General features: G+C 65.5%; 103 protein-coding genes, 1 tRNA gene and 1 pseudogene (2 of these 105 running past the window's edge). 78 read left to right on the top strand and 27 right to left on the bottom strand.

What is annotated here, in order from left to right:
• From CR105_RS13020 to CR105_RS13005, 4 genes are all read left to right on the top strand, one after another.
• Positions 1-1,410, top strand: partial view of a TonB-dependent receptor domain-containing protein gene (locus CR105_RS13020; RefSeq protein ID WP_099788874.1) — the 3' portion only. It extends 558 nt beyond the left edge of the window; only the last 1,410 of its 1,968 coding nucleotides appear in the window; its start codon lies off the left edge, out of view; it ends in the stop codon at positions 1,408-1,410.
• Positions 1,400-2,284, top strand: coding sequence for a cobalamin-binding protein (locus CR105_RS13015; protein WP_099788873.1), 885 nt, complete (start codon positions 1,400-1,402; stop codon positions 2,282-2,284). Before CR105_RS13020 ends, CR105_RS13015 begins: the two co-directional genes overlap by 11 nt.
• 110 nt (positions 2,285-2,394) lie before the next feature.
• Positions 2,395-3,057: a thiol:disulfide interchange protein DsbA/DsbL gene (locus CR105_RS13010; RefSeq protein ID WP_099788872.1), complete on the top strand. Its 663-nt coding sequence runs from the start codon at positions 2,395-2,397 to the stop codon at positions 3,055-3,057.
• Positions 3,054-3,377 (top strand): hypothetical protein, encoded by a 324-nt coding sequence (locus CR105_RS13005; RefSeq protein WP_099788871.1) that lies wholly within the window; start codon positions 3,054-3,056, stop codon positions 3,375-3,377. The genes CR105_RS13010 and CR105_RS13005 overlap by 4 nt, the downstream gene beginning before the upstream one ends.
• An 82-nt stretch (positions 3,378-3,459) precedes the next feature.
• On the opposite strand, the gene CR105_RS13000 is transcribed toward CR105_RS13005, so the two are convergent.
• Positions 3,460-4,767 (bottom strand): ATP-binding protein, encoded by a 1,308-nt coding sequence (locus CR105_RS13000; protein ID WP_099788907.1) that lies wholly within the window; start codon positions 4,765-4,767, stop codon positions 3,460-3,462.
• A 101-nt stretch (positions 4,768-4,868) separates the two neighbouring features.
• Positions 4,869-5,318: pseudogene (locus CR105_RS12995) on the bottom strand (IS1595 family transposase); the annotation flags it as partial.
• Between the two features lie 370 nt (positions 5,319-5,688).
• Between CR105_RS12995 and CR105_RS12990 the strand changes: the two are divergent.
• The 3 genes from CR105_RS12990 (at position 5,689) to CR105_RS12980 (ending at position 7,815) form a co-directional block, all read left to right on the top strand.
• Entirely contained in the window at positions 5,689-6,171 is a 483-nt protein-coding gene (locus CR105_RS12990; protein ID WP_099788870.1) for a hypothetical protein, read from the top strand.
• A gap of 83 nt (positions 6,172-6,254) precedes the next feature.
• The gene (locus CR105_RS12985; protein WP_099788869.1) at positions 6,255-7,112 is read left to right on the top strand and encodes a MipA/OmpV family protein; all 858 of its coding nucleotides are present in this window, start codon (positions 6,255-6,257) and stop codon (positions 7,110-7,112) included.
• 4 nt (positions 7,113-7,116) lie between these two features.
• Positions 7,117-7,815, top strand: coding sequence for a hypothetical protein (locus CR105_RS12980; protein ID WP_099788868.1), 699 nt, complete (start codon positions 7,117-7,119; stop codon positions 7,813-7,815).
• A 23-nt stretch (positions 7,816-7,838) separates the two neighbouring features.
• Here CR105_RS12980 and CR105_RS12975 read toward each other — a convergent pair whose 3' ends face one another.
• Together CR105_RS12975 and CR105_RS12970 are read right to left on the bottom strand one after the other, a co-directional pair.
• Positions 7,839-8,525, bottom strand: coding sequence for a response regulator (locus CR105_RS12975; protein ID WP_099788867.1), 687 nt, complete (start codon positions 8,523-8,525; stop codon positions 7,839-7,841).
• Between the two features lie 406 nt (positions 8,526-8,931).
• The gene (locus tag CR105_RS12970; RefSeq protein WP_180288182.1) at positions 8,932-11,712 is read right to left on the bottom strand and encodes a bifunctional diguanylate cyclase/phosphodiesterase; all 2,781 of its coding nucleotides are present in this window, start codon (positions 11,710-11,712) and stop codon (positions 8,932-8,934) included.
• Between the two features lie 278 nt (positions 11,713-11,990).
• On the opposite strand from CR105_RS12970, the gene CR105_RS12965 reads away from it, so the two are divergent.
• On the top strand, positions 11,991-12,584 hold the full coding sequence (locus tag CR105_RS12965) for a hemerythrin domain-containing protein (protein ID WP_099788865.1): 594 nt from the start codon (positions 11,991-11,993) through the stop codon (positions 12,582-12,584).
• 91 nt (positions 12,585-12,675) lie between these two features.
• Here the strand turns inward: CR105_RS12965 and sodB are convergent, their stop codons facing one another.
• Together sodB and xseA are read right to left on the bottom strand one after the other, a co-directional pair.
• Positions 12,676-13,254 carry a superoxide dismutase [Fe] gene (gene sodB, locus CR105_RS12960; RefSeq protein WP_099788864.1) on the bottom strand — a complete coding sequence of 193 codons (579 nt, stop codon included), beginning with the start codon at positions 13,252-13,254 and terminating at the stop codon, positions 12,676-12,678.
• A 96-nt stretch (positions 13,255-13,350) separates the two neighbouring features.
• Positions 13,351-14,712 carry an exodeoxyribonuclease VII large subunit gene (gene xseA, locus CR105_RS12955; RefSeq protein WP_099788863.1) on the bottom strand — a complete coding sequence of 454 codons (1,362 nt, stop codon included), beginning with the start codon at positions 14,710-14,712 and terminating at the stop codon, positions 13,351-13,353.
• 966 nt (positions 14,713-15,678) lie between these two features.
• Between xseA and CR105_RS12950 the strand changes: the two genes are divergently transcribed.
• The 7 genes from CR105_RS12950 to CR105_RS12920 all read left to right on the top strand — a co-directional run bounded on the left by CR105_RS12950 (position 15,679) and on the right by CR105_RS12920 (position 21,887).
• A complete protein-coding gene (locus tag CR105_RS12950; protein WP_099788862.1) occupies positions 15,679-16,284 on the top strand; it encodes a MotA/TolQ/ExbB proton channel family protein in 606 nt (201 codons plus the stop codon).
• Complete coding sequence (locus tag CR105_RS12945; protein WP_099788861.1) at positions 16,284-16,724, top strand: ExbD/TolR family protein; 441 nt, start codon at positions 16,284-16,286, stop codon at positions 16,722-16,724. Before CR105_RS12950 ends, CR105_RS12945 begins: the two co-directional genes overlap by 1 nt.
• Positions 16,725-16,770: 46 nt before the next feature.
• Complete coding sequence (gene lpxK / locus CR105_RS12940; protein WP_099788860.1) at positions 16,771-17,808, top strand: tetraacyldisaccharide 4'-kinase; 1,038 nt, start codon at positions 16,771-16,773, stop codon at positions 17,806-17,808.
• A complete protein-coding gene (locus CR105_RS12935) occupies positions 17,789-17,959 on the top strand; it encodes a Trm112 family protein (RefSeq protein ID WP_099788859.1) in 171 nt (56 codons plus the stop codon). Before lpxK ends, CR105_RS12935 begins: the two co-directional genes overlap by 20 nt.
• Positions 17,956-18,726: a 3-deoxy-manno-octulosonate cytidylyltransferase gene (kdsB, locus tag CR105_RS12930; RefSeq protein ID WP_099788858.1), complete on the top strand. Its 771-nt coding sequence runs from the start codon at positions 17,956-17,958 to the stop codon at positions 18,724-18,726. The genes CR105_RS12935 and kdsB overlap by 4 nt, the downstream gene beginning before the upstream one ends.
• 162 nt (positions 18,727-18,888) lie before the next feature.
• Positions 18,889-19,545 (top strand): adenylate kinase, encoded by a 657-nt coding sequence (gene adk, locus CR105_RS12925; protein WP_099788857.1) that lies wholly within the window; start codon positions 18,889-18,891, stop codon positions 19,543-19,545.
• A gap of 176 nt (positions 19,546-19,721) precedes the next feature.
• Positions 19,722-21,887 carry a sodium-translocating pyrophosphatase gene (locus CR105_RS12920; RefSeq protein WP_099788856.1) on the top strand — a complete coding sequence of 722 codons (2,166 nt, stop codon included), beginning with the start codon at positions 19,722-19,724 and terminating at the stop codon, positions 21,885-21,887.
• A gap of 82 nt (positions 21,888-21,969) precedes the next feature.
• Here the strand turns inward: CR105_RS12920 and CR105_RS12915 are convergent, their stop codons facing one another.
• The gene (locus CR105_RS12915) at positions 21,970-22,491 is read right to left on the bottom strand and encodes a DsbA family protein (protein WP_099788855.1); all 522 of its coding nucleotides are present in this window, start codon (positions 22,489-22,491) and stop codon (positions 21,970-21,972) included.
• A gap of 75 nt (positions 22,492-22,566) precedes the next feature.
• Here CR105_RS12915 and CR105_RS12910 point away from each other — a divergent pair, with 75 nt between their 5' ends.
• A complete protein-coding gene (locus CR105_RS12910; RefSeq protein WP_099788854.1) occupies positions 22,567-22,761 on the top strand; it encodes a DUF1059 domain-containing protein in 195 nt (64 codons plus the stop codon).
• A 4-nt stretch (positions 22,762-22,765) separates the two neighbouring features.
• Here CR105_RS12910 and CR105_RS12905 read toward each other — a convergent pair whose 3' ends face one another.
• Complete coding sequence (locus CR105_RS12905) at positions 22,766-24,064, bottom strand: acetyl-CoA hydrolase/transferase family protein (RefSeq protein ID WP_218968693.1); 1,299 nt, start codon at positions 24,062-24,064, stop codon at positions 22,766-22,768.
• 206 nt (positions 24,065-24,270) lie between these two features.
• Here CR105_RS12905 and CR105_RS12900 point away from each other — a divergent pair, with 206 nt between their 5' ends.
• The 7 genes from CR105_RS12900 to CR105_RS12870 all read left to right on the top strand — a co-directional run bounded on the left by CR105_RS12900 (position 24,271) and on the right by CR105_RS12870 (position 35,833).
• The gene (locus tag CR105_RS12900) at positions 24,271-24,708 is read left to right on the top strand and encodes a hypothetical protein (RefSeq protein ID WP_143752789.1); all 438 of its coding nucleotides are present in this window, start codon (positions 24,271-24,273) and stop codon (positions 24,706-24,708) included.
• Positions 24,709-24,801: 93 nt separating this feature from the next.
• Complete coding sequence (locus tag CR105_RS12895) at positions 24,802-25,560, top strand: 3-hydroxyacyl-CoA dehydrogenase (protein ID WP_099788851.1); 759 nt, start codon at positions 24,802-24,804, stop codon at positions 25,558-25,560.
• A 106-nt stretch (positions 25,561-25,666) separates the two neighbouring features.
• A complete protein-coding gene (gene ggt, locus CR105_RS12890) occupies positions 25,667-27,448 on the top strand; it encodes a gamma-glutamyltransferase (protein ID WP_099788850.1) in 1,782 nt (593 codons plus the stop codon).
• A gap of 147 nt (positions 27,449-27,595) precedes the next feature.
• A complete protein-coding gene (locus tag CR105_RS12885; protein ID WP_099788849.1) occupies positions 27,596-28,765 on the top strand; it encodes a patatin-like phospholipase family protein in 1,170 nt (389 codons plus the stop codon).
• Position 28,766: 1 nt separating this feature from the next.
• Positions 28,767-33,668, top strand: coding sequence for a two-component regulator propeller domain-containing protein (locus CR105_RS12880; RefSeq protein WP_180288181.1), 4,902 nt, complete (start codon positions 28,767-28,769; stop codon positions 33,666-33,668).
• A gap of 58 nt (positions 33,669-33,726) precedes the next feature.
• Positions 33,727-34,449: a response regulator gene (locus CR105_RS12875; protein WP_099788848.1), complete on the top strand. Its 723-nt coding sequence runs from the start codon at positions 33,727-33,729 to the stop codon at positions 34,447-34,449.
• 250 nt (positions 34,450-34,699) lie between these two features.
• Complete coding sequence (locus CR105_RS12870) at positions 34,700-35,833, top strand: mechanosensitive ion channel family protein (RefSeq protein ID WP_099788847.1); 1,134 nt, start codon at positions 34,700-34,702, stop codon at positions 35,831-35,833.
• 16 nt (positions 35,834-35,849) lie between these two features.
• Here CR105_RS12870 and CR105_RS12865 read toward each other — a convergent pair whose 3' ends face one another.
• Positions 35,850-36,341, bottom strand: coding sequence for a hypothetical protein (locus CR105_RS12865; RefSeq protein ID WP_131021748.1), 492 nt, complete (start codon positions 36,339-36,341; stop codon positions 35,850-35,852).
• 131 nt (positions 36,342-36,472) lie between these two features.
• Between CR105_RS12865 and CR105_RS12860 the strand changes: the two genes are divergently transcribed.
• From CR105_RS12860 to CR105_RS12855, 3 genes are all read left to right on the top strand, one after another.
• Positions 36,473-37,597 (top strand): sterol desaturase family protein, encoded by a 1,125-nt coding sequence (locus tag CR105_RS12860; RefSeq protein WP_180288180.1) that lies wholly within the window; start codon positions 36,473-36,475, stop codon positions 37,595-37,597.
• Positions 37,598-37,780: 183 nt separating this feature from the next.
• Positions 37,781-38,008: a hypothetical protein gene (locus CR105_RS27790; protein WP_131021749.1), complete on the top strand. Its 228-nt coding sequence runs from the start codon at positions 37,781-37,783 to the stop codon at positions 38,006-38,008.
• A gap of 35 nt (positions 38,009-38,043) precedes the next feature.
• Positions 38,044-38,286 (top strand): DUF2283 domain-containing protein, encoded by a 243-nt coding sequence (locus CR105_RS12855; RefSeq protein ID WP_099788844.1) that lies wholly within the window; start codon positions 38,044-38,046, stop codon positions 38,284-38,286.
• Between the two features lie 8 nt (positions 38,287-38,294).
• Here CR105_RS12855 and CR105_RS12850 read toward each other — a convergent pair whose 3' ends face one another.
• Complete coding sequence (locus CR105_RS12850; protein WP_099788843.1) at positions 38,295-39,029, bottom strand: YoaK family protein; 735 nt, start codon at positions 39,027-39,029, stop codon at positions 38,295-38,297.
• Between the two features lie 61 nt (positions 39,030-39,090).
• Positions 39,091-39,165: transfer RNA gene (locus tag CR105_RS12845), tRNA-Arg, on the bottom strand.
• 229 nt (positions 39,166-39,394) lie between these two features.
• Between CR105_RS12845 and CR105_RS12840 the strand changes: the two genes are divergently transcribed.
• From CR105_RS12840 to epsA, 30 genes are all read left to right on the top strand, one after another.
• On the top strand, positions 39,395-41,296 hold the full coding sequence (locus tag CR105_RS12840; protein WP_099788842.1) for an ATP-binding cassette domain-containing protein: 1,902 nt from the start codon (positions 39,395-39,397) through the stop codon (positions 41,294-41,296).
• A gap of 39 nt (positions 41,297-41,335) precedes the next feature.
• A complete protein-coding gene (locus tag CR105_RS12835) occupies positions 41,336-42,049 on the top strand; it encodes a CAAX prenyl protease-related protein (RefSeq protein WP_229413914.1) in 714 nt (237 codons plus the stop codon).
• Between the two features lie 74 nt (positions 42,050-42,123).
• Positions 42,124-43,326 (top strand): XrtB/PEP-CTERM-associated polysaccharide biosynthesis outer membrane protein EpsL, encoded by a 1,203-nt coding sequence (gene epsL, locus CR105_RS12830; RefSeq protein ID WP_229413913.1) that lies wholly within the window; start codon positions 42,124-42,126, stop codon positions 43,324-43,326.
• Between the two features lie 8 nt (positions 43,327-43,334).
• Positions 43,335-44,717: an undecaprenyl-phosphate glucose phosphotransferase gene (locus CR105_RS12825; RefSeq protein WP_099788841.1), complete on the top strand. Its 1,383-nt coding sequence runs from the start codon at positions 43,335-43,337 to the stop codon at positions 44,715-44,717.
• A gap of 26 nt (positions 44,718-44,743) precedes the next feature.
• Positions 44,744-45,859, top strand: a complete 1,116-nt coding sequence (gene gmd / locus CR105_RS12820; protein WP_218968692.1) for a GDP-mannose 4,6-dehydratase — start codon at positions 44,744-44,746, stop codon at positions 45,857-45,859.
• Positions 45,860-45,863: 4 nt separating this feature from the next.
• The gene (gene fcl, locus CR105_RS12815; RefSeq protein WP_099788840.1) at positions 45,864-46,829 is read left to right on the top strand and encodes a GDP-L-fucose synthase; all 966 of its coding nucleotides are present in this window, start codon (positions 45,864-45,866) and stop codon (positions 46,827-46,829) included.
• 82 nt (positions 46,830-46,911) lie between these two features.
• Positions 46,912-47,907, top strand: a complete 996-nt coding sequence (locus CR105_RS12810) for an EpsD family peptidyl-prolyl cis-trans isomerase (protein WP_099788839.1) — start codon at positions 46,912-46,914, stop codon at positions 47,905-47,907.
• Positions 47,908-47,945: 38 nt separating this feature from the next.
• Positions 47,946-48,734: a polysaccharide export protein EpsE gene (gene epsE / locus CR105_RS12805; RefSeq protein ID WP_099788838.1), complete on the top strand. Its 789-nt coding sequence runs from the start codon at positions 47,946-47,948 to the stop codon at positions 48,732-48,734.
• Between the two features lie 37 nt (positions 48,735-48,771).
• The gene (gene epsF, locus CR105_RS12800; protein WP_099788837.1) at positions 48,772-50,181 is read left to right on the top strand and encodes a chain length determinant protein EpsF; all 1,410 of its coding nucleotides are present in this window, start codon (positions 48,772-48,774) and stop codon (positions 50,179-50,181) included.
• A gap of 15 nt (positions 50,182-50,196) precedes the next feature.
• Positions 50,197-51,081: a chain length determinant protein tyrosine kinase EpsG gene (epsG, locus tag CR105_RS12795; protein WP_099788902.1), complete on the top strand. Its 885-nt coding sequence runs from the start codon at positions 50,197-50,199 to the stop codon at positions 51,079-51,081.
• 104 nt (positions 51,082-51,185) lie between these two features.
• Positions 51,186-52,037, top strand: a complete 852-nt coding sequence (gene xrtB / locus CR105_RS12790; RefSeq protein ID WP_229413921.1) for an exosortase B — start codon at positions 51,186-51,188, stop codon at positions 52,035-52,037.
• Entirely contained in the window at positions 52,034-52,726 is a 693-nt protein-coding gene (epsI, locus tag CR105_RS12785) for an exosortase-associated protein EpsI, B-type (protein WP_099788835.1), read from the top strand. Before xrtB ends, epsI begins: the two co-directional genes overlap by 4 nt.
• Positions 52,727-52,788: 62 nt before the next feature.
• The gene (locus CR105_RS12780) at positions 52,789-54,252 is read left to right on the top strand and encodes an O-antigen ligase family protein (RefSeq protein ID WP_099788834.1); all 1,464 of its coding nucleotides are present in this window, start codon (positions 52,789-52,791) and stop codon (positions 54,250-54,252) included.
• Positions 54,249-55,769, top strand: coding sequence for an oligosaccharide flippase family protein (locus CR105_RS12775; protein ID WP_229413912.1), 1,521 nt, complete (start codon positions 54,249-54,251; stop codon positions 55,767-55,769). Before CR105_RS12780 ends, CR105_RS12775 begins: the two co-directional genes overlap by 4 nt.
• Positions 55,769-56,992, top strand: coding sequence for a glycosyltransferase family 4 protein (locus CR105_RS12770; RefSeq protein WP_229413911.1), 1,224 nt, complete (start codon positions 55,769-55,771; stop codon positions 56,990-56,992). The genes CR105_RS12775 and CR105_RS12770 overlap by 1 nt, the downstream gene beginning before the upstream one ends.
• 4 nt (positions 56,993-56,996) lie before the next feature.
• Positions 56,997-57,752: a glycosyltransferase family 2 protein gene (locus CR105_RS12765; protein WP_099788833.1), complete on the top strand. Its 756-nt coding sequence runs from the start codon at positions 56,997-56,999 to the stop codon at positions 57,750-57,752.
• Positions 57,753-58,051: 299 nt separating this feature from the next.
• A complete protein-coding gene (locus CR105_RS12760; RefSeq protein WP_099788832.1) occupies positions 58,052-60,283 on the top strand; it encodes a heparinase II/III domain-containing protein in 2,232 nt (743 codons plus the stop codon).
• Positions 60,284-60,396: 113 nt separating this feature from the next.
• Complete coding sequence (locus tag CR105_RS12755; protein ID WP_099788831.1) at positions 60,397-61,251, top strand: beta-1,6-N-acetylglucosaminyltransferase; 855 nt, start codon at positions 60,397-60,399, stop codon at positions 61,249-61,251.
• Between the two features lie 3 nt (positions 61,252-61,254).
• The gene (locus CR105_RS12750) at positions 61,255-62,433 is read left to right on the top strand and encodes a glycosyltransferase (RefSeq protein ID WP_099788830.1); all 1,179 of its coding nucleotides are present in this window, start codon (positions 61,255-61,257) and stop codon (positions 62,431-62,433) included.
• Positions 62,430-63,500: a glycosyltransferase gene (locus CR105_RS12745; protein WP_229413910.1), complete on the top strand. Its 1,071-nt coding sequence runs from the start codon at positions 62,430-62,432 to the stop codon at positions 63,498-63,500. Before CR105_RS12750 ends, CR105_RS12745 begins: the two co-directional genes overlap by 4 nt.
• Complete coding sequence (locus tag CR105_RS12740) at positions 63,497-65,422, top strand: heparinase II/III family protein (RefSeq protein ID WP_099788829.1); 1,926 nt, start codon at positions 63,497-63,499, stop codon at positions 65,420-65,422. Before CR105_RS12745 ends, CR105_RS12740 begins: the two co-directional genes overlap by 4 nt.
• Positions 65,423-65,449: 27 nt before the next feature.
• Entirely contained in the window at positions 65,450-66,556 is a 1,107-nt protein-coding gene (gene wecB, locus CR105_RS12735; protein WP_099788828.1) for a non-hydrolyzing UDP-N-acetylglucosamine 2-epimerase, read from the top strand.
• 29 nt (positions 66,557-66,585) lie between these two features.
• Positions 66,586-67,308 (top strand): WecB/TagA/CpsF family glycosyltransferase, encoded by a 723-nt coding sequence (locus tag CR105_RS12730; RefSeq protein ID WP_307189623.1) that lies wholly within the window; start codon positions 66,586-66,588, stop codon positions 67,306-67,308.
• A 41-nt stretch (positions 67,309-67,349) separates the two neighbouring features.
• Positions 67,350-68,351, top strand: coding sequence for a UDP-glucose 4-epimerase GalE (gene galE, locus CR105_RS12725; RefSeq protein WP_099788826.1), 1,002 nt, complete (start codon positions 67,350-67,352; stop codon positions 68,349-68,351).
• A 17-nt stretch (positions 68,352-68,368) separates the two neighbouring features.
• On the top strand, positions 68,369-69,535 hold the full coding sequence (locus tag CR105_RS12720; RefSeq protein ID WP_099788825.1) for a nucleotidyltransferase family protein: 1,167 nt from the start codon (positions 68,369-68,371) through the stop codon (positions 69,533-69,535).
• Entirely contained in the window at positions 69,532-70,950 is a 1,419-nt protein-coding gene (locus tag CR105_RS12715) for a mannose-1-phosphate guanylyltransferase/mannose-6-phosphate isomerase (protein ID WP_099788824.1), read from the top strand. Before CR105_RS12720 ends, CR105_RS12715 begins: the two co-directional genes overlap by 4 nt.
• Positions 70,951-71,182: 232 nt before the next feature.
• Complete coding sequence (locus tag CR105_RS12710; RefSeq protein WP_099788823.1) at positions 71,183-74,212, top strand: ExeM/NucH family extracellular endonuclease; 3,030 nt, start codon at positions 71,183-71,185, stop codon at positions 74,210-74,212.
• Positions 74,213-74,223: 11 nt separating this feature from the next.
• Positions 74,224-74,868 (top strand): NF038129 family PEP-CTERM protein, encoded by a 645-nt coding sequence (locus CR105_RS28335; protein WP_180288179.1) that lies wholly within the window; start codon positions 74,224-74,226, stop codon positions 74,866-74,868.
• Between the two features lie 278 nt (positions 74,869-75,146).
• On the top strand, positions 75,147-75,869 hold the full coding sequence (locus CR105_RS12700) for a winged helix-turn-helix domain-containing protein (protein ID WP_099788822.1): 723 nt from the start codon (positions 75,147-75,149) through the stop codon (positions 75,867-75,869).
• 12 nt (positions 75,870-75,881) lie between these two features.
• Positions 75,882-76,742, top strand: coding sequence for an XrtB/PEP-CTERM-associated transcriptional regulator EpsA (gene epsA, locus CR105_RS12695; protein WP_099788821.1), 861 nt, complete (start codon positions 75,882-75,884; stop codon positions 76,740-76,742).
• Here epsA and CR105_RS12690 read toward each other — a convergent pair.
• A complete protein-coding gene (locus CR105_RS12690) occupies positions 76,702-77,028 on the bottom strand; it encodes a hypothetical protein (RefSeq protein WP_131021751.1) in 327 nt (108 codons plus the stop codon). The two genes, epsA and CR105_RS12690, sit on opposite strands and share 41 nt — an antisense overlap.
• 338 nt (positions 77,029-77,366) lie before the next feature.
• Between CR105_RS12690 and CR105_RS12685 the strand changes: the two genes are divergently transcribed.
• Positions 77,367-77,783 (top strand): hypothetical protein, encoded by a 417-nt coding sequence (locus CR105_RS12685; protein ID WP_099788819.1) that lies wholly within the window; start codon positions 77,367-77,369, stop codon positions 77,781-77,783.
• A gap of 524 nt (positions 77,784-78,307) precedes the next feature.
• Here CR105_RS12685 and CR105_RS12680 read toward each other — a convergent pair.
• The 6 genes from CR105_RS12680 to CR105_RS12655 form a co-directional block, all read right to left on the bottom strand.
• A complete protein-coding gene (locus CR105_RS12680; protein WP_099788818.1) occupies positions 78,308-79,822 on the bottom strand; it encodes a PA domain-containing protein in 1,515 nt (504 codons plus the stop codon).
• Positions 79,823-79,827: 5 nt separating this feature from the next.
• Positions 79,828-80,244, bottom strand: a complete 417-nt coding sequence (locus CR105_RS12675) for a post-PEP-CTERM-1 domain-containing protein (RefSeq protein WP_099788817.1) — start codon at positions 80,242-80,244, stop codon at positions 79,828-79,830.
• 29 nt (positions 80,245-80,273) lie between these two features.
• Positions 80,274-80,873 carry a choice-of-anchor J family PEP-CTERM protein gene (locus CR105_RS12670; RefSeq protein WP_229413920.1) on the bottom strand — a complete coding sequence of 200 codons (600 nt, stop codon included), beginning with the start codon at positions 80,871-80,873 and terminating at the stop codon, positions 80,274-80,276.
• Positions 80,874-81,351: 478 nt separating this feature from the next.
• Positions 81,352-81,546 (bottom strand): hypothetical protein, encoded by a 195-nt coding sequence (locus CR105_RS12665; RefSeq protein WP_099788815.1) that lies wholly within the window; start codon positions 81,544-81,546, stop codon positions 81,352-81,354.
• 29 nt (positions 81,547-81,575) lie between these two features.
• Entirely contained in the window at positions 81,576-81,830 is a 255-nt protein-coding gene (locus CR105_RS12660) for a hypothetical protein (protein WP_099788814.1), read from the bottom strand.
• A 24-nt stretch (positions 81,831-81,854) separates the two neighbouring features.
• The gene (locus CR105_RS12655) at positions 81,855-82,355 is read right to left on the bottom strand and encodes a hypothetical protein (RefSeq protein WP_099788813.1); all 501 of its coding nucleotides are present in this window, start codon (positions 82,353-82,355) and stop codon (positions 81,855-81,857) included.
• A 314-nt stretch (positions 82,356-82,669) separates the two neighbouring features.
• On the opposite strand from CR105_RS12655, the gene gspG reads away from it, so the two are divergent.
• Genes gspG through CR105_RS12600 form a run of 11 tightly spaced genes read left to right on the top strand, consistent with a single transcriptional unit; the run spans position 82,670 to position 91,869 of the window.
• On the top strand, positions 82,670-83,110 hold the full coding sequence (gene gspG / locus CR105_RS12650) for a type II secretion system major pseudopilin GspG (RefSeq protein ID WP_099788812.1): 441 nt from the start codon (positions 82,670-82,672) through the stop codon (positions 83,108-83,110).
• A 14-nt stretch (positions 83,111-83,124) separates the two neighbouring features.
• Entirely contained in the window at positions 83,125-84,300 is a 1,176-nt protein-coding gene (locus CR105_RS12645; protein ID WP_099788811.1) for a type II secretion system F family protein, read from the top strand.
• Positions 84,297-86,006: a GspE/PulE family protein gene (locus CR105_RS12640; protein WP_099788810.1), complete on the top strand. Its 1,710-nt coding sequence runs from the start codon at positions 84,297-84,299 to the stop codon at positions 86,004-86,006. The genes CR105_RS12645 and CR105_RS12640 overlap by 4 nt, the downstream gene beginning before the upstream one ends.
• A complete protein-coding gene (locus CR105_RS12635; RefSeq protein ID WP_099788809.1) occupies positions 85,999-86,802 on the top strand; it encodes a hypothetical protein in 804 nt (267 codons plus the stop codon). The genes CR105_RS12640 and CR105_RS12635 overlap by 8 nt, the downstream gene beginning before the upstream one ends.
• Complete coding sequence (locus CR105_RS12630; RefSeq protein ID WP_099788808.1) at positions 86,799-87,347, top strand: PilN domain-containing protein; 549 nt, start codon at positions 86,799-86,801, stop codon at positions 87,345-87,347. The genes CR105_RS12635 and CR105_RS12630 overlap by 4 nt, the downstream gene beginning before the upstream one ends.
• The gene (locus CR105_RS12625) at positions 87,344-87,928 is read left to right on the top strand and encodes a hypothetical protein (RefSeq protein ID WP_099788807.1); all 585 of its coding nucleotides are present in this window, start codon (positions 87,344-87,346) and stop codon (positions 87,926-87,928) included. Before CR105_RS12630 ends, CR105_RS12625 begins: the two co-directional genes overlap by 4 nt.
• Positions 87,925-88,440 (top strand): hypothetical protein, encoded by a 516-nt coding sequence (locus CR105_RS12620; protein WP_099788806.1) that lies wholly within the window; start codon positions 87,925-87,927, stop codon positions 88,438-88,440. Before CR105_RS12625 ends, CR105_RS12620 begins: the two co-directional genes overlap by 4 nt.
• Positions 88,440-90,347, top strand: a complete 1,908-nt coding sequence (locus CR105_RS12615) for a secretin GspD/PilQ domain-containing protein (protein ID WP_099788805.1) — start codon at positions 88,440-88,442, stop codon at positions 90,345-90,347. The genes CR105_RS12620 and CR105_RS12615 overlap by 1 nt, the downstream gene beginning before the upstream one ends.
• 4 nt (positions 90,348-90,351) lie before the next feature.
• Entirely contained in the window at positions 90,352-90,816 is a 465-nt protein-coding gene (locus CR105_RS12610) for a type II secretion system protein (protein WP_099788804.1), read from the top strand.
• Complete coding sequence (locus CR105_RS12605) at positions 90,810-91,187, top strand: type II secretion system protein (protein ID WP_099788803.1); 378 nt, start codon at positions 90,810-90,812, stop codon at positions 91,185-91,187. The genes CR105_RS12610 and CR105_RS12605 overlap by 7 nt, the downstream gene beginning before the upstream one ends.
• A gap of 4 nt (positions 91,188-91,191) precedes the next feature.
• Positions 91,192-91,869 (top strand): type II secretion system protein, encoded by a 678-nt coding sequence (locus CR105_RS12600; RefSeq protein ID WP_099788802.1) that lies wholly within the window; start codon positions 91,192-91,194, stop codon positions 91,867-91,869.
• Between the two features lie 7 nt (positions 91,870-91,876).
• Here the strand turns inward: CR105_RS12600 and murJ are convergent, their stop codons facing one another.
• Positions 91,877-93,433 carry a murein biosynthesis integral membrane protein MurJ gene (murJ, locus tag CR105_RS12595; RefSeq protein WP_099788801.1) on the bottom strand — a complete coding sequence of 519 codons (1,557 nt, stop codon included), beginning with the start codon at positions 93,431-93,433 and terminating at the stop codon, positions 91,877-91,879.
• A gap of 241 nt (positions 93,434-93,674) precedes the next feature.
• Between murJ and rpsT the strand changes: the two genes are divergently transcribed.
• Positions 93,675-93,938, top strand: coding sequence for a 30S ribosomal protein S20 (gene rpsT, locus CR105_RS12590; protein ID WP_099788800.1), 264 nt, complete (start codon positions 93,675-93,677; stop codon positions 93,936-93,938).
• 120 nt (positions 93,939-94,058) lie between these two features.
• Here the strand turns inward: rpsT and CR105_RS12585 are convergent, their stop codons facing one another.
• The gene (locus CR105_RS12585; protein ID WP_099788799.1) at positions 94,059-94,622 is read right to left on the bottom strand and encodes a pseudouridine synthase; all 564 of its coding nucleotides are present in this window, start codon (positions 94,620-94,622) and stop codon (positions 94,059-94,061) included.
• Between the two features lie 168 nt (positions 94,623-94,790).
• Here CR105_RS12585 and CR105_RS12580 point away from each other — a divergent pair, with 168 nt between their 5' ends.
• The 3 genes from CR105_RS12580 (at position 94,791) to CR105_RS29365 (ending at position 100,087) form a co-directional block, all read left to right on the top strand.
• Entirely contained in the window at positions 94,791-97,022 is a 2,232-nt protein-coding gene (locus CR105_RS12580) for an NADP-dependent isocitrate dehydrogenase (RefSeq protein WP_099788798.1), read from the top strand.
• 164 nt (positions 97,023-97,186) lie between these two features.
• Positions 97,187-98,440 carry an NADP-dependent isocitrate dehydrogenase gene (icd, locus tag CR105_RS12575; RefSeq protein ID WP_099788797.1) on the top strand — a complete coding sequence of 418 codons (1,254 nt, stop codon included), beginning with the start codon at positions 97,187-97,189 and terminating at the stop codon, positions 98,438-98,440.
• 201 nt (positions 98,441-98,641) lie between these two features.
• On the top strand, positions 98,642-100,087 hold the full coding sequence (locus tag CR105_RS29365) for a methyl-accepting chemotaxis protein (protein WP_099788796.1): 1,446 nt from the start codon (positions 98,642-98,644) through the stop codon (positions 100,085-100,087).
• Between the two features lie 316 nt (positions 100,088-100,403).
• Here the strand turns inward: CR105_RS29365 and cspE are convergent, their stop codons facing one another.
• Positions 100,404-100,607 carry a transcription antiterminator/RNA stability regulator CspE gene (gene cspE / locus CR105_RS12565; RefSeq protein WP_010395943.1) on the bottom strand — a complete coding sequence of 68 codons (204 nt, stop codon included), beginning with the start codon at positions 100,605-100,607 and terminating at the stop codon, positions 100,404-100,406.
• A 326-nt stretch (positions 100,608-100,933) separates the two neighbouring features.
• Here cspE and clpS point away from each other — a divergent pair, with 326 nt between their 5' ends.
• Complete coding sequence (gene clpS, locus CR105_RS12560) at positions 100,934-101,236, top strand: ATP-dependent Clp protease adapter ClpS (protein WP_099788795.1); 303 nt, start codon at positions 100,934-100,936, stop codon at positions 101,234-101,236.
• Entirely contained in the window at positions 101,233-103,533 is a 2,301-nt protein-coding gene (gene clpA / locus CR105_RS12555) for an ATP-dependent Clp protease ATP-binding subunit ClpA (RefSeq protein ID WP_099788794.1), read from the top strand. Before clpS ends, clpA begins: the two co-directional genes overlap by 4 nt.
• A gap of 165 nt (positions 103,534-103,698) precedes the next feature.
• Here clpA and CR105_RS12550 read toward each other — a convergent pair whose 3' ends face one another.
• From CR105_RS12550 to CR105_RS12540, 3 genes are all read right to left on the bottom strand, one after another.
• Positions 103,699-104,418, bottom strand: coding sequence for an anti-sigma factor (locus tag CR105_RS12550; protein ID WP_099788793.1), 720 nt, complete (start codon positions 104,416-104,418; stop codon positions 103,699-103,701).
• Positions 104,415-104,981, bottom strand: a complete 567-nt coding sequence (locus tag CR105_RS12545; RefSeq protein ID WP_099788792.1) for a sigma-70 family RNA polymerase sigma factor — start codon at positions 104,979-104,981, stop codon at positions 104,415-104,417. Before CR105_RS12545 ends, CR105_RS12550 begins: the two co-directional genes overlap by 4 nt.
• A gap of 88 nt (positions 104,982-105,069) precedes the next feature.
• Entirely contained in the window at positions 105,070-105,615 is a 546-nt protein-coding gene (locus tag CR105_RS12540; RefSeq protein ID WP_099788791.1) for a DUF3455 domain-containing protein, read from the bottom strand.
• Positions 105,616-105,853: 238 nt separating this feature from the next.
• Here CR105_RS12540 and CR105_RS12535 point away from each other — a divergent pair, with 238 nt between their 5' ends.
• Positions 105,854-106,597, top strand: a complete 744-nt coding sequence (locus CR105_RS12535; protein ID WP_099788790.1) for a hypothetical protein — start codon at positions 105,854-105,856, stop codon at positions 106,595-106,597.
• A gap of 48 nt (positions 106,598-106,645) precedes the next feature.
• Here CR105_RS12535 and CR105_RS12530 read toward each other — a convergent pair whose 3' ends face one another.
• The 3 genes from CR105_RS12530 to prpR form a co-directional block, all read right to left on the bottom strand.
• Complete coding sequence (locus CR105_RS12530; RefSeq protein WP_370660682.1) at positions 106,646-107,818, bottom strand: trans-sulfuration enzyme family protein; 1,173 nt, start codon at positions 107,816-107,818, stop codon at positions 106,646-106,648.
• On the bottom strand, positions 107,815-109,191 hold the full coding sequence (locus tag CR105_RS12525; RefSeq protein WP_099788789.1) for a pyridoxal-phosphate dependent enzyme: 1,377 nt from the start codon (positions 109,189-109,191) through the stop codon (positions 107,815-107,817). The genes CR105_RS12530 and CR105_RS12525 overlap by 4 nt, the downstream gene beginning before the upstream one ends.
• A 93-nt stretch (positions 109,192-109,284) precedes the next feature.
• A complete protein-coding gene (gene prpR / locus CR105_RS12520) occupies positions 109,285-110,895 on the bottom strand; it encodes a propionate catabolism operon regulatory protein PrpR (protein WP_099788788.1) in 1,611 nt (536 codons plus the stop codon).
• Positions 110,896-111,102: 207 nt separating this feature from the next.
• Between prpR and prpB the strand changes: the two genes are divergently transcribed.
• The 3 genes in view from prpB to acnD are tightly spaced (at most 25 nt apart) and all read left to right on the top strand, a layout consistent with a single transcriptional unit that may run on beyond the window.
• Complete coding sequence (prpB, locus tag CR105_RS12515; RefSeq protein ID WP_099788787.1) at positions 111,103-111,987, top strand: methylisocitrate lyase; 885 nt, start codon at positions 111,103-111,105, stop codon at positions 111,985-111,987.
• 25 nt (positions 111,988-112,012) lie between these two features.
• A complete protein-coding gene (gene prpC, locus CR105_RS12510; protein WP_099788786.1) occupies positions 112,013-113,182 on the top strand; it encodes a bifunctional 2-methylcitrate synthase/citrate synthase in 1,170 nt (389 codons plus the stop codon).
• 10 nt (positions 113,183-113,192) lie between these two features.
• Positions 113,193-114,685, top strand: partial view of a Fe/S-dependent 2-methylisocitrate dehydratase AcnD gene (gene acnD, locus CR105_RS12505; RefSeq protein WP_099788785.1) — the 5' portion only. 1,102 nt of this gene lie beyond the right edge of the window; the window shows 1,493 of its 2,595 coding nt (coding positions 1-1,493); it begins with the start codon at positions 113,193-113,195; the stop codon falls past the right edge of the window.

The raw sequence follows: 114,685 nt of genomic DNA, 5'->3' as shown, positions 1-114,685 counted from the left end.
CAGCACGATGTGCGCGCCTCGGTCGCGCGCACCTGGAACGGCGGCGCCTTCGACGCCGCCATCGGCAACCAGGGCACCGACAACTACCGCGCCAACAACGACTTCCGCCAGAGCGCCATTTCGGCCGGCGCCCAGTGGAACCTCGGCACCGGCAAAGCCGGCGTGCGGGTCGACAGCGCGCGCGCCAAATCGCGCCTGCCAGGTTCGCTGACCCAGGCGCAGTTCGAAGCCAATCCGCGGCAGAGCCTCACGCCAGGCGACTACGGCTCGCTCGACACCGACCGCGTCAGCGCCTACATCGACCAGCGCATCGGCGGCGTCGAACTGGCCGCCGAACTGTCGCACCGCCAGAAAACCGTCAAGGCCTATTACGCCGCCTTTGATTCAAGGCTCGCCTACGACAGCGAGCAGACCCAGTTTTCGCCGCGCGTTCGCCACCTGTCGCAGTACAGCGGCATGCTCAATGAACTGATCGGCGGGATCGACCTGATTCGCTGGAACCGCGTCACCGCCTCCGATTTCTCGAAGGCCGACGCCAGCCAGTCGTCGAAGGCGATCTACCTGCGCGACGAAATCCGCTGGAGCGCCGCCCACAACGGCCGCTTCTCGCTCGGCGCGCGCCACGAGGTATTTGACAAGGATTACGCCGATCCGCTCGGCTTCCCGCCGGTGGACGAGAGCAGCTCGCAGTCGCAGAACGCCTGGGAAGCGCAAGGCAGCTACGACCTGCAGCCGGGCGTCAAGCTGCACGCCAAGGCCGGCCAGAGCTACCGCATGGCCAACGCCGACGAGAACAGCTACCGCGCCTCGACGGGCGTGCTCAAGGCGCAGACCTCGAAGGACCTGGAACTGGGCGTCACCTTCGGCGGCGTGCGCAGCCAGATGAGCGTGCGCGCCTTCCGCCACCGCCTCGACAACGAGATCTTCTTCGACCCGACGATCGGCTTCGGCACCAACGCCAACCTCGATCCGACCGAGCGCCGCGGATTCGAGATCGATGGCGATGCTCGCCTGGCCGCCGGCTGGCGCATCAGCGGCCACCTGCAGCACGTCAAGGCCAGCTTTACCGCCGGCCCGAACGCCGGCCGCGAGATGGTGCTGGTGCCGAAAAACACGCTGTCGACCCGCCTGACGTGGGCGCCGGCCGGCGGCCACAGCGCCGACGTCGGCATCCAGTGGGTCGACAGCCAACGGTACGGCAGCGACTTCACCAACGCCTGCGGCGCCCGCATTCCCGCACATACCACCATCGATGCGCGCTATGCGCGTACTATTGGTCCATGGGAATTCGCCGTGTCCGGTCAGAACCTGGCCGACAAGCAGTATTACAGCAACGCGTTCGGCTGCCGCTCCGGGATCTATCCGGGCGATGGCCGCCAGATCAAGCTTTCGGCACGCTATGATTTTTAAACGCTTCATTGCCGCACTTTGCCTGGCGCTGCCTGCCGGCGCCAGCTTCGCCGACATCACTGTCGTCGACGACGCCGGCGTGCGCGTCACGCTGGCGGCGCCGGCGCAGCGCATCATTTCGATGGCGCCGCACATCACCGAGCTGCTGTTTGCCGCCGGCGGCGGCGAGCGCATCGTCGGCGCCATCAACTTCAGCGACTATCCGGAAGCGGCGAAAAAGATCCCGCTGGTGGGCAGCAACGCCCAGATCGACATGGAGCGGGTGATTGCCCTGAAACCGGACTTGCTGATCGTCTGGCAAAGTGGCAACACCGGGCGCCAGCTCGAGCAACTCGGCAAGCTCGGCATTCCGGTGTTCCAGAGCGAGCCGACTCGCATCGACCAGGTCGCCGACAGCCTGACGCGCCTGGGCCGCCTGCTTGGCACCGAGAAGCTGGCGGCGGTGGCGGCGGCGCGCTTTCGCGCCGACGTCGCCGTGCTCGGCGCGCGCTACGGCAAGCGCGCGCCGGTGCGGGTGTTCTACCAGATCTGGGACAAGCCGGTGTACACCCTGAGCGGCAAGCACATCGTCTCCGATGCAATTGCCCTGTGCGGCGGCACCAACGTCTTTGCCGGCCTGAAAGTGGTGGCGCCGTCGGTCAGCGTCGAGGCGGTGCTGCAGGAAAATCCGGAGGCCATCTTCGGCAGCGAGCAGTACGATCCGGGCGAGGCCGGCATCGGCATCTGGAAGCCGTACCGCAGCATGCTCGCCGTCGAGCGCGGCAACCTGTTTCGCATCGAAGGCGAATTGCTGACCCGGCCCGGCCCGCGCGTCGCCCAGGGCGTGGCCCAGTTATGCGAAAAGATTGACCTGGCGCGTCAACGGCGCAAGTAAGCTAGCGTTAAACACGTAAGCATTTGCAATAATCGCTCCGCCAGCGCGAGCGTTCGCCGAAAAAGTGGTAATCTCGCGGCGTTCGCCTAACAAACTTAATAAGGATCACCATGCGTTCCCTTCGCCTTGCCGTTGCTGCACTCGGCCTCGTTGCCGCCACCGCCTTCGCCTCGCCTGCCGATCCGAAACTGGGCGCCGAATACGTCCAGCTGGCCTCGCCACAGCCGACCCAGGTTGTCGGCAAAAAAGTCGAGGTGATCGAATTTTTCATGTATCACTGCCCGGCTTGCAATGCGCTGGAACCTACCATTGCGGAATGGGTCAAAAAGCAGGGTGACAAGATCAACTTCAAGCGCGTGCACATGCCGTATTCGGGCGTCAACGACCCTGAAGCGCATCTGTACCTGACGCTCGAAGCGATGGGCAAGCTCGACGAAATGCATCCGAAGGTATTCAAGGCGATCCACATCGATCGCGTTCGCATGAACAAGGACGACGTCGTGATCGACTGGGCTGTCAAGAATGGCATGGACAAGGCGAAATTGATGGATGCCTGGAACTCGTTCGGCGTCATGACCAAGCTCAAGCGCCTGCCGCAGACCCTTGACGCGTACAAGGTGCAATCGGTGCCGACGCTGGTCGTAGACGGCCGCTACATGACGTCGCCGTCGGTGGTCGAATCGGCGAACCCGGGCATGAACGGCATGGCGCTGTCGAAGGCGACGGTACAGGTGCTCGATGCAATGGTAGCGAAGGTAGCAAAGACAAAATGAGCGATGTCGAACAAAAGCTCCTGAAGATCTACGACGGCTCCAAGCCGGTCGACGAGGAGTTGTTTGAGACCAGCCACATCAACCAGGTGGCGTGGACGCTGGCCGTCGTGCTCGCCGGCCTCGTCTTATGGCTGTGCATTGCGCTGATCAACGCGGAGAACCAGCGGTATGCGCTAATGACGAACAAGTGCGCCGACCCGCTGTTCAAGGGCGAGCTCGATGAGAAGTGCCTGGTCACGGTGCGTTCGCGCGACCATTGGTGGGAGCACCTGGGCTACGCGATGACGCATGTGACGCGGTCGACGCCGACCAAGAAGTAAACAACTCCGCTGCGGCGGAGTTTTTGTATGCGGCGCTGCGATGGGGCAGGGCCAGCGCTGATTGTTTGCGAAAGCTCGTCAACTATTCGCGCCCGTTGACCGGCAGGCGCAGCACGAAGCGGGCGCCGCCCAGCATCGAGCGTTCCGCGCGGATCGTGCCGCCATGCTGCTCGATTGCCTTGCGCGCGATCGACAGGCCCAGGCCGAAGCCGCCGGTGCTGCGGTCGCGGCTGCGGTCAAGCCGGTAGAACGGCTCGAAGATGCGTTCGCGCTCCGCTTCCGGGATGCCGGCGCCATCATCCTCGACCACCACTTCCAGCGCCGCCGTCCCGACCCGCCGCGCCGACAGCACGATGCGCGCGCGGGCGTATTTCTGCGCGTTGCGCAGCACGTTGCCGACCGCGCGCAGCAGCAGCCGGCGGTTGCCATTGACGCTGCCGATCGCATCGTCGATTTCGAGCTCGACCGGATAGTCGAGCAGCAGCGCGCACTCGCGCAGTGCCGGCGCAAGCGCGAACGGCGCCGCCGGCACGGAGCGCGCGCCGCCGATCCGCGCCATGCCGAGCAGCTCGCCGACCAGCGCGTTCAGTTCGGCCAGGTCGGCCTCCATCGCCTCGATGCGGGGCGTCAGCACGCCATCGGGCGCCTTCGAGCGCAACAGCTCCAGCGCAAATTCGAGCCGCGCAATCGGCGTGCGCAGCTCGTGCGACACCGAATGGAGCAAGTTCTCTTGCGACGCCACCAGCGACTCGATCCGCTCGCCCATGTGATTGATGCGCTCGGCCAGCGGATAGATGCTGGTGCGCGGGCCGAAGCTGGCGCGCGCCGACAGCTTGCCGGCGCCGAGCTCGTCGGCCACGCTCGACAGCGCCTGCAGGCCCTGCCAGTGCTTGCGCGACCACAGCGCGATCGGAATCAGCAGCGCCAGCGCGACGATGACGTAGCGCAGCGCCTCCATCTGCAGCGCCAGGCCTATGTCGATCGGCAAGTCGCGCGCGTGGATGACCTCGTCGGCGCTGCCGATGTAGCGGTCGCCCTTGAGGTCGACGCGCCGGAAGAACGCCTTGCCGGCGGGGTCGAGCACGACGTCGCCGCGTTCGAGCGCCGCCTGGCGCCGCGCCGGCAGCTGCGCCCGCGCGCCGGCCAGCGGCATCAGTTCGATGTTGACGCGCGTCACTTCGCGCACCTTGTTCAGCCGCACCAGCCATTCGTCGGCCGGTGCCTGGTCGACGTATTGTTCGAGCAGGAAGATCTGCGCCGCCGCCTGGCGCCGCGCGATGTCGTCCAGCGGGTCGCCGAACAGCCGGCTCATGGCGAAATAGACGACAAAGGTCGCCACCGTGATCGACAACATCACCAGCACGAAAAATCGGAAAAACAGGCGATTCACGGCGTCCCCGCCAGCCTTGTGGTGCACAGCATAGTTTTCTCCCTGGCAGCATTGTATAAGAGCCGAGAGCGCCTCAGGGCATTACAAATGGCTATGTCACCGTTGAGTCGGGGATAGTTCAACGGCGCCCGTCCGGTGACGAAATCGACGGTCCTGCCCGTGCGGTCGCGCGCGACCAGGATGCAGTCGTACTCATGCGACAAGCCGCGCCGGCTGGCCCTGCCCCCGCGCCGGCGCGGCGCGCGGTCCAGGTGGCGCGAACCTTTTTGCGACTCCAGCAAGTAGGTTTCGTCAGCCTCCGTAATCCCGCCCAATGGCACCGCACGGTCGTGCTTGGTATTACTGAGGAAGCGATGGCGCCAGCGAAAGCGAGTGTTTTTGTGAATGCCAACCAGGGTAGCGGCACGCCGCACCGTGCCCGACTGCAGCATGCACTCGAGGTAAGGCAGCCATTTCCCCCGGTGCCGCAACCGGGCCAGCGGGGTGCCGGTCAGGCCGTTAAAACTGCGGGCGCAGACAACGCAGCGGTAACGTTGCAGGCCATGTTCATGTTGCAAACCACAGTTCAATTGCGCAGCCAGAGCCTCGCGCTGGCGCAATGGAAGACTTGCAGCCTGCTCAATGAACTGCCCAAACTCGCTCGTTTTCACGCTGCCTCCCCGCGTCATCTGGTCAGTTTTAGACCTCAGCCGTTGGGTGTAAGTTCAAGATCCCCTACCGAACGGGGACAGCGCCTTACAAATTGATGACAAATGATGGACAAATCAGTGGGGATTGGCGGGGCGCCACCCGGTAAGCTGTGCCCACATCAGGTTTTTCCGTTTGCCCGCCTGGTTCGCAAGAATCGAACGGGCTTTTTTTATTCGACAGTGCTAGTTCGGTCGCGGCACGCGCGCCGGACCTGGATCAGGAGCTTTGTCCATGTCACCCGCCCAGTACACCCACTACATATTTCGCGCCGCGGTGCTCGCCGGCGCGGCATTGCTGACCAGTTGCGGCGCCGGCGGCGGCGACGTCGCGCTTGGCGAAAGGCAGGCCGGGCAGGGTGTCGCCGTCGGCGAACCGAACGGCGCGGTGCCGGTGACGGCCGAATTCGTCGCCCAGGCGCAGGCCGCCCCTTGCACCGAGCAGCGCAATCGCCTGTTCATGATCGACAAGCGCATGGTGTACTGGGACCGCGCGGGCAACTGCGGCGACAGCGGCTACGCCCGCACCCTGTACGGCGCCACGTCGCAGCAGATTTTGTGCTCGGCGGCCGATTCGATCGCCGGCCCGCGCGCCTTCTGCAACGACGAAACGTCGCGCACGTTGTTCAACACGATTGAAGCGAATCGCCACAAGGCCGATCTGGGCCTGGGCAGCGGCCACCTGGTCGAGCCGATCGATCTGCCGCCGCGCACCTGATTGCGGCTCAGGAACAGACAGACTTGGGGGCGCGCCCTGTCGCACCGTAAAATGTGCACAGGCAAACTCTCGAACCAGACAAAATGAAAAAGCTTCTCGCCATCACGCTGGCAGCCGCATGTGGTAGCGCGGCCGCCCAGACGCCCGCAGTGAACCGGATGCCCGACGGCAGCCGCGATCTGTACGTCGGGCTCGGCGCCGTATCGGCGCCGCGCTACGACGGCGCGCGCGAGCGGCGGGTCAGCGCGCTGCCAGTACTGCAGCTTGAATTGAGTAACGGCATCTTCATCTCCGGCATGAGCGCCGGCATGCACCTGTCCAGCGCGCCGTCGGTCGAATACGGGCCGCTGCTGGCGCTGCAATTGCGCCGCAGCGCGTCGGGCAGCGCGAGCGGCATCGGCGGGGTCGACAGCGCAAGCTTCCCCGGCATCGTCGCCCAGCCGCCAATGGTCTACCGCAACGCGCCGCCGAGGCAACTCGAAGGCATCGACCCGATCGGCGCGCGCCTGCAAGCGGGCGCTTTTTTCAACCTGTACCTGAGCCCGCGCCTTCGGTTGACCAACAACGTGCTGGTCGGCTCTGGCAACGACAAGAAGGGGGCGACCTGGAGTGTCGCCGTGCAGCGCATCGCCGCCGAGCCGGCGCTGCACCACGCCGTGTCCATCAGCGCCGGCCTGACCGTCGCCAACCGCGCGCATAACGACGCCTTTTTCGGCGTCGCGCCGGCCGAAGCGCAGCGCAGCGGTTACGCCGTCTACCAGGCGGCGGGCGGCATCAAGGATGTGCACGTCGGTGCGCGCTGGAACTGGGCCATGTCGCCATCGTGGATCGTCACCTCCGGTCTGCAGGCGTCGCGCCTGGTCGGCGGCGCCAAGGACAGCCCGCTGCTACAGCGGCCCGCCAACGTGACGGTTTCGACCGCACTTGCGTTCAGGTTTTAAGCACATGGCCCGGTTCCGACATTTCACTGCTCTGATTGCCCTGCTGCTGGCCGCTGGCGTTGTCGCTGCCCAGGGGCAGGACGGCGGCTGGGCAAGTTACCGCGACGCATACCGGGCGATGGTGGTGTTCGAAAAGTACGGCAAGCCCAAGCATCTGATCCAGAGCCACTTCCAGGTCATGCCGCGCGAAAAGGGCGTCACTGTGGATGGCTTGCGCCTGTCGCTGCAGGGCAAGTCGACGCAGCTGAACCTGCCGCTGGACGCCACCGGCCGCACCGTGTTCCCGTTGCTGAAGGCCGCGTATGACGAGAACGCCGCGCTGGTGCTGAACCGCCAGATCGGCCAGTACGTGCTGCGCCCGCGGGTGACGGTGGTGGTGCGGCCCGACGGCGTGTACGAGGCGGCCGAGCTGCGCGCCGCCTGCGCCCAGGCGCTCGAGTTCGCGCGCTATGCCGATGCATCGGCGCGCAGCGTGAGCTGCGCGGGCGTGCGCTTCGGCTTTGCCCGCAAGGGCGCCGCGCCGGTAGTGCGCGTGCGCAATGGCGAGTCGGCGCAAGTGTTGCCGGTGGTCGAAGGCGCCATCTTTGCCGACGACGCCGACGATGGTTTCAGGACGGTGCTGTATAAATTCGGCGACGCTCCGGCGCGCGGCCAGGTGCTCACGCAGGAAGCGCCACTGGCGATCGCCGCGGTGTTCGAGTAAATTAAGAGTTCGAGTAAGTTCGGTCAAGCCCAGGCTGACGGCGAGAACAGGTAGCCTTCGCCCCACACGGTCTTGATTTTTTCCGAGGCGGCATCGTCGAAGCGACGCCGCAGTTTGGAGATGCTGTTGTCGATGCTGCGGTCGAGGCCGTCAAATTCGATACCCCGCATCTTTTTCAACAGCGCGTCGCGCGACAGCACCTGGCCGGCCGAGCTGGCCAGCACCAGCAGCAACTTGTACTCAGTATTGCTGAGCACACATGGCTCACCGCGCCAGCTGACGCTGCGTTCGCTTGGCGTGATCGTCAGTGCGCCGAACACCAGCGGCTGGCCATCGGTGGCCGGGCGTGCGCTGGCGCGGCGCATCAGTGCGCGCAGGCGCGCCAGCAGCACGCGCGGCTGCACCGGCTTGTTGAGGAAGTCGTCGGCGCCTTGCTCGAGTCCCGACACCTCATCGTACGAATCTTCGCGCGCGGTCAGGATCAGGATCGGCACCTCGCTGACGGCGCGCAGCTGGCGGCACACCACCATGCCGTCGAGGCCTGGCAGCATCAGGTCGAGCACGACCAGGTCGGGCGCGATGTCGGCGAAGCGCGCCAGCGCCTGGTCGCCGCGGGTGACCAGTTCGACCTCGAACTCGTAGCCGCTCAAATACTCCATCACCAGCTCGGCGAGCCTGGCATCGTCTTCCACTAGCATCACTCGAAACATGGCAACTCTCCTCGGCAGCTATTGTAGTAGAGCCATTGCCCAAAATCCCATCCTTCGACACAAGCTGACATCTCGCTACATTTTCACGACAACTTGCCAACCCTACAATTCGGGGTCAGACCCGTTTGATACAGGCGAAAGCGCGCAAACGCCGAGCAAAAAACGGGTCTGACCCCAATTTAATTTTTCCGAATAGTTGGCCTTGGCCACAGTGCCAACCGTCTGGGCAGCCGCGCGTTTCAACTCGGGGTCAGACCCGTTTGATATATGGCTAAAACGCCGAAACGCCGAGCAAAAACCGGGTCTGACCCCATGGGTTTGACCTTGGTTTTGATGCGAACAATTGCGCGCTGAGCGGCTGCGCGAGGTCGAGGCCGACGATTTCGGCGCCCAGCGGGCGTCCCGTTCAGGCCATCTGCGACGTCATGCTGCGCTGCCACTGCGCCAGCGGCACCGGCCGCGCGAACAAGTAGCCCTGCATCAGCTGGCAGTCGTTGGCGATCAGGAACTTTGCCTGCGCCTGCGTTTCGACGCCTTCGGCCACCACCCGCAGGCCCAGGTGCCTGGCCATCGACAGGATCATCTTGACGATCGCCGCGTCGGTGTCGTTGTCGGGCGCGTCGCGCACGAAGCTGCGGTCGATCTTTAGTTCGTGCAACGACAATCGGTTCAGGTACGCCAGGCTGGAGTAGCCGGTGCCGAAGTCGTCGATCGAAAAACGGATGCCGAGCGCGGCCAGGTCGGCCATCCGCGCGATCGCCTCGTCCAGGTCGTTGATCAGCAAGCCCTCGGTGACTTCAAAGATGAGCTGCGCGGCCGGCGCGCCGGTCTTGCGCAGCACCGCCTCGACCTGCCTGACGAAGTCGGCCTGGCGAAACTGCCTGGGACTGACATTGATCGACAGCGGCAGCGCGTTGCCGGCCTCGCGCAGGCGCGCCAGCGTGTCGCACGCCTGCTCCAGCATCCAGGCGCCGAGCGGGAGGATCATGCCGGTGTCTTCGGCAATCGGAATGAATTCGGACGGCGGCACGAAGCCGCGTACCGGATGGCGCCAGCGCATCAGCAATTCGGCGCCGGCCGGCTGGCCGCGCTGGTCGACCTGGCTTTGCACATGCACCGCCAGCTGGCCGGCCGCGAGCGCCTGCGCCAGGTCGTGTTCGAGCGCCAGCCGCAGTTCCACTTCGGTCTGCATGATCGGTTCGAACAGCGCGACCCGGTCGCGCCCGCCTTTCTTGGCGGTGTACATCGCCGTGTCGGCCTCGCGCAGCAGGTCATGCGCGCTCTGCTCGGCGCAGCGCAGCAGCGCCACGCCGATGCTGGCGCCGGAGTTGTAGCTATTGTCGCGGATCTCGAAAGGCTGTGTCAGTGCGCCGCGCACTGTTTCCGCCAGCGACAGGGCGGTGCGCGCAGCTGCCTCCGGCTGGGTCGCCACGGCTGTCATCAGGATGACGAACTCGTCGCCACCGAGGCGGGCGACGGTATTGGCAGCGCCGGCCACCGCAACGAGCCGCTGCGCGACCAGTTGCAGCAACTCGTCGCCGATGGCGTGGCCGCGCGCGTCATTGATCTGCTTGAAGTTGTCAAGATCGACGAACAGCAGCGCGCCCAGTTGCCGCTCGCGCGCGGCGGCGGCGAGGGCGACGTCGATGCGCTCCATCAGCTGCGTGCGGTTCGGCAAGCCGGTCAGGCTGTCGAAGTAGGCCAGCCGCTCGATGCGCTGCTCGGCCAGTTTGCGCGCCGTCACGTTGCGCTCGATCGAGACCCAGTGCTGCAGCGTGCCGTCGGCCGCGCGGATCGGAATCATGTCCAGTTCGATCCACACTTGGACGCCATCGCGCGTGTAGTTGGCCAGCTGCTGGCGAAACGGCGCGTACGAGGCGAAGCCGGCGCCGATGTGGGCGATCGCCGCCGGATCGGTGCCCGGCCCGTGCAGGAAGGTGGTCGGGCGTCCGATCGCCTGCTCGCGCGTAAAACCGGTGATGTCGACGAACGCCTGGTTGACGAACGAGATGACCGGCCAGCCATGCACGGTGTTGCGCGCGTCCATGATGACGACCATGTCGGTCAGGTGCGACACGCAGGTGCCGAGCAAGATCAGTTCGGACTGCGCCTGCGCCAGTTGTCCTTGCGAGGCGCGCACCGAATCGAGCATGCGGTTGAACTGGACCGCGAAGTCGGCAATTTCGGCCGGCCCGACCAGCGGCACGCGCGCGTCCAGATCGCCCGCCGCGACCTGGCGCGCGGTGCGGGCCACCGCGGCCATCGGTGCGGCAATACGCCGGCTCAGGTACATCGTCAGCGCGAGGATGAACAGCAAGGTCACGCTGCCGAAGGCCACGCTGCGCATGGCCGAGCGCCGCGCGCTGTACAACACGACGTCGGTGGCGATGCCGGCCACGGCGAACCACTCGGTGCCGGGAATGGCAACGAAGCCGAACACGCGTTCGACGCCTTCGGACGTGATGGAGCGGCCCGTGCCTTGGCGCTGCTGCAGCAGCAGCTTGATGGCAGGGGCCTGGCTTAAATCCTTGCCGACGAAATGCTCGCTGTTGCGTGAGCGCGCGACCAGCACGCCGGCCGAATCGATGATCGAGATGATGGTCGATTCGGGCAGCTTCTCGGCGCCCGGAATGACGCGAAACTTCGCCAGGTCGATCGGCATCTGGACCGAGCCGGTCATGTTGCCGGCGCCGTCGAATACCGGCTGGGCAAGCACCGCCACCGTGCGCCGCGTGACCGGGCCAAGATAGGGCGGGCCGACCGTAAATTTCCGGGTGCTGTAGACCGTCTTGAACCAGGCGGCGTTGCCGACAAAGGCCGCGCTGTTGCCGGGCTGCGCAATGGTCGAGCAGACAATCGAACCGTCCGGGGTCGACTGGCTCAGGTTGGTAAATTGCGGGTACAGATCCTTGAACTGGCCGAAGATCGGATCGCAGCGGCCGGACGCCGCGCGCGCCTCCAGGCGCTGGGCGATCTTGCGCAGCACCTGCTCGCTGTCGGACAGGAACGTTTGCACATTGTCGGCCGTCAGCTGCGCCAGGTTGTGCGCGGACACGGCGGCATCGCGCTCGTCGGACTGGTATTGATTGTAGATCGACAGCGCCAGCAGGACCGATGCCGGTATCACGGCCGCGGCGCTGAGGGTGTAGAGCAGGCCGCGTACCGACCACTTGACCGGATTACTCAATGGTGTCCCAACCGGATGTGTGACTGCGTTCGATAAAGGAGGATCCGCTGCGGAGCTTGCCCGGGACAAACACCGCGAATTGTCAATTGTACGACGCCACATCGTTATTGCACAAAAAATGCACCCAACCGGGTCGTTTCCGCCGCACTAGTGGATGTGCCCGTCTTGACTTACATCATGGATTTTTCGGTTGCCGGGGCCTAGCATCGGCGCTGGTAATGTCGATACCGACACGATGCTGTCCGGCGTCTGTCCCTCCAAACTACGGGAATTGAGCAATGCGCCCTTTAGCGATCCATGCAGGCACCCGCGTCATCCATGAAGAACACGACCGCCTGTGGGCGGTGCTGCAGGCGATGCGCCATTTCGTCCGCGCCACCGCCGACGGCGCCAAGGCGCCCGCATGCAAGGTGTTTCGCGCCATGTTGCTGTACATCGTCGACTATCCCGAAAAGCTGCATCACCCGAAAGAGGAGCAATTGTTCACGTTGCTGCAGCAGCGTACCGGCATCGTTGACGAAGAAATCGCGCAGCTGAGTGCGCAACACGTCGCCGGCGAAGCGATGGTGCGCGAGCTCGAACACCAGCTGACCCGATACGAACTGGACCGCGAAGCCGGATTCGCGCCGTTCGCCCGCGCGGTGGAGGAGTATTGCGCCTTCAGCCAGGCGCACATGCGGCTCGAAGAGGATGTGGTGTTGCCGGCGGCCGACCGCTTCCTGACGGCGCAGGACTGGATCGACGTCGGCGGCTGGTTCGCCGCCAACTGGGATCCGCTCGCCGGCACCGCCTACAAGGACGGCTTCGACCGATTGTTCTCGCTGATCGCCAACATCACGCCGGCGCCGATCGGACTGGGCTCGCCAGCCTGAAGCCGGTTGTAAGGTCAAGGCGAAAAAAAGCCCCGCAAGCGGGGCTCTTTTGATCGCAACGATGTCGGCCGCTGCGGTCCGACGCCGTTGCTTACGCGGCGTTGGTGTTGACCGCGTCCCAATTGACCAGGCCCCAGAACGATTCGACGTACTTGGCGCGGGCGTTGCGGTAGTCGATGTAGTAGGCGTGCTCCCAGACGTCGCAGGTCAGCAGCGCGTTGTCGCCGGTGGTCAGCGGGGTGCCGGCGTTCGACGTGTTGACGATGTCGACGCCGCCGTCGGCCTTTTGCACCAGCCAGGTCCAGCCGGAACCGAAGTTGCCCAGGCACGACTTGGTGAATTCTTCCTTGAACTTGTCGAACGAGCCCCACTTGGCGTTGATCGCGTCAGCAACCTTGCCGCTTGGCGCGCCGCCGCCGGCCGGCTTCATGCCGTTCCAGTAGAAGGTGTGGTTCCACACCTGGGCGGCGTTGTTGAAGATGCCGCCGGACGATTTCTTGACGATCTCTTCCAGGGACAGGTTCTCGAACTCGGTGCCCTTGATCAGGTTGTTCAGGTTCGTCACATAGGTCGCGTGGTGCTTGCCGTAGTGGTACTCCAGCGTCTCTTTCGAGATGTGTGGAGCCAGGGCGTCCATCGCGTACGGCAGGGGTGGCAGGGTATGTTCCATGAATTGTCCTTTTATTGATTGGGAAGAGCGTTGATCGTTGAAACGACTCTTATTGTAATTCGGATGCGGGTTCGTTGCATTTTTGCTTCTGGCGCGCTACTCCAGTAGCCATTGCACAGTGGCAACACCAACTTCCGCGCTGCCGTCGGCCAGCCGCACCATCAGCCTGTCGTTGACCCGGATCGCCGCCGGCGAGCGCAGCACGTGGCCGCGGCTGTCGCTGACGATGGCGTAGCCGCGCTCGAGTGTGCGCTGCGGGTTGAGCAGTTCGAGCTGGGCCGACAGCGCCGCCAGCGCATTGCGCCGCGCCCGCATCTGGCTGGCCAGGATAGCGGCGAAGTGGCGTTGCTGGGAGGCGATCTCGGCGCGCCAGCCGCGCACGTCGGGACGATGACGCGACCAGCGCGCGCGCAGTTGCGCCAGCGTCAAGCTGTTGCGGTTGAGCGGCGCGCGCACCGCGTGCGTCAGCGCGGTCGATAGCGCCACCACCTGCAGGCGCTGGTGGCCGATCCGCGCCGACGGGCTGATCAGGCGGCGCGCGTAGTTGTCCAGGTTCAGGTTCGCCTCCGACAGGGTGCGCCGCATCGCGCGCCGCAGGTCGGTGCAGTCGGCCGACAGCGACGCCATCCAGTCGGCGCGCGCGGTGGCGGCCAGCTCGGCCGCCGCGGTCGGCGTGGCCGCCCGCACGTCGGCGCTGAAGTCGGCGATGGTGAAATCGGTCTCGTGGCCGACGCCGGCAATGACCGGCATGCTGCATGCCGAAATGGCGCGTGCTACTACTTCCTCGTTGAAACTCCACAGGTCTTCGATCGAGCCGCCGCCGCGGCACACCAGCAGCACGTCGACTTCGGCGCGGCGCGACGCATTGTTGATTGCCTCGGCAATCTTGTCGGCCGAGCCGAGGCCTTGCACCGGGCTCGGGTACAGCACGATGCGGATGTGCGGCGCGCGCCGCTTCAGCGCGATCAGGATGTCGCGCAGCGCCGCCGCCTGCGGGCTGGTGACGATGCCGATGCTGCGCGTAAACAGCGGCAGTGCGCGCTTGCGGTCCTCGTCGAACAAGCCTTGCGCGCCGAGCTTTTCCTTCAGGCGCAGGAAGGCTTCGAACAGGGCGCCGACGCCGGCGCGGCGGATCGACTCGACGTTGATCTGGTAGTCGCCGCGGGCGCCGTACAGCGTGACGAGCGCGCGCACCTCGACCTTGTCGCCTTCGCGCGGCATGAAGCCGGCGAACTGGGCGCGGCCGCGGAACATCACCGCGCGCACCTGGGCGGCGTCGTCCTTGAGCGTGAAATACCAGTGGCCGGAACTGGCGCGGGTGAAATTGGAGATCTCGCCGCCGATCCAGGTCAGCGGGAACGTGCGCTCGAGCAAGCGCGCGACCTGCTGGTTGAGGGCGGTGACGGTCAGCACCGGCGGGGCGGCGTAGCTGGAATCGGGGTCGAAACTGGTCTGCATAGGGCTGGGCTCGGGTGATCTATTCACAAATTTTCAAGGCGGCCATGCTTATGTCATACATTGCCGGGGCTTACAAGTATTTTTTCACAAGTGACTGATTTTAAAGGAGAAACCACTGTGCCTTTATTTCTCGCAAAACAGAAAAAGCCTTACGGATCAAGGACTTTGACGAAACTCTTCATACTTGCTCACAAAGTTATCCACAGTTTCTGTGCGAAACAGTGCGCTTCCGGGCAATGCTTCAGGTGCCAATATTTTGCGCACGAAGAATTTTCCTATTGGAATCAATGACCTGGGGTAGTGTCAACGGCCTTGCGCACAATCTTATCCACAAAAGATGTGCAGAAGCGGATCGCCCACGCAAAATGCTGAACAAAATAGCATGACACAATTGCCCGGAAGACGATTTACCGTAGATTTGTGCAGGATGCCTTGATTTTGCGCAAAGACTAAATAGCTAGTCGAATCAAGGACCTGAGGCAGAGTCTAAGTTCTTGCGCACAATCTTATCCACAAAAGATGTGCAGAACTTTGGCGCTCTGCGGGATCAGCTTCGAACCGCCGGATTTCCACTGCTGCCTTGAATTTATGCAGGCGGAATTTTCCCTTTGGAATCAACGGTCTTAACTAGAGTCAAATGCGTTGCGCACACTCTTATCCACAAAAGGTGTGCAGAACATTTTGATTGATGTGCGACGGGAGAACAGTCGTGGACTTTCCTTGGCCGGCGTTCGGCGGGGCTTGTTTCGCGCCGCCGCGGGGATTTTGTGAAGATTTCCGCACATGCCTTGTTTTTGCGCAGTAGGAAAATTCCTATAAGAATCAAGGGGCTTGCTTACACTCACTGTCCTTCCCCACAATCTTATCCACAGAAGGTGTGCAGAACTATACTTGCCGATCAGCTGGCAACGCGTTACATTGCCGCATTCGCCGTACGTCATTCCCCACCTAAATTCAGGAGTTCCTTTGCTCGCCATTCTTCAAGCTGCAGGCTGGCCGATCTGGCCGTTGCTGATCGCCTCCATCGTCGGCCTCGCCCTGATCATCGAACGCCTGATTTACCTGCGCCGCGGCAAGATCCTGCCGAAGCCCTTGCTGGCCGAGGTCATCCGCGTCTACCACAACGGCCAGGTAACGCCGGACATCATCGACAAGCTCGAACACAATTCGCCGCTCGGCGCCGTGCTGGCCGCTGCGCTGCGCAACGTCGACGCCCCGCGCGACGTGATGAAGGAGTCGATCGAGGAGGCCGGCCGCGGCGTCGCCCACGTGCTCGAGCGCTTCCTCACCACGCTTGGCACCATCGCTTCGCTGGCCCCGCTGATGGGCCTGTTCGGCACGGTGGTTGGCATGATCGAAATTTTCGGTGCAACCAATTCAACCGGCGCCAACCCGGCCCAGCTGGCACACGGCATTTCGGTAGCGCTGTATAACACCGGCTTCGGCCTGGCCATCGCCATGCCGGCGCTGGTGTTCTACCGCCACTTCCGCGCGCTGGTCGACAGCTTCATCATCGACATGGAGTTGCAGGCAGTGAAGTTCGTCGACGTCGTCCACGGTGCCCGCAAATGATGGATTTCCGCCGCGGCAAGCGACGCGAGGATCCGGAGATTAACCTGATCCCGTTCATCGACGTCTTGCTCGTGGTGCTGATCTTCCTGATGGTCACCACCACCTACAGCAAGTTCACCGAACTGCAGATCACGCTGCCGACGGCCGACGCCGAAAAGGCGCTCGAGCGGCCGTTCGAAATCAACGTCACCGTCGACGCCAAGGGCAACTACACCATCAACAACGTGCCGGTGTCGTTCAACTCGGTGGCCGGCCTGGCCGACGACATGAAAAACGCGGCCAAGGGCCAGCCGAATGCAACCGGCGCCAACAGCCCGGTCGTCATCGTCAACGCCGACCAGTTCGCGATGCACCAGATGGTCATCAACGTGCTCGAAGCGGCCCGCGTGGCCGGCTACGACAAGCTGACCTTCGCGGCCCAGACCGCCGGCAAGAAGTAAGCGGCGCGGGCGAACCTCGCTTCGCCCCGCTTTTCCTCGCCGCCCCGTGCCCGCACCCTCCCATTCCCTTGAATCGACGCTGACGCGCGCCTGGCTGCGCCGCGGCGCGCTCGCCTGCGCCTTGTGGCCGCTGTCGCTGCTGTTCGGCTTGCTCGCCGGTCTGCGCGCCGCGCTGTTTCGCGCCGGCCTGATGCAATCGCACAAGCTGCCGGTGCCAGTGCTGGTGGTCGGCAACATCTTCATCGGCGGCACCGGCAAGACCCCGCTGACGATCTGGCTGGCCGAGGCGCTGCGTGATGCCGGCTTCACGCCCGGCATCATTTCGCGCGGCCATGGCGGCGCCGCGAACGCGCCGCGTGAAGTGACAGCCGATTCGCTCGCCGCCGACGCCGGCGACGAGCCGCTGTTGATCGCCCGCCGCACCGGTTGCCCGGTGATGGTCGGGCGCGACCGTCCGGCCGCGGGCAGGGCGCTGCTGGCGGCCCATCCGCGGGTGGACGTGATCATCAGCGACGACGGCCTGCAGCATTACGCCTTGCAGCGCGATATCGAGATCGTGCTGTTCGACGGCCGCGGCGCCGGCAACGGCTGGCTGCTGCCGGCGGGACCGTTGCGCGAGCCGGTGTCGCGCCGGCGCGATTTCACCGTCGTCAACACGCCGCAGCTGACGCCCGAACTGGCGCAACGCGTCGGCGGCGCGCCGTTTCAGATGCAGCTGGGCGGCACGCTCGCCGAACGCATGAGCGCGCGCGCCGAGCGCCTGCCGCTGGCTGCGCTGGCCGGCAAGCGCATCGTCGCCGCCGCCGGCATCGGCAACCCCGGGCGCTTTTTCGCCATGCTGCGCGCGCAGGGCCTGGCATTCGACGAACTGGCCTTGCCCGACCATCACGATTTCCTCGACCAGCCGTTCGCGCGCGTCGTTGCCGACATCATCCTGATCACCGAGAAGGATGCAGTAAAATGTGGGCAAATTGAAAATCTCAAAAACGACCCGAGACTGTGGGTCGTACCGGTGACGGCGCGGCTCGATGGCGCGCTGGCCGAACAAATCGTGGAGAAATGTCGTGGAAGCTCGCCTGCTTGATATCCTGGTCTGCCCGTTGTGCAAGGGACCGCTCGAATACGACAAGAAAGCGCAGGAACTGATCTGCAAACCGGACCGCCTGGCCTATCCGATCCGCGACGGCATCCCGATCATGTGGGCCGACGAGGCGCGCAAGGTCGAGCCGACGTGAATGCCGGCGTAAGATTTACCGTCATCATACCGGCGCGGTTGGCCTCGACCAGGCTGCCGGGTAAGCCGCTCGCCGACCTCGGCGGCAAACCGATGGTGGTGCGGGTCGCCGAGCGCGCCGCCGAGTCGGGCGCCGCCCGCATCGTCGTCGCCACCGACCACGCCGACATCGCCGCCGCCTGCGCCGCCCATGGCATCGAAGTGGGCATGACGCGCGCCGACCATCCGTCCGGCACCGACCGCATCGCCGAAGTGGCGCGCGCACTGCAACTGGCGCCCGACGACGTCGTCGTCAACCTGCAGGGCGACGAGCCGCTGATCGACCCGCAGCTGCTGGCCGCCTGCGCGCGCCGCATCTCGGCCGCGGTGCCGATGGCCACCTGCGCCCATCCGATCGACAACGCCGCCGACGTCTTCAATCCGAACGTCGTCAAGGTTGTGCTCGACAAGGCCGGCCGCGCGCTCTATTTTTCGCGCGCGGCCATTCCCTGGCACCGCGACGGCTTCGCCGCCGATCAGTCGGCGCTGCCGGCCGGCTCCGGCTACGCTCCGCTGCGTCACATCGGCCTGTACGCCTACAGCAATGCGTTCCTGCAGCTGTATCCGTCGCTGGAGCCGGCGCCGCTGGAAGACGTCGAAGCGCTCGAGCAGTTGCGGGTGCTGTGGCACGGTTATCCGATTGCCGTCCACATCACCGATGCTGCGCCGCCGGCCGGCGTCGACACACCGCAAGATCTGGCGCGAGTTCGTCTGCATTACGGCCTTTGACAGCGTCCCTGTCGCCGGTCAAGAAAAAATAGCCCGGTCATTTTCATATTGGCGCTGGCGCTTACTTTTGTGGTAAGTTTCGTACCAAGGTAGTCATATATGCATCAGTGCCCGGCATTGCTTCAACCAAAAATTATCCAACATCTGTTTTAGGAATTATTCATGCGTCTTATTCTGTTAGGTGCGCCTGGCGCCGGCAAGGGCACCCAAGCCAATTTCATCAAGGAAAAATACAACATTCCGCAGATCTCCACGGGCGACATGCTGCGCGCGGCGATCAAGGCCGGCACCGAGATGGGCATGGCCGCCAAGAAGGTCATGGATGCCGGCGGCCTGGTATCGGACGACATCATGATCGGCCTGGTCAAGGACCGGCTGCAAGATGCCGACTGCGCCAACGGCTATCTGTTCGACGGTTTTCCGCGCACCATCGCGCAGGCCGACGCCATGAAAGAAGCCGGCATCAATGTCGACTACGTGCTTGAAATCGACGTGCCCGACGAGTCGATCGTCGAGCGCATGAGCGGGCGCCGCTCGCACCCTGGCTCGGGCCGGGTGTACCACCTGAAATTCAATCCGCCAAAAGTGGACAACCTCGACGACATCACCGGCGAACCGCTGATCTTGCGCGACGATGACCAGGCCGAGACGGTCAAGAAACGCCTGACGGTCTATCACAACCAGACCGAAGTGCTGCTTGGCTACTACAACAAATGGGCGCAATCGGGCCTGCCGGGCGCGCCGAAATACCGCCGCATCTCCGGTGTGGGACCTGTCGAGCAAATTCGCGACGCGGCATTCGCGGCGCTGGAAGAATAAACAAAACCAAGCGGACTTCGTGTCCGCTGTTTTTTTGCCGTGAGAATTTGGCTGCCTTCGGCCACCCGTTTTCGATTCAAAGTTTTGCAGTACGCAGCAAGGTTGGCCGCATCCCCCGGGGGCGGTCTTTCGAAATGTGTTCAAGTGTTACTTGATAATAAAACCGAGGGGACGAAATGGCAGCAAATTTACTCGTATTTGCAGTAGTGTGCGGCATCATCGCAGTGGTGTACGGTCTCTGGTCACGCAGCTGGATCTTAAGGCAGGACCCTGGCAACGCCAGGATGCAGGAGATCGCCCAGGCGATCCAGGAAGGGGCCGCGGCTTACCTCGCGCGCCAGTATCGTACCATCGCCATTGTCGGCGTGGTGCTCGTCATCGCCATCTACGCCTTGCTCGGCTGGCAGACCGCTCTCGGTTTCCTGATCGGCGCGGTGCTGTCGGGCGCCTGCGGCTTCATCGGCATGAACGTGTCGGTGCGCGCCAACGTGCGTACCGCGCAGGCAGCGACGCGCTCGATGAATGACGCGCTCGATGTCGCCTTCAAGGGCGGCGCCATCACCGGCATGCTGGTGGTCGGCCTCGGCCTTCTCGGCGTCACGCTGTTCTACTGGATGCTGACGGCGCAGGCGGTCGGCTCGACCCTGAGCCAGCACGACGTCATCAAGCCGCTCATTGGCCTGGCCTTCGGCGCCTCGCTCATCTCCATTTTCGCCCGTCTCGGCGGCGGCATCTTCACCAAGGGCGCCGACGTCGGCGCCGACCTGGTCGGCAAGGTCGAAGCCGGCATTCCGGAAGACGACCCGCGCAATCCCGCGGTGATTGCCGATAACGTCGGCGACAACGTCGGCGACTGCGCCGGCATGGCCGCCGACCTGTTCGAGACCTACGTCGTCACCCTGATCGCCACCATGCTGCTGGGCGCCTTGCTGATGCAAACTGCGGGTGACACCGCCGTCATCTATCCGCTGCTGCTCGGCGCCGTCTCGATCATCGGCTCGATCGTCGGCTGCTCGCTCGTCAAGGCCAAGGAAGGCAAGAAGATCATGTCGGCGCTGTACACCGGCCTGTGGTGGGCCGCCGGCCTGTCGCTGATCGGCTTTGTCGGCGTCACCTGGCTGGTCTGGACCGACCCGGCGATGCGCATGTCGATGATCGGCTGCTCGGTTGTCGGCATCGTCCTCACCGGCCTGATGGTCTACATCACCGAGTACTACACCGGCACCGACTTCAAGCCGGTGCGCCACATCGCCGAAGCGTCGACCACCGGCCACGGCACCAACATCATCGCCGGCCTTGGCGTGTCGATGAAGTCGACCGCCTATCCGGTGCTGGCGGTGTGCGCCGCGATCCTCGCGTCGTACCAGATGGGCCAGCTGTACGGCATCGCCATTGCCGCCACCGCGATGCTGTCGATGGCCGGCATCATCGTCGCGCTCGACGCTTACGGTCCGATCACCGACAACGCCGGCGGCATCGCCGAGATGAGCCACATGCCCGACTCGGTGCGCGCCATTACCGATCCGCTCGACGCGGTCGGCAACACCACCAAGGCCGTCACCAAGGGTTACGCGATCGGTTCGGCCGGTCTGGCCGCGCTGGTGCTGTTCGCCGACTACACCCACGCCCTTGAATCGGTCGGCAAGTCGGTCTCGTTCGACCTGTCGAACCCGATGGTAATTGTCGGCCTGTTCATCGGCGGCCTGATTCCCTACCTGTTCGGCGCGATGGCGATGGAAGCGGTGGGGCGCGCGGCCGGCGCCGTGGTGGTCGAAGTGCGCCGCCAGTTCCGCGACATCAAGGGCATCATGGACGGCACCGGCAAGCCCGAATACGACAAGGCGGTCGACATGCTGACCGCGTCGGCGATCCGCGAGATGATCATCCCGTCGCTGCTGCCGGTGGTGGTGCCGATCGTGGTCGGCATGCTGCTCGGGCCTGCCGCGCTGGGCGGCCTGCTGATGGGAACCATCGTCACCGGCCTGTTCGTGGCGATCTCGATGACCACCGGCGGCGGCGCCTGGGACAACGCCAAGAAGTACATCGAAGACGGCAATTTCGGCGGCAAGGGTTCCGAAGCGCACAAGGCTGCCGTCACCGGCGACACCGTCGGCGACCCGTACAAGGACACTGCCGGCCCGGCCGTCAACCCGCTGATCAAGATCATCAACATCGTCGCGCTGTTGATGGTGCCGCTGCTGCCGGCCACCGGCTGGATCGCGGTGACGGTGCCGGTGGCGGCGGTGCATGCGCCGGCCGCCACGACGACTCCGGCGCTCGACCCGATGCTGACCCGTCCGATGCCGGCCAGCGAGACGGCCGAACCGGCGCCGGTGCGGTAGACGCACAGGCTCTGTACGCCATCCTCGCAAAGCGGGGATGGCGTCAATTAACGTGTCGGCGATGCGCCGCTGCGACTTCCGCTCATGCCACGAACCGCATGATCGCCGACACCAGCGACAGCTCGTCCGAATCGCCCGCGTGCCGCTCCCCATTGATGAAGAACGTCGGCGTCTCCTCGACGCCGATGTGCGTGCCGCCCGCGGCGATCTGCTCGACCCTGGCCTGGAAGCGCCGCGTCAGCACGTCGTCGCACAGCGCCTCCACCGACAGCCCGAGCCGCTCTGCCAGTTCCGCAATCAGGCCTGGCCCGAACTGCGGCTGCAATTCGAACAGCGCATCATGCATCTGCCAGAACATGCCCTGGTCGCCGGCCGCCTCGGCCGTCTCCGCCGACATCTCCGCATATGGATGCTTGCCGGTCAGCGGAAAATGGCGGTAGACGAAACACAGCTGGTCGCCCAGCCGGCGCTGCAGGTCCTTCACCCCGGCATGCGCCCTGCGGCTGTAGGGACACTGGTAGTCACCATACTCCACCAGCACTATGGCGGCGTCCCTGCTGCCCGTCATGTGGTCGTCGGGATGGATTGAAACGATCGGACTCATGTCTTCCTCTCCTTGAAGTCGGATTTCCCAATTCGTATACTTTAAGCCCGAACAGGCAATTTTTGGAGGGCTTTCATGGAGCGCAAATATATCGATTGCCGCCAGATTCCGAGCGACAGCAAATGCACCGTGACCATTTCCGCCGACACCGAGCAAGAGCTGATGGAAGTGGCCGTGCAGCACGCCGTGACGACGCACGGCCATCAGGACACGCCGCAATTTCGCCAGCAATTGAAGCAGGCGATGCAGACCGGCGCGCCGCCGCCCTGAACCGTCAGAACACGCTCATCTTGTTGGCCGCTTCGCGCAGCTCGGCGCGAAAGTCCGGATGGGCAATGGCGATCAGCGCCTGCGCGCGCTGCTTGGCCGACTTGCCGCGCAGCTGGGCCACACCGAATTCGGTGACCACGTAGTTGACGTCGTTCTTGCTGGTGGTGGCGTGGGTGCCGGACGTGAGCATGGGTACGATGCGCGAGATGGTGTTGTCCTTGGCCGTCGACGGCAGCACGATGAACGACTTGCCGCCGCGTGAACGGTTGGCCGCGCGCACGAAGTCGACCTGGCCGCCGGTGCCGGAATAGGGCAGGTGCGCGATGCTTTCCGAACCGCACTGGCCCAGCAGGTCTATCTGCAGGCTGGCGTTGATCGACATCAGATTGTCGTTTTGCGCCGCGTTGTACGGGTCGTTGGTAAAGTTTGACGGGTGCATCTCGACGGCCGGGTTGTGATGCATGTACTCGTACAGCTTGCGCGAGCCGAGCGCGAACGTTGCCACCATCTTTCCCGGCAGCAGCGTCTTCTTGCGGTTGGTGATGGCGCCACATTCGACCAGCGTCAGGATGCCGTCGCCGAGCATTTCGGTGTGCACGCCGAGGTCGTGCTTGGCGGTCAGCTGCATCACCACCGCGTCGGGAATGCCGCCGTAGCCGATCTGCAAGGTGGCGCCGTCGTCGATCATGTCGGCCACGTATTTGCCGATCGCCTCCTGCACCGGGCCGATTTTCGGCAGGCCGACTTCGAGGATCGGCGCGTCGCTCTCGACCAGGCCAGTGACCTGCGACACGTGGACGTGGCACTGGCCGTGCGCGAACGGCACGTTGGGATTGACTTCCAGCACCACCACGCGCGCCTTGGCGATCGCCGCCATCGTGTAATCGGTGCCCAGGCTGATGGCGAAGTAGCCCTGGTCGTTCATGCTCGACGCCATCGCGAAGACGACGTCGGCCGGCATGTAACCGCGCTCGATCAGGCCGGGAATCTCGGAAAAATAGTTCGGGATGAAGTCGCCCCAGCCGCCCTGGCACGCCGCGCGCGAGGCGCCGCCGAGAAACAGCGCGGCATGGCGCACGTGCGCTGCCGTATCGCAGTCGAAATAGTCGAACTTGCGCATCGCCAGGATCTGCGCGACCTTGACGTCGTGGAAGCGGCGCCGCTGTTCCGACAGCGCCGTCAGCAAGGTGGGCGGCTCGCCGACGCCGGTCGGCACGATGATCATGTCGCTGTCGCGCAAGAGGTCGAGCGCATCGGCCGCGGCCATCCGCTTTTCCTGATACAACTGGTGTACGGTATGCATGTTGTCTCCTGGTTATGCGGCAATACTAACGCAACCGGCTGACCTGGTGCTGACGCCAAGTGACAGGGTCTGACCCCGGACGTGCCGCCTGCTACGCGAACTTGGCGCGCCGTAACGCTGGTGTCAGGTCTGACATTCGTACATTTCGTTTTTAACGCTGGCTTTTCGCGCGCGCCGAATCGGCCAATAATGATAATGTTGTCTTTATGGATTACCTGAAACCTGTATTGGCGACATTGCTGGTAGCGATGTCGCTAACCACCGCCGGCGCGCGCGCGCAGGAACCGGCTCTGGCGCCCGACACTCCGGCCGCCGGAACGCCGGCCAAGCCGGCCGCCGAGGCGCCTATCAAGCCGGCGCCGCCGCCGAACCGCAAGCCCATCAAGCGCCGCTCGGTGCAGCAGGTGATCGAGCCGACCCCGCCGATCGTCACCGATGGCTACCGTCCGACGCTGACCGTGCGCTCGCCCGCCGCGCTGCCATCGGCTTCGCCGCCGCAGAGCCAGCCGCGCCTGAACAGCTGTGACGCCGGCGGCTGTACCGACACCGGCGGCGCCCGCTACAACAGCGGCGTCGGCAACACCCTGATCGGCCCCCAGGGCCAGCTATGCACCAAGGGCATCGTCGGCGCGCAGTGCTTTTAATGCCGCATTGCCGGTTTTTCCCGGCAAAAGTTCGCTACAATTCCGCTGATTGACGTTCACGTAAACGTTACAAAGAACCCCATAAGGAAAATCATGCAAATTCAAGACAATGTCTTCATCATCACCGGTGGCGCCTCCGGTCTGGGCGCGGCCACCGCGCGCATGATCGTCGGCGCCGGCGGCAAGGTCCTGCTGGCCGATGTCCAGGTCGAGGCCGGCACCGCGCTCGCTGCCGAACTGAACGGCCGCTTCATGAAGTGCGACGTCACTTCCGAGGCCGACGGCCAGGCAGTCGTCGCCGCAGCGCAGGAAATGGGTACCTTGCGCGGCCTGATCAACTGCGCCGGCGTGGCGCCTGCCATCAAGACCGTCGGCAAGGACGGCCCGCACCCGCTCGACGTGTTCCAGCGCACCATCAACGTCAACCTGGTCGGCACCTTCAACATGGCGCGCCTGGCCGCCGACGCGATCGGCAAGACCGAAGCGCTCGATTCCGGCGAGCGCGGCATCATCATCAACACCGCCTCGGTGGCCGCCTACGACGGCCAGATTGGCCAGGCGGCCTACGGCTCCTCGAAAGCGGCCGTGGTCGGCCTGACCTTGCCGATGGCGCGCGACCTGGCCCGCAGCGGCATCCGCGTGATGACCATCGCACCCGGCATCTTCGAGACGCCAATGCTGATGGGCATGCCCGAAGAAGTACGCGAGGCGCTCGGCAAGATGGTACCGTTCCCATCGCGCCTGGGCCGGCCGAACGAGTACGCGCATCTGGCGCGCGCAATCATCGAAAACAGCATGCTCAACGGCGAAACCATCCGCCTCGACGGCGCCATCCGGATGCAGCCAAAGTAAGCCTGGCCCCAGGTACATGTTCATTTTGATGTAGCATGCCTGCAGTCACGGGCGCGCGGCCCAGGTCGCGCGCCCGTTTTGTTTTGGCCGTACTGCTGGAGAATTCATGATCAAGTTCAGGTTGCTGGCCGCCGCGGCCGCGTTGTCGGGCGTGTTCGCCCATGCCGGCGCCCAAGTGGTGCAGGAAGCGCCGCCGAGGGCGCCCGAAATTGCCACCGGCTACGCCGACAAGCCGGGCTGGGCGGCCGCGAAATTCATGGTGGCGGCGGCCAATCCGCTGGCGGTCGAGGCCGGCTACCGCATCCTCAAGAAGGGCGGCAGCGCGATCGACGCCGCCATCGCCACCCAGCTCGTGCTCGGCCTGGTCGAACCGCAATCGTCCGGCATCGGCGGCGGCGCCTTCCTGATGTACTACGACGGCAAGACGATGCAGGCCTACGACGGCCGCGAAACGGCGCCCGCCGCCGCCGACGAACACCTGTTTCAAAATGCCGACGGCAGCGCCGTCTCGCGCCTCACCGGCGTCGTCGGCGGGCGTTCGGTCGGCGTGCCGGGCGTGCTGCGCATGCTCGAAATGGCGCACAAGCAGCACGGCAAGCTGCGTTGGAAAACGCTGTTCGAGCCGGCCATCGAGATGTCGGTGAAAGGCTTTGCCGTCAGCCAGCGCCTCAATGGCCTGCTGACGTGGGACCAGCACCTGCGCAAGGATCCGATCGCGGCCAGGTACTTTTACAGCGCCGACGGCCAGCCTTGGCCGATCGGTCATATCCTGAAAAATCCCGCGCTGGCCGCCACGCTGCGCGCGATTGCCGCCGGCGGCGCCGATGCGTTCTACAAGGGCCCGATCGCGCGCGACATCGCCGCCAAGGTGGCCGGCCATCCGACCAATCCGGGCAAGCTGACCGCGGCGGACATCGCCGGCTACCAGCCGAAGTCGCGCCCGCCGGTGTGCAGCGACTACCGCGCCTGGACCGTGTGCGGCATGCCGCCGCCGTCGTCGGGCGGCATCGCCGTGGCGCAGATTCTCGGCATTCTTGAAACGCGCGACATGTCGCAGTACCCGCTGGTCAACGGCCTGCCGGGGCCCGACGCGCTGCACCTGTTCGCAGAGGCCGGCCGGCTTGCCTACGCCGACCGCAACCGCTACGCCGCCGACACCGACTTCGTGCCGTTGCCTGGGCGCGGCGTGGCCGGCCTGATCGACAAGGATTACCTGGCCAAACGCGCGATGCTGATCGGCGAGAAGTCGATCGGCGTCGCCCAGCCGGGCAATCCGCCGGGGATGGAAGTGACGTGGGGCAGGGATACGGCGATCGACATGCCGTCGACGTCGCACCTGTCGGTGGTCGACGGCCGCGGCGCCGGCCTGGCGATGACGACCACGGTGGAAGACGCCTTCGGCGCCCGCATGATGGTCGGCGGCTTCATCCTGAATAACCAGCTGACCGATTTCTCGTTCGATTCAAGCGACAAGGACGGGCCGATCGCCAACCGCGTCCAGGCCGGCAAGCGCCCGCGCAGCGCGATGTCGCCGACGATCGTGCTCGACAAGGCCACCCGCAAGCTGGCGCTGACGGCCGGTTCGCCCGGCGGCACCGCGATCATCAACTACGTCGCCAAGACGCTGGTCGGCACGCTCGACTGGGGCCTCAATGTGCAGCAGGCGATCGCGCTGCCGAACTTCGGCAGCCGCAACGGCCCGACCGAACTGGAAGACCGCCGCTTCCCGCAGGCGACGGTCGACGCGCTCAAGGCGCGCGGCCACACGATCCGCTTCTCCGAGCAGAACTCCGGCCTGCACGGCATCCAGCGCCTGTCGATTCACGGGCGCGACTTCTGGTTCGGCGGCGCCGACCCGCGCCGCGAAGGGGTCGCCAAGGGCGACTGAGCCGGCAAGTACGCTGACACCGCCAACCTGAAAGCCGTCGCTTTCAGGGCAGGGGTACTAATCGTCGCCGCGGAGGCCGCGCGCCCCATTTGCATAAACCTCAACTTTTACTAGCTGAAGCGGCCCGCTCCCTGCTAATCTTGGCCTATGGGAACAAAAGAGAAAACCGGGCTGATCCTGACCGGGGGAGGCGCGCGCGCCGCCTACCAGGTCGGCGTGCTGCAGGCGATTTCGCAAATTCTGTGGGAACAGGGCTGGCCGCCGGCGAGAAATCCCTTTGACATCATTTGCGGCACCTCCGCCGGCGCGATCAACGCGACCGCGCTGGCCTGCCGCGCCGACAATTTCGGCGAGGGCGTGCAAAAGCTGCTCGACGTCTGGGAGCACTTCTCGGCCGACCAGGTCTACCGCGCCGACTCGATCGGCGTGCTGCGTTCCGGCGCGCGCTGGCTGTCGCTGCTGTCGTTCGGCTGGCTGCTGCGCAAGTGGCGCGCCGCGCCGCCAAGTTCGCTGCTCGACAACACGCCGCTGGCCGGCCTGCTGCACCGCATGCTCGACCTGCCGCGTCTCGACGCCGCGCTGGCCGACGGCCTGCTGCACGCGCTGGCCGTCACCGCCTCGTCGTACACGGTCGGCCACCACATCACCTTCTACCAGAGCGCCGCCCACGTCGAGCCGTGGGTGCGCATGCACCGCATCGCGCTGGCCGACCAGATCGGCGTCGAGCACCTGCTGGCGTCGTCGGCGATCCCGTTCATCTTTCCGGCCGTGCCGCTGTACCTGTCGGGCCGGCTCGAATACTGCGGCGACGGCTCGATGCGCCAGCTCGCGCCCATCTCGCCGGCGATCCACCTGGGCGCGACCCGCGTGCTGGTGGTCGGCGCCGGCCGCATGAACGAGCCGCTGCGCCACGCGCCGCAGTCGGCCCGCTATCCGAGCCTGGCGCAGATCGGCGGCCATGCGCTGTCGTCGATCTTCCTCGACAGCCTGGCGGTCGATATCGAGCGCCTTAACCGCATCAACGCCACCTTGTCGATGATGCCCGAAGAGCACCATGAAAAAACGCGCCTCAAACCGGTCGAGCTGCTGGTGATCGCGCCGTCCGAACGGATCGACGACATCGCCGCGCGCCACATCGCCAGCTTGCCGCGGCCGGTGCGGGCAATGCTGTCGGGGATCGGCGCGACCGAAGCGCGCGGCTCGGCGCTGGCGTCCTACCTGCTGTTCGAATCGAGCTTTACCTGCGAACTGATTCGCCTCGGCGCGCGCGACACCCACGCCCGCCAGGCCGACGTGCTGGCATTTTTCGGAGACTGATGTGAACCTGGCCGTGCTGCGCTTATTCTGCCTGCTGCTGCTGTGCTGCGCGTTCGGCGCCGCGCTGGCGGCGCCGGCGCGCAGCCTGCGCTTCGAGCAGTTCAGCGTCGAGCATGGCCTGGCGCAGGAATCGATCCTGTCGATCGTGCAGGACGCCGACGGCTTCATGTGGCTCGGCAGCCAAAGCGGCCTGTCGCGCTTCGACGGCTACCGCGTCACCACCTACCGCAACGAAGTGGGCAACCCGCGCAGCCTGGTCGACAACTGGGTGCGCGTGATGCACCTCGACCGCGCCGGCCGGCTGTGGATCGGCACCGATGGCGGCCTCGATCGCTTCGACCCGGTCAGCCAGAGTTTTATCCACTACCAGCACAACGAATCGGGCAAGCGCGGCAACGGCAGCCGGCATATCCAGACGATGATCGACGACGGCAAGGACGGCCTGTGGATCGCCACCGGCGACGGCCTGCAGCACTTCGACATGAAGACCGGCACCTTCAAGGTGTGGCACCACGATGCCGCGCTCGCTTCCAGCCTGGCCGACGACCAGGTCAACGCGCTGGCGCTCGACGGGACGGGCCGGCTGTGGGTCGGCACCGCCAAGGGGCTCGACAGCATGGCGCGCGGCGCCAGCACGTTCGAGCACCACGCGCTGCCAGCTGGCGACGCCCAGCTCAATACCGTGCGCTCGCTGATGGTCGACGTCAACCAGGTGCTGTGGATCGGCACCCTGGCCGGCCTCGAACACTGGAAACTGTCGGCCGGTCCGGCCGGGCGCCGCATGATGGGCAAGGCCGAAGGCGTCGGGCGCGGCGAAATCACGGTGCTGTTCCAGGATCCCGATGCGACCATCTGGGCCGGCAGCCGCGACGACGGCCTGTATCGCTGGCTGCCGCAAACGCAGCGCTTTGCGAACTTCCGCCACCAGGCCGGCGACAGCCACAGCCTCGGTGACAACTACGTCTCGTCGCTGTACCGCGACCGCGTCGGCACTTTCTGGGTCGGCACCTGGTATGCCGGCGCCAGCCGGGTCGACCTGGCCAGCGGCGGCTTCGCCCGCATCGTCAAGCTGGCCGGCAGCGTGCCTACACTGTCGGACAACAAGGTGCGCGCGATCGCCGGCGACGGCGCCGGCAAGCTGTGGCTGGCCACCAACGACGGTCTCAATCATCTCGATCCGGCCACCGGCCACTCGGCGGTCTACCGCAACGTCCCGGGCAATCCGGACAGCCTGGCCGATTCGGCCGTCACCGCGGTCGCGCGCGACCGCCGCGGCATGGTGTGGACCGGCGGTCGCTCCGGCAGCCTGTCCGCCCTCGACCCGGCCAGCGGGCGCTTCACCCGCCTCTCGCTGGGCAACGTCAGCCCGGATGGCGAGAACGTGCGCGGCATGCTGGCCGACAGCGCCGACATGCTGTGGATCGCCTCGCGCGCCGGCCTGCACCGGGTCGACCTGGCCAGTCGCCAGGTCAAGACGTTTCGCCATGTGCCGGGCGACAGCAGCAGCCTGGCCGACAACATCGTGCGCCCGATCCTGGAAGACCGCAGCGGCCAGCTGTGGGTCGGCACCTTCAATGGACTCGACCTGCTCGACCGCGCCAGCGGCACGTTCCGCCATTTCCGCCACGACGCGGCCGACCCGGCCAGCATCAGCCACGACGAAGTGCACTGCCTGATGCAGGACCGCCGTGGCGACCTGTGGGTCGGCACCGCCGGAGGCCTCAACAAGATGGTCGTCGGTGCCGGCGGCAGCATCAAGTTCAAGCGCTACACGTCGGCCGACGGCCTGGCCGACGATGCGGTGGCGGCGATACTCGAAGACGACGACGGCAACATCTGGATCAGCTCGACCACCGGCCTGTCGCGCTTCTCGCCGTCGATCGGAAAATGGCGCACCTACAGCGCCGGCGACGGCACCACCGAGGGCGCCTACTTCGACGGCTCGGCGTTCAAAGGGCGCGACGGCTCGCTCTACTTCGGCGGCTTCAACGGCATCACCGGCTTCAATCCGCGCGCCATCAGCGACAACCTGATCGCCCCGCGCGCGGTGATCACCGGCTTCCAGATCTTTAATAAGCCGGTCGCTCAAATCCACCCGGATCTGGTCAAGGGACCGATCGAACACGCTGCCGAGATCACCCTCGGCGCCGACGATTCGGTCTTCTCGCTCGAATTCTCGGCCTTGCATTACGCCGCGCCGCAGCGCAACCGCTTCTCTTACCAGCTGGTCGGCTTCGATGAGAACTGGGTCTTCACCGACGCCACCAAGCGCTTTGCGACCTACACCAATCTCGACCCCGGCAAGTACACCTTCCGCGTCAAGGCGGCCAACAAGGATGGCGTCTGGAGCGGCGCCGGCGCCACGCTGGCGATCACGATCTTGCCGCCGTTCTGGAAAACCTGGTGGTTCCGCACCCTCGTCGCGCTGCTGGTGCTGGGCAGCGCGTTCGGCGCCTTCCGCTTCCGCATGAGCGGACTGCGGCGCCAGAAAGAACTGCTCGAGCGCCAGGTGCGCGCGCGCACCGCCGAAATCGGCCAGCAGAATCACCTGCTCGAGCGCCAGAAGCTCGAGCTCGAACTGCGCCGCGGCGAGGCCGAATCGCAGCGCGCCGAGGCCGAGCAGCGCCGCTTCGACGCCGAACGCCAGAAAGAGGAAGTCGAACTGCAGAAGGAGAACGTCGAACTGGCGCACCGCAACATTTCGATCCTGTCCGAGATCGGCCGCGAAATGACCGCCACGCTCGACATGGAAACCATCATGGGCACGGTCTACCGCCACGTGCACCAGCTGATGGACGCGCGCAGTTTCGGCATTGGCATCTACCGCGAAGACCTCGACCTGATCGAGTTCCCGTTCGCCGTCGACCAGGGCGTGCGCACGCTTCGCTACAGCCGCGCGCTCGACCAGCCGAACCAGCTGGCCGTATGGTGCCTGACGCACCGGCGCGAAGTGTTCATCAACGACTTCGAGGCCGAGTGCGACAACTACGTCAACGCCGGCACGCCCGACGCGATGGCGCTGATGCGGCGCATCGACGGCAGCGCCTTCTCGGTGACGGCGTCGGCGATGTACGTGCCGCTGATCGTCAAGGAGCGCGTGATGGGCGTGCTGTGCGTGCGAAGCGTCGAGAAGAATGCCTACCGCCGCGTGCACCTCGACATGCTGCAAACGCTCGCCGCCCACGCCGCGGTGGCGCTCGACAACGCGCGCGCCTACCGCCAGCTCGAGGAGATGGAAAAGCAGGTGCGCCTCAATACCGCCGAACTGGCGCTGGCCAACCGCGCCTTGCAGGACAACGACGAGCGCCTGCGCCTGGCCAAGCAGCGGGCCGAAGACGCCACGCGCCAGAAGTCCGAATTCCTCGCCAACATGAGCCACGAGATGCGCACCCCGCTGGCCGGCGTGATCGGCATGCTCGGCTTCGCACTGCGCGACCCGCGCCTGCACGACGCCACGCGCGAACAGATCCTGCGCGGTCAGGCCAATGCGCAGTCGCTGCTGGGAATCATCAACGACCTGCTCGACTTTTCCAAGATCGAGGCCGGCAAGCTGACCATCGAGAACATCGATTTCGCGCTCGCCGGCGCCATCGAAAGCGTGGTCGGCCTGTTCGAAGAGCAGGCCGCCGCCCACAGCGTCGACTTCGACCTCGACCTCGCCCAAGACCTGCCGCACTTCGTGGTGGGCGACCCGACTCGCGTGCGCCAGGTGCTGGTCAACCTGGTCGGCAATGCCTTCAAGTTCACCGAACGCGGCGCCGTGCGCCTGCAGGTCGAGCAGATGGCAAAGGATCCACGCCGCCCGCGCATCAACATGGTCCGCTTCTCGGTGCACGACACCGGCATCGGCATCGCCGACGAAGCGCTCGGGCGCCTGTTCCAGAAGTTCGAGCAGGCCGACAGCACCACCACGCGCCGCTACGGCGGCACCGGGCTGGGACTGGCGATCTGCCGCCAGCTCGTCGAGCTGATGGGCGGCACCATCAGCGTCGTCAGCGAAGAGGGCGTCGGCAGCACCTTCTCGTTCGTCCTGCCGCTGGCCGACGGCGTGGCACCGGTGGTGGTGGCGCAGGCGCCGCTGGCGCCGCACAGCCACAGCCTGAAGGTGCTGTGCGCCGAGGACTTCCCGACCAACCAGATCATCGTCCGCATGATGCTCGAAGAACTCGGCCACCAGGTCGACATCGCCGACAATGGCCGCCTGGCGGTCGCCGCCTGCGCGCGCACGCGCTATGACCTGATCCTGATGGACGGGCGCATGCCCGAACTTGACGGCGCCGGCGCCACCCGCGTCATCCGCGCCGGCGGCCCGCCGGAGGCGCCGGTGCAGGACCGCGACATGATGATCATCGCGCTGACCGCCAACGCCAGCGAGGAAGACCGGGCGCGCTACCTGGCCTGCGGCATGGACGATTTCCTGACCAAGCCGATCGATGAGCCGGCGCTGCACGCGCACCTGAGCCGCGCCATCGAACGCCAGCTGCGGCGTGGCATTGTGCTCGCGCCGATGGCGCCGGTGTCGCCGGTGCGCGTGCCCGGCTCGGCCGAACTCGATGCGATGTTCGGCGTGCTGACCGGGCCGACGCCGCTGGCGGTGGCGGTGTCGCAGAACGCCGGACGCCGCACCACCGACCTGAAAGCGAAGATGCGCGCAGCCTTCGCCGGCGACCTGCCGGGGCGGCGCGCTGACCTCGACAAGGCGATCGCGCAAGCGGACAAGGACGCCGCGGCGCGCCTGCTGCACGGCATAAAAGGCAGCGCCGCCTACCTCGACGCCACGGAGCTGCACCTGTTGTGCGGCGAGCTGGAAGTGGCGGCGGACCTGGGCGAATGGGACGTGATCGGCGCCGGGCTGCCGCGCCTGCGCCGGCTGTTCGACGTGTTCGAAGGTGGCGCGACCTGAGGCGGGCAGTGGTTATAATAAATCGGCAGCGTCTGGCCGTAAAAATAGGAGAAGAGCGATGCAGGTTCTTGTGGTGGATGACGATGTCGTATCGCGCATGGTGATGATGCACCTGGTCGACAGCTGCGGTGCGTATGAAGTGGTCGAGGCCGAAGACGGCGAGGATGCATGGACCCAGCTGCGCGCCGGGCTGCGACCGGGAATCTGCTTTTGCGACCTGCGCATGCCGAACCTGTCGGGCATGGAGCTGCTGGCGCGCGTCAAGGCCGATCCCGAACTCGAGGCGATGCGCTTCGTGCTGGCGTCGTCGGCTGGCGACCACGCGACGATGGCCGAAGCAAACGGCCTTGGCGCCGGCGGCTACATCATCAAGCCGTTCGAGCGCGACCAGGTACTGGCGCAGCTGGCCGGCCTGGCCCCGCATGCGGCCGGCCTGGTGGAGGAGGCCGAGGATCCGCGCGTGACCATGGAGCGGCTCGGCATCGACGGCGCGCGCCTGCTGGTGTACCTGGGCGGCTTCGACACCCAGCTGACCGAGGCCAGCCCCGCGCTGGCGGCGCTGCTGGCCGGCGACGGCCAGGGCGAGGCGCGCGCGCGCATCGAGCGGCTGCATGCCGGCTGCGTCACGCTCGGATTAGGCGGCGCCGCCGTGCGGCTCGACGCGCTCGGCCTGGGCCTGCTCGACCAGGCGCGCATCGACCGGGCGCTGACGGCGACGCGCTCGGCCGTGCGCGAGCAGGAGGAACGGGTCCGCAAGATGGCGCCACAGCGCGGCGGGTAATCCAAACGCGGTTCCATACCACGATGGTCTACCGTTTCGACGACGCGCTCAATCGGCGCACGTCGCGTATCGCCAGGTTGGCGCTCGCGTTGTCTCTTCCCATTGTTCATCGTTCTCTCTGCTGACGCTTTGTTCACGTTGCAGCGCGGAACAGTTCTGCACGCATATTGCTGAGCATGTAGGCTACGCCCAGAACGCAAGCGGCCTGGTGTGCGCTTAGATCTGTTTGTAAAGGGGCCTCAATTTGAACATGCAAAAAATCATCGACCCATTCACCGGCATCGATGCCGGCAACTGGCTGATGGCGCTGGCAGTAGCCGTCGTCAGCTTCATCGTCATCCATGGCGCCGTGGCATTGTTCCGCCGCCACCTGAGCCAGCTCGGCGAAGGCGCCAGGGCCGACCGTCCCGCCGCCGAACTGCTGAAGGCAACGCTCGCACGCACCAGCAACATCGCCGTCCTGATCACTTCCTTGCTGATTGGCCTGACCGTGCTCGACCTCGCGCCGCCGTGGGACGAGCGGCTGCGCCACCTGTGGTTCATCGCGCTCGGCGCCCAGCTGGCGCTGTACCTCGACCGCGCCATCACCGTCGCCGCGCGCCGCTATTTCCGCCGTCATGCCGACGACCCCGAAGCGCCGGCGACGGTCGCCCACACGCTCGTGGTATGGGCGATCAAGACCGCGCTGTGGGTCATGTTCGGACTGGCAATGCTGTCGAACCTCGGCATCAACGTTTCCGCCTTCGTGGCCAGCTTGGGGATCGGCGGCATCGCCGTTGCGCTGGCCGCACAGAACATTCTGGGCGACCTGTTCGCGTCGCTGTCAATCGCGGTCGACAAGCCGTTCGAGGTCGGCGACTCGATCAGCGTGGCCGGCCTGTCGGGCAAGGTCGAGCATGTCGGCTTGAAAACCACCCGCATCCGCGCCGACAGCGGCGAGCAGATCGTCATCGGCAATGCCGAGCTGCTGAAGAACACGGTGCGCAATTTCAAGCGCATGTCGAACCGGCGCGTGCAGATTTCGCTGATGGCAAGTCCTGCCACGCCCGCGGCGCTGGCGCGCCAGGTGCCGGACGTGCTGCGCGAGATTGTCGCCCGCCAGCCGGGTGTGCGCTGCGACCGCGTCCACCTTAAAAAAGTGACGCAGGACGCGCTCGAATTTGAACTGGTGTTCTTCGTGCTCGACGCGGCGTACGGAAAGTTCATGGATGCGCAGCAGGCGGTTCTGCTCGAAGCGATGGAGGCGTTCGACGAACTCGGCGTTTCTGGCGGCACGTCTGCACAGCATCTGGTACTCGAGCGGGAAGCAAGCAATGGCGGCGACGCGCGAAAAGAAACGCCAGCGATGAGGCCGACGTCGCTATCGCTGAGCAAGGCGCGCTGATTGGCGCCTGATGACGCTATCTGGGGCTTGCCGGAGCCGCGTTGTGCGTCGGTTGGGCGGCGGCAACCGGCGTGGTGATCCGATGGATCTGGCTAATCGCGACAACGGCGGCAAGCACGATGCCGGTCATGCTGATCACCGTCCCCAACATCCACGTTTTAATACTGGCATGCATCTCGTGCATGTCCCCGCGAAGTTCGTGGAACTTCACTTCCATGCGCAATGCGGTATTCTCGAGTTCGGCTCGGATAGCCGCGGAATCTGCTTTCATGGATATCCGTAACGTATCGATTTCGGCCCGCAATATTTCCACATCCGCTTTGGTTGCCAAAGTCGGCAGGATGGTATCGAAACGCGTCTCGAGGGCAGTCATGCGATGCTCCATGCCGCCATCATAGGGCGGTTCGCCACCGCCCGCAATCGACGCCCCGCTGGATTGTTGAGCGGTCGCGCCGGTTCCATATTGTTCCCCTTTTTCGTCATGGTCGCTGCCCAGGCAACGCAGCACACAGGCTAGCGGCGAATCACAATGTTGGGATGCGCATTCACAAGGGGAGCAAGCTTGCGCTGGCGATGATTGGTTGACTTTTCGCCAATACACGCTATCGTTGCATGAGTTCTTCCGGGGAAAATGAATCCATGCTCGATAACAATGCGTTGGTGGCAGCCGCCACGCCGGTTTTCTTTGCCCTGATCGCCCTCGAACTGTGGGTCGCGCGCCGCCGCCGCGTGCCTGCCTACGCGCTCGCCGACAGCCTGGCGAGCATCGGCTGCGGCGTGTGGACCGTGACGGTGGAGGTATTCACCAAGGCGGCGGCCGTGCTGCTGTTCGCCTTCATCGAACAGCGCTATGCGCTGCTGCATTTCGACGCCGGCAACTGGCTCACGTGGGTGATGTTTTTCGTGCTGCTCGATTTCCTGTATTACTGGGCGCACCGCTGGTCGCACGAGATCAATTTTTTATGGGGTGTGCATTCGCCGCACCATCAGAGCGAGGAATACAATCTCAGCACTGCGCTGCGCCAGGGCGCGTTCCAGGACACGGTCCATATGCCGATCTTCCTGCCGCTGGCGCTGCTGGGCTGCCCGGTGGAAGTATTCATCACCGTGCTCACGTTCAGCAAGTTCTACCAGTTCTGGATCCACACGCGCATGATCGCCAAGGTGCCGCTGATCGAAGGCATTCTCAACACGCCCAGCGCGCACCGCGCCCACCATGCCGTCAACGATATCTACCTCGATCGCAACTATGGCGCGACCCTCATGATCTGGGATCGGCTGTTCGGCACCTGGGTCGACGAAACCGAACCGTGCGTGTATGGCGTGCGCAAGCCCTTTCATAGCTGGAACCCGGTGTGGGCGCAGTTTTCCTGGTTCGCCGATGTGTGGCGCGATGCGGGCCGCGCGCGCCGTCCCGTCGACCGGCTGGCGATCTGGTGGCGCCGCACCGGCTGGCGTCCCGCCGATGTCGTCCAGAGCGATCCACAGGCGCCGTTCGTACTTGCTGACGTCAAGCACTTTAGCGCCACGCGCGGGCGCAAGTGGGCAGTGGCGGCGGTCGCACTGTTCGTGCTCGCCGCGATCCTCAACAACATTTTGCTGACGCAGGTGTCGACGTTGTCGCTGACGTTGAAGATCGCCCTGGCCGCAGGGGTGACGCTGACCTTGGTCGCAATGGCCGCGGCGCTGCAGCCCCGCGCGAAGCAAGGCAAGCAGGCGCAACCCGTGCCGGCGGCAATTAGCACAAGCAGGCGCGAAACGTGATGCTAAGCACGAATAGCTGGCACGCCGGCTGCGCTTGGCGCACCCTTGACTGTGAACATGCGAGCAAATCGGAGCGCGCATCAAACAGCGCAGCGTGGCCGCCAGGCGGATCTGCTTGTTTCGCCTTTACCGACCGCTCTTGTTGATCTATATTGATTCAGCTACCAGCGGAAGGCGGGCATCATGCCATTCTTCGTCACCAATCATGGGCGCCAGCGTCTGGAGCAACGGGGCCTGACCGTCGCCAACGTCAACTGGTGCGTGGCCGGCGGAAACTATTTCGTTCAGGCCAATGGAACTCGACAATGTTCCCGCACTTATGACAACGGCAACAGTTCAATGCACCTGATCGTTGATGGCAACCGGCTCGTATCGGCCTGGATACGCGGCCGCCTCGACCCCGGCCGCTAGCGGCTGCACTCGCCCTAAATTGGGAGGAAAAGACGATGTCGATCGATTCATCCGAGAAAGAAAGCTATCGCGAGATCAGCCGGGGCAAGGTCGCCACGTCGAACCAGCTCGACGATAACGTGATCGCCGACTATGACGCGATGGGAAATGTGGTGGGACTCGAATTTCTCGATCCCGCCGCCGCTGCCGATTGGGAGAAGTTCCTGGCCCTGGCAAATCAGAAGACGCCCGGCGCCTCGAAAGTGCCGAAACCGCCTGCTGGCGGCGTTGCCTCCTGATCGGCGCTTCAACGTCGGCTTAGCACCGGTGCAATCGATATGGCGGCCAGCGCCAGCGCCAGCGGCACCGTCGAAATATAGCCAGCGTAGTTAAAACCGAGCGCGCCGGCGATGCCGCCGATAAGGAATGATGCGATCAGCGTGAGATGGATCCGCAGCTTGTCCAGGTTTGCCTTGACCGCCACCCGCTTATCGCCAGCCTGATAGCGGTTCCAGTAAATCAGCTTGCCGATTTCGATACCCAGGTCGGTCGTCAATCCGGTCAGGTGCGTCGTGCGTATTTCAGCGCGCGATATTTTCGTGATCAGCGCGTTTTGCAGTCCCATCGTGAAGCACAGCGTAATTACCGCCAGCGATACGTCGACCAGTTCGTGTTTCTTGAGCGTGCCGCCGAATGCGCCGAACAGCAGTATCAGGCCCGCCTCGATCAATAGCGGTACGGCGTACAAATTGGGCATTCCAGCGCGCCGCAGATAATTGACCATCAAGGCGGTGGAAGCGGCGCCGCCGACAAACGCAATCCAGGAAGTGGCGGCGACGCCGGCCAGTGCGAAGTTGCGCAGCACGACCTGGTCGGCAAAGGTCGACACCATTCCCGTCATGTGCGATGTGTACTGGCCGATGGCGAGAAAGCCGCCGGCATTCAGCGCGCCCGCCACCAGCGTCAAAATGACGCCGATGTGCAGATCGGCCTGGCCGGTGCGCGGCTTGGCGGTCAACGCTGATAAATACTGTATTGGCATGGCGCTGCCGCCTTTCGACCCGAGCGTATCGGTATGTCGTTGACCTGGCATGTGCGCCCTGTGGTCCCTCCGACTGGAATCGAACCAGTATCCCACGCTTAGGAGGCATGTGCACTATCCATTGTGCTACGGAGAGGACGCTCACCACGCCGGGTGACCGGCGGGCATTTGCAGGACAAGCCTGCAATTCGGCGATCGCGACGGCGCGCGGCCGTCCGGTGTCGTGAATCGAGCGCAATTATAGCCGACCTTTCGGCATCATTTGCGACTAGCCGGCCAACAGTCGGTACAATGCACGCTTCTTTCATTTTTCCGGCCTCGCTTTTCTCCCCGAAAAGCTCTCGTGCCGGGCACTCTGCACTCATATGGCTGTTATTTCTCTATCGTCGGCGCAACTTGCGTTCGGCCACGTCGCGTTGCTCGATCACGCGGAATTTTCCCTTGAACCCACTGAACGCGTCGGCCTGATCGGCCGCAACGGCACCGGCAAATCGTCGCTGTTGAAGACCATTTCGGGCAAGTTCAAGCTCGACGATGGCCTGCTCGTCATGCAGCAGGGCATCAAGATCGCCTATGTGGAGCAGGAGCCGACCTTCGATCCATCGATGTCGGTATTTGACGCGGTGGCCGCCGGCATGGGCGAGCAGGCGGCGTTGCTGGCCGAGTACGAGGAACTGACCGGCCAGTTCGGCCAGGGCGACGACGACGCGCTGATGGACCGCATGCACGACCTGCAGGTCAAGCTCGACGCGACCGACGGCTGGAGCATGCAGAACAAGGTCGACACCACGCTCGACCGCCTGAACCTGGCCGGCGCCTCCCTGATGGGCACCTTGTCGGGCGGCATGCAAAAGCGCGTCGCGCTGGCCGTCGCGCTGGTATCGGCGCCGGACGTGCTGCTGCTCGACGAGCCGACCAACCACCTCGATTTCAAGTCCATCATGTGGCTCGAAAGCCTGCTGCGCGACTTCAAGGGCTCGGTGCTGTTCATCACCCACGATCGCTCCTTCCTCGACAACGTCGCTACCCGCATCATCGAACTCGACCGCGGCAAGCTGCTGTCGTATCCAGGCAACTTCAGCGCCTACCAGACCCGCAAGGCCGAGCAGCTTGAAATCGAAGAGGTCGAAGCGGCCAAGTTCGACAAGTTCCTCGCGCAGGAAGAAGTGTGGATCCGCAAGGGCGTCAAGGCGCGCCGCGTGCGCGACGAAGGCCGCGTGCGCCGCCTCGAAGCGCTGCGCGTGCAGCGCGCCGCCCGCCGCGAGCAGCAGGGCCAGGTCAACCTGACCGTGACCTCGGGCGACCGCTCCGGCAAGATCGTCGCCGACCTCGAGAACGTATCGAAGAGCTACGGCGACAAGGTGATCGTCAGCGATTTCACCGGCACCATCCTGCGCGGCGACAAGGTCGGCCTGATTGGCGCCAACGGCGCCGGCAAGACCACCTTGCTGAAAATGATCCTTGGCGAAGAGGCCGCCGACAGTGGCAAGATCAAGCTCGGCACCAAGCTGCAAGTGGCGTACTTCGACCAGATGCGCGCCCAGCTCAATGAAGAAGACAGCCTGATGGAAACCATTGCGCCAGGCAGCGACTGGGTCGAGATCAACGGCGCCAAGAAGCACGTGATGAGCTACCTGAACGACTTCCTGTTCGCGCCGGAACGGGCGCGCTCGCCCGTCAAGTCGCTCTCCGGCGGCGAGCGCAACCGCCTGCTGCTGGCGCGCCTGTTCGCCAAGCCGGCCAACTGCCTGGTGCTCGACGAGCCGACCAACGACCTCGACATCGACACGCTCGAACTGCTCGAAGAATTGCTGGAAGACTATACCGGCACCGTGTTCCTCGTCAGCCACGACCGCACCTTCCTCGACAACGTCGTCACCCAGGTCATCGTCGCCGAAGGCGAGGGCATGTGGCGCGAATTCGTCGGCGGCTACACCGACTGGGAGCGCGTCAAGTCGCAGGCGCCGGCCGCCAGGCCGGTTGCCGCCGCGGCCAAGGGACCGGCGCCGGCCGCGCCGAAGGAAGCGGCCAAGAAGGTCAAGCTGAGCTACAAGGAGCAGCGCGAACTGGAAGAACTGCCGCTGCTGATCGCCAGCCTGGAAGACGAACAGTCTGCCATCACGCAACAGCTCAACGCCCCCGACTTCTACAAGACCAATCCGGCCGACGCCAAGCGCATCAACGCCCGCTTTGCGGAAATCGATGACTTGCTGATGGTCGCTCTGGAAAAATGGGAATTGATCGAGGCCCGTTCGAAGGGCGAATAAAGTACTGAGTGCCGGGCGCATGCCTGGAAATGGAGAACCATGTCCGAGCATGACGCCCCTGGCCTTGCCGCATCGCGCGGCGGCGCCCCGATGTTAAGTCGCGCCGCCTGGGCGCGCATCCTGCCGTTCCTCACCTACATGCTGTTCATCGGTATCGCCGATGTGCTCGGCCGGCTCGGCTTCAGCGCGGCCGAGCTGCGCTGGCTGTACGCCGTCAAGGTCGGCGCCGTGGTGCTGGTGCTGGCCTATTTCTGGCGCGAATATTCCGAGCTGGCCAGCTGGCGCTTGCCGGCGCGCGCCGCGCTGACGGCCGTCGTTGTCGGCGTCATCGTGCTGGTGCTGTGGGTCAACCTCGGCGCCGGCTGGATGACGATCGGCACGCCGGCCGGCTTTGACCCGACCACCGCCGGGCTCATCGACTGGCCGCTGGTCGCGGTGCGCATCGCCGGCGCCGCGCTGGTCGTTCCCGTGATGGAAGAGTTGTTCTGGCGCTCCTTTCTGATGCGCTGGATCGACGCCTCCGACTTCCAATCTGTTGAGCCATCTCAAGTGAGCGCGAGAAGCGTCATTATCACGTCCGTGCTGTTCGGATTCGAGCATAACCTGTGGCTGGCGGGGATCGTCGCCGGGCTTGCATATATTGCACTATTTATGCGGCATCGCACGATCTGGTCGCCCATCCTGGCCCATGCTGTGACCAACGGTTTGCTCGGGGTTTGGGTGGTGTACACGGGGAGCTGGTCCTATTGGTAGAGGTTCGGTGACCAGCAGTTTGTTCACGTTGACGATGACGAAAAATGCTGAGCCACCTTCCAAACCAAACCAGTTTGCTCTCCCGGCGCCGCACCCGCGTTGGCCGCCTATGCCTGATCGCCGCGCTCTACAGCGCTACCGCCGCCGGCGCGCCTGGCAACGCGCTGCATGTCTATGGGGGACTCGGCTACGGCCATGACGACAACCTGCTGCGCGTGCCCGACGGCGCACCCGCGTTCGACAATCAGTTCGGCGACTCGTGGTACCAGGCCGACGCCGGCCTGCTGTTCGATCACACCTACAGCCGCCAGCGCCTCAGCGGGCACGCCAAGCTGTCGAAGGTCAAGTTCCAGCATTTCAAGCAGCTCGACTACGACGGCAAGGACTTCCAGGCGAAGTGGAACTGGCAGGTCGGCAACCACTGGGAAGGCACGCTCGGCACTTTCTACAACCAGACGCTGGCGCCTTACACCGATTTTCGCAGTGACCGGCGCAACCTGCGCGAGCAGCGCCGCACTTTTTTCGACGGTGCCTGGCGCTTCCATCCCAGCTACCGCGTGCGCGCCGCCGCCGAACGCGAAAAATTCGACTACGAGCTGATCGAACAGCGCTACAACGACCGCACCGAAACGAGCTGGGAGGTCGGCGCCGACTACCTGCCGCCCAGCGGCAGCGAGATCGGGCTGGTGGCGCGCCACGTCAAGGGCAACTATCCGAACCGGCGTCCGTTCGGCCAGCAGGTCATCAACGACGACTACGAGCAGGACGAGATCAAGGCGCGCGTGCTGTGGGTCGCCAGTGGCAGCACCAACGTGCAGGCGCTGGCCGGCTGGGTCAAGCGGCGCCAGCCGGCGCTGGGCGACGACACCAGCGGCTTTCTGGGCCGGGTCAACGCCACCCACAAGCGCAACAGCGTGCTCAGCTACAAGGCCTCGCTGTGGCGCGACTTCGCGCCGATCGAAAGCCCGCTGGTCAGCTACACCCGCAACAACGGCGTCAGCGCCGGCCTCACGTGGGACGCCACCGCCAAGCTCAAGGTCGACGCCAGCGCCGCCTACGAACGGCGCAACTACAACGCCCGCTTGCTGCCGGTCGTCAGCCGCGGCCGCCTGCAGGATTCGCTGCGCACGGCCAGCGTGCGCGCCACCTGGTCGCCGCGCCAGTCGGTGCAGGTCAGCGCGGCGCTGGCGCACCAGGCGCGTTCCGGATCGGCTGCGCTGGGCACGCAACAATTTTCGTCGAACAGCATCCAGGTTAACGTCACGGCGCAGTTCTAAACAGCAAAATGACAGTCAACGACATCCCGCTCATCTCTTTTTTTCAGCGCGTGCTCGATCCGCTGATCATCATGGGCACGCTGTACCTGTCGTCGATGCTGTACCACGAGACCTTCAGCGGCTACTCGCTGGTGCTGATGATCCTGGCGTTCTTCATCTCGTCGGCGGTGTACCAGCACATCGATCCTTACCGCACCTGGCGCAGCGGCCGCATGCTCGCCTATGCGCGCGATACCGTGTTCGGCTGGTGCATCACGATCGCCGTGCTGCTGTTCGTCGGCTCCGCCAGCGGCCTCTACTATTACTACGACGAGCGCGTCATGCTCGCCTGGTTCGTCGCCACGCCGGTCACCATGCTGGTGAGCCACATCCTGGTGCGCCGCGTCTCCGGCGGACCCGACAAGAGAAGCGAAGTGCGCTCGGTGGTCGTTATCGGCGCCAACAACGTCGGCATCAAGTTTGCCGACATCTGCGAGAAGCACCCGAACCTGTTCATGCACATGCGCGGCTTCTTCGACGACCGCACCGACGAGCGCCACCCGCAAGGCCTGCACCATCCGATCCTTGGCAACATGGGCGATATCGCCACCTTCGTGCGCGAACAGAACATCAAGCTGATCTTCATCAGCCAGCCCATTTCGGCGCAGCCGCGCATCCGCAAGCTGCTCGACGAACTGCAGGACACCACCGCCTCGGTCTATTTTCTGCCGGACATCTACATCTTCGACCTGATGCAGGCGCGCTTCGACAACGTCGGCGGCATGCCGGTGGTGGCGATCTGCGAGACGCCGTTCATGGGCCTCAACAGCGCCATCAAGCGCGCCAGCGATATCGTGTTCTCGCTCGCCATCTTGCTGCTGGTGTCGCCGCTGATGCTCGCCACCGCGCTCGCTGTCCGCCTCACTTCGCCCGGGCCGGTGATCTTCCGCCAGCGCCGCTACGGCCTGTACGGCGAGGAAATCATCGTCTACAAGTTTCGCTCGATGAAAGTGGCGGCCGACGACGGCGCCGTTGTGCAGGCGTGCCGCAACGACCAGCGCTTCACCCCGATCGGCGCCTTCCTGCGCCGCAGTTCGCTCGACGAACTGCCGCAGTTCATCAACGTCTTGCAGGGCCGTATGAGCATCGTGGGTCCGCGCCCGCACGCGATCTCGCACAACGAGCAGTACCGCAAGCTGATCAAGGGATACATGCTGCGCCACAAGGTCAAGCCGGGCATCACCGGCTGGGCCCAGGTCAACGGCTTGCGCGGCGAGACCGCCACCCTCGACAAGATGCAAGCCCGCATCCAGTACGACCTCGACTATCTGCGTAGCTGGTCGGTGTGGCTGGACCTGTGGATTATTTTAAGGACGGTCAAGGTTGTGCTGGCACGCGACAACGCGCACTGACCTATTTACTTCGGGATCGGTCAATCATGAAAAAAGCACTCATCACGGGCGTTACCGGACAGGACGGCTCCTACCTCGCCGAGTTCCTGCTGGCCAAGGGCTACGAGGTGCACGGCATCCGCCGCCGCGCGTCGCTGTACAACACCGAGCGGATCGACCATCTGCACCAGGATCCGCACGCGCCGGCGCCAAATTTCTTCCTCCATTACGGCGACCTGACCGACGGCTCCAACCTGACGCGCATCCTGCAGCAGGTGCGCCCCGACGAGGTCTACAACCTCGGCGCCATGAGCCACGTCGCGGTGTCGTTCGAGTCGCCCGAGTACACGGCCGACGTCGACGCCATCGGCACCTTGCGCCTGCTCGAGGGACTGCGCCTGCTCGGCATGCACCGCAGCACGCGCTTCTACCAGGCCTCGACCTCCGAGCTGTACGGCCTGGTGCGCGAAACGCCGCAGCGCGAGAGTACGCCGTTCTATCCGCGCAGTCCGTATGCCGTTGCCAAGCTGTACGCCTACTGGATCACCATCAACTACCGCGAGGCGTACGGCATGTACGCCTGCAACGGCATCCTGTTCAATCACGAGTCGCCACGTCGTGGTGAGACCTTTGTCACGCGCAAGATCACACGCGCGCTGGCCAACATCGCGCAAGGCCTCGAGCGCACCCTCTATCTCGGCAATATCGACGCGTTGCGCGACTGGGGCCACGCACGCGACTACGTCGAGATGCAGTGGCTGATGCTGCAGCAGGACGAGGCTGAAGACTACGTCATCGCCACCGGACGCCAATATTCCGTGCGGCATTTCGTCGAGGTCGCCGCCCGTGAACTCGGCATGCAAATCGCGTGGGAAGGGAGCGGCGTCAATGAACGCGGGCTTATATCTTCTATCATTGATGAGAGGTGCAGTGGCGCAAAGGTCGGGCAGCCGATAGTTGCGATAGATCCACAGTACTTCAGGCCGGCCGAAGTCGAAACACTGCTGGGCGACGCCAGCAAGGCGCGCGAGCAGCTCGGCTGGACGCCGCAAACCAGTTTCGAAGCGATGGTGCAAGAAATGGTCGCGCACGACCTCGACGCCGCGCGCCGCCACAGGCTGCTCGCCTCGCACGGCAACAACGTCGCAATTTCGCTGGAGTGATGCCATGCATACTGCGCAACCCCGCATCTTTGTGGCAGGCCATCGCGGGCTGGTCGGCTCGGCCATCGTGCGCGCCTTGCACGCGCAAGGGCTGACCAACATCGTCACCCGCAGCCGCGCCGAACTCGAGCTCACCGACCAGGCCCAGGTGCGCGCCTTCTTCCAGTCCGAGCACATCGACCAGATCTACCTGGCCGCGGCGCGGGTCGGCGGCATCCACGCCAACAACACCTATCCGGCCGAGTTCATCTACGACAATACGATGGTGCAGGCCAATGTCGTCCACGAGGCGTGGCGCAACGGCGTCCACAAGCTGCTGTTTCTCGGCTCCTCGTGCATCTACCCGCGCCTGGCGGAGCAGCCGATCCGCGAAGAATACCTGATGAACGGCATCCTCGAACCGACCAACGAGCCGTATGCGATGGCCAAGATCGCCGGCATCAAGCTGTGCGAGAGCTACAACCGCCAGTACGGCACCGATTACCGCTGCGTCATGCCGACCAACCTGTACGGCCCTGGCGACAACTACCACCCGCAAAACAGCCACGTCATCCCGGCGCTGATCCGCCGCTTCCACGAAGCGAAGATCGTCGGCGCCGGCGAGGTCGTGATCTGGGGCAGCGGCAAGGCGATGCGCGAATTTTTGTACGTCGACGACATGGCCGCCGCCAGCGTCTACGTGATGCAGCTCGACCCGGCCAGCTATCACGCCAACACCGATCCGATGCATTCGCACTTAAACGTCGGCACCGGCAGCGACACCACCATCGGCGAACTGGCCAGCCTGATCGGCAAGACCGTCGGCTACGACGGCCAGATCGTGTTCGACCCGAGCAAGCCGGACGGCACGCCGCGCAAGCTGCTCGACGTCTCCAAGCTGACCTCGCTCGGCTGGTCCGCGCGCATGCCGCTCGATGTCGGATTACAACACGCATACCGCTCCTTTCTCGACACTAACAAGTTGTATTGACGGCCTTCAAACACGAGCGGTGAACTTTTTATTCGTGCCCACAGCCGAGGAACCTATCTTGAACGACGCCACCCTAACAGACATGAGAACACGAGACCCCCATCACCCCCCCGTCGGCCCGCTGCGCTGCGCCGTCCTGATCCTCGCCGCAGCCGCGCTGGCGGCGTGCGGCAGCAAGCCCAAGGACAGCAAGCCCGGGCAGGCACTCGCCAGCGTCAACGGCGCCGAAATTACCGTGTTGCAGCTCAACGAGGAGTTGCAGCGCGCCGGCGTCGGACCCGCGCAGCAGGAAGCGGCCAGCAAGCAGCTGCTGCAGGCGCTGATCGACCGCCAGCTGCTGCAAAACGCCGCGGCCGCCGAAAAGCTCGACCGCGACCCGAAGGTGATACAGGCAATCGAGCGCGCCAAGGCGCTGATCGTGGCGCAACAATATATGCAGCATCGGATCGGCAACGTGGCGCGGCCCACGCGCGCGGAGGTCGAAGCGTACTTCAACAACAACCCGCAGTTCTTCACCCGCCGTAAGCAGTTCAGCCTGCAGGAACTGGTGATCGCCAGCGCCGACCTGACGCCGCAACTGAAGGCGACGGCCGACACCGCCAAGTCGCTTGACGATATCGCGGCCTGGATGGAAACGAACAAGGTCAAGTTCGGCCGCACGCAAGTCACGCGCAGCACCACCGACCTCAGCCCTGAAATGTCGGCCCGCCTGCTCGGCATGCAAAAAGGCCAGCTGTTCATCGTCAAGGAAGGTGAGCGCAGCCTGATCATTTCAATCGCCGAGGTGCGCGACGCGCCGGTGTCGCTCGACGTCGCAGCCCAGCAGATCGAACAGTTTCTCATCAACAAGCGCAACAAGGAGCGCGCCGCGGCCGAACTGGCGCGCCTGCGCGCCAGTGCCAAGATCGAATACCTGAACAAGTCGATGGCGCTGGACACCACGCCGGCCGCCGAGTCGCCTGCCGGTGCGCCTGCCGTCGTACCTGCCGTCGCGCCGGCGGCGGCGGCCCCCGCCGCGCCGGCGCCGTCGGCGGCGGCGAAGGCGGCGCTAGAACGCGGCGTGGCGGGCCTGAAGTAAGCCGCCGCCTGAACCATTCAACAAAAAAGGGAGCCATCATGAAGCGATTGATACAGTGGTTAACGGCGGCGGTACTGGTGTTGTCGTGTTCTGGGGCGCTCGCCGCCGAAGTGCCGCTCGGCGCCGGCGACGTGTTGCGCATGTCGGTCTATGGCAATCCCGACCTCAGCCTCGAGACGCGCGTCAGCGAAGCGGGGACCGTGACGTTCCCGCTGCTCGGCCAGGTCAGCGTCGGCGGCCTGACGGTCGCCGCCGCCGAGAAAAAGATCGCCGGGATGCTCGAGTCCGGCGGCTACCTGAAGAAGGCCCAGGTCAACATCATCGTCGCGCTGCTGGCCAGCCAGCAGGTGTCGGTGCTTGGCCAGGTCAACAAGCCAGGGCGCTATCCGGTCGACGGCAAGCGCAGCGTGCTCGACATGCTGGCGCTGGCCGGCGGCATCGCCGCCGACGGTGGCGACACTGTCAGCCTGGTGCGCACACGCGACGGCAAGACCACCCGCTCCAGTATCGACGTGATCCAGATGGTGCGCTCGGGCGCCCTCGATGCCGACCTCGAGGTGGCCGGCAGCGACATGATCTTCGTCGAGCGGGCGCCGCGCTTTTACATCGTCGGCGAAGTGCAGCGTCCCGGTGCGTTCCGCATCGAGCGCGGCATGACGGTGCTGCAGGCCTTGTCGGCCGGCGGCGGGCTGACCGCGCGCGGCAGCAACAACGGCCTGCGCATCACCCGCCGCGACGCCGGCGGCAATCCGTCCACCTTCGAAGTCAAGCACAGCGACCTGGTGCAGGTCGATGACGTCATCACGGTGCGCGAGAGCTGGTTCTGAGCCGCCGGCTGATCCTTTACCGTAATCGGGAGTGCCCATGAATGTCCGTCAATTCTTGCTGATCATGTTGGCGAGGAAAAAAATCATCTTCGCCGTGCTGGCCGCAACGGTCGTGCTGACCTTGGCATTTAGCCTGGTGCAGCAAAAAACCTACAAGGCGACCGCGTCGGTGCTGCTGAACTACAAGGGCGTCGATCCGCTGACCGGACTGACGATGCCCGGCCAGCTGTTGCCGGGCTACATGGCGACCCAGATCGACATCATCAGCAGCAAGAACGTCGCGCTGCGCGTGGTCGACGCACTCAAGCTGGCCAGCAGCCCGGCCATCCTGGCGCAGTTCAACGCCACCACCGACGGCCGCGGCAGCGTGCGCGACTGGCTGGCCGACCTGCTGCTGCGCAAGCTCGAGATCATGCCCTCGCGCGAGAGCAGCGTCGTCGAGATCAGCTTCAAGGGTGTCGACCCGGACTTCGTATCGGCGGTGGCCAATTCCTTTGCCGACGAGTACCAGCGCATCACCGTGCAACTGAAAACCGAGCCGATGAAAAAAGCGTCGGTGTACTTCAACGAACAGACCAAGCTGCTGCGCGACAACGTCGAAAATGCCCAGGCGCGCCTGTCGAAGTACCAGCAGGAAAAGGGCATCGTCAGCCTCGACTTCAACCGCGTCGACACCGAACTGGCGCGCCTGGCCGACTTGTCGGCGCAGCTGGTGGCGGCGCAGAACCAGTCGATCGAAGCGAACTCGCGCCAGCGCGTGGCCAGCGGGGCGGCGGCCGATTCGCCGGACGTGGCCAGCAATGCGCTGGTGCAGAACCTGCGCGTCGGCGTCAGCGGTTCCGAAGCGAAGCTGGCCGAACTGGGGCAGCGGCTCGGGCAAAACCATCCGCATTTCATCTCGGCCAAGGCCGAAACCGACAAGATGCGCGCCGAACTCAATGCCGCCCTGGGGTCGGTGTCGCGCAGCGTCGGCAACAACGCCGCGGTGCTGCGCCAGCGCGAAGGCGAGCTGCGCGGCGCTCTGGCGGCGCAAAAGGTCAGGGTGCTCGAACTGAACCGGGCGCGCGACGAACTCGGCGTGCTGCTCAAAGACATGGACAGCGCCCAGCGCGCCTTCGACGCCGCCTCGCAGCGCCTGTCGCAGACCAAGATCGAAGCCTCGTCGGAGCAGTCCGACATCTCGATCCTGAACCCGGCGGTCGCGCCAATCGAGCCGTCCGGGCCGCGCGTGCTGCTCAACACGCTCGTGTCGGTGCTGCTCGGCACCGTGCTCGGCGTCGGCATCAGCCTGCTGATCGAAATGATGAACCGCCCGGTGCGTTCGGCCGGCGACATGAAGGACCTGCTCGGCATCCCGGTGCTCGGCACCGTCGAATGGCGCCAGCCGCGCCGGCGCCCGCTCGGCCTCGGTGCGCTGGCGCTGCCGCGCCGCCTGCGAATAACCTAGACCATGGACACTGCGATGAACTCTCCTGTGCTCAACGCGGCCGTCGCCGCAGAACCTGTTCACAACGACAACGCCGCTTCGCGCATGGGCGCGCTGCTCGTCGACGCCGGCAAGCTCACCGCCGACGCGGCCGAGCGCGTGCTGCGCACCCAGAAGGAGCTTGGCATCCGCTTCGGCGAGGCGGCAGTGCGGCTCGGCCTGGTCAGCGAAGCGGACATCCAGCAGGTGCTGGCGCGCCAGTTTGCCTATCCGTACCTGCAGAAGGGCCAGTCGGCGCTGTCGCCGAAGCTGGTGGCCGCGTTCGAGCCGTTCAGCGCCCAGGTCGAAGCGCTGCGCGCCATCCGCAGCCAGCTGATGCTGCGCTGGTTCGGCCACGGCCACAAGGCACTCGCCATCGCCGGCGCCGACCCCGATGATGGCGCCAGCCTGTTCGCGGCCAACCTGGCGGTGGTGTTTTCCCAGCTCGGCGAACAAACGCTGCTGGTCGATGCGAACCTGCGCAGCCCGCGCCAGCAGGACGTGTTCGCGCTGACGCCGCGCCAGGGACTGTCGGACCTGCTGGCCGGGCGCGCCGACCTCGATGTCATCGGCCGCATCGCGTCGTTCGCCGACCTGTCGGTGATGCCGTCCGGGACCTTGCCGCCGAATCCGCTGGAGCTGCTCAGCCGCGATGCGTTTGCCAACCTCAACGCCCTTCTGGAGGCGCGCTACGACGTCGTGCTGTACGACGTCGCGCCGTATTCGTCCGGGGCGGACGCGGTCGCGGTGGCGGCGCGCGCCGGCGGCGTGCTGCTGGTGGCGCGCAAGGACCGCACCCGCATGACGGCGCTGGCCAGCATGGCCGCGCAGCTGGGCGAAGCCGGCGCTGCGGTGGTCGGCTCGGTGGTGGTGGATTTCTGATGGCTGCCCAGGCCCCCACCCGGCCCGCCGCCGACGCGGCGCTGCCGAGCGCACACGAGCGGGCGCAGTCGCGCGCGCAGCTGCGCACGCAATTGCGCGCGGCCATGCCGGAGTGGTGGCCGGTGCTGGCCGGCCTGGTGGTGCTGTTCGCGCCGACCTTCGATAACCTGTTTGCCGGCGCCTGGATTGGCGAAGAGCAGGGCCACGGGCCGATCATCTTCGCCCTGACCTTGTGGCTGATCTGGCGCAAGTGGCCGGCCGTGCTGGCGCTGCCGGCGCAGCCGAGCTCGCTTGGCTGGCCGCTGCTGGCCATCGGGCTGGCGCTGCACCTGCTGGGCCGCTCCCAGAGCATCTTGATGTTCGAGGTCAGCTCGATCCTGTGCGTGATGGCCGCCATCATCGTCGTCAAGCGCGGCCTGGCCGCCTTCCGCCTGCTGTGGTTCCCGTTCTTCTTCATGCTGTTCATGGTGCCGCTGCCGAGCGAACTGGTGGCGGCGCTGACCTTGCCGATGAAGATGGCGGTGTCGTACGTGACCGAACAGCTGCTGTTTGTGGCCGGCTATCCGATCGGCCGCTCCGGCGTGGTGCTGCAGATCGGCCAGTATCAGCTGCTGGTGGCCGACGCCTGCGCCGGCTTGCAGACCCTGCTCACGCTCGAGGCGCTCGGCCTGTTTTACCTGAACGTGGTGCGCCACACCTCGGCGGTGCGCAATGTCGCACTGGCGATCCTGATCATCCCCATTTCGTTTTGCGCCAACGTCGTGCGGGTAGTCACGCTGACCCTGGTGACCTATTACTACGGCGACGCCGCCGGCCAGGGTTTCCTGCACGGCTTTGCCGGCATGGTGCTGTTCCTGACCGCGCTGGTGCTGATCCTCGGCGTCGATTCGGCGCTGCAATTGGCGGTGCGGCGCGGCAAGCCGGCAGGGGCAGCGGCGCCGGCGGGTGCGCCATGAGCCGCGCCTTTACCGCCAGCGTCGTGCTCGGCGTGGCGATGGCCGCCACCTCCGCGCTGACGGGCGCCCTGACGCCGACGGTGATGCTGTCGCAGCAGCAGGCGCAGTTCAGCCTCGACCAGATGATTCCGGCCGCGTTTGCCGACTGGGCGGTGGACGCCTCGATCGTGCCGCTCAAGGCCGACCCCGAGCGCCAGTCGGTGCTCGAGAAAATCTACGACCAGACGCTGTCGCGCACCTACGTCAACCGGGCCGGCGAGCGCGTGATGCTGTCGATCGCCTACGGCGGCGACCAGAGCCGTGCGCTGCAGGTGCACCTGCCGGAGGTGTGTTACGTCGCCCAGGGCTTCGACATGCTGAAGGTGGGCGACGGCGCTCTTGCCACGCGCTACGGCCAGGTGCCGGTCAAGCGCCTGGTGGCGCGCCAGAACAGCCGCAACGAGCCGATCACGTACTGGATCACCGTTGGCGACAAGGCCGTCAAGTCGAGCTTCGAGCACAAGCTGCAGCGCCTCGCTTATGGACTGTCGGGCAAGATTCCCGATGGCATGCTGGTGCGCGTGTCGACGATCCAGGCCGACGCCGGCGGCGCCTACAAGCTGCAAGACCGCTTTGTCGGCCAGATGCTCGACGCGCTGCAGCCCAGGGACCGGGTGCGTCTGCTCGGCGCGGTGGCGCAGGCAGGTTAGGCGCCTGCCGCTGATTGACGACGCTGCCGACAACCCGCTGACCGCACCGACCCGAGGACGCGATGTACGAACTGCTCCCTTACATCTACGCTTCGATTCCGTTCGCCGTGCTGCTGCTGCTGATGGCGCTGTCGGTCGTCGGCATCGGCGCCGGCATGGTCGCGCCGCGGCTGCTGGTCTATCCCTACCTGGCCATCTTCTTCCTGTTCAATTCGACCAGCTACGGCAACCTGGCGATCATTTCCTACGGCTCCGGCGTGTACAGCCGCGGCTCCGGCCTGCTGTATTTCGCGCTGCTGCTGTGGTACATGCTGGGCGCCTGGTGCTGCGCCAGGGTCAGCGCCAGCTTTCGCCGCCAGGCCGCGCCGCCGTGCAATCTGCGGCCGTGGTTCTTCGCCTGGTTCGCCTTGCTCGTTGGCCACATCGTGGTCGCCACCTTCCTCGACAAGAAGCTGTCCGCGGCGCTCTCGCCCAACGGTTTTTCCAACATCGTCTGGATGGCGCCGCTGGTGTCGCTGATGCTGCTGAGCTTTCGCACCCGCGAGCACGTCGTCGAGCTGGGCCGCTTCATCATGCTCGCCGGTCTCGGCCGTGCGCTGTACGGGCTGGCGCGCTGGGCCGTTGGCGGCGGCGACCCGAACAACGTCTACGCCAACATGAACGAGATCAAGATCAAGCTGACCTTTTTCGACATCAACGACAGCCTGCTGTGCGCGCTGGCGTTTTCGATCGCCGCGGTGCAGCTGTTCCAGACCGCCCGGGTCGAGCGGGCGCGCTTCTGGGTCGCCATCGAGTGGCTCACCTTGCTGGCCACGCCGTTGTGCATCGCGCTGTCGTACCGGCGCACCGCCTGGGTCGGCTTCGTGCTGGCGCTGGCGATCGTCATGTGGCGCTTTCCATGGCGGCGCCGGCTGCAGCTGGTCGCCGCCGGCCTGCCGCTGATGGCGCCGGCGCTGGTCTACGTCGCCTGGAAGCGGCTGTCGCAGACCAAGGGCGCCGGCCAGGGCCTGTCCGGCTTTTTATACGACATGCAGTCGCGCCGCTTCGGCGCCGAGAGCGAACGGGTGCTCGAGCTGAAGCTGGCGCTGGCCGACTTCTTGTCCAACCCGGTCACCGGGATCGGCTCGTGGGGCCGCTACACCGGCTACCAGCGGGTGTCGTGGCAAACCGGCGTCGACGGCGGCCAGTTCATCCACAGCGGCGTGCTGCATATCGGCCTGAAAACCGGGCTGATCGGCCTGGTGCTGCTGGCCGGCACCGCCTGGGCCTTCATCCACTTTAGCCGCCGCGCCCTGCGCGAGCTGCCGCCCGAGCTGCTCGGCATGGGCGCGGCCGGCGTCGCCGGCATCGCGTTCATGCTGCCCGACATGCTGATTGGCACGCCGTTCCCGCAGGTGCGCACCAGCCAGATGCTGGCCATCTGCCTGGCGCTGCCGTACGCGGCGATGGCGGCCAGCCACGCGGCGCGCGCCAGCGCGCATGCGGCGCAGGTGCCGCCGCGGCGCGCCCACCTGGCGCCGGCATGATGACCTTGCGGCTGGCCAGGAATGCCTTTGCCAACCTGCTCGGCGCGCTGGTGCCGGCCGCCGTTGCGCTGGCCACGGTGCCGATCGTCGTGCATCGCCTCGGCGACGCCAGCTACGGCGTGTACTCGCTGGTGACCGCCATCGTCGGCTACTTCGCCGTGATCGACATCAACGTCACCGCCGGCTCGGTCAAGTTCATCGCCGGCTTCAACGCCCGCAAGGACCAGCACGGCATCGACCAGACCGTCTGCTTCGGCCTAGTCATCTACGCGCTGCTCGGCGGGCTTGGCGCACTCTGCCTGTTCGGCGCCGCCGGCTACCTCGTCACCGGCGTGTTCAGCGTGCCGCCGGCGCTGGTGCCGGAAGCGATCGCCACGCTGAAGCTGGCCGCGCTCGGCTTTTTCATCGGCCAGCTGCAAAACTACCTGCACAGCGTGCCGCAAGCGCTGATGCGCTACGACATTGTCAGCGCCATCGAAATCGTGTTCGGCAGCTTGGTGCCGCTGCTGACGGTGGCCGTGCTGCTGCTTGGCTTCGGCCTGTTCGAGGTGGTGCTGCTGCGCGTGCTCGCCAGCGCCGTCCACTGCCTGGTGCTGTGGCTATCCATCGCCCGGCTGCTGCCGCACCTGGCGCTGCGCTGGCCGGGCCGCGCCATCCGCCGCCAGCTGACCGGCTTTTCCGCCTATTCCTTCCTCAGCCGCTTCGCCTCGCTGTCCTACACCCACGCCGACAAGCTGATCATCGGCGCGCTGGCCGGCGTCACCGCGCTGGCGTGGTTCACGGTCGCCTCGACTCTGGCCAACCGGCTGCTTGGCCTGACGTACCGCCTGTCCGGCGTGCTGTTTCCGGCTGCCAGCGCGCTGTCGGCCAGCGGCGAACTGGCGCGGCTGGGCACCTTGTACCTGAAGGCGACGCGCTACGTGGTGTTCCTCAACGCCGCCATCATGGTGCTGGTGGCGGTGTTCGCCGACCAGATCTTGCGCTACTGGATGAACCCGGAGTTCGCGCGCCAGGGCGCGCTGGTGCTGGCGGTGATGGCAGTGTCGCAATTTCTCGATTCCCTGACCAGCCTGCCGTCGTTGGTCAACGACGGCATGGGCCATCCGCGCGTGTCGGGGCTGTTCGCGCTGGTGCGCGCCGGCGCCGGGCTGGCCGTCATCTACGTCGGCGTTGCCGGCTGGGGCATCGATGGCGCCGCCTGGGCGCACCTGGCCGTGTCGCTGCTGTTTTCGGCCGTCTTCATCGGCTTCGTGCACGGGCGCACAGTGCCGACCCGGCTGCGCGAGCTGGTGCTGCGCGGCTACGCGCCAAGCGTGGCCGGCGTCGTCGCGGTCGCCTTGTGCGCCAGCACGGCCGAGCATTTGTTCGACCGCTCGGCGGCCGACTTCGCGTGGCTGCTGGCGGCCACCACGGCGCTGCTGTTCGCCCACGGCATGCTGTTCGTCATCGACAAGGACGACCGCGACAGCGCCTGGCGCCATGTCAAGGCGTACTGGCGTCCGCTGCGGGGGAGTTGATGAAGATCCTGATGGCGTCCGAAGACCTGCCCGGCGAGCGCGTTGGCGGCCTTGGCAAGCACGTGGTGACCTTGGCCAACGCACTGCTTTCGCTCGGCCACGAGGTGGCCATCCTCGGCCGCAATGACGGCGATAGCGGCGCCGCCGGCGCGCCCGATCCCGCCGCCCAGGTCGGCTTTGGCGGGCGCTTCATTCCCGCCTTCGAGCTGCGCCACCTGGGCTGGAAGGAATTGCAGATGGGCGTCTTCAATCCCTACAAGCGCCCCTGGTTCGCCCGCAAGATCGGCCGCGCCATCGCCCGCCACGCCGCCGGTTTCGATGTCGTCCATTACCACGGCCACCTGCCGATGGCCGGCCTGTACCTCGACCCGGCGCTGAACTTCGTGCAGACGCGCCACGACCAGGGCAGCGAATGCGTCACGCACCTGCGTTTTCGCGACGGCGCCGCCTGCGCCCGCCTCGATGCGCGCGACTGCGCCGGCTGCATCCATGCCGCGCCCGGGCCACTGCGCCGGCAGGTGTCGGCGCACGCGGTGCTGCGCTACCGCGCGCAGGCGGCCAGCGCCTTTGCCCGCCACAAGACCATCTTCGTGTCCGACTTCCTGCGCCGCCAGTTCCTGCGCCAGCTGCCTGCAGCCGACTTGTCGCGCTGCCGCGTGATCCACAACTTCATCCAGTATCCGTTGCTGGCGAAACTGGCGGCGCACCGCCAGGTGCAAGCTGGCCAGGTGTTGCTGGCCGGCCGCATCGACGCCGGCAAGGGCTTTGGCGACTTCCTCGCCGCCGCGCGCGCGCGATTGCCGCCGGCCGCAAAGGTCAAGGTCGTCGGCGACGGCCCCGAGCGCGCCGCGCTCGAACGCGATTTCGCCGGTGCCCAGGTCGCCTTCCTCGGCTGGCAGCCTTACCCGGAGGTCATCGGCCTGACCGCCGGCAGCCACGTCTGCGTGGTGCCGTCGGTGCTGGAGGAACCTTGCGCGACCACCGTGCTCGAAGCGCTCGCGCTCGGCAGGGCATGCATTGCGATGGCGCGCGGCGGCAACCGCGAGCTGGCCGCCTATCAGCAGTACGACGGCCAGCTGCAGCTGGCCACCTCGATGACGGAAATGGTCGCCATGCTCAATGCCGCGCTGGCGCGGCCGCCCGTTACGCCGGTGCTGCCGGCGACGTCGCCGCTCGACGTCTTCCATGCGGTTCCCAAAATCCTCGACTGCTACCGCGACTGAACCCATGTCCAGCAAGCCGCCCACCTTTTCGATCGTCACCTGCACCTGGAACAGCGCCGCCACCCTGGCCGACACGCTCGCGTCGGTGCGCGCCCAGACGTGCCACGACGTCGAACACATCTTCGTCGACGGCGGCTCCACCGACGGCACCCTCGCCATGCTCGACGCCTACCCGGGCAACAAGAAACTGCTGCGCGACGTCAGGGGCGGCATCAGCCGCGCGATGAACGAAGGCATTGCCGCCGCCAGCGGCGAGTTCATCGCCCACCTGCACTCGGACGACTACTACGCCAGCGACGACGTGCTCGCGCACGTGGCGGCGCGGCTGGCCACCAGCGGCTGCGACTGGCTGTTTGGCAGCATTGCCGTGCTGAAGAACGGCGCGGTGTCGACCCCGCCTGCGCTCAAGCCGTTCAGCTATTTCGCGCTCGCCTCCGGCAAGGCGTTCATTCCGCATCCGGCCGTGTTCGTGCGCCGGTCGCTGTTTGCCCGCGCCGGCGTGTTCGACGAACGCCTGAAATACGCGATGGACATCGACCTGTGGCTGCGCCTGGCGGCGTTCTCGTTGCCGGCCACGCTCGACCGTCCGCTGGCCGTCTTTCGCGACCATCCGGGCAGCGTGTCGTCGGCCAACAAGGTGATGGCGCGCGAAGAAGAATTCAGCGTGCGCAGGCGCCATGCGCGCCACGCGCCGCTGGCGTTCGCCATCTACTGCGTGCGCTACTACAAACGCATGCGCGCGCTGCGCCGCCAGCACTGAACGGCGCCATACGTGGCCTGGGTGTTGGCAAGTGCATCAACACAGTTTTCGGATAGATATTGGACACGAACGCCAGCGCGTTTTCACGTCCAAAAACGTTCATGATTATTTGCTTTCTCATGTGTTGGATTTCTGCATTCGCATTCAAATATCTTCCCGATTTCAACATAAATTGCCGTACGGAAAATGTGAACTGCGGTAACATCATTTCGTGCTCAGCAGCACCGCGACACGAACCCGCGATTCTGCGCCGCTATCAGGCCACGCCTCAGTTCTGTTCAACATTTTCGGAGTCCCCCATGAAATTCCAACGTCGAGAGATCGGTCGCCTGCTGGCCTTGTCGGTGCTTTTGCTCAGCATGAATGCGCGCGCCGACTGGGCCCAGTCCAGCGACGTGCTGGTCGTCAAACCCGGCCCTGCGAACGGCCAGGTGCAGGCGCAAAACCCGCCCGGCTTCACGTGGGCGCGCCATGCCGCGGGGCCGGCCCAATACGAGATCGAGATCACCTTGCAAGGCGCCGCACCGGTCAGCGCCGTGGTCGAGCGCAACTGGTACTTGCCGACCACGGCAATGGCCAGGGGCAACTACAGCTGGCGCGTGCGCCCGGTCGGCTCGACCGACTGGTCGGCGGCGCGCACCTTCGTCATCTCCGCCTTGTCGAACGTGTTCGAAGTTCCCGACAACACCACATTGAAAAACCGCATCATTGCCAAGGGCCACCCGCGTTCGCTGCCGCCGTCGTTCTTCGATCCGATGTCCGGGTGGAAGTACGTGCGCTCGACCGCGCTGGTGCCGTACGTCAGCCGCATGGGCAATGAAGTCAAGGCGCAGATACTGGCGATGCCGGCCTTGTCGGACGCGCGCTGGTCGCTGGCGATCGCCGGCGCCATGACGGCGGCGATGAACGCCCAGCAAACCGATATTCGCAACCGCATCAACGAAGCGAGCCGCCAGCTGCAGGCGGCCGCCGTCATGTGGCACCTGAAGAAAGAGCAGCTGTACCTCAATGAAGCGCTGCGCATGGGCGACCAGTTCGCCGCTCTGAGCCCGACGGGCCCGACCAGCTACGCCAACCAGGACCAGGCCACGCGCGAGATCGCGCTCGGGCTGGCCAAGGCGCTCGACGTGCTGGCGCGCGACATCGATCCGGTTCGCCGCGCTGCCTGGCTGTCGGCCATCACGGTGCGCACCAATGAAATCTACGCCAACCTGGCCGGCGACAACGGCCGCCTCGACCAGTTTCCATTCGATTCGCACGCCAATACCAGCATGATCTTCGTCGTGCTCATCTCCAGCCTGACCTTGGGCGACATCCCGGAGGCGCAGAAGTGGTTCGATTTCTCGTTCCGCGCCTACGCCAACAGCCCGTCGCCGTGGAGCGGCCCGGAAGGCGGCTACGCCAACGGCACCGCCTACGCCGAGTACACCGCAGGCTACCTGGTCAGCCTGTGGGATCCGCTGGTGCAGGCCACCGGCATCAATTTCTACGGCAAGCCGTGGGCCATCGGCCTGGTCGATTTCGCCACCGAGTTCACCCCGCCGGGCGCCCGCACCCACGTGTTCGGCGACGCGTCCGAAACGCGCCCCGACGCCCGCGTGTTCCATGCTTTTGCCGCCCGCCAGTGGTCGCCCCGCGCCGCCTGGTACGTCAAGAACCTCGGCGGCACCGAGGACACGCTGTCGCTGCTGCAGGCGCCGTACCCGATGCCGGTGGCCAGCACCACCTATCTGTCGCCGCCGTCGAACTCGGCCTACTACCCGAGCATCGGCTGGGTTGCCATGCACAGCGACCTCGGCTCGCCAGGACGCACCTCGGCCTACTTCAAGTCCAGCCCGTACGGCTCGTTCAACCACAGTCACGGCGACCAGAACGGCTTCCTGCTGACCGTGGCCGGCCAGCCGCTCTTGATCAAGTCCGGCTGGTACGACTGGTACGGTTCGCCCAACTGGCTTACCTGGTATCGCCAGACCAAGTCGCAAAACGCCATCACGTTTGACGGCGGCAAGGGCCAGCTGGTCGATGGCTACCGCGAGACCTTGCAGCGCAACGGCCGCATCACCTCGTTCTCGGCGCAGCCGACCTACGACTACGCCCAAGGCGACGCCACGCCGTCGTACGGCGGCCAGCTCAGCATGGCCAAGCGCCAGCTGTGGTACTTGCGTACCGCCAACGCCGTGCTGGTGCGCGACCGGCTTGCGTCTAGCGTGCCGCGCAACTACGAATTCAATTTGCACGCGCCGACCGCCATCGTGGCCGAGAACGCCAGCAACGTGAAAATCGCCATCAACGGCCAGTCGGTGTGCGTGCGTTCGCTCGGCGCCGGCAGCTGGGCGGCGCGCACCGGCGCCATCGTCAAGCCGGGCGTGGTGGAAGACCATGGCGCCTTCGAGCAGGCCAACGACGGCAAGTCGACCGCGGAATTTTTGCTGCTGCTCGACGTCGGCTGCAAGCGCCCGGTGGTTAGCACCGGCTTTGCCAACGGCGCCCGCACAGTGACGGTAGGAACCCAGACGGTCGCGCTGGACTGATCAATGTCGCGCAGCGCGCCGGGTGCTACACTCGGCGCGACGATGTCCTTCGTCGCCACCGTGACGCAGGACATTTTTTTCGTTTCCGCTTCCTCTACCGGTACGGAGCGCGCATGCGGCAAGTCATCTTGATTCATGCACACAGGGACGTCGCGCAGCTCAACGCGCTGGTGGCGCAGCTGCTCGACGACGACTTTCTGATCTACGTCAACGTCGACGCCAAGTCGGCCATCGACATTACCGCGCTGCATCCGGCGCTGCGGCTGGTGCATCCGCGCATCGACATTCACTGGGGGCGCTTCAGCCAGGTCGAAGCCACCTTGCACTCGATGCGCCAGGTGCTGGCCGAAGCCGGCGCCTTCGATAAACTCGTGTTCATCAGTGCCCAGGACGCGCCGCTGCTGCCGAACCGCCGCCTCAAGCACGAACTGGCGGCGCTGCGCGGACGCGAGCTGCTCGATTGCGTGCCGGTTGGACCGCACGGCTGGTCGTGCGCCGCGCGCTACCAGTACTTTTACGGCGGCGCCGGCGTGGCCGCGCTGGCCGGCCGCGCCGCCAACCGCGCGATGCGCACCTTGCGCCTGCGCCGCCGCATGGTGCACGGCTGGCAGCCGTGGGCAGGATCATCGTGGTGGGCGCTGTCGCGCGGCTGCGTCGAAGCGATCATCGCGCGCGTCGATGCCGATCCGGCGCTGGCGCGTTTCTTCCGCGGCGTCGACTGCCCCGACGAGATGTTCTTCCAGACGGTGGTGATGAATTCGCCGTTCCGCGAGCAGGTGCTGCACTATCACTTCCGCCATATCCAATGGGCTTCTGGCGCCGCCCGCAGCCCGAAGGTGCTCGACGCCGCCGACTTCGACGCCATCGCCGCTTCGCCCGCCCACTTCTGCCGCAAGCTCGATCCGGCCGCCAGCGCCGCGCTGCTGCCGATGCTCGCCGGCCTGCGCGCCAGCCGCGAGCGGATGTAGATCATGCGCATCGGCTTCATCCTGCGCGATCCGCTGCCGCCCACGCGGGCCGACGTACTGGCGCTGTTCGGCACCGAGATGCCGCGCTACGGCATCGCCACCGAGCTGGTAGGGCAGGGCGCCGCAAGCCACTGGGGCGCCGGCCGCATGCACGTGATGGGACGCGCCGATGGCGTGCTGGCCGCGGTCTTCAGCCCGTTCTGGGACGCGCTCGGCCTGTGGCGCGCCGGCCGCGTCGACTGCGTGCAGGTGCGCGACAAGGTCGCCAGCGGCCTGCTCGGGCGCGTCGCCGCAGCCTGGCTCGGCGTCCCGTTCATCTACTGGATGTCGTTCCCGATCGTCGAAGGCTTCGCCGAACGGCGCGACCAGATTGCCCGCCACGGCCGCGGCCTGCGCTGGGCCGCCCATGCGCTGCGCGCGGCGGTCTCGCGCCAGGTGATCTACCGGCTGGTGCTGCCCGGCGCGCGCCACATCTTCGTGCAGAGCGAGGCGATGGCGCACGCGCTCGCACAAAAGGGCGTCGCGCCGGCGCGCATGACGGCCGTGCCGATGGGCGTTGACGCGGCCCTGTTCGACCGCGCCGCCGTCACCCCGTCGTCCGACGCGCGCCTCGACGGGCGCCGCGTCATCGTCTACCTCGGGCGCATCGGCCAGGCGCGCCAGTCCGATTTCCTGCTCGACGTCGTCGACCTGCTGCGCGCCGGCCTGCCGGACGTGCTGCTGGTGATCGCCGGCGACGCCGCCTCGGCAGACGAAATGGCCTGGATGCGCCGCCAGGTCGCATCGCGCGCGCTGGGCGAACACGTGCTGCTGACCGGCTGGCTGGCGCAGCACGCCGCGCTCGGCTACGCGGTGCGCGCCGAAGTGGGCCTGTCGCCGATCCCGCGCGGCGCCCTGTTCGACGTCTCGTCGCCGACCAAGCTGGTCGAGTATCTGGCGCTCGGCATCGCCTGCGTCGCCAATGATATCCCCGACCAGCAGCTGGTCATCGAGCAAAGCGGGGCGGCGCTGTCGGCGCCGATGCAGGCGGCGCCGTTCAGCGCCGCGGTGCGCGCGCTGCTCGACGACTCGGCGCTGCGCGCCCGCCTGGCCGCCCGCGGCCCGGCGTGGGTGGCCGCCAACCGCAGCTACGACATCCTCGGCCGGGCGGTGGCCGCCACCTACCGGCGCGTGCTGGCATGAAGCCGCGCGCGCCGCGGGTACTGATGATCGGCACCGCGCCGGACGGCCGCGGCGGCGTCGCCTCGGTCATCGAGGTGCTGCGCGCCGGCGGCCTGTTCGAACGCGAATCGGTGCGCTACCTCGCCTCGCACCGCGCCGGCTCGCGTGGCGTCAAGGTAGCCGCCGCGCTGGCGGCGTTCTGGCACACCGCCCTGGCTTGCATGCGCGCGCGGCCGGCGGTGGTGCATGTCCACTGCGCCTCGCGCGGCAGCTTTGCGCGCAAGTCGCTGCTGCTGCTGATTGCCCGCGCCGCCGGCTGCCGCACCATCTTCCATCTGCACGGCGCCGAGTTCGACCTGTTCGCCGGCGCCGAATCGGGCAGGGCGCTGCGCTGGTGGATCCGCCGCACGCTCGAGCGCAGCTCGGTGGTCATCGCGCTGTCCGACAGCTGGGCTGCCTTCCTGCGAGGGTATGCGCCGGCTGCGCGCGTGGTGGTGGTGCCGAACTCGGTGCCGCTGCCGGCCGCGCTTGACCGCGCCGGCGAGCAATCCGGCCGCATCCTCTTCCTCGGCCGCGCCGATGCCGGCAAGGGCGTCTACGAACTGCTGGCGGCGGTGGCGGCGCTGGCGCCGGCCTTGCCGCAGCTGCACTTGGTGATCGGCGGCGTCGGCGAACTCGACGCGCTGCGCCGGCGCGCCATCGACCTTGGCATCGACGCGCACGTGTCGCTGCCCGGCTGGCTCGACGCCGCCGCCAGGGCGAACGAGCTGGCGCGCGCGCAGGTGTTCTGCCTGCCGTCGCACGCTGAAGGCCTGCCGATGGCGATGCTCGAAGCGATGGCGGCGGCCAAGGCGGTGGTGGCAACCACCGTCGGCGGCATCCCGGAGGCGATTACCTATGGCGCCAACGGCCTGCTGATCGCGCCCGGCGACGTGCCGGCACTGACCGCCGCGCTCAAAGCGCTGCTGGCAGATGGTGCGCTGCGCCAGCAATTAGGCGACAACGCGCGCGCCACCATCGCCCGGCGCTTCAGTACCGATGCGGCGATGGCGGCGTTGGCGGCGCTGTACCGCGAGCTGGATCGATGACGCCGGCCCGCGCGTTATGGATGGTCAACCGGCTGCGCTGCATGCAGCCGGCCGAACTTGGCTACCGCCTGCGCCAGGCCGGCGTCGCCATGCTGGAAAAGCGCGGCCTCCTTGGCACCGCGCGCGAAGACCTGGCGGCCACGCCGGCGAAGCTGGCCAGGCGCGCCGCGCCGCCGCTGGCGCCCGGCGAGGCCGATGCGCTGCTGCGCGCGGCCGACCGCATCTGCGCCGGCCACGTCGTGCTGTTCGCCGCCCGCGAGTACGACGTCGGCGCCAACCCCGAATGGAACCGCGACCCCGCCACCGGCGTGCTGGCGCCGGCCAGATTCAGCGGAGACATCGCCGTCACCGACCGCGCGCTGGTGGGCGACATCAAGCACCTGTGGGAGCTGAACCGCCACCTGCACCTGGCGCGTCTGGCGCAGGCCGCGCTGCTGGCCGACGATCCGGTCTACCTGCGCACGCTGGCCGCGCAACTGCGCGGCTGGCTCGACCAGTGCCCGCCGCTGGTCGGCCCCAACTGGACCAGCTCACTCGAGCTGGGCATCCGCCTGATCAACTGGAGCCTGGTGTGGCGCCTGCTGGGCGGCGACGCCAGTGCGCTGTTCGCCGGCGCCGAAGGCCAGCGCCTACGCGCCGACTGGCTGCACAGCATCCACGCGCATTGCGCCTGCATCGAGCGCCACCTGTCGCGCCATTCGTCGGCCAACAACCACCTGATCGGCGAACTGGCCGGCCTGCTGGTGGGCGCCGTCACCTGGCCATGCTGGCCCGCATCGCGGCGCTGGCGCGAGGTCGCCATCGCCGAACTCGAAACCGAGGCGCAGCGCCAGTTCTCGCCCGATGGCGTCAACCGCGAGCAGGCCTTCGCCTACCACGTCTTTAGTGCCGAATTCCTGTTCGTCGCCGCGCTGTGCGGGCCGACTTTTTCGGGCGCCTACTGGCGCGTGCTCGAACGCGCGCTGTGCTTCCTGCGCTCGGTGCGCGATGCCGGCGGCCACGTGCCGATGGTGGGCGACGCCGACGACGGCATCGTGCTTCGCCTCGGCGCCGATGGCGAGGACCGCGCGGCGCAGCTGCTGGCGCTCGGCGACGCCGCGTCCGACAGCGCTGGCGCGCGCTGGCTGCTGCACGCGTTCGGCGCCGCCAGGCCCGACCTCGGCGCGCGGCGATCCTGGGCCTTCCCGGACGGCGGCTACCTGCTGTTTGGCAGCCGCTTCGGCCAGGCGCGCGAAATTCTCGGCATGGTCGATTGCGGCCCGCTTGGGTACCTGGGCATCGCCGCCCACGGCCACTCCGACGCGCTGGCGCTCACCTTGTCGGTCGGCGCCGAGCCATGCCTGGTCGACCCCGGCACGTACTCGTACTGGCAGGAGCCGAAGTGGCGCGACTACTTCCGTGGCACCTGCGCCCACAACACGATGCGCGTCGACGGCGTCGACCAGTCGGTCAGCGGCGGGCGCTTCATGTGGACGCGCAAGGCCGCCGCCCGCATCGACAAGATGCCGCAGTCGCCCGGCCAGTTCGAGTTCAGCGGCTCGCACGACGGCTACCGGCGCCTGCGCGACCCGGTGCGCCACGCCCGCCACGTGCAGTTCGACGCCGCCGCGGCAACCCTGCTGGTGCGCGACGAACTGGTCGCCAGGAAACCTCATCGCATCGAGCAATTCTGGCATTTCGCCCCGGGAATCGACGTCGCGCTGGTCGCCGGCGGCGTGCGCGCGCGCGGCAAATCGTTCGAATTGCACTTGCAAGCGAGCGGATCTAACCTGGTGCTGGAACTAGTCAGGGGCTGCGAGAATCCACCATTGGGGTGGTACTCGCGCAGCTACGAAAGCCGGGAGCCATGTGATGTTCTCAAAATAACAACACAATCGGACGGGGTTCCGGTAGTGTGCCGGATTACAATTATGTTTTTCTAACGAACGCTGATGCTGAAGGTGTAAAGAATGCTTATCTATTTGGTTGCGGGCGCCAGGCCCAACTTCATGAAGATCGCCCCGATCGTACGCGCGCTCCAGGCGCAGCAGACGCTGTCGTTCAAGATCATCCACACCGGTCAGCACTATGACCGCGACATGAACGACGTCTTCTTCGAAGAGCTCGGCATTCCCCAGCCGGACCTGTTCATGGCCGCCGGCGGCGGCAGCCACGCCCAGCAGACCGCCAAGATCATGATCGGCTTCGAGGACCTGTGCGTCGCCGAGCGTCCGGCCGCGGTGCTGGTGGTGGGCGACGTCAATTCGACCCTGGCCTGCTCGATCGTCGCCAAAAAGCTCAACATTCCCGTCGCCCACGTCGAAGCCGGCCTGCGCAGCGGCGACATGACGATGCCCGAAGAAATCAACCGCCTCGTCACCGACAGCATCTCCGACTGGTTCTTCGTCACCGAGCCGGCCGCCGTTGGCCACCTCAAGCGCGAAGGCAAACCCGACTCGGCCATCCACTACGTCGGCCACGTGATGGTCGACAACGTGCTGTTCCAGGCCGACAAGCTGACCCGCGCCGACACGTCCGGCTTTGAGACTGCGGCGTTCAAGGCGGCGGCGACCGAAAATGGCGGCCGCTATGGCGTCGTCACCTTGCATCGCCCGAGCAACGTCGACGAAGCCGACAACTTTGCCCGCATCGCCGGCGCGCTCAAGGAAATCGCCGCCGACCTGCCGCTGATCTTCCCGGTGCACCCGCGCACCCGCGCCAACCTGGCAAAGTTCGGCATCGATTTGGGTCCCAACATCACGCTGGCCGGCCCGCAAGCCTACATGGCCTTCCTCAACTTATGGAAAGACGCGGCGGTGGTGCTCACCGACAGCGGCGGCCTGCAGGAAGAAACCACCGCGCTCGGCGTGCCGTGCGTGACGATCCGCGAAAACACCGAGCGCCCGGTCACGGTCGACGAAGGCTCGAACGTGCTCGCCGGCACCGACCCGGTCAAGATCCTGGCCGAGACGCGCAAAGTGCTGCGCGGCGAAGGCAAGCAGGGCAAGCGCCCGCACCTGTGGGACGGCAAGGCGGCCGAGCGCATCGTTGCCATCCTGACGCGCGAACTGGCGTAAGCCATTCAAAAATGGCCGAGCGGATCACCATGATGGGCTGTCAGATCGACAATCTGTCGATGGAGGACACGCTCGCCACGATCGAAGGCTTCATCCGCTCCGGCCTGCCGCACCAGCATGTGGTGGTCAATGTCGACAAGCTCGTCAAGGCCAGCCGCGACGAACAGCTGCGCCGCATCATCAACGAGTGCGCGCTGATCAACGCCGACGGCATGCCGGTGGTGTGGGCCTCGCGCCTGCTCGGCAAACCCCTCAAGGAGCGCGTCGCCGGCGTCGACCTGTTCGAAGCGCTGATGGCGCGCGCGGCCGGCAAGGGCTGGCGTGTGTTTCTGCTCGGCGCGCGCGAAGACGTGGTGCAGGCGGTGCGCGAGACGTACCTGCGCAAGTATCCGCAGCTGGCCATTGCCGGCGTGCGCAACGGCTACTGGAACGGCGAACAGGAAGAAGCGGCCGTCGTCGAGCAGATCCGCGCCAGCGGCGCCGACCTGCTGTTCGTGGCGATCAGCTCGCCAAAAAAGGAACAGTTCCTCGGCCGCTACCAGGCGGCCATGAAGATTCCGTTCGCCATGGGCGTTGGTGGCACCTTCGACGTTGCCATCGGCAAGGTCAAGCGCGCGCCGCGCTGGATGCAGAAAGCGGGCCTGGAATGGTTCTTCCGCTTCCTGCAAGAACCGCGGCGCATGTTCCGCCGCTATTTTATCGACGACATGGCCTTCATCTGGCTGCTGATCAAGGAAGCGGCGCGGCGCTGAGCGCGGCGCCGTCCATCACACTTTAGAAAGCGACTCATTCAATGGATATTCTGGTTACTGGCGGCATGGGATACATTGGTTCCCACACCTGCGTCGAACTGCTCAACGCCGGCCACAACGTGGTCATCCTCGACAACCTGAGCAACGCCGACCGCGGCGTGCAAGAGCGCATCGAGAAAATCTCCGGCAAGCCGGTCGGCTTCGTCGAGGCCGACATCCGCGACCGCGCCGCCGTCGAAGCGGCCTTCAACATGCACAACATCGACGCGGTGATCCACTTCGCCGGCCTGAAGGCGGTCGGCGAATCGGTCGCTCAGCCGCTGCGCTACTACGACAACAACGTCACCGGCAGCATCGTGCTGTTCGAAACGATGCAAAAGTTCGGCGTCACCACGCTCGTGTTCAGTTCATCGGCGACGGTGTACGGCGACCCGGCTTCGGTGCCGATCACCGAAGACTTTCCGCTGTCGGCCACCAACGCGTACGGGCGCAGCAAGCTGATGATCGAGGAAATGCTGCGCGACGTCTCGCGCGCCGAACCGACCTGGCGCATCGCACTGCTGCGCTACTTCAACCCGGTCGGCGCCCACGAGAGCGGCCTGATCGGCGAAGAGCCGCAGGGCATCCCGAACAACCTTGTGCCGTTCATCGCCCAGGTCGCCACCGGCCATCGCGAGCTGCTGTCGGTGTACGGCGGCGACTGGCCGACGCCGGACGGCACCGGCATGCGCGATTACATCCACGTCGTCGACCTCGCACTCGGCCACGTCAAGACGCTCGACAAGCTGGCGACATCCGTTGGGGTAGTTACGTACAATCTTGGCACGGGGCGCGGCAATAGCGTGCTGGAAATGGTGCGCGCATTCGAGCAGGCCAGCGGCAAGAAGGTCCCTTACCAGATCGTCGCGCGGCGCCCTGGCGACATCGCCAAGTGCTATGCCGACCCGGCGCGCGCCAGCGCCGAGCTGGGCTGGACGGCGACGCGCGACATTTCCCAGATGTGCGCCGATTCCTGGCGCTATCAGACCACGCCAAAAGAATAAACGACACGAGGACGATTATGAAAGCCATGATTCTGGCGGCAGGCAAGGGCACGCGGGTGCGCCCGCTGACCTACGATGTACCGAAACCGATGATTCCGTTGTTGGGCAAGCCGGTGATGGCCTACCTGGTCGAGCACCTGGCCAAGTACGGCGTGACCGACATCATGGTCAACGTCAGCTACCTGCACGACAAGATCGAGGACTATTTCGGCGAGGGCGACCAGTTCGGCGTGCGGATCGGCTATTCGTTCGAAGGCTACACCAAGGACGACGGCGAAGTGGTGCCGATGCCGATCGGCTCGGCCGGCGGCATGAAGAAGATCCAGGAGTTCGGCGGCTTCTTCGACCAGACCACGATCGTGCTGTGCGGCGACGCCCTGATCGACCTCGACCTGACGGCGGCGCTGTTCGAGCACAAGCAAAAGGGCGCAATGGCGTCGGTCATCACGCGAGAAGTACCGTGGGACAAGGTGTCGAGCTACGGCGTCGTCGTCAGCGACGCCGACGGGCGCATCACCGAGTTCCAGGAAAAACCGGACCAGGCCGACGCCCGCTCGAACTTCATCAGCACCGGCATCTACATCTTCGAGCCGGCAGTGATCGACCTGATTCCGCCCGGCGTGCCGTTCGACATCGGCTCCGAATTGTTCCCGCTGCTGGCCGAGCGCGGCCTGCCGTTCTACGCCCAGCGCCGCCCGTTCAACTGGCTCGACATCGGCACCATGTCGGACTATTGGGAAGTGCTGCAAAACGTGCTGACGGGCGAAGTGGCGCACATGGACATGCCCGGCACCCAGATCCGCGAGGGAGTCTGGGCCGGCCTCAATACCAGCATCGACTGGGACGGCACCACGATCGAGGGACCGGTGTATATCGGCTCGGGCACGCGCATCGAAGCGGGCGCTCACATCGTCGGGCCGACCTGGATCGGCCATGGCAGCCACATCTGTGAAGGCGCGGAGGTGGTGCGCAGCGTGTTGTTTGAGTATACTCGGCTGTTACCCGACGTTAGCTTGCATGAAATGATCGTTTTCAAGGAATACAGCGTCGACCGAGCCGGTGAGATGAAGCACGTGTCCGATTACGCTTCCGAAGAATGGGTCAACGCGCGCGACCGTCGCAACCGCCGCCGCCGCAAGGAAGGCGCCCCCGCTACCAGCCAACAAGAGAAAGAACGCCAATGAAAATCTATCCAGTCATCCTGTCCGGCGGCGCCGGCACCCGCCTGTGGCCGTTGTCGCGCGCGGTGCTGCCCAAGCAGCTGTTGCCGCTGGTGTCGGACAAGACCATGCTGCAGGAAACCGCGCTGCGGGTGGCGGACTGGCCTGAACTGATGGCGCCGGTGGTGGTGTGCGGCAACGAGCACCGCTTCCTCGTCGCCGAGCAGATGCGTGAAATTGGCGTCGCCCCGCTCGGCATCCTGCTCGAGCCGAGCGGCCGCAACACGGCGCCGGCGGTGGCCGCCGCCGCCCACTTCCTGATGCGCATGGATCCGCAGGCAGTAATGCTGGTGCTGCCGGCCGACCACGTCATCGAGAACCGCGACGCCTTCGCCGCCGCGGTCGCCCGCGCCGCCGCGATGGTCGAGGAGGGCGCGCTGGCCACCTTCGGCATCGTGCCGCAGGGACCGGAAACCGGCTACGGCTACATCCACCGCGCCGGCGCCGTCGACGGCTCCGACGGCTGTTACCAGGTCGACCGCTTCGTCGAAAAGCCGAACCGCGCCACCGCCCTGGAATTCCTGCGCGACGGCGGCTACTACTGGAACAGCGGCATGTTCCTGTTCAAGGCCGAGCGCTACCTGGCCGAGCTGACCGTGTTCTGCCCGGAAATCGCCGCCGCCAGCGAAGCATCGGTGCGCCTCGGCTACAGCGACCTCGATTTCTGCCGGCTGCATGAAGACTCGTTCAACGCCTGTCCGTCCGACTCGATCGACTATGCGGTGATGGAGCGCACCGAGCACGCCGTGGTGGTGCCGGCCGATATCGGCTGGAGCGACGTCGGCTCGTGGTCGGCGCTGTGGGACGTGCAGAAGCACGACGCCGAAGGCAACAGCCAGCGCGGCGACGTCTACCTCGATGGCGTGTCCAATTCGCTGGTGCGCGCCGAGAGCCGCATCGTCGCCGTGGTCGGCGTGCAGGACCTGATCGTCGTCGAAACGCCGGACGCGGTGCTGGTCGTGCACAAGGACCACGTGCAGCGCGTCAAGCAGGTGGTCGATCACCTGAAACTCAACGAGCGCACCGAGCACCTGCACCACACCAAGGTGTACCGCCCGTGGGGCCACTACGAGGGCATCGACGCCGGCGACCGCTTCCAGGTCAAGCGCATCACCGTCAAGCCGGGCGAAAAACTGTCGCTGCAGATGCACCATCACCGCGCCGAGCACTGGGTCGTCGTCAGCGGCACCGCGCGCGTGACGTGCGGCGAGTCGATCAAGCTGCTGTCGGAAAATGAATCGACCTACATCCCGATCGGCATGAACCACCGGCTGGAGAACCCGGGCAAGCTGCCGCTGCATATCATCGAGGTGCAGTCGGGCAGTTATCTCGGCGAGGATGACATCGTGCGCTTCGAGGATATCTACCAGCGCGCCTGACCTGGCGCCGGCATCAAACGAAAAAGGGGGCTGCGGCCTCCTTTTTTGCGCCCGCGGCAAGCGAACTCGGCCGTATTGAGCCGAACGGACTAATCATTGGTCATCATGTTGTCACCGAGTCCACATACTATCAATTTTGCCTATAACCAATGCTTTTTGCTAACATACGCGCTTGCATGGCAATACCAGTTTCGCAACTCGATTCGTAACCTCCACCGACCAGGACAGTTCAATGAAAAAGCCCGTTGCATCGATTAATTCCCCCGGCCAGCTGACCGTGCTGGCCGCTTTGCTGGCTGGTCTGTGCGCGCCGGCGCTGGCCGCCGACTCCGGCGCCAAGGTCGTGATCAGCCAGGTGTACGGCGGCGGCGGCAACGCCGGGGCAACGTACCGCAACGATTTCATCGAGCTGTTCAATCGCAGTAACGAGGACGTGTCACTGTCCGGCTGGAGCGTGCAATATGCATCCAGCACGGGCACCAGCTGGACCAACCGCACCAACCTGAACGCGGTGACACTGAAGCCGGGCCAGTACTACCTGGTCGGCGAAGCATCGCAGGCTGCCGTCGGCGGCACGACGCCGGTACCTGACCAGATTGGCACCATCGCGATGTCCGGCTCGGCCGGCAAGGTGGCACTGGTGAACAGCACCACGGTGCTGACCGGCGCCAGTCCAACCGGCACCATGGTGCTTGACCTGGTCGGTTACGGTACTGCAACCAACGGTTTCGAAGGCAGCGGTCCTGCCGGCACGCTCAGCAATACGGCATCGGCCAGCCGCCTCGCTGCTGGCTGTACCGACGAGAACAACAACGCCGGCGACTTCACCGTCGGCGCCGTTGCCCCGCGCAACAGCGGCACCATCGCCGCCTGCGGCACTGTCATCACGCCGCCGCCGACCGAAGCGCCGATCGTGGCCAGCTGCCCGGCATTCTCGGTGCAGCGCGGCGTCGGCGGTTCCGGTCCGCTCAGCGCAAGCGATGAGGACAGTATTGTCAATGGCGCCACCATCACCAGCGGCGCCGTCAGCGGCATCTCGCTCGGCGCCGTCAGCGCTGCCGCCGGCGACAACCAGTCCGCCTCGGTCAGCCTGAATGTCGCCTCGACAGTGGCGAACGGTAGCTACCCGGTCGGCGTCACCTTTGCCAACAACGAAAACCAGACGGCCACGTGCAACGTCACTGTGACGGTGCAAGCGGCAACCGTCGCCAACCCGACGATCATGGATATCCAGGGTTCGGGCGCGACCAGCCCTTACGCCAACACCGTGCAGACGATCGAAGGCGTACTGACCTACAAGTTCCCTGGCACGGGCACCGGCTTCTTCCTCCAGCACCAGACTGGCGACGGCAACCCGGAGACAGCCGACGGCATCATGATCTACGCGGCCACCACCACTGCGGCAGTCGGCGACGTGGTGCGCGTGACCGGCACCGTGCTCGAGTACAAGCCAGCCGGCCAGCCGTTCAGCTATACCGAAATTACGAATGTCAGCGCAATCACCCGCGTTGGCGCAGGCACGCCGATCCAGCCGACCAACGTCACCATGCCGATGGATCTGGGCAGGGTGCAGGGCATGCTGGTGCGCTTCTCGCAGTCGCTCGTCATCAACTCGGTCGCCTCGCTCGGCAACCGCGGTGAAATCACGCTCGCTTCGGTGCGCCGCGAAACCCCGACCAACCGCTATCGTCCAGGCACTCCGGAAGCGATCGCGCTGGCCGTGGCCAACACGATCGACCAGATCGTGCTCGACGACGGCATCTTCGTGCAGCCGAACCCGATTCCGTTCATCGGCGCCGACAGCACCGTGCGTGCCGGCGACACCGTCGAAAACGTCGTCGGCGTGGTCGATTTCGGTTCGATCGGCAATCAGGACAATGCCTACAAACTGCAGGTCGCTTCGGTGGACGGCGTTGAAATCGTGCGCCGCAATCCGCGTACCGGCCCGCCGGCCGTGGGCGCCGGCAACGTGCGCGTGGCCAGCGCCAACGTGCTCAACTTCTTCACCACGTTCACCAATGGCACCACCATCTTCGGCACCACCGGGCAGAGCTGCTACCCGACCGCCAGCACCAGCGCCAGTACGTCGAACTGCCGCGGCGCCGATAATCTGACCGAATTCAACCGTCAGCGCGACAAGATCGTCAACGAACTGGTGACCCTCGATGCCGACGTCGTTGGCCTGATGGAGATCCAGAACAACGAGAACGTCGCGGTCAACTATCTGGTCGACCAGATGAATGCAAAGACCGGCTTCACCACCTACGCCTCCGTGGCGTTGCCGCCTGCAAGGGGCACGGACGCGATCCGCGTGGCGATGATCTACAAGCCGAACGTGGTGACCCCGGTCGGCGCGCCGATGTCCGATGGCGATGCCGTCAACAACCGTGCACCGCTGGCGCAGACCTTCAAGGCCAACAACAACGGCGGCAAGTTCTCCGTCATCGTCAATCACCTGAAGTCGAAGGGCAGCTGCGGTTCCGGCGCCAATGCCGACCTCGGCGACGGCCAGGCTTGCCACAACGCCACCCGCGTCGCGCAGGCGCAGCGCCTGGCCACGTACTTCATCCCTGAAGTGAAGCGGGTTTCCGGCGACGACGACGTGCTGGTCATCGGCGACATGAACGCCCACGGCTTCGAAGACCCGATCCACGTGCTCACCAGCACTGGCATGGTCAATGAACTGGAGCGCTTCGGCCGCCCGAACGGCGTGGTCTACTCGTACAACTTCGACAGCCTCAGCGCCTACCTCGACCATGCGTTGGCGTCGCCGTCGCTCGATGCCCAGGTCGTAGGCGCCACCGAATGGCACAACAACTCGGACGAGCCAAGCATCATCGACTACAACCTCGAGAGCAAGCCGCAGGACCTGTATGTCAACAACGCGTACCGCGCGTCGGACCATGACCCGGTCCTGGTCAGCCTGAACTTGGTGGGCAGCTTCGCCGATGTGACGTCGAGCTTCTCGGTCACCCGCTCGTCGTTCGTGCTGAACCGCGCGACCGGCCTGTACAACGGCACTTACTCGTTCACCAACAAGGGCGCCACGCCAGTGACCGGCCCGTTCAATGTCGAGATCGCGGGCCTGCCGGCCGGCGTCACCCTCACCAACGCGAGCGGTCAACGGATTGGCGTGCCGTACATCACCGCTGGCGCCGCCTCGGTAGCGCCTGGCGCGACCGTCACTCTGACGCTGACACTGAGCAACCCGGCAAAAGTTGGCATCAACTACGCTGCAACGATTTACTCTGGAACTTTCTAAGGATAACCACAATGACCACCGCTAAAACTTTCATCAGCAAATGCCTGCTTGCAATCGCTCTTGCCGGCACTGCACTGGGCGCCATCGCTGGCCCGACCAGCTTTCGCGTTGACGTCAACACGACGACTCTGACCGGCAACGGCTTCCTGAGCCTGGCATTCTCGAACCTCGGCGCCGCCGGGCCAGTGACCGCCCAGGTAAGTAATGTCACCGGTTTGGTCACCGGATCATCGACCACCGGTAACGTCGACGCCGTCTCGCCTGGAGTTTTCGCCATCGGCAATGGTCCGGGCCCCGACAATTTCCTCGACTTGGAGGCGACGTTTGGCGGCATGTTCAGCTTCGACGTCACGTTCACCGGCGCTTTCATGGATGAGGTCGGGATCGACACCAGCAACTTGTTCGTTTATTTGTTCGACTCGAACTTCAACAGTCTTGCTGGCGACGCCAACTTTGGCGTGGCAAATTTCCTTGTCCAGCCAGGCGTGGGCATCGTCACGAGCGCCCAATTTCCAGCCTTTGCCACCATCACCGCAATCGACGCAACGGCCGTTCCTGAGCCGTCATCGATGCTGATGATGATGACCGGCCTCGGCTTGGTCGGCTTCACCGCCCGCCGCCGCAAGTCGCGCGCCGAGGAAGCCGCTACGGCCTAAGCGCCCGCGCGGGCCACGTGCCCGCCTCACTAAAGACACATGTGCTCGGAAACGACACATGTGTCTTTTTTTTGCCCGGTTTAAATCCGGCCGAACAGCGTTGCTGAACAGCTCGCCCCCAATGGGGACGGCCGCTACGCCACTATTTATTTGGCAAAGCTCTGAATGGCCAAACAAAATCGTATTGTCAAAGGAAGCAGTCCTGGTGCATAGTGAATTATTGTTGTTGAAACACACACAGTATTGTCAGTAAATATACATTTGCCAAGGTTTGCGTTATGTCAGCATACATCCTCGTCGTCGAAGCCGAGCCCGCCATCCAGCAGCTGATCGGGTTGAATCTCAACCGCGCCGGCCACCGGGTGACGTGCGTGCCGGACGCCGAGGCCGCGCTCGAGTCGCTCGAAGACGCGCTGCCCGAAATGGTGCTGCTCGAATGGGACCTCGCCGGCCAGAACGGCATCGCGCTGATCCGCCGGCTGCGCGCCCATCCGCGCGCGCGCGATGTGCCGATCATCATGGTGTCGGCGCGCGGCGGCGAGCAGGACAAGGTGCTGGCGCTCGAATCGGGCGCCGACGACTACATCACCAAGCCGTTCAGCCCGCGCGAAATGATTGCCCGCATCCACGCCTTGCTGCGCCGGCGCGCGCCGCATGCGGCCGTCGACACGGTGCAGATGGCCGGCCTGCGGCTCGATCCGAGCACGCACCGCGTCACTGCGGGCGCCCAGCAGCTGACCCTCGGCCGCGTCGAGTTCAGGCTGCTCAACTTCCTGATGCATCATCCTGAGCGCGTGCACACCCGCTCCCAGCTGCTCGACAAGGTATGGGGCTGCGACGCCTTTCTCGGCGAGCGCACCGTCGACGCCCACGTCGGCCGCCTGCGCAGCGCCTTGCAGGCCAGCGGTCACCAGGAGCACATCGAAACGGTGCGCGGCAGCGGCTACCGCTTCGTCGCGTGGGACGCGCGCGTCAAGCTGGGCTGGCAAAGCGCCGCCTGAGCCTGAGCCAGCTTGGAACCGGTCGTCATCCTCAGCAAGTTCGAGCAGGAATACCTGCTGCGGGCGATCGAAGCGTCGGTGCAGGTGCGCGACCTGCGCCAGTTCTATCTGTGGACCCAGGGACAATTGCAGGCCTTGCTGCCGCACCAGTTAATGCTGTGCATGCAGTTCGACGGCGCCGACGCGCTGGTGCGGCTCGAATGCCTGCACGCCGGCGTGCTGGGGGAGGCGGTGCAGCGCCAGTTGTGCGATCCGGCCGACGGCCTGGCGCTGCGGCTGGCGCGCCATTGCCGCGCCAGCGACCGGCTGCCGGCGCTGACCGGCGGCGGGCGCCGCGCCGGCGACGCCACGCTCGAGCTGTTCCGCCGCGAGCTGCAGCTGGCCGGCTTCGACAACCTGGTCGTGCATGGCAGCGGCCGGTTGGCGGGCGCGGCCACGTTGTTTGCGCTGTGCGGCTGGAAAGCGGCGCCCTCAACGCGGCATGCGTATTTCCTCGCGTTGCTGCTGCCGCATCTGCACATGGCGCTGCTGCGGCTGTCGGAGTCGGGCGTGCGCGCCGCCGCGCTGGACGCGGCCGACACCATCGCCCGCCCGCTGAGCGCGCGTGAAACGGAGATTCTGGGCTGGGTGAGGGAAGGCAAGAGCAACTACGAAGTGGGCTGCATTCTGGGCATCAGCGCATTGACGGTGAAGAACCACCTGCAGCGCATCTACCGCACCTTGGGAGTGAGTAACCGCACTCACGCTTTGTCGCGCTGCATGTCGCTGCACTTGTTCGAGCAGTCGGCGGGCGGCGCGGCCTTGTCGGCCAGCGGCACCGCCGAGCGCCGTGTTACAACGCCTGGGCGGGCGCGGCGGGCGCCGACTCGCTAGCGGCGGCCACTTCAGTCAGCGGCTCGGTCGCCACGGTCGGCTCGACCGCTTCTTCCTGCTGCGGCTGCTGCACCGCGCCGAAGCGGTACTGTTCGGCCAAGCCATCGATGATGCGCGGCTGGTTGCAGCCTTCCGCTTCGCAGTCGGCCACCGGGGCTGGGCTATGAGCAACCACCGAGGCGGTGCTGGTGAAGCCTGCTTGCTCCGGGGGCACACTGCCGCCGCATGCAGTCAGCAGGGACAGCGCGGCAAAGGCAAACAATGATTGAAAGGCAAAAGATGTCATGGTTGGTCTCTTCAAGCTCGTCCTTAATGGAGAACAATTGTATTGAAGAATTTTTCCATGCGCCAATCCTTTTTTTGGAAGTAAGGAAAAAAAGCGAGATGTTGAACAGGAATTGTCGACGGGATGCGCGACGTTCTGTACAGGTTGTAGGATTTAGCCTACGTGAAAATTTTGAACACTGATTTGTAACAGTTTCCCCATAACAACAGAACCCAGTGGCGAGACAATCATTGGCCCGCCGGTTGTTCGGCACGATCGTGTGCCACCGATCAGTTCGTCGGAGCTGCGCCAATTGAATCGCGCTTGACCCCGCTCCCACGTCACGCGATGATGTGCCGATGAAACAACTTTCCCTGATCCTGCTGCTGGCCTGCGCGGCATGCAAAGCTGGTGGCCCGGCGCCGTCGTCCACCGTGCCCGCCGTCCTCGCTGCTGTCGCGCCGGCCGCGGCGAACGATCTGCCGGCGCAGATGCGCGCGCAGATCGGCAATGCTGCCTGCACCGATTCGGCGCAATGCAAGACAGTCCCGCTTGGCGCGCGCGCCTGCGGCGGACCGGAGGGCTACCTGGCGTATTCGGCCGCGAAGACGCCGGCCGCGCCGCTGCTGGCGCTGGCCGAGCGGTACGCGCAGCAGCGCAGCGCCGAGCAGGCCGCTGCCGGCATGGCGTCCACCTGCCAGATGGCGGTCGATCCCGGCGCCGTGTGCCAGGCCGGCGCCTGCCAGTTGGGCACCGGGCAGCCGGGCGCGACGTGAAAACGCCGCTGCCAGCGCTGATCGTTCTGCTCGTGTGTTCGGCCTGCAATGCAGCGCGCCCTGGCGCCCCGTCTGCGCCTGTCACGCCGGCGCAAACGCCGCTTGCGCAGATCCATGCAATGGTCGGTGCTGCTGCCTGCACTGAATCGGCGCAATGCACGACACTGGCGATCGGCGCGAGCGCCTGCGGTGGACCGGACCGCTACCTGGCTTATTCAAGCGCGACCGCCGCCGCGGGGCCGTTGCGGGCGCTCGCGATGCGTCACGCTCAGCAACGTAGTGCCGAACTGATGGATCCAGCCAAAGCGTCGCCGTGTCAATTCATTGTCGATCCTGGCGCGCAGTGCCGTGCCGGCACGTGTGTACTGCGCGCCGCTCCAGCGCCCGCCAAACCGCGCCTGCGTCCGCTCCCTGAGGCTTGACGACGTAACGCCACGGTGAGGCGATCGCTGTGCCTGAACGTGGCGCAGTCCAAAAAAAAGCTGCCCGATCACTCAGGCAGCTTTTTTCGCGACAGTGCGCGATTACCAGCCGAGATCCTTCAGCAAAGGCACAGTGAGGTCTTTCGGCGCGGTCAGGATGATGCCCAGGTCAGAGCTGATATTTGGCTCCATCAGCAGGTTGGGCGACGCGCTGACGTCCCAGTGCGATACCGACGAGCCGCCGATCAGCGGGTTCGGCGTGTACAGCAGCGGGCGGCCTTGGGCGTCGGCGCCGGCGATGCGGCTGGTGTCAACCGACCACGTCGCCGTCACGCTGCCAGGCGCGCTGCGCGAACCATATGGCCGCGCCGCGATCACTGCCGCTTTGAGCTTGTCGCCGTCGGCCATCGTGATGCCGGCCGACGGGATCGAGATGGTCGCGTCGGCACCGCCCGGATTGAGCGCACCGGCCGCATTGTTGGCGAGCAGCACGCCGATCGCGCCGGCGTCTTGCGCGTTCTTGACCTTGATGGCAAAGGTGCAGCCGCCGCGGCTGATGACCGGCACCTTGCCGGCAACCGCTGCGATATTGGCGGCGTTGAAAGGGGCGCATGCCGGACCGAGGCTGCCAGCCTGATCGGCAATCACGGCCAATCTGCCGAGCGCCGACGGCGTCGTGATCGCCGCTCCGAATGGCGACGGGTTGTACTGATACAGGCCCGACGCGCCCGGCGCCGGCGTGGCGATGGCGAGTGCCGGCTGCGCTTTCAGCAGGCCCTGGGCCGCCGCTACATTTGGCCCGATCCAGGCCAGTTGCAGCGGATTGATCGCCGATGCCTTGCGTTCCGCGCTGGTCATGGTCAGCCAGGTCTTCTTGGCCGTGTTGTCGTACATGAAGCGTTCCCAGATGCTCGGCAAGCCGGTCGTGGTATAGGCAGTATATTCGGCATTGATGCGCAGACCGCTTGAGGTGTTCACCGACAACACCGAAAAGCCCAGGCCGTGCCCCAGTTCATGCAGCAACGTTGCGACGAAGTTGACTTGGGCGCCCGCCTTGCCGTCGAAGCCGAGATAAAATCCGCTGCCGCTGAGGCAATCGGGATTGCCAAGGTTGATATTGAATTGGGTCTTGATATCGACGTTGCCATAACCTGAGCCATCGTCAGGGGTATCGGCGCTCAGGTTGACGCCGGCAAGCTTGTTGGCCAGTGCTTGCGGGTACCAGGTGCCCGGCGCGCCGCCGGGAAAATCGTGCCATAAGTTAAAGGCGCTGGCGCTGCCGAGGGTTGCGCTGTTGGCGGTGCAGGGGAGCGCTTCCCATCCGGCGCTGACGTTGATGTCGACCGGGCTTTGCAAGTTCTGTTCCCAGATGTCGGCCACGTAGCGGTAAACGTTGTAGCGCTGCGCGCCGAGCGTGGTGCCCGGGTTGCCGCCGACCGGCGCAACGGGGGTCGTGTCGTTGAACCCGAAGCCTACCGGATCGCGGCTGCTGATAATGATAGTGGCTTTGGCTGGCGCGACGACGACAGATGTCACCGCCTGCGCGCTGAGGCAGACGAGCGCGCCGGCCGCAGCGACCAGGGTCCGCTTGAGCGACAAGGAATTAATTTTACGCATAGGGGTCACTCCGTTTCGGTCTTGAGGGCGGTGCTCGGGCGGGCGGCGGCGTCGTTCACGTCAGCGCATGCGGTGTCGGCGGCGCATTCCGGTTTGCTCGCGGCTACCGACAGCACTTCAAACTCGTCGGACACGCGGGCGCCGCGGGCGCCACTGCGGTGGTATTTCTGCAGCGCAGGACGCGGTGCAGCGCGGAAATTGCGCGCCTTGGCGGCCCGCGCTTGCTGCATGACCGCGAACTCCTCTGGGGTCGGCGGACGCAGCTTGCCGGTCTCTGCATCGCGCACGACCGTCAAGTGGTCGTCGTGTTGCGCTGTGATCGGCTCTGCGTGGGTGTCGCCGGCAACGGCCTGGGTCGGCATCGCGATCGCGCCCAACAGCGCGAAGCTGATGCCGGCGGCGGTCAAGATTTTCTTGCTCATAAAGTTCTCCTGGAGGCGGATAGCGGGGGTCAGTGTTGCTTGCGGCGGTAGGCGGCGATCAGGCCCAGCAGGCCGATGCCGATCATCAAGCTGCTCGAAGGCTCCGGCACGGCGATCGTCAGGGTATCGACGCCGACGTAGTTGGCGCTGTCGGCGGCGCCGCTGTAACGGATCGCGAACCGGCCCATCGTATCGGCGCCGGTGGCCGCGAAGTTGTAGTCGAAGCGCATCCAGTCGCCGCTGACGGTGAATTCTGGCATCAGCGTGAAGTCGGCGGCGTTGGTGCCACCGGTGCTGCCGCCGAACGACAGGGTATCGCTAAAGCCTGCTAACAGTTCGGCTCTGGCGAAAAACGAGATGTTGGCCGAATACCGGGTCGAAAACTCTGGCGTAATGATCCAGTTGTCGATCGAGCCGCCCGGTGCGGCGTTGTTAAAGTTGGCGGCGATATACGTGTCGGGCGCGCCGGCCTGCGCGGTGAGGATGTTCTGGTCACCCTGGAACCAGTTCGTGGCCCCCATCGGCGTGCTAATATTTCTTAGAATGAATCCCTTGGTGACCAGCCCGGCCACACTATCGAAACTTTCGACAGTGATTGAGCCGGCTTGGGCGGTGGCTGCGATACCCATCAGTGCAAGGGCGCAAAGCGTTTTCTTCATCATTGCTATAGGACTCCGTAGAAGGTGGGGAAGTTACCGTCGAAAAATTATCCACGCCCGGTGCATCAATTTTGTCGATTTGACACTTTACGTGTTCGGTTGCTAATTACTATATCAACAGAAACAATTCTTGTGAGGAAAATATTAACGTGCAAAATTCATATTTCTCACCAAAACTGGCGATTTCATTCGGATTTGGCTATCAGAGCTGCTCGTAAGGTTGCATCGCTGTATGTTGTTTTTGAACACGGGAATGTTTTATGAGTGTTGACAAGATGCAAAAACCGGATCCGCAATCGATTGCTTTTCCGGTTGGTCGGCGAAAAATACTATGGTGAGGGCGCTGTGGCGGCCTCTGCGCGCGAGTTGCTGGCCACCGAGGGGGGCAGTGCAGAGTCGTGGGCGGCGTGCCCGCATGCCGTGCGCGAGCAGGTCAACATCGATGCGCTCAGTGAGCGCCCGCCAGCAGGCCGAGGCGCCTGATTGGGTTGCCGAACGTCAGGCGCCGCACCCGCGCCGGCGCCCCGCTTAGCCCCGCTGGCGGGCGCCGCAGTTGTAGCCGCGCGGCGCGATGCGAGGCCAGGCTGAACAGCATTGCCAGCATGGCGAACGCGAATGGTCGGGAATGGGTGCGCAGGTTCATGGCGTCGGTTCCTGAGGTGGGGGAGGGCGCTACCTGGCGCGGTGGCGCGCCAGCAGCGTGATGCCGGCCCGGCCAGCCATCAGCATCGTCAGCGCGCCCTGCTCTGGCACCGCCGTCAGCTGCACGTTGTCGATCGCGAACTGGGCCTGGTTCTGCGTCGTCATGTGGTCGAATACGCAGGCGCCGCTGCCGACGTACAGGCAGGCGTCGATGCGCAGGCCGGTCAGCGCGGCGGCGTTGAAGGCGCCGAGCACGAACTGGTCGAACTGGACGGCGCCGCCCACCTGGCCGGGAAAATCGTTGCTGACCTACAGCGTGCCGCCGCCCGCCAGGGTGCCGGTGAGCGACAGCTGGACCGGGCCGGACTCCGTTAGACCGATGAAGGCGAACCTGACAGCGTCCACCGTGAACGCGAGATGATCGTTGCGCGACAGAGCGAGCGCACCGTCGTTCAGGCCCGCAAAGTACCTGCTGTCGTGGGCCGGGCGGGCGGCCAGCAGGCAGCCGAACGGGTCGCCGCCGTCGATGCGCGCGCCGACCAGGCCGTGGTCATGCGCCGCGGCGGTGGCGCTGTTACGCACTTGCACCCTGAAGCCGGCCCGGTAGCACGCGTCGTAGCTGTTGTGCACGGTGTCGCCGGGCGCCAGCGTCCCACTGACGACGTTGGTGACGGACTCGAAATCGAGGGTGACGGGCGTGCCGGCACGCGCTGCGCCGAGGCATAGGGCGCTGGCGACGCCGGCAGCGAGGAGGTGGCGGGCGATGGCGTGCGCACGGTTGCGCCTGGCGCGGTTCGGTTGGCGATTCATCTCTTGCGCTTCGTGTGGGCGGGGGGATTTGCCGGACGGTATGCCTTCGGGTGGTCGGCGCCGCGTTACCGAGTGTCACCGAAAATAGTAGGAGTGGCAATATGCTCGTCAATACTTCAATCGATAAAGCTTGATTTTTTCGTCACCGATCAGGCGATTTTTCTAGACAAACTAGCGCTGTTGCCGGCGGGCCGGTATCGATAAAGAAGAGTTGTCGAAGTTGCGAACGGCATGGTAGCCTTGCACGCCAAAATCGCGCTTTGCCCACCGGGCGGGGCTGCTCGCACCAATGCAGCGCAACAGGAGTCGGTCTGATGTATTTTGCAATCAAACAGGGCGGATTGCGTCGCCGGCATGTCAACGGCTTCACGCTGCTCGAGCTGCTCGTCGTCATCGTCATCATCGGCCTGCTGGCCGCCTACGTCGGTCCGAAATATTTTTCGCAGCTGGGCAAATCCGAAGTGACGATCGCGAAGGCGCAGATCGGCGCCTTCGAAAAGTCGCTCGACACCTACCGGCTCGACGTCGGCCGCTATCCGAATACCGAAGAAGGCCTCGCCGCGCTGCTGACGGCGCCGGCCAGCGGCGCGGCCAAGTGGAACGGTCCGTACCTGAAGAAGGCCTTGCCGCCCGATCCGTGGGGCCACCCGTTCCAGTACCGCGCGCCGGGCGCGAAAGGCGAATACGAGATCCTCTCGCTAGGCCGCGACGGCCAGCCTGGCGGCAGCGGCGACGCCGCCGACATCACCAACTAGGACGGGCCCAGAACATGCAGTACGAGGTGCGCGCTCTGTCGCCCGACGCCGTGGTCGAACAGTTGAGCATCGATGCGCTCGACGAGGCCGACGCCCGCCGCCAGGTCGAGGCGCGCGGCCTGTTCGTCTCCAAGGTCAAGCGCCGCGGCGGCGCCCGCACCAGGGGCGGCATCTCGCTGGTGCTGTTTAGCCAGGAGCTGCTGGCGCTGCTGTCGGCGGGCCTCGGCGTCGTCGAAGCGCTCGAGGCGCTGCTGGAGAAGGAAGCCAATCCGGCGCTGGCCAACGTGCTCGGACGCCTGCTCGCCGGCCTGCGCGAAGGCAAGCGCTTTTCCAGCGTGCTCGCCGAGCAGGCCGACCGCTTCCCGCCGCTGTACATCGGCATCGTCAAGGCCGCCGAAGGCACCAGCGACCTGCCACGTTCGCTGGCGCGCTACATCGACTACCAGCAGCGCATCGACACGGTGCGCGCAAAGATCGTCAGCGCCGCCATTTATCCGATGATCCTGCTGGCCGTCGGCGGCGCCGTCAGCGGCTTTTTGATTACCTACGTGGTGCCGAAATTCGCCGAGGTCTACCAGGGCGCCGGGCGCGACCTGCCGTTCATGTCGCGCCTGATGCTGTCGTGGGGGCAGTTCGCCGCCAACCACACCGGCCTGCTGCTGGCCGGCGTCGGCGCCCTTGCCGCGCTGGTGTTCTTCGGCGTGCGCCACATGCTCGCCCGCGGCGGCGTCGCCGGCCTGCTGGCGCGCCTGCCCGGCCTGCGCGAGCGGGTCCGCATCTATGAACTCTCGCGCCTGTACCTGACGCTTGGCATGCTCAGCGAAGGCGGCATCCCGATCGTCCATGCGATCGACACGGTGCAGTCGATGGTCTCGCCCGCCGTGCGCGCCGGCCTGCGGCAGGCGCGCCTCGAGATCGAATCGGGCCTGCCGTTGTCGAGCGCGTTTGCCGCCAATGGCCTGACCACGCCGATCTCGCTGCGTATGCTGCGCGTCGGCGAGCGCACCGGCGACATGGGGCCGATGCTGACCCAGTCGGCCGCCTTCTACGACGGCGAAATCAGCCGCTGGATCGACCGCTTCACGCGCACCTTCGAGCCGCTGCTGATGGCGGCCATCGGGCTGGTGGTGGGCGCCATCGTGGTGCTGCTGTACATGCCGATTTTCGACCTGGCCGGAGACATGTCGTGAACGCGCCGCTCACGGCAACGGCGCCGCTGGCGCCGCTCGACCCGGCCTTGCTGGCGCGCTGCCGCGCCCGCAGCGCGGCCTCGCAGCGTTCGCTGGTCGACGAGATCGAAGCCGAAACCGGCGCCGACCCGCGCCAGCTGGTGCGCGCGCTGGCCGCGCCGCTCGGCCTGGCGGTGGCCGAAACGGCCGACATGCTGGCCTTCACGCCGGCGTTCGACCTGCTGCCGCTGTCCGAAGCGCTGGCGCGCCGCTGCGTGCTGCTGCGTAGTCCCACGCGCGAACTGATCGGCGTGCTGTCCGACCCGTTTGACCTCGACCTGCAGACCTGGCTGGGCGCGCGCGCCCGCGCCACCGCCCAGCAGCCGCTGCAAACCCGCCTGGCGCTGGCCTCCGACATCCAGGCCTACCTCGGCAAGCACGAGGAGTCGGCGCGCGCGGTCGACAGCCTGTCGCCCGGCGTGCTTGACGCCAAGCGCGACGGCAAGGCCACCGCGGTGCTGTCGTTCGCGTCCGTCAGCGAAGCGGCCAGTCCGGCGGTCCGGCTGGTCAACTCGACCCTGTACGACGCCTTGAAAGCCGGCGCCTCCGACATCCACCTCGAGAGCACCGCCGGCGGCCTGGCCGTCAAGTACCGCATCGACGGCGTGCTCGATCACGCCACCGCGGTGAACGGCATCGAAGTGGCCGAGCAGGTCATCTCGCGCCTGAAGGTGCTGGCCGAACTCGACATCTCCGAGCGCCGCATTCCGCAGGACGGCAGCTTCCGCGTCGAGTCGGGCGGGCGCGAGATCGACCTGCGCGTGTCGATCATGCCGAGCATTCACGGCGAGGACGCGGTCATCCGTATCCTCGACAAGCGCGCCATGATCGAAGCCTACGGCGCCCTCACGCTGGAAGCGCTCGGCTTCGACGCCGCCTCGCTGGTGTCGCTGCGTAGTCTGGCGCAGGAAGCCTACGGCATGCTGCTGGTAACCGGCCCGACCGGCTCCGGCAAGACCACCACCTTGTATGCGGCGCTGACCGAAATTAACAACGGCCGCGAGAAGATCATCACCATCGAAGACCCGGTCGAATACCAGCTGCCCGGCATCCTGCAGATCCCGGTCAACGAGAAGAAGGGACTGACGTTCGCCAAGGGCCTGCGCTCGATCCTGCGGCACGACCCGGACAAGATCATGGTCGGCGAAATCCGCGACCGCGAGACCGCCGAAATCGCTGTGCAGTCGGCGCTGACCGGCCACCTGGTGCTCACCACCGTGCACGCCAATAACGTGTTCGACGTGTTCGGCCGCTTCACCCACATGGGCATCGACCCGTACGCCTTCGTCTCGGCGCTCAACGGCATCTGGGCCCAGCGGCTGGTGCGCACCAACTGCCCGCACTGCGCCACCGCGTATCGGCCCGACGACGCCGAACTGGCCGCCGTCAACCTGGCCCGCGTCGACGTCCAGGACTGGCTGTTCATGCAGGGCAAAGGCTGCGGCGACTGCCGCGGCACCGGCTACAAGGGGCGCCGCTCGATCGCCGAAATCCTCACCCTCAACGACGAAATCCGCGAGATGATCGTCGACAAGCAGCCGATCCGCAAAATCAAGGCGGCCGCCTACGACAACGGCACCCGCAGCCTGCGCCTGGCCGCGCTCGACCTGGTCAAGCGCGGCGCCACCACGCTGACCGAAATCAAGCGGGTGACCTTGCATGCGTAGCGGCTTTGGCAAAGCGCTGCGCCTGGGCGTCGCAGCGGGCGGCATCGCGCTGGTAAAAACGACCCGCTGGGGCGGCGCGCCGGCCGATCTGCTGGCCGAACACGCGCTCGAACCGGGGGCGCTCGAGCATGCCGACAGCGTGCGCGCGGCGCTCGCCGCCGTGTTCGAAGGCCACGCCGGCTGGCCGCTGACGATCGTGCTCGCCGACGACCTGGTGCGGCTGTGGCAAGTCACGCCGCCGGCCAACACCACCCGCCTCGCCGACCTCGAAGCGGCAGCCGCGCTGCGCTTCCAGCGCCTGTATGGCGAGCCGGCCGCCGGCTGGACCATCCAGGCCGGCTGGGACCCGGTGCGCCCCTTCCTCGCCGCGGCGCTGCCGCGCGCGTTGCTCGGCGCGCTGGGGCAGGGCGCCGCGCTGCAACGCCTGGACACTGTGGAAATTGTGCCGCAGTTCGTCGCCGTGCTCAATCGCTACGCCGGCGCGCTGCGTGCCGGCGCCTGGTTCGGCGTCGTCCACGACGGCGTGCTCACGCTCGGCGCCGTCGAAGCGGGCGGCCACGCCATTGGCGCCGTGCGCGCCGCCGCGCTGCCCGACGGCGCCGACCCCGCCTGGCTCGCCGCGCACGTCGGACGCGAAGCGCTGCGCATGAACATGGCGGCGCCGCAGCGGCTGCAGTTGTGGGGCAGCGTGCCGCCGGCCTGGCTGGAAGCGGGCGCCTGCACCCGGCTTGGCGCCGCCGCGCCGGGCGGCTGGTCGGCAAGCGCGCGCCTGGCCGCCAGCGGGAGCGCCGCATGAAGCGCGTGCGCATCGATTTCGCGCCACCGAGCCTGGCGCGCACGCTGCATCGCACCGGCGTTCTGGCGTGGAGCCTGGCGCTGCTGGCGCTGCTGCTGTGCGCAGGCGCCGGCTTCATCGGCTGGCAGACGATGGCGCGCCAGCGTGCGCTCGACACGCAGTTGGCGCTGGTGCGCGCGCAGTCGGCCGGGCCGGTGGTGGTCGTTGCCGCCGCGCCGCCGCTGCCGCCAATCGGCGCGCCGCAGGCAGCGGCCCTCAACGCCGCCGTCATGCAGCTGAACCTGCCGTGGCGCGCGCTGCGCGACGCCGTCGCCGACGCCACGCCGAAGGGCGTCGCCTTGCTGGCGCTGGAACCCGATCCGCGCCGGCGCAGCATGAAGATCACCGCCGAAGCGAAAACCAGCGACGAGATGATCGGCTACATCGAGCGGCTCAAGCGGCAGGAACTGTTTTCTGGCGTCGCGCTGCTGCGCCACGAGATCAACGAGCTCGATCCGAACAAACCGATCCGCTTCCAGATCGACGCCCAGTGGAGCGCCCGATGAACGCCGCAACTGTCCTTTCCAGTATGTACCTGCGCATGCGTCTCGCCCTTGCCGCGCTGGGACCGGTGGCCGTCGTCGCCATCGTGCTGTGCCTGGCCGCCGCGCTGTCGCTGGCCTGGCTGCTGCCGGCGCGCGCGCTGCAAGGCGAGCGACAGGCCGCCGCGTTGAAGCAGGCGATGACGCCGGCGCCGCTGCGCGTCGCGCTGCCGTCGGCGGCGCCGGCCAGCGCCGACCATAACCTGGCGCTGTTCTACGACACGCTGGGCGAGCGCCGCTATGCCGAACAGCAGGTCAGGACGCTGTTCGCGCTGGCGCAGAAGACCGGACTGGTGCTCAGCCAGGGCGAGTACAAGAGCGCATACGACCAGAACGGCCGCTTCCATACCTACCAAGTCAACCTGCCGGTCAAGGGCAGCTACGGCGCCATCTGGCAGTTCGGCATGCAGGCGCTGCGCGCGATCCCGTTTGCCTCGCTCGACGAAATCAGTTTTCGGCGCGATACCATCGGCGCGCCGGCCGTCGAAGCGCGCGTGCGCCTGACCTTGTACCTGGCCGACCAGGCGCCGGGAGCGCCGCGATGACGCCGCGCCACATGCTGATGGGAGCCGCACTGGTCGTCGCCGCCGGCTTTGCCATCTTCGGCGACAAGACCCCCGGCGGCGAAGTGGTCGAGCCGGTGGTGCGCGCGCCGGCGGCGTCCACCGCCCCCGCGCGCGTCGTCGCCGCCGCGCCGAAAGATGCCACCGCCCCGGCCATCCTGCGCTTGCTGCCGCGTGACGAGCTGATCGCCGCCGGCGACGGCGCCGACGCTTTCGGCAGCCGTGACTGGACGCCGCCGCCACCGCCGCCGCAACCGGCGCCGCCGCCACCGCCGCCCACCGCGCCGCCGCTGCCGTTCACCTTCGTCGGCAAAGCCGTCGAAAAGGGCGAATGGGAAGTGTTCCTCGCGCGCGGCGCCGAGACTTTGATCGTGCGGAACAAGACCGTGATCGACGGCGTGTACCGGGTCGACGCCATCGCGCCGCCGGGCATGACGTTCACCTACCTGCCGATGAATCAGGTTCAACAGCTTAATATTGGAGTACGCGACTGATGGCTCACCATCTTATTGGCACCCGCCGCCGGCGCGCGATGCGCCTGCTGGCCCTCGGTTGCGTCACGCTGACGCTGGCCGGCTGCGCCGCGCAGATGGCTTACCGCGACGGCGAAAAGCTGGTTGCCGACGGCCAGGTCGAAGCGGGCCTGGTGAAGTACCGCGAGGCGGTCGCCGCCGAACCTGGCAACGCGCGCTACAAGAACGCCTTCCTGCAGGCGCGCGACCGCAACACCACGCGCCTGGTCGAACAGGCCGAGCGCGAGCTGGCCAACGGCCAGGCCGCGCCGGCGCTGCAAAACTACCAGCGCGCGCTGGCGCTCGATCCGGCCCACGAGCGCGCCCGCGCCGGCCTGCGCCTGGTCGAAGCCGATGCCCGCCACGCCGTGCTGCTGGCCGACGCCGCCGCCGCCTTCGACAAGAAGGACTACGAGCTGGCGCGCCAGAAAACCGCGGCGATCCTGTCCGAGCGGCCGAACCACGAAGCGGCGCGCCTGCTGGCCGCGCAGGTGACCGAGAAGACCGCGGCGCCGGCCGCCGAAGCCGGGCTGTCGGCCGCCTACAAGCTGCCGCTCAATATCGAGTTTCGCGACGCCTCGCTCAAGCAGGTGTTCGAGGTCGTCTCGCGCCGCTCGGGCCTGAACTTCCTGTTCGATAAAGACGTCAAGACCGACCAGCGCACCTCGATCTTCCTGAAGAACAGCACCGTCGAAGCGGCCATCTACTATCTGTTGGTCAGCAACCAGCTCGAGCAGCAGGTCATGGACGGCAACACCATCCTGGTCTACCCGAACAACGCGGTCAAGCTGAAGGAATACCAGGAGATGACGGTCAAGACCTTCTTCCTGGCCAATGCCGACGCCAAGGTCGTCGCCAATACCCTCAAGACGATCCTCAAGTCGCGCGACGTCGTCGTCGACGAGAAGCTGAACCTGGTGATCCTGCGCGACAGCCCGGAAGCGGTGCGCCTGGCCAGCCGCCTGGTCGCGCTGCAGGACGTCGCCGAGCCGGAAGTCATGCTCGACGTCGAGATCCTCGAGATCAAGCGCAGCCGCCTGATGGACCTCGGCATCTCGTGGCCGTCGAGCCTGGGCTTCGCGCCACTGCAAACGGCCGCCGGCGGCGCGCTGACGATCGACGCGCTGCGCGACCTCAACTCCGGCAACATCGGCGTCACCGGCGTGTCGCTCGTCGCCAACGCCAACAAGACCGACGGCGACTCCAACACGCTGGCCAACCCGCGCATCCGCGTGCGCAACCGCGAAAAGGCCAAGGTCGTCATCGGCGACAAGGTCCCCAACATCACCAGCATCATCACGGCCGGCGCCAGCGGCGGCATCGCTTCCGAGTCGATCAACTACATCGATGTCGGCCTGACCCTGAACGTCGAGCCGACCATCTACCTCAACAACGAAGTGGCGATCCGCATTTCGCTCGAGGTGTCGAACCTGGTCGACTCGGTCACCACCAAGTCGGGCTCGGTGGCGTACCGCATCGGCACCCGTTCGGCCGCCACCATGCTGCAGCTGAAAGACGGCGAGAACCAGGTGCTCGCTGGCCTGATCAATAATGAAGACCGTACCAGCGGCAGCAAGGTGCCCGGTTTTGGCAGCCTGCCGATCCTCGGTCGCCTGTTCGGCAGCACGCGCGATTCGACCGACAAGACCGAGATCGTGTTGTCGATCACGCCTCACCTGGTGCGCAACATCCAGCGTCCGGCGCAGGGCGCGTCGGAATTTTCGGCCGGCACCGAGACCAGTTTTCGCCGCCGTCCCGACACCAACGTCCGCGCGCCGGTCGTGATGCCGGCCACCGTCACGGTCACGCCGGCCGCTCCTTCGCCGGCCAATACTGGCGTCATCGTCACGCCGCTGCCGGCGGCGCCGCCGGCGCCGCCGGTGCAATAGCGCGATGCGCGGCTTCACGCTGATCGAGCTGCTCGTCACGCTGGCGATCCTGGCGCTGCTCGGCACCATCGTCGCGCCGGCCGCGCAGGTAACCTTGCAGCGCCGCCACGAGCAGGAGCTGCGCCAGTCGCTGCGCGAGATCCGCGCCGGCATCGACGCCTACAAGAAGGCCAGCGACGAGGGCCGCATCGCCAAGGGCGCCGGCGCCACCGGCTACCCGCCGAAACTGGACCTGCTGGTCGACGGCGTGCCTGACCTGCGCAGCCCGAAGGCGCAGAAAATTTTCTTCCTGCGCCGCCTGCCGCGCGATCCCTTCAATGCCGAACCGGGCGTGCCGCACTCGCAATCGTGGGGCAAGCGCAGCTACGCCAGCGAAGCGGCCGATCCGCGCGAAGGCGACGACGTCTACGACGTCTATTCAACCTCGGAGCGGACCGGCCTGAACGGCGTGCCGTACCGCAAATGGTGACGCGCCGGCGCGGCTTCACCCTGATCGAGCTGCTGGTGGTGCTCGGCATTGTCGCGCTGCTGCTGACGCTCGCGGTGCCGCGCTTTTTCCCGAGCATCGACAGCGCCAGGGAGACCATCCTGGCCGACAACCTGCGCAACACGCGCGCCGTGATCGACCAGTTCTACAGCGACACCGGGCGCTATCCCGATTCGCTCGAACAGCTGGTGGAGAAAAAATACCTGCGCGCGCTGCCGCTCGACCCGGTCGCCGAGAGCACGGTCAGCTGGATCGTGGTGCCGCCGGAAGACGACAGCCTGGGCGCCGTCTACACCATCAAGAGCGGGGCGCCCGGCAACGACCGCAGCGGCAAGCCGTATCTCGACTGGTAGCCGGATGGCGCGGCGCACACCTTCGCGGCACCATGGCGGCTTCACCTACCTCGGCCTGATCGTGCTCGTCACCGTCATCGGCCTGGTCGGCGCGGCCACGCTGAAGATCGATTCGCTGATGCGCCGCGCCGCCGCCGAAGAAGAACTGCTCGACATCGGCGCCGCCTTCAGCAACGCGCTCGACAGCTACGCCGCCGCCACGCCGCAGGGCCAGCCGCTGCATCCGCCCAGCTTGAACGAGTTGCTCAAGGATCCGCGCACGCCCGGCGTGCGCCGCCACCTGCGCAAGATCTTCGTCGACCCCGTCACCGGCTCGGCCGAGTGGGGCATCGTCTACCGGGCCGGCCAGGTCGGCGTGGTGGCGGTGCACAGCCTGTCGAAGGCGCCGCCGCTCAAGATCGGCAACTTCGCCGCGCGCTTTGTCGGCTTCGAGAACAAGCAGCATCTGTCGGACTGGAAGTTCACCGCCGGCGCGGTCGTGCCGTCGCTGCCGGCCACGTCGCCGCAGTTGGCCGCGCCCGAGCCCGAGGTGGTCACGCCGGTGGCGGCGCCTGTCGCCGAGCAGCCGGTGATGCAGGAAGTCGTGCCGCCGCCGCCAGCCGAGCCGGCGGCCGAACCGGAAGAACAAGACGAGGAGCCGGCCGAAGCGGGCAAGCCGCCGGTGCGCAAGGACGAAAGGTAAGGCTGGCCTAGCGCGCGCGCCGCTTGAAGTCGGCCAGTCGGAAACCGAGCACGAACAGCACGCCGAAGTAGCTGATGGCGCACACGCCGATGATGGCGAACAGCGCGCCGGCGCGCAGCCACGGCTGCGCCTGCATTGCGGCCCAGTCGAGCCGCTCCTGCGCGTACCAGGCCATCGCGCCCATCACGCACACGGCCACCACCAGCTTGGCGAAGAACGCCGGCCAGCCGGCCTGCGGCACGAAGATGTCGCGTCGGCGCAGGACGATATACAGCAGCAGCGCGTTAAAGCAGGCGCCCACGCCGATCGACAGCGCCAGGCCGGCCACCTGCATGTTCAACTGCCAGACGAACAGGTAGTTCATGATCTGGGTGGCGACCAGCACTACCAGCGCGATGCGCACCGGCGTGCGGATGTCCTGGCGCGCATAGAACGCCGGCGCCAGCGTCTTGACCAGGATGATGCCGACCAGGCCGGCACTGTAGGCCATCAGCGGCAGCGCCGCGGCGTGGATCGTCGCGGCGGTGAATTTTCCATAGTGGAACAGCGTGGCGATCAGCGGCTCGGCCAGCGCGGCCATGCCGACCGCCGCCGGCAGCGCCAGCAGGAACGTCAGCCGCAGGCCCCAGTTCAGCAGCGCCGAATACTCCTCGGGGTTCTCGTCGGTATTCGCTTTCGCCAGGTTCGGCAGCAAGATGGTGCCGAGCGCGACGCCGAGCATGGCGGTAGGGAACTCCATCAGGCGGTCGGCGTATTGCAGGGCCGACACGCTGCCGGTGGCCAGGCGGGTGGCGATGCTGGTGTTGATCAGCAGGCTGATCTGGGCGGCCGACACGGCGAACACGGCCGGGCCCATCTTCTTGAGGATGCGCCGCACGCCGGGGTCGCGCAGGGCGGCGAACGGGTTGATGCCGATGCGCGGCAGCATGCCGATCTTCATCAGGGCCGGAATCTGGATGCCCACTTGCAGCAGGCCGCCGACGCACACCGCGATCGCCATCGCGTAGATCGGCGTCGCCATGTAATTGACCAGCACCAGCGCGGCGAAGATCGAGCACAGGTTCAGCAGCACAGGGGTGAAGGCCGGGATCTTGAACTGGCTCCAGGTATTCAGGATGCCGCCCGACAGCGCGACAAACGACATGCACGCTATATAAGGGAACATCAGGCGCGTCATCCACACGCCGGCCTCGAAGGCGTCGGGCTGCTCGGTCAGCGTGCCGCCCAGCCACATCAGAATGAACGGCGTGGTGGCGATGCCGGCCAGCGCCACCGCCACCGTCGCCCACAGCAGCACCGTGGCGGCATGGTCGACCAGCGTCTTGGTATCGGCCTCGCCATGCTTGTTCTTGTATTCCGACAGGATCGGCACGAACGCCTGCGAGAAGGCGCCCTCGGCAAACAGGCGGCGCAGCAGGTTCGGCAAACGGAAGGCGACGATGAAGGCGTCGGTGAACGCCGAGGCGCCAAAAGCGCGGGCAAACAGGCTCTCGCGCAGCAAGCCGGTGACTCGGGACAGCATGGTCATGCTGGAAATGGCGGCGAGGGTTCTGAGCAAGTTCATGGCGCGAGATTATAGCCCGTCAACAGCGGCCCAAGCGCCTACGCCCAACAAATGTTGATTTTTGAATTGCCGGGGACGGATTAATTCGCTATAATCGAAGGCTGTACAGAATTCTGTTACGCAGACACACTTGTTTGACAGGCACTGGTTTGACAGCAAGGTCGTTCAGAAAGTATGGACTTACCGGTTTGCCAGACGCTTGTGTTTGCAAACGCAACTTGACCCCGATTTAGGAAATTCCATGGCAAATACCGCACAAGCGCGCAAACGCGCTCGTCAAGCAGTTAAGCAGAACGCACACAACTCGTCGCAGCGTTCGACCCTGCGTACAGCAATCAAGGCTGTGCGTAAAGCGATCCAGGCTGGCGACAAGGCAGCTGCTACGACGATCTTCCAGGCATCGGTCTCGAAGATCGACAGCATCGCCGACAAGAAAATCATCCACAAGAACAAGGCTGCTCGTCATAAGAGCCGCCTGGCTGCTGCCCTGAAAGCGCTGGCTTAATTGCCGCGTTAGCAGCCGCTACGGCGGCTGCGCCAGGATAGTACCTGTGGTTAAAAAACCCGCCTGACTCCGGTCCGGCGGGTTTTTTGCGCTTGCCCCGCAACATCAAACTCTGGAAATTTAGATTTTCTTCAGGTCGCCGGCCGGCACTTCTACCGATTCGCCCGGCATCAAGGGATGCGTCGCCAGCGAAAACGGCCCGATCGAACTGCGCACCAGCCGCAGGGTAGGGTAGCCGACCGCCGCCGTCATCCGCCGCACCTGGCGATTCTTGCCTTCCTGCAGAGTGATCGCGATCCAGCTGGTCGGCTTCTCGAGCCGCACGCGGATTGGCGGCTTGCGCGGCCATAGCCACTCCGGCTCGGCAATCTTGACGGCGCGGCAAGGCTTGGTGACGAAGTCGCCCAGGTCGAGCGGCGCCTGCAGCCGCGCCAGCGCAGCGGCGTCGACATCGCCGTCGACCTGCACCAGGTAGGTCTTCGCTTCCTTGTGATCCGGATGCGCAATGCTGTGCTGCAGGCGGCCGTCGTCGGTCAGCAGCATCAGGCCTTCGCTGTCGGCGTCCAGGCGGCCGGCCGGATAAATGCCCGGCGTGGCGATGTAATCGGCGAGCGACTCGCGCCCCTCCTGCGGCGTAAACTGGCACAGCACATTAAACGGCTTGTTAAATAGAATCAGGGGCATAGGCGATTGGTCTGGCTGAAAGCCAATTGTTAGTGTCGTAAACCGTAGCGCCTAGTAAAATACTGGTGCATAATGTGAAACGTGGCTCTTATGTCTTATAGAAGACCTATAGCGCTTGCACCCATAATTGTAACCAGTTTCCGATTCCAGACCTCCGAGGATAAGCGCATGAGCAGTGATCAGACCATCATTTACACCTTGACCGACGAGGCGCCGCTGCTGGCAACCCACGCCTTCCTGCCAGTCGTCACCACGTTTGCCAAGGCCGCCGGCATTACCGTCGAGAGCAGCGACATCTCCGTCGCCGCCCGTATCCTCGGCGCGTTTCCCGAGCGCCTCAAGCCCGAGCAGCGCGTGCCGGACGCGCTGTCCGAACTGGGCAAGCTGACCCTGACGCCGCAAGCGAACATCATCAAGCTGCCCAACATCAGCGCTTCCGTGTCGCAGCTGGAAACGGCCATCGAGGAACTGCAGGCCAAAGGCTACGACATTCCGAACTACCCGGCCGCGCCGAAGACCGACGAAGAAAAAGAGATCAAGGCCCGCTACGGCAAATGCATCGGTTCGGCGGTAAACCCGGTTCTGCGTGAAGGCAACTCGGACCGCCGCGCCCCACGCGCGGTCAAGGAATACGCCCGCAAGAATCCGCACTCGATGGGCGAATGGTCGGCGGCCTCGCGCACCCACGTCTCGCACATGACCGAGGGCGACTTCTACCACGGCGAAAAGTCGATGACCCTGGAAGCGGCGCGCGACGTCAAGATGGAACTGATCACCAAGAGCGGCGAAACCGTCGTGCTGAAACAGAAAGTGTCGCTGCTGCAAGGCGAGATCATCGATTCGATGTTCATGAGCCGCGAGGCGCTGCTGGACTTCTACGAGAAGCAGATCGAGGACGCCAAGAAAACCGGCGTGATGTTCTCGCTGCACGTCAAGGCGACCATGATGAAGGTGTCGCACCCGATCGTGTTCGGCCACTGCGTGCGCATGTTCTACAAGGAAGCGTTCGAAAAGCACGGCGCGCTGCTCGACAGCCTGGGCGTAAACGTCAACAACGGCATGGCCGACCTGTACAACAAGATCGCCGACCTGCCGGTGTCGCAGCGCGATGAAATTATCCGCGACATCCACGCCTGCCAGGAAAACCGTCCGGCGCTGGCGATGGTCGATTCGGCCAAGGGCATCACCAACTTCCATTCGCCCAACGACGTCATCGTTGACGCGTCGATGCCGGCCATGATCCGCGCCGGCGGCAAGATGTACGGCGCCGACGGCCGCCTGAAGGAAGTCAAGGCAGTCATCCCGGAGAGCACCTTTGCCCGCATCTACCAGGAGATCCTCAACTTCTGCAAATGGCACGGCGCCTTCGATCCGAAGACCATGGGCACGGTGCCGAACGTCGGCCTGATGGCCCAGCAGGCCGAAGAATACGGCTCGCACGACAAGACCTTCGAGATTCCGGAAGACGGCGTGGCCAACATCACCGACCTCGCAACGGGCGAAGTGCTGCTCTCCCAAAACGTCGAGCAGGGCGATATCTGGCGCATGTGCCAGGTCAAGGACGCGCCGATCCGCGACTGGGTCAAGCTGGCCGTCACGCGCGCGCGCAACTCCGGCATGCCGGCGGTGTTCTGGCTCGATCCGTACCGTCCGCACGAGAACGAGCTGATCAAGAAAGTGCGCACTTATCTGAAAGAGCACGATACGAGCGGCCTCGACATCCAGATCATGTCGCAAGTGCGCGCCATGCGCTACACGCTCGAGCGCCTGATCCGCGGCCTCGACACGATTTCCGTCACCGGCAACATTCTGCGCGACTACCTGACCGACCTGTTCCCGATCCTGGAACTGGGCACCAGCGCCAAGATGCTGTCGGTCGTCCCGCTGATGGCCGGCGGCGGCATGTACGAAACCGGCGCGGGCGGTTCGGCGCCGAAGCACGTGCAGCAGCTGGTGGAAGAAAACCACCTGCGCTGGGATTCGCTTGGCGAATTCCTGGCGCTGGCGGTGTCGTTCGAAGACCTCGGCATCAAGACCGGCAACGCCAAGGCCAAGATCCTCGCCGCCACGCTCGACGACGCCACCGGCATGCTGCTCGACAACCGCAAGTCGCCGTCGCCGAAAACCGGCGAACTCGACAACCGCGGCAGCCAGTTCTACCTGTCGATGTACTGGGCCCAGGAACTGGCCAGGCAGACCGACGACGCCGAACTGGCAGCGCACTTCGCGCCGCTGGCCAGATCGCTGGCCGACAACGAAGCGAAGATCGTCGCCGAGTTGCTGGCAGTGCAGGGCAAGCCGGTCGACGTCGGCGGCTACTACAAGCTCGACGAAGCCAAGGTGTCGGCCGCGATGCGTCCTAGCGCAACGTTCAACAACGCCATCGCAACGCTGGCGTAATCGCAGCTTGCAAGCTTGCACAAAAACCCGCGCGGCCATTTGGCCGAGCGGGTTTTTTTTACGTCTTCAGCGCTCGAAAAGTCGTTTTCACTTTTGAGTGGCATAATCTTGACTCTTATGCACGACCGGCAGTCGCAGCAAACGTCCAATAGGGAGACCAAAAAATGTACCAACACATCACCATCCCGGCCGAGGGCCAGAAAATCGGCGTCAACGCCGACATGTCGCTCTCAGTGCCGGATAATCCGATCATTCCCTTCATCGAAGGCGACGGCACCGGCCTCGACATCACGCCGGTCATGATCAAGGTCGTCGACGCCGCGGTCGCCAAGGCCTACGGCGGCACGCGCAAGATCAGCTGGATGGAAGTGTTCGCCGGCGAAAAGTCGACTTCCGTGTACGGCCCCGACGTGTGGCTGCCGGAAGAAACGCTCGACGCCGTCAAGGACTACGTCGTCTCGATCAAGGGTCCGCTGACGACACCCGTCGGCGGCGGCATCCGCTCGCTCAACGTGGCGCTGCGCCAGCAGCTCGACCTGTACGTCTGCCTGCGCCCGGTGCGCTATTTTGCCGGCGTGCCGTCGCCGCTGAAGCAGCCCGAGAAGACCGACATGGTCATCTTCCGCGAAAACTCGGAAGACATCTACGCCGGCATCGAGTGGCAGCAAGGCTCCGAAGGGGCGAAGAAAGTCATCGACTTCCTGGTCAAGGAAATGGGCGTCAACAAGATCCGCTTCCCGGAAACGTCGGGCATCGGCATCAAGCCGGTCTCGATCGAAGGCACCGAGCGCCTGGTGCGCAAGGCGATCCAGTACACCATCGACAACGACAAGGCATCGTTGACGATCGTCCACAAGGGCAACATCATGAAGTACACCGAGGGCGGCTTCCGCGACTGGGCGTACGCACTGGCGCAGAAGGAATTCGGCGCCGAGCTGATCGATGGCGGCCCGTGGATGAAGCTCAAGAACCCGAAGACCGGCCGCGACATCATCGTCAAGGATTCGATCGCCGACGCCTTCCTGCAGCAGATCCTGCTGCGCCCGAACGAGTACAGCGTCATCGCGACCTTGAACCTGAACGGCGACTACATCTCCGACGCGCTCGCCGCCCAGGTCGGCGGCATCGGCATCGCCCCGGGCGCCAACATGTCCGACTCGGTGGCCATGTTCGAGGCGACCCACGGCACCGCGCCTAAATACGCCGGCAAGGATTACGTCAATCCCGGCTCGCTGATCCTGTCGGCCGAAATGATGCTGCGCCACATGGGCTGGGTCGAAGCTGCCGACCTGATCATCTCGTCGATGCAAAAATCGATCGCCTCGAAGCGCGTCACCTACGATTTCGCGCGCCTGATGGAAGACGCGACCCAGGTGTCGTGTTCCGGCTTCGGCGACGTGATGGTCGAAAACATGTAGCACCGGCCGTCGGCTGCCAGCTCAGCGACGCGACCGCGGCGGCCCCGTTTCCACCTGGATGCGGGGCTTTTGACGTTTTGTAGTGCTCACGACAACTGACAGCCTGCTTGTTGTAGCGCCGCTGCAAGGACAACCGGATTCAATTGAATATTTACGGAACACCCTTATAATTGCCTTCCGTAAATATATTTACACGAGACAATGAAACCTACCTTGATGACGAAGCATTTCCGCCAGGCCGACCGTCTGATGCTGGTGATCCTGTGGGGCCTGTTCGTCATGGCCCTCGGTTTGTCGGCGATGCACGACACCTTGCGCTGGGCGCTGCTGGTCGGTTTGCCGGCGGCGCTCTTGCCGACCGCAATGATCGTCTACAACGGCGGCACCCGCCTGACTGCCTCGACGGTGGCGGTAGCGCTGATGGTCTTTAGCGGCTTGCACATCCACCAGGGCGGCGGCGTCAACGAGCTGCACTTCGGCATTTTTGTGCTGCTCGCATTCCTGCTGTGCTACCGCGACTGGGTTGTCATTGTTGTCGCCGCGGCCACAATTGCCGTGCATCACCTCTCGTTTAACTATCTGCAGGAACTCGGCTATGGCGTGCGCTGCATGACCGAACCTGGCTTCGCGCGCGTGTTGGTGCATGCCGCGTATGTCGTCGTCGAGTCGGCGGTGCTGTGCTTTCTGGCCGTGATGTCGCGCCGCGAAGCGGTGCAGGCCGGCGAACTGACGTTCGGCGTGGCCGGCTTGTCGCGCGGCGCCCCCGGCACCATCGACCTGCGCCAGCCGGCGCACGCCGCCACCAGCAAGACCGGCCAGGCGCTGCACGACATGATTGGTACCTTGCATGGCGCGCTCGAGCAGGTGCAGGCCGGCGTCGGCGCGATTGCCGGCGCCTCGCGCGAAATTGCGTCCGGCAACATCGACCTGTCGCAACGCACCGAGCACCAGGCCGGCGCGATGCAAGGCACGGTCGCGTCGATGGAAGCGCTGACCGAGCGGGTCCGCCAGAACGGCGACAATGCGCGCCTGGCCAACCAACTGGCCATCTCCGCGTCCGGCGTCGCCGTCAGCGGTGGCGAAGTGGTGGAGCGGGTCGTCGAGACGATGGCGTCGATTAACGAGTCGTCGAAGAAAATTGTCGACATCATTTCGGTGATCGACGGCATTGCCTTCCAGACCAACATCCTCGCGCTGAACGCCGCCGTCGAGGCAGCGCGCGCCGGCGAGCAGGGTCGCGGCTTTGCCGTCGTCGCATCCGAAGTACGCAACCTGGCGCAGCGCTCGGCCGCCGCGGCGAAGGAAATCAAGACGCTGATCGGCGATTCGGTCGGCCGCGTCGAAACCGGCACGGCGCTGGTGAGCACGGCGGGCACGACGATGGGCGAGATCGTCGCCAGCGTCGAGCGCGTCACCGGCATCATCGGCCAGATCAGCGCCGCCAGCCAGGAGCAGGAGGGCGACATCGGCCGCATCAACCTGGCCCTGAGCGACGTCGATGCGGTCACCCGGCAAAACGCGACCTTGGTGGAGCAGGCCGCGACGGCTTCCCAATCGCTGCAGGAGCAGGCCGACAGCCTCGCCGCCGTCGTCGCCACGTTCACGCTCGATGCGGCTGGCCGCCCGCGCGCGCGGATCGGCGCCTGACAACGCGTCTGACCATGTGGCAAAAGTGGCTGCTAGCACTTTTGCCCGTCTTGCTCTCCTAGTAATAGTAACTGTCTCCGTTTTGCGCCGCTTCGGCCTGCGCGGGCGCGAAATGGCGCTACGGCCGGGTCCGCACACCACACCTGCAGCGGCGTCGTCGTCGGTATTGATCTGCGCCAGGGATACTCCGGAACCGGACGGCAAGCGATCGTCAACCCAAGCGTGCGCAGCCCGTTTTCCGAAAACGGTACAGTGCGAACAATCGCGCGGGCGAAAAAAAACCCCGCCGTAGCGGGGTTTTTTACATCGGGTGTTTTTAAGCAGCCTGGATGTTGGAAGCTTGCTTGCCTTTAGGGCCTTGCGTGACTTCGAATTGAACTTTTTGACCTTCTTTGAGGGTCTTGAAACCGTTCATGTTGATTGCGGAGAAGTGCGCGAACAGATCTTCGCCGCCGTCATCTGGAGTGATGAAGCCAAAACCTTTGGAATCATTGAACCACTTAACTGTACCTGTTGCCATAAAAAGAACTTTCAAAAAAAACTAATCACACGAGCCATAAAAGCAAGAAGCTTCTTGCCCCCTCCTTAGCCTACTTACTTCTTATCTACCAACAAGTACAATAAGTACAAGTCGATAACTGCATTGTTGGAGAAATAACTATTGAAGTCAAGCGCTTTTGAACAGGGGTTGCTTTTTTTGCTAGATGGGTCTTAAACGCAACTCTTGATTTTCCGAATCGGGTCGCCATCTGCGGACTAGTCGGAAAGCGCGTAAGATGGAAAACAAATGTAAATGCCCTGATCTTTACGCATTGCATCACCTTCGAAAGCATTAGAATAAAGCGTATGGCGACCAAGCAAGATACCGAACAACTGCTGGAGCGGCAGACCGTCAAACCACCGCCGCTGTACCAGGTGGCACTGCTGAACGACGACTACACGCCGATGGAGTTTGTAGTGGCCATTATCCAGGAGTACTTCAACAAGGATCGGGAGACGGCGACGCAGATCATGCTGGCCGTTCACCGCCATGGTAAAGGGGTGTGCGGAGTGTTTTCCAAAGATATAGCGTGTACCAAAGTGGAGTTTGTTTTAACGCATGCGCGCAAGGCAGGGCATCCCCTGCAGTGCGTGATGGAGGAAGTATGATTGCGCAGGAACTGGAAGTCTCTTTACACATGGCCTTTGTCGAAGCACGGCAAGCACGGCATGAATTCATTACCGTTGAGCATTTGCTGTTGGCGCTTCTGGACAACCCATCGGCCGCTGAAGTCCTGCGCGCCTGTGCGGTCAACATTGACGACCTGCGGAAAACCTTGACGAACTTTATCGGCGATAACACGCCGACGGTGCCGGGCACGGGCGAAGTCGATACCCAGCCGACGCTCGGGTTCCAGCGCGTGATTCAGCGTGCGATCATGCATGTCCAATCGGCGTCGAACGGCAAAAAAGAAGTGACCGGCGCCAATGTGCTGGTGGCTATCTTTGGCGAGAAAGACTCGCATGCTGTGTACTACCTGCACCAGCAGGGCGTGACCCGCCTCGACGTGGTCAATTTCATCTCGCACGGCGTGCGCAAGGATCAGCAGGCTGATGCCCAGAAGACCTCCGAAGGCGTGGAAGAAGCGCAAGTCGAAGGTCAGCCGAAGGAAAGCCCGCTCGACCAGTTCACCCAGAATCTGAACAAGGCCGCCGCCGAAGGCAAGATCGATCCGCTGATCGGCCGCGAGGACGAAGTCGACCGCGTCATCCAGATCCTGTGCCGACGCCGCAAGAACAATCCGTTGCTCGTTGGCGAAGCCGGCGTCGGCAAGACCGCGATCGCCGAAGGCCTCGCATGGCGCATCACGCAGGAAGAAGTGCCAGAAATCCTGCAGAACGCCATCGTCTATTCGCTCGACATGGGCGCGCTGCTGGCCGGCACCAAGTACCGCGGCGACTTCGAGCAGCGCCTCAAGGCGGTGCTCAAGCAGCTCAAGGAAACGCCGCACGGCATCCTGTTCATCGACGAGATCCACACCATCATCGGTGCCGGCTCGGCCTCGGGCGGCACGCTCGATGCGTCGAACCTGCTCAAGCCCGCGCTCGCCAATGGCCAGCTCAAGTGCATCGGCGCGACCACCTACACCGAGTTCCGCGGCGTGTTCGAGAAAGACCACGCGTTGTCGCGGCGCTTCCAGAAGGTCGACGTCAACGAGCCGAGCGTCGAGCAGACCATCCAGATTTTGCGTGGCCTGAAGTCGCGCTTCGAAGAGCACCACGGCGTCAAGTATTCGTCGTCGGCGCTGTCGACCGCGGCCGAACTGGCGGCGCGCTTCATCAACGACCGTCATCTGCCCGACAAGGCGATCGACGTCATCGATGAAGCCGGTGCTGCCCAGCGCATCTTGCCGAAGTCGAAGCAGAAAAAGACCATCGGCAAGGCCGAGATCGAGGACATCATTGCCAAGATCGCGCGCATCCCGCCGCAAACGGTCAACCAGGACGACCGCAGCAAGCTGCAGACGATCGACCGCGATCTTCGCAACGTCGTGTTCGGGCAGGAGCCTGCCATCGATGCGCTGTCGTCGGCCATCAAGATGGCGCGCGCCGGCCTTGGCAAGACGGACAAGCCGATCGGCTCGTTCCTGTTCTCCGGTCCGACCGGTGTCGGCAAGACCGAGGTGGCGAAGCAACTGGCGTTCATCCTCGGCATCGAGCTGATCCGCTTCGACATGTCCGAGTACATGGAGCGCCACGCGGTGAGCCGGCTGATCGGCGCGCCGCCGGGTTACGTTGGTTTCGACCAGGGCGGGCTGCTGACCGAGGCGATCACCAAGAAGCCGCACGCGGTACTGCTGCTCGACGAGATTGAAAAGGCCCACCCGGACATTTTCAACATCCTGCTGCAGGTGATGGACCATGGCACCTTGACCGACAACAACGGCCGCAAGGCGGACTTCCGCAACGTGATCATCATCATGACCACCAATGCGGGCGCCGAAAGCCTGACCAAGCGCTCGATGGGCTTCACCGAGTCGAAGGCGCCTGGCGACGAGATGGCCGATATCAAGCGCATGTTTACGCCTGAGTTCCGCAACCGGATCGACGCGATCATCAGCTTCCGTGCGCTGGACGAGGAAATCATCCTGCGCGTGGTCGACAAGTTCCTGATGCAACTCGAAGAGCAGCTGCACGAGAAGAAGGTCGAGGCCATCTTCACCGAGAAGCTGCGCAAGTTCCTGTCGCAAAAGGGCTTCGATCCGCAGATGGGCGCGCGCCCGATGGCGCGCCTGATCCAGGACATGATCCGCAAGGCGCTGGCCGACGAGCTGCTGTTCGGCCGCCTGGTCAACGGCGGGCGCATCACGGTCGACCTCGACGACAAGGACACTGTCGTGCTCGAGTTCCCCGAGTCCGATGCGACGCCGCCGACCGCGCCGCCAGAGACCGTCGAAATCGAGTAAGCACGACTGCACAACAAAAAACCCGCCGGACGCAAGTCCCGCGGGTTTTTTTCAATCCGAATCAATCGCGTTGCAGTGCCCGTCGCCGCTAATTCAACCTCGTCCTCGCGAACGCGGCGACCCCTTTACGCCGAACAGCCAAGGCAAGCGTCTCCTCGTTTAAACCTACATCACCTTGACAGCGCGTCCAATGAACAGCACCGGACCTGTCGGCCGGCTCAGCGGCGAGCCGTTGACCGGCTCGAGCGTCACCTCGAACAGCTGGTCCGGCTGCACATTCGGCAAGGCGTCGAGCGGAATCGTGATCGTCTGGCCTGGCTTGACCAGGCCCAGCGACACCGGTCCGCGCCAGCCGTTCGCCTTGGTCCAGAACTGCAGCGATTTATCGCTCGGCACCGCCGCCGTGGTCAGCGGCGTCAGCGTCACCTGGCGCGACGCGCTCGCCTGCACCACGTAGCCCGGCGTCTTGTCCTGCGGTCCGGCCAGCACCACCATGTACTGTGGCGCGGCAGGCGCGGCCAGGCGCGTGGCCAGCGTCGCCGTCAGCAGCGCCGTGGCGATCAGCGATCCGGCTGTCAGCGCGCGCCACAATCCGAGGCTGTTCCACATCAGCTTGTTCTGCAGCGAAGCCGGCGCCGGTGCCGCTTCAGCGCTGGCGCTGCGCGCGATGCGCCGCCACAGCCGGCTTGACGGCACGACCGGCTCGACCAGCGCCGTCAACGGCAGCAGGTCCGCTTCCCACTGCTGCACGGCCAGCCGCAATGCCGGCTCGTCGCGCACGCGCCGCTCGATATCGCGCCGCTGTTCGCCCGACAAGGTGCCCAGCACGTACTCGGCCGCCTGGGCGCTCGATTCTTCAGAAAGGGGAGGAAGGGAACGACTCATGACAGGCACACTTTCAACGATGCCAGGCTGCGCTTGATCCACGACTTGACGGTACCCATGGGCGCATCGACGCGCTCGGCAATTTCACTGTGCGACAGGCCTTCCACATACGCGTGCAGCAGGCAGTTGCGCCGCACCGGATCGAGCTGTTCGAGGCAGTCGCCGATCTGTCCGGCACTGGCGCGAAACGCAAACGCATCGGTGACATCGGCCCAGCGCTCCATCGATGCCTTCGCATCGATCGCGGCGGCCGCGTCGTCGTCGACCATCACCTCGCGGCCATGATCGCGCACCGCGTTCAGCGCCAGGTGGCGGGTGATCGAATACATCCAGCCGCGCGCCGCGCCGCGCAGCGGATCGTAGCTGCCGGCGCCGGTCCACACCTTGATGAACGCATCGTGCACGATGTCCTCCGCCAGTGCGCTGTCGCGCACGATGCGCTGGGCGACGCCGAGCAGGCGCGCGCTTTCCTGGTCGTACAGGCGGCGCAAGGCCGCCTGCTCGCCCGCGGCGCACGCGTTGAGCGCAGCTTCGTAATCAAATTCTTCGGTGCGGTCTGGCAAAGGTAAGCCTGTTGGTAAGCCTGGTAACTGGCAAGGTCGATAGGAGAAATTCTTTGCTGAATCCTAACACACGACCATTGCCGTTTGCTTAGCTCGCTTTCCAGAAGATGTAGTCGCCCTGGTACATGACGACGCTGCGCTGGCCCTTCGATTCCGGCGTGCAGCCGGTCGCCGGTGCCGCGCCGCCTTTGAGCGCCACGCGCTGGATGTACGTGGTGCCCATCATCGCGCCGCTGCCCATGGCCGGGTTCGCCTTCACCAGCTGGAACGGGATGTTGCCCGGTCCGGAAGGCGCGACGGCGACCTGGGTGCCGCTCACGGTCGAGCCATCCTTGGAAGCCCAGGTGGCCGGCGGGCCGTAGTAGGTGCCGACCGCGTTGCCGTCGCGATCCATCAGCGACGCTTTCGGGCCGACGAAGGCCCACTCGACCTGGCCCGGCATGCCGGCCTTGTCCTTGCATTCGTACGTCAGTTCGCCTTTGGCGACCGTTTCCATGGCGACGATGTTGCCGGCCGGGACCTTGACCGACTCGGGCAGCGCATCCTGCGAATACATGCTCTTTGGGGCCATGGTGGTGCAGGCGCCGAGCAGGCTGACAGCGGCGGCGAGGGCAAGCAGGGAAGGTCGTTGCATGGTGTTCTCCTATGGGATAAGTGGGATGTGCAGCGCGTCGTTGTCGACGCTGCTGCTAGTACTACCCGTGGAGACGGCGTTTGGATGCACTACGACTAAAATATATTTTTTGGCGCCGTCAAGGCCGGTGCACAAACGTCGTCGCTGTGCGCATCCATTTGTTTGATCTAAGTCAACCTGCCAAATAGTGGCAAGAGAATAATCATATTGTTGAGTTCATCGAAAACCGGAGACGCCCATGTCGCTAGAAATGATTCGCCCGCGCATTACCGAGACGGTGCGCGAGCTGCGCGGCGGCGTCCCCGCCACCATCGCGCTGGCCGGCCGCGCGCTGCGCGGGCCGGTCAACCAGGCCACCGCGCTGTGGCGTTTTACCGATTTCGAGCGCACCTTCGGCGCGCTGTGGGCCGACAGCCGGCTCGGTTTCGAGGTGCGCGACTTTTTTCACCAGGGCGGCGCCCAGGCCATCGTCGTGCGCCTGTACCATCCCAACGGCCCGCGCAACAGCCATGCCACGCTCGAGGCCAATGGCTTGCTGCTGCGTGCACTCACCCCTGGCAGCTGGGGCAACCTGCTGCGCGCCCGGATCGACCACAATATCGTGCCGCCCAATCCGGGCCGCTTCAACCTCACCGTGCGCGACTGCGGCACCGGCAAGCTGGAAATATTCCGCGACCTGTCGTGGCACCCTGGCGACCCGCGCCGCGCCGACGAAGTCATCGCGGCCATGTCGCACCTGGTCAGTGCTACCTTGCCGGCGGCGCCCCCGCGTGCCCACGCCAACCTGGCGCCGGCCGCCAGCCCGCCGCGCCTTGCGCTGTGGTCTGACAATGCGCCTGCCACCAGCAGCCGTGCCAACGTGCTGGCCAACGACGGCGGACCGCTCGAACAGGCTGACTTCACCGGCCCCATCGACTTCGACGGCGAAAAGGGCCGCTACATCCTGCGCGACCCCGATTTCTTCAGGCTGCTGCACAACTAGCAAACCGGCCGGCAGCCATCCCGGTCAGCGTTGATCCGGCCCTGAGCCTTACACCGCCTCCAGCGCGCGCCGCAAGTCCTCGCGCTGGTCCTCGATGTGCTCCACCCCCACCGACAGCCGGATCAGCGCATCGCTGATCCCCAGCTGCGCGCGCTGCTCGGCCGGGATGGTGGCATGCGTCATCAGCGCCGGATGCTCGATCAGGCTCTCCACGCCGCCCAGGCTTTCGGCCAGCGTGAACACTTCGCAGCGCTCGAGAAAGCGGCGCGCGCCCGCCAGGTCGCACGCCAGCTCGATCGAGATGATGCCGCCGAAGCCATTCATCTGCCGCTTCGCCAGCGCGTGCTGCGGATGCGATTCCAGCCCCGGGTAGAACACCCGCCTGACCTTTGGCTCCCGCTCGAGCCAGCGCGCCAGGGCCAAGGCGTTGTCGCAGTGTCGCTCCAGGCGCAGCGCCAGCGTCTTGATCCCGCGTAGCACCAGGAAGCTGTCGAACGGACCCTGGATGGCGCCGACCGAGTTTTGCAGGAAGGCCAGCTGCTCGGCCCACGCCTCCTGGTGCGGCTCGCCGCCCACCACCGCGATGCCGCCGATGACGTCCGAGTGCCCGTTCATGAACTTGGTCGTCGAATGCACCACGATGTCGATCCCCGCCTCCAGCGGGCGCTGCACGATCGGGCTGGCGAAGGTGTTGTCGCACACGGTGATGATGCCGCGCGCCCGGCACAGCGTGGCGATCGCCGCCAGGTCGGCCAGCTTGAGCATCGGGTTGGTCGGCGACTCGACCCACACCATCTTCGTCTCCGGCCGCAGCGCCGCCGCCAGCGCTTCGGGGGCCGACAGGTCGACGTAGCTGAACTGGTGGCCCGCGCTGCGCCGGCGCACCCGCTCGAACAGGCGGTAGGTGCCGCCGTACATGTCGTCGCCGGCGATGATGTGGGCGCCGGCGTCGAGCAGTTCGAGCACCGTCGAAATGGCGGCCAGGCCCGACGCGAACGCGAACGCGCGCGCGCCGCCTTCGAGGTCGGCCACGCAGCGCTCCAGCGCCCAGCGGGTCGGGTTGTGCGAGCGGCCGTAGTCGAGCCCCTTGTGCACGCCCGGGCTTTCCTGCACATACGTCGAGGTGGCGTAAATCGGCGGCATCACCGCGCCGGTGCTGGGGTCGGGCGCCTGGCCGGCATGGATGACGCGGGTGGCGAGGTGTTGGCGTTTGTCTGTCACGATAGTGTCCTGCGCAGGTGGTTGAGAAGGTCGAAACGCGTGATCAGGCCATGGAACTGCGTGTCGTCGGCGATGACCGCGGTCAGGCCGCGGTCGAGGATGTCGCGCAGCTGCTGCATGCCGGCCGACGGGCGCAGCGTCTGCAGCTGCGCCGTCATGGTGTCGGCCACCGGCGTGCCGAAGCCGCCGCGGTCGGCCGTCACGTGCAGCAGCAGGTCCGATTCGTCGATGATGCCGGCCAGCTTGCCGTTGTCGATCACCGGCAGCTGCCCCAGGTCGGCGCTGCGCATGCGGTTGAATGCGGTGAGCAGCGTGTCCGTCGGCGCCACCGTGACGACGTCGCCGCCGTCGTAGCGGCGCCCGATCAGGTCGCGCAGGTCGCCCAGCCGCGGGCGTGCCAGCAGGCCCTGGTCGAACATCCAGCCGTCGCTGTAGACCTTCGTCAGGTAGCGCGTGCCGGTGTCGCAGACGAACGTGGCCACCCGCTTTGGCGTTGTCTGCGCGCCGCAGTACTTCAGCGCCGCGGCCAGCAAGGTGCCCGATGACGAGCCGCCGAGGATGCCCTCCTCGCGCAGCAGCAATCGCGCCGTCTGGAAGCTTTCCTCGTCGCTGATGGTGTAGGCCGCGCGCACGCGCGACAGGTCGGCAATCGACGGGATGAAGTCTTCGCCGATGCCTTCGACTGCCCACGAACCGGATACTTCCGACAGCCGGCCCGTCTGCACGTACTCGGCCAGGATCGAGCCTTTCGGGTCGGCCAGCACGAATTCGAGCGCCGGCTGCACATCGGCGAAATAGCGCGTCAGGCCCGCCAGCGTGCCGCCCGAGCCGACGCCGACCACCACCGCATCGAGATCGTGTGCGCTCTGCCGCCACAGCTCCGGGCCGGTGGTGCTGTAGTGCGCCAGCGGATTGGCCGGATTATTGAACTGGTCGGCGAACCAGGCGCCCGGGATCTCGCGCGCCAGCCGCGCCGCGTAGTCCTGGTAGTACTCGGGATGGCCCTTGCCGACGTCGGAGCGGGTCAGGTGGATTTCGGCGCCGAGCGCCTTCAGGTGCAGTACCTTTTCGACCGCCATCTTGTCGGGCACCACCAGCACCACCCGGTAGCCCTTGATGCGCGCCACCAGCGCCAGGCCGATGCCGGTATTGCCGGCGGTCGCCTCGACCACCACGCCGCCAGGCTGCAGCCGGCCGTCCGCTTCAGCGGCGGCGATCATCGCCATGCCGATCCGGTCCTTGATCGATCCGCCGGGATTTTGCGATTCGAGCTTGAGGAACAGCTGGCACAAGCCCGTGTCGATCCTTTTTACTTCCATCAGCGGCGTGTTGCCGATCAGTGAAAACAACGCCGCTTGCGATGCGTTCTGCATGATATTGCCTCCGTCATCCTGTTTTTATGAACCTGGACTTCGAATTCTGCGCCTGCGGGGCGACCGGCTTTTGACCTGCCTCGCTATCGACGATTATGCGCCTGCCTTCAATTTTCTCCAAAGGGTAGTGCGGCTGATGCCCAGGTATTGCGCCGCCTCCTCGCGCTTGCCGCCGAAGCGCGCCAGCACCTGCGCCACCGTTTCGGCCGGCAGCAGGGCGGCCATCGGCGCCGGCTCGACGCCCGCCGTGCGCGCCAGTTCCGGCGCCACCGCCAGCACGAAGGTGGGCGTGAGCGCCTGCAGCGGCTCGGCCGCCAGGTACAGCGCCAGGCGCTGCGTCAGGTTGCGCAGTTCGCGCACGTTGCCGGGCCAATCGTAGCGCTCGAACAGCGCCGCGCACCCGCCGATTTCGGCGTGCAGGTTCGGATGCGGCCGCGCCCCCAGCGCCGCCAGCGCGTTCTTCAGCGACCACTCGGCCAGCGCCGCGATGTCGCCGCGCCGCTCGCGCAGCGGCGGCATGGCGATGCGCAGCACCGCCAGCCGGTAGTACAGGTCGGCGCGAAAGCGTCCCTCGCGCACGCGCGCCTCGAGGTCGCAGTGGGTCGCGCTGATGACGCGCACGTTGACCGCCACCGGCCGCGTGCCGCCGACCCGCACCACCTCGCGTTCCTCCAGCACCCGCAGCAGGCGCGTTTGCAGCGCCAGCGGCATTTCGCCAATCTCGTCGAGGAACAAGGTGCCGCGGTTGGCTGCCTCGAACAGGCCGGCGTGGCCGCCGCGCCGCGCGCCGGTAAACGCGCCTTCCTCGTGGCCGAACAGTTCCGACTCCAGCAGCGACTCGGCCACCGCGCCGCAATTGACCGCCACGAACGGCCGGTTCGTCCCCAGGCTGCGCGGACTCTCGCGGTGGATCGCCTGCGCCGCCAGCTCCTTGCCGGTGCCGGTCTCGCCTTCGATCAGCACCGTCGCCGGCGAGCGCGCGTACAGCACCACCTGCTGGCGCAGCTTTTCCATCGGCGCCGAATCGCCGCGCAGGTCGTTCAGGCCGTGGCGCGCGCGCAGCGTGTCGGCCACCGCCACCGTGCGGCGCCCGCGGTTCGATTCGAGCTGGGTCAGGCGCGCCATCTCGAGCGCATCGTCGAACGCCTGGCGGATCGACGCCGCCGAGTACACGAACACGCCGGACAGGCCCGCTTCCTCGGCCAGGTCGGTGATCAGGCCGGCGCCGACGATCGCCTCGATCCCTTCGGCCTTCAGTTCGTTGATGCGCGCGCGCGCGTCTTCTTCCGTCACGTAAGTGCGCTGCGCGATGCCGGCGCCGAAGGTGGCCGAAAACTCGGCCAGTTCCGGCAGCGGCGACTGGTAGGTGATCACGCCGATGCGCGGCGAGATGCGGCGCGCGCGCGCCAGCGCCTGCATCATGTCGAAGCCGCTCGCCTTGGCGATGACGACCGGCGCCGACACGCGACCCTTCAAATAGGCAGCGTTCGAGCCGGCCGCGATGACGACGTCGCAGCGCTCGGTGGCCATGCGCTCGCGGATGTGGCGCGCGGCCTCGTCGAAGCCGAGGTGGATCGGCTCGATGGTGGCCAGGTGATCGTACTCGAGCGTGATGTCGCGCAGCAGGTCGGACAGGCGCGACACCGATACGGTCCAGATGACCGGTCGGTCCATGTCTTCGGTCGTGGCGGGAGAGTAGGGCATCCCCTGATTGTACTCCTTCGCCGTTCCAGTGTTTCAAGTTGAAACGTGAAATGAAACAAAATCGCACGCATGCCATTCTATTCATTCGCCGCGACCCCATGATTTCACAGGCTTTCCCGGTGCAGGCGGGCTCCCGGACAACTGCTGGCACGGTCATTGCAATGTAAAGCACATGCAGTTCGATGAAACACTACAGGAGAGAACACCATGAGAGAAACCCGGGGCGCGATGTTTCGCCGAGCAGTAGTCGAAGAATCGCCGTTGCAGGTCGTCGGCGCGATCACCGCCTACACGGCGCGCATGGCCGAGCAGAGCGGCTACAAGGCGGTCTACCTGTCCGGTGGCGGCGTCGCCGCCAACTCGCTCGGCATGCCGGACCTGGGCATCAGCACCATGGACGACGTCATCACCGACGCCCAGCGCATCACCGACGCCTGCGGCCTGCCGTTGATGGTCGACATCGACACCGGCTGGGGCGGCGCCTTCAACATCGCCCGCACCATCCGCCACATGATCCGCGCCGACGTCGCCGCCGTCCACATGGAAGACCAGGTCTCGGCCAAGCGCTGCGGCCACCGTCCGGGCAAGGAAATCGTCAGCAAGGAAGAGATGGTCGACCGCATCAGGGCCGCCGTCGACGCCCGCCACGACGAGAGCTTCGTCATCATGGCGCGCACCGACGCGCTGGCGGTCGAAGGCCTGAACGCGGCAATCGACCGCGCCTGCGCCTACGTCGAAGCCGGCGCCGACATGATCTTCCCGGAAGCGATCACCAAGCTCGAAATGTACAGCCAGGTGCGCGACGCGGTCGGCGTGCCGATCCTCGCCAACCTCACCGAATTCGGCGCTACGCCGCTATTTACGCTCGACGAACTGCGCGAGCACAAGGTCGACATCGCGCTGTACTGCTGCGGCGCCTACCGCGCCATGAACGCCGCCGCGCTCAACTTCTACAAGACGCTGCGCGCCGAAGGCACCCAGAAAAACGTCGTCGCGACGATGCAGTCGCGCATGGAATTGTACGACTACCTCGGCTACCACGACTACGAGAAAAAGCTCGACTCGCTGTTCGCCCAGGGTAAAGAAAAATAATCAAACCACATCGGAGATAGATAACATGACTGACAAAGCAAGCGCACCAAACGAAGCCGTCGCCTTCAAGCCAAAAAAATCCGTCGCCCTGTCCGGCGTCGCTGCCGGTAACACGGCCCTGTGCTCGGTCGGCAAGACCGGCAACGACCTGCACTACCGCGGCTACGACATCCTCGACATCGCCGACACCAGCGAATTCGAGGAAATCGCCTACCTGCTGGTGCACGGCAAGCTGCCGAATGCGGCCGAACTGAAAGCCTACAAGACGAACCTCAAGTCGATGCGCGGCCTGCCGCAGGTCGTCAAGCTGGCGCTCGAAGCACTGCCGGCGGCGGCCCACCCGATGGACGTGATGCGCACCGGCGTCTCCGCGCTCGGTTGCGCGCTGCCGGAAAAGGACGACCACAACGTGCCGGGCGCGCGCGAAATCGCCGACCGTCTGATGGCATCGTTCGGCTCGATGCTGCTGTACTGGTACCACTTCAGCCACAACGGCCGCCGCATCGACGTCGAGACCGACGACGACTCGATCGGCGGCCACTTCCTGCACCTGCTGCACGGCGAAAAACCATCCGACGCCTGGGTCAAGGCGATGCACACGTCGCTGATCCTGTACGCCGAACACGAGTTCAACGCATCCACCTTCACCGCACGCGTCATCGCCGGCACCGGCTCCGACATCCACTCGGCCATCACCGGCGCCATCGGCGCGCTGCGCGGACCGAAGCACGGCGGCGCCAACGAAGCGGCGCTCGAAATCCAGGAACGCTACGAGAACCCGGACGAAGCCGAAGCCGACATCCGCCGCCGCGTCGAGAACAAGGAAGTCGTGATCGGCTTCGGCCATCCGGTCTACACCATCTCGGACCCTCGCAACGTCGTCATCAAGGAACTGGCCCGCAACCTGTCGCAGCAAGCCGGCTCGACCAAGATGTTCGACATCGCCGAGCGCCTTGAAACGGTCATGTGGGACGTGAAGAAGATGTTCCCGAACCTCGACTGGTTCTCCGCTGTCTCATACCATGTGATGGGCGTGCCGACGTCGATGTTTACGCCGCTGTTTGTCATCTCGCGCACTTCCGGCTGGGCTGCCCACGTCATCGAGCAGCGCATCGACAACAAGATCATTCGCCCGAGCGCGAACTACGTCGGTCCCGAGGACCTCAAGTTCGTACCGATCGCGGACCGCAAGTAAGGATATCACCATGAATATCGACTACCGCAAACCGCTGCCGGGCACCGCGCTCGACTACTTCGACACCCGCGCCGCCATCGACGCGATCGAAGAAGGCGCCTACGACAAGCTGCCGTACACTTCGCGCGTACTGGCCGAAAACCTGGTGCGCCGCTGCGACCCGGCCACCCTGACCGCGTCGCTGCGCCAGTTCATCGAGCGCCGCCAGGACCTCGACTTCCCGTGGTTCCCGGCGCGCGTCGTCTGCCACGACATCCTCGGCCAGACCGCGCTGGTCGACCTGGCCGGTTTGCGCGACGCGATTGCCGCCCAGGGCGGCGACCCGGCCATGGTCAACCCGGTGGTGCCGACCCAGCTCGTCGTCGACCATTCGCTGGCCGTCGAAAGCGCCGGCTTCGACCCGGACGCCTTCGACAAGAACCGCGCCATCGAGGACCGCCGCAACGAAGACCGCTTCCACTTCATCGAGTGGACCAAGAAGGCCTTCAAGAACGTCGACGTGATCCCGCCCGGTAACGGCATCCTGCACCAGATCAACCTCGAGCGCATGTCGCCGGTCATCCAGGTGCAGAACGGCGTCGCTTTCCCGGATACCCTGGTCGGCACCGACTCGCACACGCCGATGGTCGACGCGCTCGGCGTCATCGCCATCGGCGTCGGCGGCCTGGAGGCCGAAAGCGTCATGCTGGGCCGCGCATCGTGGATGCGCCTGCCCGACATCATCGGCGTCGAACTGTCCGGTAAGCCGCAGCCGGGCATTACCGCCACCGACATCGTGCTGGCGCTGACCGAATTCCTGCGCAACGCCAAGGTCGTCTCGTCCTACCTCGAGTTCTATGGCGAGGGCGCCTCCCACCTGACCCTGGGCGACCGCGCCACCATCTCCAACATGGCGCCCGAATACGGCTCCACCGCGGCGATGTTCTACATCGACGAGCAGACCATCAAGTACCTCAAGCTCACCGGTCGCGACGACGAACAGGTCGCGCTGGTCGAGACCTACGCCCGCCACACCGGCCTGTGGGCCGGCAGCCTGGCAAACGCCTACTACGAGCGCGTGCTCCGGTTCGACCTGTCGTCGGTGGTGCGCACCATCGCCGGCCCGTCCAATCCGCACACGCGCGTGCCGACCTCCGACCTGGCCGCGCGCGGCATCAGCGGCGTCGTCGAAAACGAGCCTGGCCTGATGCCCGACGGCGCCGTCATCATCGCCGCCATCACCAGCTGCACCAACACCAACAACCCGCGCAACATGATCGCCGCGGGCCTGTTGGCGCGCAACGCCAACCGCCTCGGCCTGACCCGCAAGCCTTGGGTCAAGAGTTCGCTCGCGCCAGGTTCCAAGACCGTCGCGCTGTATCTTGAAGAAGCCAAGCTGCTGCCTGAACTCGAAAAACTCGGTTTCGGCGTCGTCGCCTTTGCCTGCACCACCTGCAACGGCATGAGCGGCGCGCTCGACCCGGTCATCCAGCAGGAAGTCGTGTCGCGCGACCTGTACGCCAC

The sequence above is a fragment of the Massilia eurypsychrophila genome (assembly GCF_002760655.1).
Lineage (GTDB): Bacteria > Pseudomonadota > Gammaproteobacteria > Burkholderiales > Burkholderiaceae_D > JAFCUW01.
Note: the sequence above shows the minus strand (reverse complement) of the source record. Positions and strands in the feature narration are given on the sequence as shown.

Excerpts from the sequence above, each read along its gene's own strand:
- CR105_RS13015 (WP_099788873.1), top strand. The coding sequence starts at position 1,400 with ATGATTTTTAAACGCTTCATTGCCGCACTTTGCCTGGCGCTGCCTGCC.
- CR105_RS13010 (WP_099788872.1), top strand. The coding sequence starts at position 2,395 with ATGCGTTCCCTTCGCCTTGCCGTTGCTGCACTCGGCCTCGTTGCCGCC.
- CR105_RS13005 (WP_099788871.1), top strand. The coding sequence starts at position 3,054 with ATGAGCGATGTCGAACAAAAGCTCCTGAAGATCTACGACGGCTCCAAG.
- CR105_RS12990 (WP_099788870.1), top strand. The coding sequence starts at position 5,689 with ATGTCACCCGCCCAGTACACCCACTACATATTTCGCGCCGCGGTGCTC.
- CR105_RS12985 (WP_099788869.1), top strand. The coding sequence starts at position 6,255 with ATGAAAAAGCTTCTCGCCATCACGCTGGCAGCCGCATGTGGTAGCGCG.
- CR105_RS12980 (WP_099788868.1), top strand. The coding sequence starts at position 7,117 with ATGGCCCGGTTCCGACATTTCACTGCTCTGATTGCCCTGCTGCTGGCC.
- CR105_RS12975 (WP_099788867.1), bottom strand. The coding sequence starts at position 8,525 with ATGTTTCGAGTGATGCTAGTGGAAGACGATGCCAGGCTCGCCGAGCTG.
- CR105_RS12965 (WP_099788865.1), top strand. The coding sequence starts at position 11,991 with ATGCGCCCTTTAGCGATCCATGCAGGCACCCGCGTCATCCATGAAGAA.
- sodB (WP_099788864.1), bottom strand. The coding sequence starts at position 13,254 with ATGGAACATACCCTGCCACCCCTGCCGTACGCGATGGACGCCCTGGCT.
- xseA (WP_099788863.1), bottom strand. The coding sequence starts at position 14,712 with ATGCAGACCAGTTTCGACCCCGATTCCAGCTACGCCGCCCCGCCGGTG.
- CR105_RS12945 (WP_099788861.1), top strand. The coding sequence starts at position 16,284 with ATGGATTTCCGCCGCGGCAAGCGACGCGAGGATCCGGAGATTAACCTG.
- adk (WP_099788857.1), top strand. The coding sequence starts at position 18,889 with ATGCGTCTTATTCTGTTAGGTGCGCCTGGCGCCGGCAAGGGCACCCAA.
- CR105_RS12920 (WP_099788856.1), top strand. The coding sequence starts at position 19,722 with ATGGCAGCAAATTTACTCGTATTTGCAGTAGTGTGCGGCATCATCGCA.
- CR105_RS12915 (WP_099788855.1), bottom strand. The coding sequence starts at position 22,491 with ATGAGTCCGATCGTTTCAATCCATCCCGACGACCACATGACGGGCAGC.
- CR105_RS12910 (WP_099788854.1), top strand. The coding sequence starts at position 22,567 with ATGGAGCGCAAATATATCGATTGCCGCCAGATTCCGAGCGACAGCAAA.
- CR105_RS12905 (WP_218968693.1), bottom strand. The coding sequence starts at position 24,064 with ATGCATACCGTACACCAGTTGTATCAGGAAAAGCGGATGGCCGCGGCC.
- CR105_RS12900 (WP_143752789.1), top strand. The coding sequence starts at position 24,271 with ATGGATTACCTGAAACCTGTATTGGCGACATTGCTGGTAGCGATGTCG.
- CR105_RS12895 (WP_099788851.1), top strand. The coding sequence starts at position 24,802 with ATGCAAATTCAAGACAATGTCTTCATCATCACCGGTGGCGCCTCCGGT.
- ggt (WP_099788850.1), top strand. The coding sequence starts at position 25,667 with ATGATCAAGTTCAGGTTGCTGGCCGCCGCGGCCGCGTTGTCGGGCGTG.
- CR105_RS12885 (WP_099788849.1), top strand. The coding sequence starts at position 27,596 with ATGGGAACAAAAGAGAAAACCGGGCTGATCCTGACCGGGGGAGGCGCG.
- CR105_RS12875 (WP_099788848.1), top strand. The coding sequence starts at position 33,727 with ATGCAGGTTCTTGTGGTGGATGACGATGTCGTATCGCGCATGGTGATG.
- CR105_RS12870 (WP_099788847.1), top strand. The coding sequence starts at position 34,700 with ATGCAAAAAATCATCGACCCATTCACCGGCATCGATGCCGGCAACTGG.
- CR105_RS12860 (WP_180288180.1), top strand. The coding sequence starts at position 36,473 with ATGCTCGATAACAATGCGTTGGTGGCAGCCGCCACGCCGGTTTTCTTT.
- CR105_RS27790 (WP_131021749.1), top strand. The coding sequence starts at position 37,781 with ATGCCATTCTTCGTCACCAATCATGGGCGCCAGCGTCTGGAGCAACGG.
- CR105_RS12855 (WP_099788844.1), top strand. The coding sequence starts at position 38,044 with ATGTCGATCGATTCATCCGAGAAAGAAAGCTATCGCGAGATCAGCCGG.
- CR105_RS12850 (WP_099788843.1), bottom strand. The coding sequence starts at position 39,029 with ATGCCAATACAGTATTTATCAGCGTTGACCGCCAAGCCGCGCACCGGC.
- CR105_RS12840 (WP_099788842.1), top strand. The coding sequence starts at position 39,395 with ATGGCTGTTATTTCTCTATCGTCGGCGCAACTTGCGTTCGGCCACGTC.
- CR105_RS12835 (WP_229413914.1), top strand. The coding sequence starts at position 41,336 with ATGTCCGAGCATGACGCCCCTGGCCTTGCCGCATCGCGCGGCGGCGCC.
- CR105_RS12825 (WP_099788841.1), top strand. The coding sequence starts at position 43,335 with ATGACAGTCAACGACATCCCGCTCATCTCTTTTTTTCAGCGCGTGCTC.
- gmd (WP_218968692.1), top strand. The coding sequence starts at position 44,744 with ATGAAAAAAGCACTCATCACGGGCGTTACCGGACAGGACGGCTCCTAC.
- fcl (WP_099788840.1), top strand. The coding sequence starts at position 45,864 with ATGCATACTGCGCAACCCCGCATCTTTGTGGCAGGCCATCGCGGGCTG.
- CR105_RS12810 (WP_099788839.1), top strand. The coding sequence starts at position 46,912 with ATGAGAACACGAGACCCCCATCACCCCCCCGTCGGCCCGCTGCGCTGC.
- epsE (WP_099788838.1), top strand. The coding sequence starts at position 47,946 with ATGAAGCGATTGATACAGTGGTTAACGGCGGCGGTACTGGTGTTGTCG.
- epsF (WP_099788837.1), top strand. The coding sequence starts at position 48,772 with ATGAATGTCCGTCAATTCTTGCTGATCATGTTGGCGAGGAAAAAAATC.
- epsG (WP_099788902.1), top strand. The coding sequence starts at position 50,197 with ATGAACTCTCCTGTGCTCAACGCGGCCGTCGCCGCAGAACCTGTTCAC.
- xrtB (WP_229413921.1), top strand. The coding sequence starts at position 51,186 with ATGCCGGAGTGGTGGCCGGTGCTGGCCGGCCTGGTGGTGCTGTTCGCG.
- epsI (WP_099788835.1), top strand. The coding sequence starts at position 52,034 with ATGAGCCGCGCCTTTACCGCCAGCGTCGTGCTCGGCGTGGCGATGGCC.
- CR105_RS12780 (WP_099788834.1), top strand. The coding sequence starts at position 52,789 with ATGTACGAACTGCTCCCTTACATCTACGCTTCGATTCCGTTCGCCGTG.
- CR105_RS12775 (WP_229413912.1), top strand. The coding sequence starts at position 54,249 with ATGATGACCTTGCGGCTGGCCAGGAATGCCTTTGCCAACCTGCTCGGC.
- CR105_RS12770 (WP_229413911.1), top strand. The coding sequence starts at position 55,769 with ATGAAGATCCTGATGGCGTCCGAAGACCTGCCCGGCGAGCGCGTTGGC.
- CR105_RS12765 (WP_099788833.1), top strand. The coding sequence starts at position 56,997 with ATGTCCAGCAAGCCGCCCACCTTTTCGATCGTCACCTGCACCTGGAAC.
- CR105_RS12760 (WP_099788832.1), top strand. The coding sequence starts at position 58,052 with ATGAAATTCCAACGTCGAGAGATCGGTCGCCTGCTGGCCTTGTCGGTG.
- CR105_RS12755 (WP_099788831.1), top strand. The coding sequence starts at position 60,397 with ATGCGGCAAGTCATCTTGATTCATGCACACAGGGACGTCGCGCAGCTC.
- CR105_RS12750 (WP_099788830.1), top strand. The coding sequence starts at position 61,255 with ATGCGCATCGGCTTCATCCTGCGCGATCCGCTGCCGCCCACGCGGGCC.
- CR105_RS12745 (WP_229413910.1), top strand. The coding sequence starts at position 62,430 with ATGAAGCCGCGCGCGCCGCGGGTACTGATGATCGGCACCGCGCCGGAC.
- CR105_RS12740 (WP_099788829.1), top strand. The coding sequence starts at position 63,497 with ATGACGCCGGCCCGCGCGTTATGGATGGTCAACCGGCTGCGCTGCATG.
- wecB (WP_099788828.1), top strand. The coding sequence starts at position 65,450 with ATGCTTATCTATTTGGTTGCGGGCGCCAGGCCCAACTTCATGAAGATC.
- CR105_RS12730 (WP_307189623.1), top strand. The coding sequence starts at position 66,586 with ATGATGGGCTGTCAGATCGACAATCTGTCGATGGAGGACACGCTCGCC.
- galE (WP_099788826.1), top strand. The coding sequence starts at position 67,350 with ATGGATATTCTGGTTACTGGCGGCATGGGATACATTGGTTCCCACACC.
- CR105_RS12720 (WP_099788825.1), top strand. The coding sequence starts at position 68,369 with ATGAAAGCCATGATTCTGGCGGCAGGCAAGGGCACGCGGGTGCGCCCG.
- CR105_RS12715 (WP_099788824.1), top strand. The coding sequence starts at position 69,532 with ATGAAAATCTATCCAGTCATCCTGTCCGGCGGCGCCGGCACCCGCCTG.
- CR105_RS12710 (WP_099788823.1), top strand. The coding sequence starts at position 71,183 with ATGAAAAAGCCCGTTGCATCGATTAATTCCCCCGGCCAGCTGACCGTG.
- CR105_RS28335 (WP_180288179.1), top strand. The coding sequence starts at position 74,224 with ATGACCACCGCTAAAACTTTCATCAGCAAATGCCTGCTTGCAATCGCT.
- CR105_RS12700 (WP_099788822.1), top strand. The coding sequence starts at position 75,147 with ATGTCAGCATACATCCTCGTCGTCGAAGCCGAGCCCGCCATCCAGCAG.
- CR105_RS12690 (WP_131021751.1), bottom strand. The coding sequence starts at position 77,028 with ATGACATCTTTTGCCTTTCAATCATTGTTTGCCTTTGCCGCGCTGTCC.
- CR105_RS12685 (WP_099788819.1), top strand. The coding sequence starts at position 77,367 with ATGAAACAACTTTCCCTGATCCTGCTGCTGGCCTGCGCGGCATGCAAA.
- CR105_RS12680 (WP_099788818.1), bottom strand. The coding sequence starts at position 79,822 with ATGCGTAAAATTAATTCCTTGTCGCTCAAGCGGACCCTGGTCGCTGCG.
- CR105_RS12675 (WP_099788817.1), bottom strand. The coding sequence starts at position 80,244 with ATGAGCAAGAAAATCTTGACCGCCGCCGGCATCAGCTTCGCGCTGTTG.
- CR105_RS12670 (WP_229413920.1), bottom strand. The coding sequence starts at position 80,873 with ATGGGTATCGCAGCCACCGCCCAAGCCGGCTCAATCACTGTCGAAAGT.
- CR105_RS12665 (WP_099788815.1), bottom strand. The coding sequence starts at position 81,546 with ATGAACCTGCGCACCCATTCCCGACCATTCGCGTTCGCCATGCTGGCA.
- CR105_RS12655 (WP_099788813.1), bottom strand. The coding sequence starts at position 82,355 with ATGAATCGCCAACCGAACCGCGCCAGGCGCAACCGTGCGCACGCCATC.
- gspG (WP_099788812.1), top strand. The coding sequence starts at position 82,670 with ATGTATTTTGCAATCAAACAGGGCGGATTGCGTCGCCGGCATGTCAAC.
- CR105_RS12645 (WP_099788811.1), top strand. The coding sequence starts at position 83,125 with ATGCAGTACGAGGTGCGCGCTCTGTCGCCCGACGCCGTGGTCGAACAG.
- CR105_RS12635 (WP_099788809.1), top strand. The coding sequence starts at position 85,999 with ATGCGTAGCGGCTTTGGCAAAGCGCTGCGCCTGGGCGTCGCAGCGGGC.
- CR105_RS12630 (WP_099788808.1), top strand. The coding sequence starts at position 86,799 with ATGAAGCGCGTGCGCATCGATTTCGCGCCACCGAGCCTGGCGCGCACG.
- CR105_RS12625 (WP_099788807.1), top strand. The coding sequence starts at position 87,344 with ATGAACGCCGCAACTGTCCTTTCCAGTATGTACCTGCGCATGCGTCTC.
- CR105_RS12620 (WP_099788806.1), top strand. The coding sequence starts at position 87,925 with ATGACGCCGCGCCACATGCTGATGGGAGCCGCACTGGTCGTCGCCGCC.
- CR105_RS12615 (WP_099788805.1), top strand. The coding sequence starts at position 88,440 with ATGGCTCACCATCTTATTGGCACCCGCCGCCGGCGCGCGATGCGCCTG.
- CR105_RS12610 (WP_099788804.1), top strand. The coding sequence starts at position 90,352 with ATGCGCGGCTTCACGCTGATCGAGCTGCTCGTCACGCTGGCGATCCTG.
- CR105_RS12605 (WP_099788803.1), top strand. The coding sequence starts at position 90,810 with ATGGTGACGCGCCGGCGCGGCTTCACCCTGATCGAGCTGCTGGTGGTG.
- CR105_RS12600 (WP_099788802.1), top strand. The coding sequence starts at position 91,192 with ATGGCGCGGCGCACACCTTCGCGGCACCATGGCGGCTTCACCTACCTC.
- murJ (WP_099788801.1), bottom strand. The coding sequence starts at position 93,433 with ATGAACTTGCTCAGAACCCTCGCCGCCATTTCCAGCATGACCATGCTG.
- rpsT (WP_099788800.1), top strand. The coding sequence starts at position 93,675 with ATGGCAAATACCGCACAAGCGCGCAAACGCGCTCGTCAAGCAGTTAAG.
- CR105_RS12585 (WP_099788799.1), bottom strand. The coding sequence starts at position 94,622 with ATGCCCCTGATTCTATTTAACAAGCCGTTTAATGTGCTGTGCCAGTTT.
- CR105_RS12580 (WP_099788798.1), top strand. The coding sequence starts at position 94,791 with ATGAGCAGTGATCAGACCATCATTTACACCTTGACCGACGAGGCGCCG.
- icd (WP_099788797.1), top strand. The coding sequence starts at position 97,187 with ATGTACCAACACATCACCATCCCGGCCGAGGGCCAGAAAATCGGCGTC.
- CR105_RS29365 (WP_099788796.1), top strand. The coding sequence starts at position 98,642 with ATGAAACCTACCTTGATGACGAAGCATTTCCGCCAGGCCGACCGTCTG.
- cspE (WP_010395943.1), bottom strand. The coding sequence starts at position 100,607 with ATGGCAACAGGTACAGTTAAGTGGTTCAATGATTCCAAAGGTTTTGGC.
- clpS (WP_099788795.1), top strand. The coding sequence starts at position 100,934 with ATGGCGACCAAGCAAGATACCGAACAACTGCTGGAGCGGCAGACCGTC.
- clpA (WP_099788794.1), top strand. The coding sequence starts at position 101,233 with ATGATTGCGCAGGAACTGGAAGTCTCTTTACACATGGCCTTTGTCGAA.
- CR105_RS12550 (WP_099788793.1), bottom strand. The coding sequence starts at position 104,418 with ATGAGTCGTTCCCTTCCTCCCCTTTCTGAAGAATCGAGCGCCCAGGCG.
- CR105_RS12540 (WP_099788791.1), bottom strand. The coding sequence starts at position 105,615 with ATGCAACGACCTTCCCTGCTTGCCCTCGCCGCCGCTGTCAGCCTGCTC.
- CR105_RS12535 (WP_099788790.1), top strand. The coding sequence starts at position 105,854 with ATGTCGCTAGAAATGATTCGCCCGCGCATTACCGAGACGGTGCGCGAG.
- CR105_RS12525 (WP_099788789.1), bottom strand. The coding sequence starts at position 109,191 with ATGCAGAACGCATCGCAAGCGGCGTTGTTTTCACTGATCGGCAACACG.
- prpR (WP_099788788.1), bottom strand. The coding sequence starts at position 110,895 with ATGCCCTACTCTCCCGCCACGACCGAAGACATGGACCGACCGGTCATC.
- prpB (WP_099788787.1), top strand. The coding sequence starts at position 111,103 with ATGAGAGAAACCCGGGGCGCGATGTTTCGCCGAGCAGTAGTCGAAGAA.
- prpC (WP_099788786.1), top strand. The coding sequence starts at position 112,013 with ATGACTGACAAAGCAAGCGCACCAAACGAAGCCGTCGCCTTCAAGCCA.